At 41.0% G+C, this 105,398-nt stretch carries 111 protein-coding genes; 28 read left to right on the forward strand and 83 right to left on the reverse strand.

Annotated features, from left to right (window positions below; translation table 11 throughout):
• Positions 1-121: 121 nt before the first annotated feature.
• The 6 genes from secG to rlmE all read right to left on the reverse strand — a co-directional run bounded on the left by secG (position 122) and on the right by rlmE (position 6,244).
• The gene (secG, locus tag ENH88_RS02845) at positions 122-472 is read right to left on the reverse strand and encodes a preprotein translocase subunit SecG (protein ID WP_304179223.1); all 351 of its coding nucleotides are present in this window, start codon (positions 470-472) and stop codon (positions 122-124) included.
• 1 nt (position 473) lies between these two features.
• Complete coding sequence (tpiA, locus tag ENH88_RS02850) at positions 474-1,223, reverse strand: triose-phosphate isomerase (RefSeq protein WP_304179225.1); 750 nt, start codon at positions 1,221-1,223, stop codon at positions 474-476.
• Positions 1,224-1,295: 72 nt separating this feature from the next.
• Complete coding sequence (glmM, locus tag ENH88_RS02855) at positions 1,296-2,645, reverse strand: phosphoglucosamine mutase (protein WP_304179227.1); 1,350 nt, start codon at positions 2,643-2,645, stop codon at positions 1,296-1,298.
• 3 nt (positions 2,646-2,648) lie between these two features.
• Complete coding sequence (gene folP / locus ENH88_RS02860; RefSeq protein ID WP_304179228.1) at positions 2,649-3,503, reverse strand: dihydropteroate synthase; 855 nt, start codon at positions 3,501-3,503, stop codon at positions 2,649-2,651.
• Positions 3,504-3,604: 101 nt separating this feature from the next.
• Positions 3,605-5,557, reverse strand: a complete 1,953-nt coding sequence (gene ftsH, locus ENH88_RS02865; RefSeq protein WP_304179230.1) for an ATP-dependent zinc metalloprotease FtsH — start codon at positions 5,555-5,557, stop codon at positions 3,605-3,607.
• Between the two features lie 57 nt (positions 5,558-5,614).
• Complete coding sequence (rlmE, locus tag ENH88_RS02870) at positions 5,615-6,244, reverse strand: 23S rRNA (uridine(2552)-2'-O)-methyltransferase RlmE (protein ID WP_304179232.1); 630 nt, start codon at positions 6,242-6,244, stop codon at positions 5,615-5,617.
• An 88-nt stretch (positions 6,245-6,332) separates the two neighbouring features.
• Between rlmE and yhbY the strand changes: the two genes are divergently transcribed.
• On the forward strand, positions 6,333-6,629 hold the full coding sequence (yhbY, locus tag ENH88_RS02875) for a ribosome assembly RNA-binding protein YhbY (protein ID WP_016707974.1): 297 nt from the start codon (positions 6,333-6,335) through the stop codon (positions 6,627-6,629).
• 94 nt (positions 6,630-6,723) lie between these two features.
• Here yhbY and ENH88_RS02880 read toward each other — a convergent pair whose 3' ends face one another.
• The gene (locus ENH88_RS02880) at positions 6,724-7,200 is read right to left on the reverse strand and encodes a histidine phosphatase family protein (protein ID WP_304179236.1); all 477 of its coding nucleotides are present in this window, start codon (positions 7,198-7,200) and stop codon (positions 6,724-6,726) included.
• Entirely contained in the window at positions 7,197-8,375 is a 1,179-nt protein-coding gene (locus ENH88_RS02885) for a serine hydrolase domain-containing protein (RefSeq protein ID WP_304179238.1), read from the reverse strand. Before ENH88_RS02885 ends, ENH88_RS02880 begins: the two co-directional genes overlap by 4 nt.
• Before the next feature lie 117 nt (positions 8,376-8,492).
• On the opposite strand from ENH88_RS02885, the gene ENH88_RS02890 reads away from it, so the two are divergent.
• The 6 genes from ENH88_RS02890 to ENH88_RS02915 all read left to right on the forward strand — a co-directional run bounded on the left by ENH88_RS02890 (position 8,493) and on the right by ENH88_RS02915 (position 14,248).
• A complete protein-coding gene (locus tag ENH88_RS02890; protein ID WP_414704780.1) occupies positions 8,493-9,296 on the forward strand; it encodes a hypothetical protein in 804 nt (267 codons plus the stop codon).
• A 104-nt stretch (positions 9,297-9,400) separates the two neighbouring features.
• A complete protein-coding gene (locus tag ENH88_RS02895; RefSeq protein ID WP_304179239.1) occupies positions 9,401-10,258 on the forward strand; it encodes a MipA/OmpV family protein in 858 nt (285 codons plus the stop codon).
• Complete coding sequence (locus ENH88_RS02900) at positions 10,248-10,640, forward strand: DUF3019 domain-containing protein (protein ID WP_304179241.1); 393 nt, start codon at positions 10,248-10,250, stop codon at positions 10,638-10,640. Before ENH88_RS02895 ends, ENH88_RS02900 begins: the two co-directional genes overlap by 11 nt.
• Before the next feature lie 12 nt (positions 10,641-10,652).
• Complete coding sequence (locus ENH88_RS02905) at positions 10,653-11,357, forward strand: response regulator transcription factor (RefSeq protein WP_304179244.1); 705 nt, start codon at positions 10,653-10,655, stop codon at positions 11,355-11,357.
• Between the two features lie 31 nt (positions 11,358-11,388).
• Entirely contained in the window at positions 11,389-12,681 is a 1,293-nt protein-coding gene (locus tag ENH88_RS02910; RefSeq protein ID WP_304179246.1) for a sensor histidine kinase, read from the forward strand.
• A 214-nt stretch (positions 12,682-12,895) separates the two neighbouring features.
• Complete coding sequence (locus tag ENH88_RS02915; RefSeq protein ID WP_304179250.1) at positions 12,896-14,248, forward strand: sodium-dependent transporter; 1,353 nt, start codon at positions 12,896-12,898, stop codon at positions 14,246-14,248.
• A gap of 28 nt (positions 14,249-14,276) precedes the next feature.
• On the opposite strand, the gene ENH88_RS02920 is transcribed toward ENH88_RS02915, so the two are convergent.
• Positions 14,277-14,729 carry a GNAT family N-acetyltransferase gene (locus ENH88_RS02920; RefSeq protein WP_304179252.1) on the reverse strand — a complete coding sequence of 151 codons (453 nt, stop codon included), beginning with the start codon at positions 14,727-14,729 and terminating at the stop codon, positions 14,277-14,279.
• A gap of 75 nt (positions 14,730-14,804) precedes the next feature.
• Positions 14,805-15,548 carry a sporulation protein gene (locus ENH88_RS02925; RefSeq protein WP_304179254.1) on the reverse strand — a complete coding sequence of 248 codons (744 nt, stop codon included), beginning with the start codon at positions 15,546-15,548 and terminating at the stop codon, positions 14,805-14,807.
• A gap of 263 nt (positions 15,549-15,811) precedes the next feature.
• On the opposite strand from ENH88_RS02925, the gene ENH88_RS02930 reads away from it, so the two are divergent.
• The 3 genes from ENH88_RS02930 (at position 15,812) to ENH88_RS02940 (ending at position 18,292) form a co-directional block, all read left to right on the forward strand.
• On the forward strand, positions 15,812-17,383 hold the full coding sequence (locus ENH88_RS02930; RefSeq protein WP_304179430.1) for a cation:proton antiporter family protein: 1,572 nt from the start codon (positions 15,812-15,814) through the stop codon (positions 17,381-17,383).
• A gap of 286 nt (positions 17,384-17,669) precedes the next feature.
• Positions 17,670-17,951 carry a hypothetical protein gene (locus tag ENH88_RS02935; protein WP_304179256.1) on the forward strand — a complete coding sequence of 94 codons (282 nt, stop codon included), beginning with the start codon at positions 17,670-17,672 and terminating at the stop codon, positions 17,949-17,951.
• A gap of 116 nt (positions 17,952-18,067) precedes the next feature.
• Complete coding sequence (locus ENH88_RS02940; protein ID WP_304179257.1) at positions 18,068-18,292, forward strand: DUF3820 family protein; 225 nt, start codon at positions 18,068-18,070, stop codon at positions 18,290-18,292.
• Between the two features lie 135 nt (positions 18,293-18,427).
• On the opposite strand, the gene ENH88_RS02945 is transcribed toward ENH88_RS02940, so the two are convergent.
• The 5 genes from ENH88_RS02945 to ilvY form a co-directional block, all read right to left on the reverse strand.
• A complete protein-coding gene (locus tag ENH88_RS02945; protein ID WP_304179259.1) occupies positions 18,428-19,663 on the reverse strand; it encodes an ATP-binding protein in 1,236 nt (411 codons plus the stop codon).
• A gap of 6 nt (positions 19,664-19,669) precedes the next feature.
• Entirely contained in the window at positions 19,670-20,362 is a 693-nt protein-coding gene (locus ENH88_RS02950) for a response regulator (RefSeq protein WP_304179261.1), read from the reverse strand.
• A gap of 14 nt (positions 20,363-20,376) precedes the next feature.
• Positions 20,377-20,763 carry a DUF3019 domain-containing protein gene (locus ENH88_RS02955; protein WP_304179263.1) on the reverse strand — a complete coding sequence of 129 codons (387 nt, stop codon included), beginning with the start codon at positions 20,761-20,763 and terminating at the stop codon, positions 20,377-20,379.
• A 1-nt stretch (position 20,764) separates the two neighbouring features.
• A complete protein-coding gene (locus ENH88_RS02960) occupies positions 20,765-21,622 on the reverse strand; it encodes a MipA/OmpV family protein (RefSeq protein WP_304179265.1) in 858 nt (285 codons plus the stop codon).
• A gap of 152 nt (positions 21,623-21,774) precedes the next feature.
• Entirely contained in the window at positions 21,775-22,689 is a 915-nt protein-coding gene (ilvY, locus tag ENH88_RS02965) for an HTH-type transcriptional activator IlvY (RefSeq protein ID WP_304179267.1), read from the reverse strand.
• Positions 22,690-22,851: 162 nt separating this feature from the next.
• Here ilvY and ilvC point away from each other — a divergent pair, with 162 nt between their 5' ends.
• The 4 genes from ilvC to ENH88_RS02985 all read left to right on the forward strand — a co-directional run bounded on the left by ilvC (position 22,852) and on the right by ENH88_RS02985 (position 28,607).
• Entirely contained in the window at positions 22,852-24,324 is a 1,473-nt protein-coding gene (ilvC, locus tag ENH88_RS02970; protein WP_304179268.1) for a ketol-acid reductoisomerase, read from the forward strand.
• 194 nt (positions 24,325-24,518) lie between these two features.
• Positions 24,519-26,432: a methyl-accepting chemotaxis protein gene (locus ENH88_RS02975; protein ID WP_304179271.1), complete on the forward strand. Its 1,914-nt coding sequence runs from the start codon at positions 24,519-24,521 to the stop codon at positions 26,430-26,432.
• 80 nt (positions 26,433-26,512) lie between these two features.
• The gene (locus tag ENH88_RS02980; protein ID WP_304179273.1) at positions 26,513-27,712 is read left to right on the forward strand and encodes a tetratricopeptide repeat protein; all 1,200 of its coding nucleotides are present in this window, start codon (positions 26,513-26,515) and stop codon (positions 27,710-27,712) included.
• 166 nt (positions 27,713-27,878) lie between these two features.
• Positions 27,879-28,607, forward strand: a complete 729-nt coding sequence (locus ENH88_RS02985; protein ID WP_304179277.1) for a M28 family peptidase — start codon at positions 27,879-27,881, stop codon at positions 28,605-28,607.
• Here the strand turns inward: ENH88_RS02985 and ENH88_RS02990 are convergent.
• Positions 28,576-28,917 (reverse strand): GIY-YIG nuclease family protein, encoded by a 342-nt coding sequence (locus ENH88_RS02990; RefSeq protein WP_304179279.1) that lies wholly within the window; start codon positions 28,915-28,917, stop codon positions 28,576-28,578. The genes ENH88_RS02985 and ENH88_RS02990 overlap by 32 nt on opposite strands.
• Before the next feature lie 119 nt (positions 28,918-29,036).
• Between ENH88_RS02990 and ENH88_RS02995 the strand changes: the two genes are divergently transcribed.
• The gene (locus ENH88_RS02995; RefSeq protein ID WP_304179282.1) at positions 29,037-29,396 is read left to right on the forward strand and encodes an outer membrane protein assembly factor BamE; all 360 of its coding nucleotides are present in this window, start codon (positions 29,037-29,039) and stop codon (positions 29,394-29,396) included.
• A 64-nt stretch (positions 29,397-29,460) separates the two neighbouring features.
• On the opposite strand, the gene ENH88_RS03000 is transcribed toward ENH88_RS02995, so the two are convergent.
• Both ENH88_RS03000 and ENH88_RS03005 read right to left on the reverse strand, forming a co-directional pair.
• Entirely contained in the window at positions 29,461-29,790 is a 330-nt protein-coding gene (locus ENH88_RS03000) for an RnfH family protein (RefSeq protein ID WP_304179432.1), read from the reverse strand.
• Positions 29,790-30,227 (reverse strand): type II toxin-antitoxin system RatA family toxin, encoded by a 438-nt coding sequence (locus ENH88_RS03005; protein WP_304179284.1) that lies wholly within the window; start codon positions 30,225-30,227, stop codon positions 29,790-29,792. Before ENH88_RS03005 ends, ENH88_RS03000 begins: the two co-directional genes overlap by 1 nt.
• Before the next feature lie 146 nt (positions 30,228-30,373).
• Between ENH88_RS03005 and smpB the strand changes: the two genes are divergently transcribed.
• Together smpB and ENH88_RS03015 are read left to right on the forward strand one after the other, a co-directional pair.
• Positions 30,374-30,853, forward strand: coding sequence for an SsrA-binding protein SmpB (smpB, locus tag ENH88_RS03010; protein WP_064666579.1), 480 nt, complete (start codon positions 30,374-30,376; stop codon positions 30,851-30,853).
• Positions 30,854-31,041: 188 nt separating this feature from the next.
• The gene (locus ENH88_RS03015; protein ID WP_304179289.1) at positions 31,042-33,639 is read left to right on the forward strand and encodes a TonB-dependent receptor; all 2,598 of its coding nucleotides are present in this window, start codon (positions 31,042-31,044) and stop codon (positions 33,637-33,639) included.
• A 66-nt stretch (positions 33,640-33,705) separates the two neighbouring features.
• Here the strand turns inward: ENH88_RS03015 and ENH88_RS03020 are convergent, their stop codons facing one another.
• Complete coding sequence (locus ENH88_RS03020; RefSeq protein WP_145239274.1) at positions 33,706-34,311, reverse strand: peroxiredoxin C; 606 nt, start codon at positions 34,309-34,311, stop codon at positions 33,706-33,708.
• A 91-nt stretch (positions 34,312-34,402) separates the two neighbouring features.
• On the opposite strand from ENH88_RS03020, the gene ENH88_RS03025 reads away from it, so the two are divergent.
• The gene (locus ENH88_RS03025; protein ID WP_304179294.1) at positions 34,403-34,531 is read left to right on the forward strand and encodes a hypothetical protein; all 129 of its coding nucleotides are present in this window, start codon (positions 34,403-34,405) and stop codon (positions 34,529-34,531) included.
• A gap of 13 nt (positions 34,532-34,544) precedes the next feature.
• Here the strand turns inward: ENH88_RS03025 and fadR are convergent, their stop codons facing one another.
• Positions 34,545-35,258 (reverse strand): fatty acid metabolism transcriptional regulator FadR, encoded by a 714-nt coding sequence (fadR, locus tag ENH88_RS03030; RefSeq protein WP_064666576.1) that lies wholly within the window; start codon positions 35,256-35,258, stop codon positions 34,545-34,547.
• A 441-nt stretch (positions 35,259-35,699) separates the two neighbouring features.
• Between fadR and dsbB the strand changes: the two genes are divergently transcribed.
• On the forward strand, positions 35,700-36,212 hold the full coding sequence (dsbB, locus tag ENH88_RS03035; RefSeq protein ID WP_304179296.1) for a disulfide bond formation protein DsbB: 513 nt from the start codon (positions 35,700-35,702) through the stop codon (positions 36,210-36,212).
• On the forward strand, positions 36,212-36,514 hold the full coding sequence (locus tag ENH88_RS03040; protein WP_304179298.1) for a hypothetical protein: 303 nt from the start codon (positions 36,212-36,214) through the stop codon (positions 36,512-36,514). Before dsbB ends, ENH88_RS03040 begins: the two co-directional genes overlap by 1 nt.
• Before the next feature lie 46 nt (positions 36,515-36,560).
• On the opposite strand, the gene ENH88_RS03045 is transcribed toward ENH88_RS03040, so the two are convergent.
• On the reverse strand, positions 36,561-36,857 hold the full coding sequence (locus ENH88_RS03045) for a ComEA family DNA-binding protein (protein WP_304179300.1): 297 nt from the start codon (positions 36,855-36,857) through the stop codon (positions 36,561-36,563).
• A 261-nt stretch (positions 36,858-37,118) separates the two neighbouring features.
• Here ENH88_RS03045 and ENH88_RS03050 point away from each other — a divergent pair, with 261 nt between their 5' ends.
• Complete coding sequence (locus ENH88_RS03050; RefSeq protein ID WP_304179303.1) at positions 37,119-37,442, forward strand: YebG family protein; 324 nt, start codon at positions 37,119-37,121, stop codon at positions 37,440-37,442.
• 65 nt (positions 37,443-37,507) lie between these two features.
• Here ENH88_RS03050 and putP read toward each other — a convergent pair whose 3' ends face one another.
• Entirely contained in the window at positions 37,508-39,022 is a 1,515-nt protein-coding gene (gene putP / locus ENH88_RS03055; RefSeq protein WP_304179305.1) for a sodium/proline symporter PutP, read from the reverse strand.
• A gap of 389 nt (positions 39,023-39,411) precedes the next feature.
• Here putP and ENH88_RS03060 point away from each other — a divergent pair, with 389 nt between their 5' ends.
• Positions 39,412-40,635 carry an EAL and HDOD domain-containing protein gene (locus ENH88_RS03060; protein ID WP_304179307.1) on the forward strand — a complete coding sequence of 408 codons (1,224 nt, stop codon included), beginning with the start codon at positions 39,412-39,414 and terminating at the stop codon, positions 40,633-40,635.
• 70 nt (positions 40,636-40,705) lie between these two features.
• On the opposite strand, the gene ENH88_RS03065 is transcribed toward ENH88_RS03060, so the two are convergent.
• From ENH88_RS03065 to ccmA, 10 genes are read right to left on the reverse strand one after another with little or no spacing between them, the layout of a single operon-like run.
• Positions 40,706-41,437, reverse strand: a complete 732-nt coding sequence (locus ENH88_RS03065) for an MlaA family lipoprotein (RefSeq protein ID WP_304179309.1) — start codon at positions 41,435-41,437, stop codon at positions 40,706-40,708.
• Positions 41,438-41,448: 11 nt separating this feature from the next.
• Entirely contained in the window at positions 41,449-42,729 is a 1,281-nt protein-coding gene (gene ccmI / locus ENH88_RS03070; RefSeq protein WP_304179311.1) for a c-type cytochrome biogenesis protein CcmI, read from the reverse strand.
• Positions 42,730-43,191, reverse strand: a complete 462-nt coding sequence (locus tag ENH88_RS03075) for a cytochrome c-type biogenesis protein (protein ID WP_304179313.1) — start codon at positions 43,189-43,191, stop codon at positions 42,730-42,732.
• Positions 43,188-43,760, reverse strand: coding sequence for a redoxin family protein (locus ENH88_RS03080; protein ID WP_304179314.1), 573 nt, complete (start codon positions 43,758-43,760; stop codon positions 43,188-43,190). Before ENH88_RS03080 ends, ENH88_RS03075 begins: the two co-directional genes overlap by 4 nt.
• Positions 43,757-45,724 carry a heme lyase CcmF/NrfE family subunit gene (locus ENH88_RS03085; RefSeq protein WP_304179317.1) on the reverse strand — a complete coding sequence of 656 codons (1,968 nt, stop codon included), beginning with the start codon at positions 45,722-45,724 and terminating at the stop codon, positions 43,757-43,759. The genes ENH88_RS03080 and ENH88_RS03085 overlap by 4 nt, the downstream gene beginning before the upstream one ends.
• Before the next feature lies 1 nt (position 45,725).
• Positions 45,726-46,205 (reverse strand): cytochrome c maturation protein CcmE, encoded by a 480-nt coding sequence (gene ccmE, locus ENH88_RS03090; protein WP_304179319.1) that lies wholly within the window; start codon positions 46,203-46,205, stop codon positions 45,726-45,728.
• A complete protein-coding gene (gene ccmD / locus ENH88_RS03095) occupies positions 46,202-46,405 on the reverse strand; it encodes a heme exporter protein CcmD (RefSeq protein WP_304179321.1) in 204 nt (67 codons plus the stop codon). Before ccmD ends, ccmE begins: the two co-directional genes overlap by 4 nt.
• A gap of 2 nt (positions 46,406-46,407) precedes the next feature.
• A complete protein-coding gene (locus ENH88_RS03100; protein ID WP_304179323.1) occupies positions 46,408-47,145 on the reverse strand; it encodes a heme ABC transporter permease in 738 nt (245 codons plus the stop codon).
• Position 47,146: 1 nt separating this feature from the next.
• Entirely contained in the window at positions 47,147-47,833 is a 687-nt protein-coding gene (ccmB, locus tag ENH88_RS03105; protein ID WP_304179325.1) for a heme exporter protein CcmB, read from the reverse strand.
• On the reverse strand, positions 47,833-48,453 hold the full coding sequence (gene ccmA / locus ENH88_RS03110; RefSeq protein WP_304179327.1) for a cytochrome c biogenesis heme-transporting ATPase CcmA: 621 nt from the start codon (positions 48,451-48,453) through the stop codon (positions 47,833-47,835). Before ccmA ends, ccmB begins: the two co-directional genes overlap by 1 nt.
• Before the next feature lie 102 nt (positions 48,454-48,555).
• On the opposite strand from ccmA, the gene ENH88_RS03115 reads away from it, so the two are divergent.
• Positions 48,556-51,168 (forward strand): flagellar hook-length control protein FliK, encoded by a 2,613-nt coding sequence (locus ENH88_RS03115; RefSeq protein ID WP_304179329.1) that lies wholly within the window; start codon positions 48,556-48,558, stop codon positions 51,166-51,168.
• Between the two features lie 3 nt (positions 51,169-51,171).
• The gene (locus ENH88_RS03120; protein WP_304179330.1) at positions 51,172-51,480 is read left to right on the forward strand and encodes an EscU/YscU/HrcU family type III secretion system export apparatus switch protein; all 309 of its coding nucleotides are present in this window, start codon (positions 51,172-51,174) and stop codon (positions 51,478-51,480) included.
• A 14-nt stretch (positions 51,481-51,494) separates the two neighbouring features.
• On the opposite strand, the gene ENH88_RS03125 is transcribed toward ENH88_RS03120, so the two are convergent.
• The 31 genes from ENH88_RS03125 to ENH88_RS03275 form a co-directional block, all read right to left on the reverse strand.
• A complete protein-coding gene (locus ENH88_RS03125; RefSeq protein WP_304179332.1) occupies positions 51,495-51,899 on the reverse strand; it encodes a DUF2802 domain-containing protein in 405 nt (134 codons plus the stop codon).
• Positions 51,900-51,915: 16 nt separating this feature from the next.
• Positions 51,916-52,413, reverse strand: a complete 498-nt coding sequence (locus ENH88_RS03130) for a chemotaxis protein CheW (RefSeq protein WP_064666556.1) — start codon at positions 52,411-52,413, stop codon at positions 51,916-51,918.
• 19 nt (positions 52,414-52,432) lie between these two features.
• Positions 52,433-53,230, reverse strand: coding sequence for a chemotaxis protein CheW (locus ENH88_RS03135; RefSeq protein ID WP_304179334.1), 798 nt, complete (start codon positions 53,228-53,230; stop codon positions 52,433-52,435).
• A 3-nt stretch (positions 53,231-53,233) separates the two neighbouring features.
• Entirely contained in the window at positions 53,234-54,004 is a 771-nt protein-coding gene (locus tag ENH88_RS03140) for a ParA family protein (RefSeq protein ID WP_304179336.1), read from the reverse strand.
• Between the two features lie 8 nt (positions 54,005-54,012).
• Complete coding sequence (locus ENH88_RS03145) at positions 54,013-54,975, reverse strand: flagellar motor protein MotB (protein ID WP_304179339.1); 963 nt, start codon at positions 54,973-54,975, stop codon at positions 54,013-54,015.
• Positions 54,975-55,739 (reverse strand): flagellar motor protein, encoded by a 765-nt coding sequence (locus tag ENH88_RS03150; RefSeq protein WP_304179341.1) that lies wholly within the window; start codon positions 55,737-55,739, stop codon positions 54,975-54,977. The genes ENH88_RS03145 and ENH88_RS03150 overlap by 1 nt, the downstream gene beginning before the upstream one ends.
• Positions 55,732-56,859 (reverse strand): protein-glutamate methylesterase/protein-glutamine glutaminase, encoded by a 1,128-nt coding sequence (locus tag ENH88_RS03155; protein ID WP_304179343.1) that lies wholly within the window; start codon positions 56,857-56,859, stop codon positions 55,732-55,734. The genes ENH88_RS03150 and ENH88_RS03155 overlap by 8 nt, the downstream gene beginning before the upstream one ends.
• 68 nt (positions 56,860-56,927) lie before the next feature.
• Positions 56,928-59,120 (reverse strand): chemotaxis protein CheA, encoded by a 2,193-nt coding sequence (locus tag ENH88_RS03160; RefSeq protein ID WP_304179345.1) that lies wholly within the window; start codon positions 59,118-59,120, stop codon positions 56,928-56,930.
• A gap of 14 nt (positions 59,121-59,134) precedes the next feature.
• Entirely contained in the window at positions 59,135-59,899 is a 765-nt protein-coding gene (locus ENH88_RS03165; RefSeq protein ID WP_304179347.1) for a protein phosphatase CheZ, read from the reverse strand.
• 17 nt (positions 59,900-59,916) lie between these two features.
• Positions 59,917-60,300 (reverse strand): chemotaxis response regulator CheY, encoded by a 384-nt coding sequence (gene cheY, locus ENH88_RS03170; RefSeq protein WP_304179349.1) that lies wholly within the window; start codon positions 60,298-60,300, stop codon positions 59,917-59,919.
• A gap of 40 nt (positions 60,301-60,340) precedes the next feature.
• Entirely contained in the window at positions 60,341-61,051 is a 711-nt protein-coding gene (locus ENH88_RS03175; RefSeq protein WP_304179434.1) for an RNA polymerase sigma factor FliA, read from the reverse strand.
• A 26-nt stretch (positions 61,052-61,077) separates the two neighbouring features.
• On the reverse strand, positions 61,078-61,938 hold the full coding sequence (locus tag ENH88_RS03180) for a MinD/ParA family ATP-binding protein (protein WP_304179351.1): 861 nt from the start codon (positions 61,936-61,938) through the stop codon (positions 61,078-61,080).
• The gene (gene flhF / locus ENH88_RS03185; protein WP_304179352.1) at positions 61,931-63,412 is read right to left on the reverse strand and encodes a flagellar biosynthesis protein FlhF; all 1,482 of its coding nucleotides are present in this window, start codon (positions 63,410-63,412) and stop codon (positions 61,931-61,933) included. Before flhF ends, ENH88_RS03180 begins: the two co-directional genes overlap by 8 nt.
• Before the next feature lie 23 nt (positions 63,413-63,435).
• Complete coding sequence (gene flhA, locus ENH88_RS03190) at positions 63,436-65,544, reverse strand: flagellar biosynthesis protein FlhA (protein ID WP_304179353.1); 2,109 nt, start codon at positions 65,542-65,544, stop codon at positions 63,436-63,438.
• Between the two features lie 73 nt (positions 65,545-65,617).
• Complete coding sequence (gene flhB / locus ENH88_RS03195) at positions 65,618-66,748, reverse strand: flagellar biosynthesis protein FlhB (protein WP_304179355.1); 1,131 nt, start codon at positions 66,746-66,748, stop codon at positions 65,618-65,620.
• A 9-nt stretch (positions 66,749-66,757) separates the two neighbouring features.
• Positions 66,758-67,537: a flagellar biosynthetic protein FliR gene (gene fliR / locus ENH88_RS03200; protein WP_304179357.1), complete on the reverse strand. Its 780-nt coding sequence runs from the start codon at positions 67,535-67,537 to the stop codon at positions 66,758-66,760.
• A 1-nt stretch (position 67,538) separates the two neighbouring features.
• The gene (gene fliQ, locus ENH88_RS03205) at positions 67,539-67,808 is read right to left on the reverse strand and encodes a flagellar biosynthesis protein FliQ (RefSeq protein ID WP_304179359.1); all 270 of its coding nucleotides are present in this window, start codon (positions 67,806-67,808) and stop codon (positions 67,539-67,541) included.
• Between the two features lie 43 nt (positions 67,809-67,851).
• The gene (gene fliP / locus ENH88_RS03210) at positions 67,852-68,592 is read right to left on the reverse strand and encodes a flagellar type III secretion system pore protein FliP (RefSeq protein WP_304179362.1); all 741 of its coding nucleotides are present in this window, start codon (positions 68,590-68,592) and stop codon (positions 67,852-67,854) included.
• Positions 68,593-68,596: 4 nt separating this feature from the next.
• Complete coding sequence (fliO, locus tag ENH88_RS03215) at positions 68,597-68,980, reverse strand: flagellar biosynthetic protein FliO (RefSeq protein WP_304179364.1); 384 nt, start codon at positions 68,978-68,980, stop codon at positions 68,597-68,599.
• Positions 68,977-69,375: a flagellar motor switch protein FliN gene (gene fliN / locus ENH88_RS03220; protein WP_192540946.1), complete on the reverse strand. Its 399-nt coding sequence runs from the start codon at positions 69,373-69,375 to the stop codon at positions 68,977-68,979. Before fliN ends, fliO begins: the two co-directional genes overlap by 4 nt.
• Positions 69,376-69,397: 22 nt before the next feature.
• On the reverse strand, positions 69,398-70,486 hold the full coding sequence (gene fliM, locus ENH88_RS03225; protein WP_064666539.1) for a flagellar motor switch protein FliM: 1,089 nt from the start codon (positions 70,484-70,486) through the stop codon (positions 69,398-69,400).
• Positions 70,487-70,495: 9 nt separating this feature from the next.
• Complete coding sequence (fliL, locus tag ENH88_RS03230; protein ID WP_304179366.1) at positions 70,496-71,023, reverse strand: flagellar basal body-associated protein FliL; 528 nt, start codon at positions 71,021-71,023, stop codon at positions 70,496-70,498.
• Positions 71,024-71,116: 93 nt separating this feature from the next.
• Positions 71,117-73,357: a flagellar hook-length control protein FliK gene (locus ENH88_RS03235; RefSeq protein WP_304179368.1), complete on the reverse strand. Its 2,241-nt coding sequence runs from the start codon at positions 73,355-73,357 to the stop codon at positions 71,117-71,119.
• A 129-nt stretch (positions 73,358-73,486) separates the two neighbouring features.
• Positions 73,487-73,933, reverse strand: coding sequence for a flagellar export protein FliJ (fliJ, locus tag ENH88_RS03240; protein ID WP_304179370.1), 447 nt, complete (start codon positions 73,931-73,933; stop codon positions 73,487-73,489).
• Complete coding sequence (gene fliI, locus ENH88_RS03245; RefSeq protein WP_304179373.1) at positions 73,933-75,267, reverse strand: flagellar protein export ATPase FliI; 1,335 nt, start codon at positions 75,265-75,267, stop codon at positions 73,933-73,935. The genes fliJ and fliI overlap by 1 nt, the downstream gene beginning before the upstream one ends.
• Before the next feature lie 18 nt (positions 75,268-75,285).
• Positions 75,286-76,104, reverse strand: a complete 819-nt coding sequence (gene fliH, locus ENH88_RS03250; RefSeq protein WP_304179374.1) for a flagellar assembly protein FliH — start codon at positions 76,102-76,104, stop codon at positions 75,286-75,288.
• Between the two features lie 3 nt (positions 76,105-76,107).
• On the reverse strand, positions 76,108-77,148 hold the full coding sequence (gene fliG, locus ENH88_RS03255; RefSeq protein WP_304179376.1) for a flagellar motor switch protein FliG: 1,041 nt from the start codon (positions 77,146-77,148) through the stop codon (positions 76,108-76,110).
• Positions 77,141-78,856 (reverse strand): flagellar basal-body MS-ring/collar protein FliF, encoded by a 1,716-nt coding sequence (gene fliF, locus ENH88_RS03260; protein ID WP_304179378.1) that lies wholly within the window; start codon positions 78,854-78,856, stop codon positions 77,141-77,143. Before fliF ends, fliG begins: the two co-directional genes overlap by 8 nt.
• A 20-nt stretch (positions 78,857-78,876) precedes the next feature.
• Entirely contained in the window at positions 78,877-79,209 is a 333-nt protein-coding gene (fliE, locus tag ENH88_RS03265) for a flagellar hook-basal body complex protein FliE (protein ID WP_304179380.1), read from the reverse strand.
• 177 nt (positions 79,210-79,386) lie between these two features.
• On the reverse strand, positions 79,387-80,844 hold the full coding sequence (locus ENH88_RS03270; protein ID WP_304179381.1) for a sigma-54-dependent transcriptional regulator: 1,458 nt from the start codon (positions 80,842-80,844) through the stop codon (positions 79,387-79,389).
• A complete protein-coding gene (locus ENH88_RS03275; RefSeq protein ID WP_304179384.1) occupies positions 80,841-81,953 on the reverse strand; it encodes a sensor histidine kinase in 1,113 nt (370 codons plus the stop codon). Before ENH88_RS03275 ends, ENH88_RS03270 begins: the two co-directional genes overlap by 4 nt.
• Before the next feature lie 140 nt (positions 81,954-82,093).
• On the opposite strand from ENH88_RS03275, the gene ENH88_RS03280 reads away from it, so the two are divergent.
• Positions 82,094-82,681: a DNA-3-methyladenine glycosylase I gene (locus ENH88_RS03280; RefSeq protein ID WP_304179386.1), complete on the forward strand. Its 588-nt coding sequence runs from the start codon at positions 82,094-82,096 to the stop codon at positions 82,679-82,681.
• 423 nt (positions 82,682-83,104) lie between these two features.
• Here the strand turns inward: ENH88_RS03280 and ENH88_RS03285 are convergent, their stop codons facing one another.
• Together ENH88_RS03285 and ENH88_RS03290 are read right to left on the reverse strand one after the other, a co-directional pair.
• On the reverse strand, positions 83,105-84,541 hold the full coding sequence (locus ENH88_RS03285) for a sigma-54 dependent transcriptional regulator (protein ID WP_304179388.1): 1,437 nt from the start codon (positions 84,539-84,541) through the stop codon (positions 83,105-83,107).
• 163 nt (positions 84,542-84,704) lie between these two features.
• Positions 84,705-85,490: a flagellin gene (locus ENH88_RS03290; RefSeq protein ID WP_304179390.1), complete on the reverse strand. Its 786-nt coding sequence runs from the start codon at positions 85,488-85,490 to the stop codon at positions 84,705-84,707.
• A gap of 194 nt (positions 85,491-85,684) precedes the next feature.
• Here ENH88_RS03290 and pseB point away from each other — a divergent pair, with 194 nt between their 5' ends.
• The 3 genes from pseB to ENH88_RS03305 are packed head-to-tail and all read left to right on the forward strand — an operon-like array spanning position 85,685 to position 88,700.
• Positions 85,685-86,686, forward strand: a complete 1,002-nt coding sequence (pseB, locus tag ENH88_RS03295; RefSeq protein ID WP_304179392.1) for a UDP-N-acetylglucosamine 4,6-dehydratase (inverting) — start codon at positions 85,685-85,687, stop codon at positions 86,684-86,686.
• The gene (gene pseC, locus ENH88_RS03300) at positions 86,683-87,846 is read left to right on the forward strand and encodes a UDP-4-amino-4,6-dideoxy-N-acetyl-beta-L-altrosamine transaminase (protein WP_304179395.1); all 1,164 of its coding nucleotides are present in this window, start codon (positions 86,683-86,685) and stop codon (positions 87,844-87,846) included. The genes pseB and pseC overlap by 4 nt, the downstream gene beginning before the upstream one ends.
• Entirely contained in the window at positions 87,843-88,700 is an 858-nt protein-coding gene (locus ENH88_RS03305; protein ID WP_304179396.1) for an aldo/keto reductase, read from the forward strand. Before pseC ends, ENH88_RS03305 begins: the two co-directional genes overlap by 4 nt.
• Here the strand turns inward: ENH88_RS03305 and ENH88_RS03310 are convergent.
• The 18 genes from ENH88_RS03310 to ENH88_RS03395 form a co-directional block, all read right to left on the reverse strand.
• Positions 88,697-89,434, reverse strand: a complete 738-nt coding sequence (locus tag ENH88_RS03310) for a WbqC family protein (protein ID WP_304179397.1) — start codon at positions 89,432-89,434, stop codon at positions 88,697-88,699. The genes ENH88_RS03305 and ENH88_RS03310 overlap by 4 nt on opposite strands.
• Positions 89,431-90,069, reverse strand: a complete 639-nt coding sequence (locus tag ENH88_RS03315; RefSeq protein ID WP_304179399.1) for a class I SAM-dependent methyltransferase — start codon at positions 90,067-90,069, stop codon at positions 89,431-89,433. Before ENH88_RS03315 ends, ENH88_RS03310 begins: the two co-directional genes overlap by 4 nt.
• Positions 90,056-90,985 carry a DegT/DnrJ/EryC1/StrS family aminotransferase gene (locus ENH88_RS03320; RefSeq protein WP_304179400.1) on the reverse strand — a complete coding sequence of 310 codons (930 nt, stop codon included), beginning with the start codon at positions 90,983-90,985 and terminating at the stop codon, positions 90,056-90,058. The genes ENH88_RS03315 and ENH88_RS03320 overlap by 14 nt, the downstream gene beginning before the upstream one ends.
• A complete protein-coding gene (locus ENH88_RS03325) occupies positions 90,976-91,650 on the reverse strand; it encodes a class I SAM-dependent methyltransferase (protein ID WP_304179402.1) in 675 nt (224 codons plus the stop codon). The genes ENH88_RS03320 and ENH88_RS03325 overlap by 10 nt, the downstream gene beginning before the upstream one ends.
• A 1-nt stretch (position 91,651) precedes the next feature.
• Positions 91,652-92,620 (reverse strand): glycosyl transferase, encoded by a 969-nt coding sequence (locus tag ENH88_RS03330; protein WP_304179404.1) that lies wholly within the window; start codon positions 92,618-92,620, stop codon positions 91,652-91,654.
• Positions 92,598-93,965 (reverse strand): FAD-dependent oxidoreductase, encoded by a 1,368-nt coding sequence (locus ENH88_RS03335; RefSeq protein ID WP_304179407.1) that lies wholly within the window; start codon positions 93,963-93,965, stop codon positions 92,598-92,600. Before ENH88_RS03335 ends, ENH88_RS03330 begins: the two co-directional genes overlap by 23 nt.
• A gap of 9 nt (positions 93,966-93,974) precedes the next feature.
• On the reverse strand, positions 93,975-95,024 hold the full coding sequence (gene pseI / locus ENH88_RS03340) for a pseudaminic acid synthase (protein WP_304179408.1): 1,050 nt from the start codon (positions 95,022-95,024) through the stop codon (positions 93,975-93,977).
• A 1-nt stretch (position 95,025) separates the two neighbouring features.
• Complete coding sequence (locus ENH88_RS03345) at positions 95,026-95,790, reverse strand: glycosyltransferase family protein (protein ID WP_304179410.1); 765 nt, start codon at positions 95,788-95,790, stop codon at positions 95,026-95,028.
• A complete protein-coding gene (locus tag ENH88_RS03350; protein WP_304179412.1) occupies positions 95,790-97,115 on the reverse strand; it encodes an aminotransferase class III-fold pyridoxal phosphate-dependent enzyme in 1,326 nt (441 codons plus the stop codon). Before ENH88_RS03350 ends, ENH88_RS03345 begins: the two co-directional genes overlap by 1 nt.
• Positions 97,116-97,246: 131 nt before the next feature.
• Positions 97,247-97,729, reverse strand: coding sequence for a GNAT family N-acetyltransferase (locus ENH88_RS03355; RefSeq protein WP_304179414.1), 483 nt, complete (start codon positions 97,727-97,729; stop codon positions 97,247-97,249).
• Entirely contained in the window at positions 97,730-99,847 is a 2,118-nt protein-coding gene (locus ENH88_RS03360; protein ID WP_304179415.1) for a 6-hydroxymethylpterin diphosphokinase MptE-like protein, read from the reverse strand. It lies immediately after the preceding gene.
• Positions 99,834-100,121 carry a hypothetical protein gene (locus tag ENH88_RS03365; RefSeq protein WP_304179416.1) on the reverse strand — a complete coding sequence of 96 codons (288 nt, stop codon included), beginning with the start codon at positions 100,119-100,121 and terminating at the stop codon, positions 99,834-99,836. Before ENH88_RS03365 ends, ENH88_RS03360 begins: the two co-directional genes overlap by 14 nt.
• Positions 100,111-100,539, reverse strand: a complete 429-nt coding sequence (fliS, locus tag ENH88_RS03370) for a flagellar export chaperone FliS (RefSeq protein WP_304179418.1) — start codon at positions 100,537-100,539, stop codon at positions 100,111-100,113. The genes ENH88_RS03365 and fliS overlap by 11 nt, the downstream gene beginning before the upstream one ends.
• 28 nt (positions 100,540-100,567) lie before the next feature.
• Positions 100,568-101,974, reverse strand: coding sequence for a flagellar filament capping protein FliD (gene fliD, locus ENH88_RS03375; RefSeq protein ID WP_304179420.1), 1,407 nt, complete (start codon positions 101,972-101,974; stop codon positions 100,568-100,570).
• A gap of 31 nt (positions 101,975-102,005) precedes the next feature.
• Positions 102,006-102,440 (reverse strand): flagellar protein FlaG, encoded by a 435-nt coding sequence (locus ENH88_RS03380; RefSeq protein ID WP_304179422.1) that lies wholly within the window; start codon positions 102,438-102,440, stop codon positions 102,006-102,008.
• Between the two features lie 77 nt (positions 102,441-102,517).
• Positions 102,518-103,486, reverse strand: coding sequence for a flagellin (locus ENH88_RS03385; protein WP_304179423.1), 969 nt, complete (start codon positions 103,484-103,486; stop codon positions 102,518-102,520).
• A gap of 162 nt (positions 103,487-103,648) precedes the next feature.
• Entirely contained in the window at positions 103,649-104,617 is a 969-nt protein-coding gene (locus ENH88_RS03390; protein WP_304179425.1) for a flagellin, read from the reverse strand.
• A 436-nt stretch (positions 104,618-105,053) separates the two neighbouring features.
• A partial coding sequence (locus ENH88_RS03395) for a flagellin (protein WP_304179427.1) occupies positions 105,054-105,398 on the reverse strand: 345 nt, incomplete at its 5' end.

Below are 105,398 nucleotides of genomic sequence, written 5' to 3' on the forward strand. Positions count from 1 at the left end.
CCTCAAGGTAGCGTGTCTACCAATTCCACCACAACCGCATTGTTAAAGCTTTCGCTTTAGCTGTTAAACATAGTGATTTATTTGAGGAGAATAAATCGTTTAACGATACTTGTAACAAGTATTAATTTGGTACGTCAGATTTCTCTTTCGTTGATGTTACTGGAACATCGTCAGCTGCAGGAGCCGTTGTTTCAACTGCTGGTGCTGCTTCTAGGTTTTCCCACTCGTCAGTCTTTTTGATCTGACCTGCGGTTAAGTTACCTAGTACAATACTTAGCACAAAGAACACACTGGCTAAGATTGTGGTTGTTTTAGTCATAAAGTTACCTGCGCCTGATGAACCAAAAACAGTTCCAGAAGCGCCAGCACCAAATGATGAACCCATATCTGCGCCTTTGCCTTGTTGAATTAAAACCATACCAACAAGCGCTAAAGCGACAACTAAATAAACTACTAATAAAATTTCGTACATCTTATACGGTCCCTTTTGCACTTTCACAGATTGCAGTAAATAAATCTGCTTTTAGACTAGCGCCACCAATCAGGCCGCCGTCTATATCTGGTTGTGCAAATAATAATTCGCTATTTTTTTCATTTACGCTGCCACCATACAGAATGGTCAGCCCTTGTGCTAAATCACTACTAATAGCAGCAATTTTATCACGGATAAATTTGTGCACATGTTGTGCTTGTTCAGGCGATGCAGTCTTACCTGTGCCAATGGCCCAAACGGGCTCGTATGCTATCACAGAATCTTTCAGTGCTGCTAGACCTAATTTATCAATTACTGCATCAATTTGTGCAGCAACCACTAATTCAGTTTGACCTTGTTCGCGTTGTTGTTCACTTTCACCAACACATAAGATAGGTGTTAAACCCACTTGTTGGGCACGAGCAAACTTAGCTGCAACGGTGTCATTGCTTTCGCCATAAATACTACGTCGTTCAGAATGGCCAACTAAGGTATATTCGCCACCTAAATCTTTAATTAATTGCGCATCAACTTCACCAGTAAATGCACCAGCTTCGTGTTCAGAAACCGTTTGTGCCCCTGTTGTTACACCGGTTGCACTTAGCATAGATAACAATGGGTAAGGTGGAAACACCACAACGTCTATCTCTGTTGATTTTACGTTGTTGATTGCGTCAGATAATTGCTGAACTAACTGTTTTGAGCCGTTCATTTTCCAATTGCCTGCGACCATTGGCTTGCGTATTGCCATTTTTCCACTCCACATTAGAAAGCGGGCGAGATAGTAACTCGACTCGCCCAAAGTTACAAGAGGTTATTGTTCTTAATCAGTTTGTTTGCTCATAGATTCAACAACTGCGGCAATTTTTTGTGCACTATCAAGCACCACTTTCTCTTCTTCGGCTTCGACCATGACACGCACAACCGGTTCAGTACCCGATTTACGTAATAACACACGGCCTTTTCCTGCTAGTTGTTTTTCAACATCAGCAACTGCAGCAATAACTTCTGGCGCTTGCGTTGGATCAGTGCCCGCTTTGTAGCGCACATTAATCATCTTCATTGGGTATTTAACAAAGCCTGCACCTAAATCTTTGAGCGTGCGGTTTTGCGCCACCATAGCAGCCAGTACTTGCAGGCTTGAAATGATGCCATCACCGGTGCTGATCAAATCCAGATTCAAGACATGGCCTGAGCTTTCGCCGCCGATTTTCCAGCCTTTTTCTTGTAGTAATTCCATCACATAACGATCGCCCACTTTACTGCGAGCAAACTCGATACCTTTGGCTTTAAGCGCGTTTTCAAGACCCATATTAGACATCACAGTGCCCACAACCCCACCACCTAACATATCATCATTGGCAGCTTGGCAGGCAATAATGTAAACAATATCATCACCATCAAATACACGGCCATTGTGATCAACCATCATCACCCGGTCGCCATCACCATCATAGGCAATGCCGACATCAGCATTATGTTCTAATACTTTGCGTTTTAATGCATCAACATGGGTAGCACCACATTCTAGGTTGATATTTACACCATTTGGCTCGCAAGCATGGCAAATTATCTCAGCGCCAAGCTCACGCATTACTGATGGCGCAATATGATAGGTTGCGCCGTTGGCACAATCTAAAACAATTTTTAAGCCTTCTAACGACAAACCTTGTGGAAACTGGCTTTTACAAAACTCAATATAACGGCCATCCGCGCTTTCTAAACGGCGGGCTTTACCGAGCTTATCAGATGCTACACAGGTCATTGGTTCATCAAGCATCGCTTCAATTTGTAGCTCTACTTCATCAGCTAACTTTAAACCTCGGCCACAAAAAAACTTAATGCCATTGTCGTGATATGGGTTATGAGATGCACTGATCACAATCCCAGCTTCGGCACGAAACGTCTGCGTTAAATACGCAACGGCTGGTGTTGGCATCGGGCCAAGTAATACCACATCAATACCTGCGGCAATCAAACCCGCTTCAAGGGATGTCTCTAACATATAACCAGAAATGCGAGTATCTTTACCAATAATGACTTTCTTAGTGCCATTTTTTGATAGTACCTTGCCTGCAGCCCAACCTAATTTAAGTGCAAATTCAGGGGTAATTGGGTATTCACCCACCATGCCACGTACACCATCGGTGCCAAAATACTTTCTTTCTTTCATTTTTTAAATTCCTTGTTCGCAAGCTTGCCATACGCCAAGCACATCTGCGGTTTCTTTTACATCATGTACACGAATAATTTTTGCGCCATTTTGCGCTGCAATTAATGCCCCTGCTAAACTGCCAGCAAGGCGCTCGTTTGTTTGTCTGTTTAATAAGGTGCCAAGCATTGACTTGCGCGAGAGTCCTGCTAAAACAGGTAAACCAAAGTGGTTAAATTCATTAAACCGCGCCAGTAATTGGTAGTTGTGACTGAGTGTTTTACCAAAGCCAAATCCGGGGTCTAGAATAAGTCGCTGACGCTGAATCCCCGCTGTTTCACAGGCATTGATCCGCTGTGCAAAAAAATCATTTATATCACTGAATAAATCATCGTAATGAGGTGAGGTTTGCATACTACGGGGTTGACCCTGCATGTGCATTAGGCACACTGCGACGTCTGGAAACTGTGCAACTGTTGTCAGTGCGTTAGGCTCCTGTAAAGCTCGCACATCATTAACAATATCGACACCAGCTAAAATAGCTTGGCGCATCACTTCACTTTTACTGGTATCAATCGAAATGATGCAATCATTTACGGCACTATCGCTGTGGGCACGAATTGCCTCGATGGCGGGGATTACTCTGGCTAATTCATCTTCAAGGCTAACATCAGGTGCGCCTGGACGTGTCGATTCACCACCAATATCGAGTATGGTAGCGCCGTCTGCTAATAAGGCTTGGGCTTTTATGACAGCGTTGTCTGTTTGATAATAACGCCCACCATCTGAGAAAGAATCAGGCGTGACATTCAGGATCCCCATTATCACTGGGGTGTTGAGGTGTAAAATGCGACCTCTAGGTAAATCAACTGTGGTCATCTATCACCTTCAATACATCCGTTGCATTGATATTAATAGTTTAATTCAAAACTACAAAAAAGCCCCGACAATCGGGGCTTTTAGTATTGCTATTTTAACTGTTATTCAGCTTTGTCATCAAGATTTGTTTCATCTTTTTCAGCTGGTTTGTCGTCTTTTTCAACCATTGGCTCTGCTTTTGTCTCAGCAGCTGCTGGTTTTTTGTCTGTTTTATCATGACGGTCATGTGCATCACGCGGTTCACGTACTGGCTGACGCGCCATTAAGTCATCAATTTGCTTTGCATCAATCGTTTCATATTTCATTAATGCATCTTTCATTGCATGCAAAATATCAATATGATCTTTTAAGATTTGCTCAGCACGTTGGTAGTTACGATCTGATAACAAACGAACTTCCGCATCAATTACTTTAGCCGTTTCATCTGACATGCTCATAGCACGGCCACCGCCGCCACCCATGTACATCTCATTTTGGTCTTCAGTGTACATTAACGGCCCTAGTTTCTCACTTAGACCCCACTGAGTTACCATTTTACGGGCAATATCTGTTGCTCGCTCGATATCGTTACTGGCACCTGTAGTGACTTTATCTTCACCGTAAATAAGTGCTTCCGCGATACGACCACCGTATAAACTTGAAATCATTGATTCCAGTAGCTCTTTAGAGTGGCTAACACGGTCTTGTTCAGGTAAGTACATAGTTACACCAAGGGCACGACCGCGTGGAATAATTGATACTTTATAAACAGGATCATGCTCAGGTACGATGCGACCAACAATCGCGTGACCGGCTTCGTGATAAGCCGTCATTTCTTTTTCTTTCTCGCTCATCACCATGGTCTTGCGCTCTGCGCCCATCATGATTTTATCTTTAGCGGCATCAAATTCAGCCATGCTCACAACACGTTTATTACCACGAGCTGCGTATAGAGCGGCTTCATTTACTAAGTTTGCTAAATCAGCTCCAGAGAAACCAGGTGTACCACGCGCAATAACCGATGCTTCAACGTTGTCACCTAATGGTACTTTACGCATGTGCACTTTAAGGATTTGCTCACGACCACGAATATCGGGTAAACCAACCACAACTTGACGGTCAAAACGACCCGGACGAAGTAGCGCGGGGTCAAGTACGTCTGGACGGTTAGTCGCGGCAATTACGATAATCCCTTCGTTACCTTCAAAGCCATCCATCTCAACAAGCATTTGGTTAAGTGTTTGCTCACGTTCATCGTGCCCACCACCCATGCCTGCGCCACGTTTACGACCTACGGCATCAATTTCATCGATAAAGATAATACACGGCGCTGCTTTTTTCGCTTGTTCGAACATATCCCGAACACGCGATGCACCTACACCGACAAACATCTCAACAAAGTCTGAACCTGAAATCGTAAAGAACGGTACTTTCGCTTCACCTGCAACAGCTTTAGCCAGCAAAGTTTTACCAGTACCTGGAGGACCTACCATCAGTACGCCCTTAGGAATACTACCACCGAGTTTTTGGAACTTAGATGGGTCACGTAAGAAATCAACCAGCTCTGTAACATCTTCTTTGGCTTCATCACAACCGGCAACATCGGCAAACGTGGTTTTAATCTGATCTTCACCCATTAAGCGTGCTTTACTTTTACCAAACGACATAGCACCTTTGCCACCGCCGCCTTGCATTTGACGCATGAAGAAAATCCATACCCCAATCAGTAATAACATTGGGAACCATGAAATTAAGATACTCGCTAAGAACGATTGTTCTTCAGGCTTCACACCTTTTACATTCACATCACTTTTTAATAAGTCATTAAGAATGTCTTTATCATAAATAGGCATGATCGTTTGAAAACGTTCGCCATTGGTTTTAGTACCAGTAATTGTGCCACTGGTGCTTTCTATTGCCACTTCTTGTAAAGCGCCACTGCGGGCATCTTTAACAAACTGACTGTAACTTGTTTGACGGTCTGTTTGATCGCCACCATTAAAGCTCTGAAATACTGACATTAGCACAACTGCAATGACCAGCCAGAGTATTAGATTTTTCGCCATATCGCTCAAGGGGTTAACCTCTTGTATCCAATTAATTTAAATTCAACTAAACGCCTGACAACTGTACTACAGTTTGTAGCCTGTCGCTACTATATATACTTCACGCGATCGTGCACGCGAGGCGTTGGGTTTACGGATTTTTACAGTTTTAAAGCTATCACGCACTGTTTTTAAGAATTCATCAAAGCCTTCACCTTGGAATACTTTAACCACAAATGCACCATTTTTCTTTAAAACCTGGCTACACATATCTAATGCTAATTCCACTAAATACATACTGCCAGCTTGATCTACTGAGCTATTACCGCTCATATTGGGTGCCATATCTGAGAGCACCACATCAACATTTTTACCATTAATGCGATTTAATAACGCATCTAAAACAGCTTCTTCTCGGAAATCTCCTTGTAAAAAATCAACGCCGGCCAGTGAATCCATCGGTAATATATCACAAGCAATAACTTGTCCTTTATCGCCTACTTTTTCTGCTAAATACTGTGACCAGCTTCCCGGTGCAGCTCCCAAATCAACCACAGTCATGGCTGGGCGTAGTAATTTATCTTTATTTTGGATCTCGTCGAGTTTAAAAATCGCACGAGAACGCCAACCTTTCTTTTGTGCCTCGTGAACATAAGGATCATCAAAATGTTCCTTCAACCATCGCTGTGAACTGGCCGAAAGTTTTTTATTCGTCATAAATTAACACGCAACTAATTAGTAATATTCTCTAGATGGCGTTAGAATACCCTTAATTCAAGCCATATTCAGCAAAATTTGTAACAACATGAAATTATCGAACAAACAAAAGCAGTTTTTAAAAGGTCAGGCACACTCTCTAAAACCAGTAGTACTACTAGGTTCTAACGGTTTAACGGAAGGTGTATTAGTTGAAATTCAAAGCGCTTTAGAAATTCACGAACTTATCAAAGTAAAGGTACCTACTGATGATCGTGAAACTAAAGCTCTGATTTTTGAAGCGATTATTCGTGAAACCGGTGCTGAGAAATTACAGTCAATCGGCCACACGCTGGTGCTTTATCGTCAAAGTGAAGAAAAGAAAATTCAATTACCACGTAATTAATTATTTCTACTGTTTGCAAAAAAACCAGCTGTTGCTGGTTTTTTTATGCCTACTACTGGACGCCAATAAATTGTAAAGAAATATATCGTGGTGCTCAAAAATTCATCTTTAAACGACTCAATTGATAGCCTTGCCCTACTTTTTGTAAGATAAAATAACGGTCAAACTCAGTTTCTGGCATTTTTTCAACGATCACTTGCGCTATTAATTCAGCTAATTTTGCTGTGGTATTACTGTGACCCACGACAACAACGACGCCACTTTGTGCGAGCACTGTTTGTTTAAACTTGGCTAAATCACCCGGTTCATAAGTTTCAATGGGCATGTCAAAATACTCAGCCAAAGGCGTTGCAGTCTCTATAGTGCGATTATAGTCAGTACTAAAGATTGCATTTGGCTGGACTTTACTAAGCAAGCTCACTAACTGCTGCGCCCGTTGCTTACCAGCATCAGAAAGTTGGGGATCTTTCCCAGTTAGCTTTTCACTATGACGAAATAAAAAAACAGTGTCTGGTGCCGCGCTCAAATTAACAGCAAATAGCAATATTAAACTCGCTAAAACATATTTCATTTGTTTTCCCCGCTATGCGCTGCGACTTGCTGTGTACGTTTATACGCCAATGCACGGTCAATAAACTCTGTGGTTAATTCATTGATAAGACCCGTTTCGGCATTAAGGATCAGGCTAAAACCAATATTTAAATGCGGTATTACCACAAGGTCACTACGGTAACCCTGCACCCAACCGCTGTGATAATAGAGCGTTTCATTATCATAATCATAGACCCGCCAACCTAAACCATAATAGGCTTCTGTTAGGTGTTTTTTCCATACTCTACGACGTAGCTCTTTTTTAGTATCTGTATAAGGCCTGGTTTGGCTGGCTAACTGATCGCTTGATAAGACGGTTGGGTAATAACCTAACTGTGCTTTTAACCAAATAGCCATATCACTGGCACTGGCATTAACACCAGCGGCAGGCAGTACCTTATAATAATTTTTTTTCAATTTTGCCGTATGCCAACGTTTTCGCCCTCGTACATGGGGATAGGCATAATTATCATCAATTACCATGGCTGCATAGCCAAGACTGGCATCATTCATACCCAGTGGTGAGAATATAAATTCATTAAGCCACCGCGCGTAATCCATTTGCGTACTGGCTTTTATCACTTCATCAATCAAGCTAAACATCACATTTTGATAACCATAACATTGCCCAGGCTGACAGATAGGCTTAACACTGAGCAACTTTTCGACTATATCTGGGTAACTCATTCTTGATTCAACCAAGTTGTCATACGCATTAGGGACTAAACCACTGGAATGACTTAGTAAGTGGAAAACTTTTAAATGATTTTTATATCCAGTCTGTGCAAAAGCAGGTATAAATTTACTTACAGGGTCATCTAAAGAAAACTTACCTTCAACAGCTAATTTTGCACTAAGAGAACCTGCAAACGTTTTTGATACTGATGCTAAGCGAAATCGAGTATGGGCATTGACTGGTAACCCTTTATGCATTTTTGTGACCCCAAAGCCTTGCACATAGCTATCATCTGGGCCATTCACTATCGACAATGCAGCCCCTGGAATACCTTTGCTTTTTAATTTATGTTCAAGGTGTTGGTTATAATCACTGATAAGTTCTTGCCATTGCTGGTCACGAGCATAAACGTGCGTTTGAAATAACACTAAAGAGGTGAGTAAAAAAAAAGCATATATAAACGGTACTAGGGTCTTCATTATTTTATTATTTTAATCTAAATTAAGACGTTTGTGGCTTCATAATACCATGAAGTTTTACTAAGACTAACGTACAATATCGTGATTATTGAGTTTTTAAAGGATTTTACAGTGTTTATTCGTTATTTATCAGTTGTGCTTTTCAGTTTTATTACAACAGCCTGTGTCACTGCACCGCCACCTGCTGCGCCTTTAGAAATGCCACTTAAGCCACAATTAAGAAGTCAAAGCTATCAAGTTTCCTATGAAACTGAGCACGCGTCGCCTAAAGTAAAATCAGTGCAGTTACCAGCGCATAAAATTACTCGAAACCAAACGGTGCAAGTTGTTGCAGACAAAGCAAGTGTCACTGACACCTTGTTTAAACAAATTACCGATGCATTAACAACCATGAATTTACGTGTAATTGAGCAAGGCGACAGTGATTACACACTTGCTATTCATCAACTAGAACTTAACTTTATTGAAGATACTAAATATCAAATTCAGCCGCCGGTTAAACCGTATGCCTTATTCGATGATATTGCCCAGCTATATCCAATTCAACAGTGCGCGACAATTAATGCCCAAGTGAGCATGCGGCTGATCCATCGTGCATCAGGTGATGTGGTATGGTTTGGTAAATCATCAATTGATAGCGCAAGTTTCCATCGTGAGCCACTTACCTATAGCTTTAGTGAAGAACAAGTTATTAGTAATGAGTTAGAGGTAGCTACCTTTATCCATCAACAAAATACCGACCAAGCACGTCTTGCTAGGGCGACTCAAGAGGTCAGCATTCCTAGCTATAAAACCATTTCAAAAATGACCAGCTTAACAAAACTGCAAGGTCCCTGTAATCGTACTGAAGTAAGCGCCCTAACGCCGATGATGCACTATTATTTAAGCAGTATTTTGATCGATAAAATTAAAGTACATTGAGCCAATGTTCAGATAATGAAGACTGGCTACAATTTTTTACAGTTCAAGGGCACTCTTTGACAATATAATACATTTAATAACTGCTTAATTTATTTGGATCATGGATGCAACGTAACCAACACACCCTACAGAAACTACTGTTATTATTGATCTGTGTCGGTTTATGGAGCAACCCTAGCAATGCCAGTAATCGCTATTATGCCGATAATACCTTAGAGCCGACCGCTGGCTTTGCATGGGATTGGAGTGCTGGTGCGGGTTATTATATAGAAGATTCTTATTTAGTTGGCATGGACTCTTACAGTGACGGTCTAGAGCTTGATATTAACCTTGCTGTTTCGTACCAACGTTTTTATTTAGATATTGACCACAGCCAGCTTAGTGGTGGGGTTATTATCGGTTATAGCATCATCAATAAGTATGATTGGGATCTGGATATTCTTGGTACTAATATCCAAGCTGGATTTGATGAAACCGGACTCGACTTTTATAACAGTGGTACTGTTGCTGAACTCGAAGGAATACGTAGTCGCAAGTATGACTTTGATACCGGGCTGCGACTTACCCGCCGTTTTGAAAACTCACAAATTTCTTTCGAATATTTACATGATATTTCCAGTGCCCACAACGGTTGGGTCATCAATAGCTTTTTTAGTCATATCTTACCTTGGCAAAACTGGGAGTTTCGTACCGGTGTTGGTATCAGTGCGTACTCTGCTGACTTTACCAACTATTACTTTGGCATTACCGCAGATGAAGCAACAGCTCAACGGCCAGTTTATCAAGCAGATAGCGCAGTCAGTGTTATTTTTGAATTCCATGCCGAGTACCCATTAAATCAACATTGGGTCTTTCTTGGTGGCTTGCTGTCAACTTGGTTTTCAGATGAAATCACTAACAGCCCTATCGTATCACAAGGCTATCAGCACAAAGCCATGATAGGCGTGCGCTATGTATTTTAAAGCTTCAGCCATCGTCTGTTTGCTATTAAGCGCTAAGCCCTTATTAGCCAGTGACGAACGCTCCCAAGATTCTGCTTTAATTGCTTTGCCCGACACCTGTGTGGCACTGCGTGAAGGGCGTAACTGCTATGCTGATATAGAACTAAACTGGCAACAAGACAGCATAGGGAATTACTGCCTACGCGACGCCACCTCTAAACATATAATGCAATGTTGGCTCAGACAAAAAAGTGGCCAGCTCAATTATGCTTTCGATTCTGTTGAAAGTATTTCATTTGAATTGATTAACAGCGACACCGGTAAAACCATTGCTGCAACACAAGTACAGTTGCAATGGGTTTATCAAAACCGCCAAAAGAAACGCCGCTGGCGCCTTTTTTAAAACGAGAATAGTATGAATAATTACGGCACAATATTACTTGTTGAAGATGACGGCTCATTAGCCCAATGGGTGGCAGAGTATTTGACCGAGCAAGGCTACACTACACATATTTGTGAACGTGGTGATCAGGTCGTAAGTCATGTTAAAGAGCTTAAGCCGGACTTAATTTTACTCGATATTATGTTACCCGGCCAAGACGGTATTAGTGTTTGCCGTGAACTGCGCCAGTTTTACCAAAGCCCTATTATTATGCTGACCGCCAGAGACGAAGAAATGGATGAAGTCATAGGCCTTGAAGTCGGTGCCAGTGACTACATCATGAAACCCGTACGACCGCGTGCCTTGCTAGCTCGCATAAAAGCAGCGCTGCGCGCAACAAGCGACAACGCTGAGCCAAAAGCGGATGAGACGATTGTGCAAGTTGGCTGTTTAAAAATCGACACCCAATCTCGCAATGTCTTTATTAATGACATTGAGCAAGGTGTTTCTAGCGCCGAATATTTATTACTGCATTACTTGGCCTGTAATGCAGGTCAAGTGGTTTCCCGTGATGCCGTATTTAAAGCCACCAAAGGCCGAGAATACGATGGACTTGATCGTAGTGTGGATGTGCTTATTTCTGCACTGCGCAAAAAATTTAATGATGATCCGCAACACCCTGAAAAAATTAAAACAATTTGGGGACGAGGCTACTTACTGGTCGCAAGCGCATGGTAACAACCATTAACAAAGCTTGGTTCATCATACTATGAAAAAGTTTTATTTATCTTTATTAACCAGCGCCCTACTGTCGATCGTGGTTTTAGGCTGGTTAATTGATGCATTCAGCCAACAAACCCATACCAGCCAAGATGAATTTGCATTGCAAAGCAAGTTGTTAATGGGCTTTAGTCAACAAATTGCTGCGCAAGCCGTACAACAAAGAGCAGACTACACGGCCTTGCTGGCAGAGCAATTTTCATTAGGACTTAGTTATCGCGCTACACAATCGTTAGCACTACCGCCTTCGTTGCTGGAGCAGATCAACGCCAAAGGCGGATTGATTTTAGAAGATCAACAAGGGTTTTATCTCCTTTACAGTAATGATGCACTCGCCCCTTTCCACCTTAAACTACGCTTAGAGAAGCCCCATGAGCAAGACCAACAAAATGATATGCTGCTTACCTTATTATTTTATGCAGGCTTATGTGTGTTTATGGGGTTTATTATCGCGCCATTAGCGAAACGATTAGGTGTAGTCAACGAAGCCGCTAAAAAGTTTGCCAACGGCGATCTGCACGCCCGCATTCGGGTATCACATTTCACCTATATAAAAGATGTTGAACTGACGTTTAACCGCATGGCGAGTCAGATTGAAAAATTACTCGATGAAAATAAGCTGATGGCGACAAGTTTATCCCATGATATACGCACGCCTATTGCCTGCTTGCGGTTTGGCCTTGATGCTGCGCTGGACAGTGCAAACGAAGAAAAGCTAAAACATTACCTTAATCGCATGGAAGCTGACTTAGACCAAATGGAGTCAATGCTGAAAAGCTATTTAGCATTCGCCACTTTAGAACAAAAAGCCAACCAGCTGACCTATTCACATACCGAGTCCAATAGTTACTTAAGCACCATAGTACAGCAGCTTGAACCCAAACTGCTGCAGCAACAACTTGATTTGCAGGTTATCTGCGATAACAGCCGGATCCATGCAGATTTACATTGGCTCGCCCGCGCAATTACAAATTTATTGTCCAATGCCTGTGACTTCGCAAAACAAAAAATCATTTTAACTGCATACAGTACCGAGCAAACGCTCATTATAACCGTTGAAGATGATGGCCCTGGTATTGCAGAAAAAAATTGGCACAAAGTGTTTAGCCCGTTTTTTCAAGAGCAAACCCATCGTAATCGGGCTGATAAAAGTTATGGTTTGGGGCTGGCTATTGTTGCTAAGGTGGTAGATTGGCATCATGGCGAAGTAACGGTGGATCGCAGTAAAAAACTCGCAGGAGCATGTTTTACGCTGAAAATACATAACGCACAGCAATTGTAACTTTAATGTTACAGTTTACAGTGGCTAATTTTGAATATATAGCTATAAAACAAATGGATAGCATATTTTTATGAATACCACTGAATAGCTACCACTGTTTACATATCGTAATTGCTTGCTTTACCCTGAAAATCTACTCAATAAGAGCTTTTTATTTTTTAACAATTACAGTAGATTGTCAGCGCCGTCACAAAATAGAGAAGAATTAATAATTATGAGCGCAGTCAGAGGGGAGTTTAGCTCCCGTTTTGGATTCATTATGGCCGCAGCAGGTTCTGCTGTAGGACTTGGTAATATTTGGGGCTTCCCAACACAAACCGCTAGTAATGGGGGCGCCGCTTTTTTAATTGCGTACCTTGTTTTAGCATTTTGTTTAGCGTATCCGGCATTGATGGCAGAACTTACAATTGGTCGCCACGGTCAAGCGAATGCGGTTAGTTCATTACGCAAAATTTCGAATACTCCACTTCAAAAGCGCTTTGCATTTGTGGTCGGTTTTGGCGGCATTATTTGTGCGGGTCTTATTCTCAGTTTTTATGCCATAGTGGCCGGTTGGATGATCAGTGCTACCGTTGAGCCTATCGCCACTTTAGCTGGTAGCGATACGGCCTCAACATGGTTAAGTGAACAGTCACTATCAAGAAATATGATATTTACAGCGGGCTTCATTATTCTTACTGTAGCAATTATTAGTCGCGGCGTTGAACACGGCATCGAAAAATGGTCGAAACGTTTAATGCCGGCACTGCTGTCTATTTTATTTGCACTGATTGTCTATGTAATGATGCAAGAAGGTGCGATGACGGGCCTAAAAGCTTACCTAGTACCTGATTTCAAATCGATTTTAGATCCTGAATTACTGGTCAGTGCCCTTGGCCAAGCCTTTTTCTCATTATCGCTAGGCACCAGTGTAATGATTATCTACGGCTCCTATATTAGTAAAAAAGAAAACCTAGTGTCCCTTGGTGCCTATGTCACCCTTATTGATGTGTTTATCGCCTTTGTTGCAGGGTTACTTATTATCCCTGCAATGTATGTTGCGCAGGCGCAAGGGGTGGAAATATTCTCCGCCACGGGAGAATTACTTTCTGAAGACACCTTAGTGTTTCAAGTATTACCGGCGCTTTTTGATGGTATGGGCACCATAGGTTTATTTGTTGGCTTTGCCTTTTTTGCATTGATGAGTATCGCCGCATTGACATCGTCTATTTCAATGCTGGAAGCGCCAGTATCTTATGCGGTAGAGCGTTTTACTATGAGTCGTGTTGCAGCGACTTGGTTGATTGGTGTGGTCATTGCGTTAGTCAGCTTTACTATACTATTGAATTTTGGGAGCTTGTTTGGTTTGGTTATTGCGCTAACCACTAAATTTGGTCAGCCAATTCTGGGCTTAATGTGCTGCTTATTTGTTGGCTGGATCTGGTATCGCAATTCGCTACTTAACGAAATTAAGCAAGGCTGCCCAGAGGTTGCCACCAGCCTATTTTGGAAAATATGGCCATGGTACATTAAGTTTATTTGCCCAATAGCCATTGGTTTAGTGTTTGTAAGCTCGATAGTAGGCTAAGTTAGCTCACCCAATAAAAAACCGCTCTTTATACTGAGCGGTTTTTTAAAATCATATCTTGGTGTGCAATGCCATCCTCTAAATATGGCTCGCCGGTACATTGAAAGCCCAGTGACTGATAAAAGCCGAGTAAATAAGTTTGTGCCCCGATATATATATCCTTGTTCGGCCAGTGCGTAAAGCAACACTGGATCGCCTCTTTCACTAACTGCGCAGCTAACCCCTTACCTCTTTGTGATTGTTCAACCAGCACGCGGCCAATCGCACTGTACTGCTCATTTTTCTCATAACAACGTGCGTATGCAGCTAATTGTTCAGCCTCGAGCCAATAGAGATGCTGAGTTGTTGCACTGCAATCGATATCGTCTAATTCAGGGTATGGGCATTGCTGCTCAACCACAAACACATCTACCCGAGTGCGCATAATAGCAAACAGCTCACGTGTACTAAGCTCTGAAAATACCTTACTTACTAATTGCATAAAGACTCCTAACATAAAAAAGCCCAGTCGATGCTGGGCTATTTCTCACGCTTCGCTAACGAACCTTATTAATCGCTAGGCAAATAAACGTTCTAACTGATCACATAAATGCGATAAGTTTACGTGATCATGTTCAATGGTTAAATCGACATAACCATCGCCACGCAAACCACGGTCAAGCTCAATTAAAACATGGGTTTTATGAGCTTCTGGCACAAATGACAGTTCAATTTCTTGGATGCCAAATAAGCTACGACTAGTTGGCTTATATTCAAGCTCTTGATAACAACCAGAGAGCGAATTAAATGTACTGGCGCGTAAAAAGCCTTTTTCAACATCCGCTTTCACTAAACTAAAACCGAGTCTATCCATTGCTTGCATAAATGTAGTTACGGCATCATTTGGATAAATATGTAGTTGGTCTTTATCTTTAGGGTCGAGCGCCAAATCGATATCAAGCCCAGTTTCAAGCCAGACATGTGACTGGTTATAACCGGCATTGATTTCGGTGATCGGGGTTTCAGAATGTAAGCGTGCTTCAAATGGAATGTGCTTTTGCTGACCCGGCTCAATAGTGCCTATATCAGTTATGCGCCACTTATCGATAATATGATTAGTAAAATAAGCGCCGTTTTCACCTTCAACTTTCACTCGCGTCATTAATGCTAAATCAAGGCCTACAATTTCTTGGCTTACATCGCCTGCGGTGATCACAATTTGGGCATTAAATAGTTGCCCTGGTTGCAAGTGCTCAGTTTCAAGCACGGTATCCACTGTTGCTGCACCAATACCGACTGATGCAAGTATTTTTTTAAACATCTATTTCTCCTTAAGCCTAACTCACTTAAATCTGAATCACGCTTAAATTCCTTTGTTACTGCATCTTAACCATATTTAAAAGCTGCTGTCAGTGAAAAAATAGCTATTTATTGACTTTTTACAGTAATAACCCGTTAAACGGACGTTTTTCATACATACGCTTCTCTAGATGCACAATTTATAGCTACAATATGTACGAATGATTTTCAAAAATGCTGATATTTCGCTACACTGACTACCCAAATGAAGTGATATTAAGAATTATGGAACTATTATATTTTGCTGTCGCATTTGTGTGTGGCTTTGCCGTTTATCAACTTAAGCTTCCCCCACTTATCGGTTTTTTGATCGCAGGCTTTGTGCTCAATTTAGCTGGCTTTAAAACCACCGAATTACTTAATACGATAGCTAATTTAGGGATCACATTACTGCTCTTTAGTATTGGTTTAAAGCTAAAAGTAAGCCACCTAATTAAGCCACAGGTCTGGGCTCCAGCCTCTTTACATATTATTATCAGTAGCGCTATTTTTTGCAGTTTAATGCTGTTACTCGGTGCACTTGCGTTACCGCTATTTGCTGATCTTAGTTGGCAAAGTGCATTACTTGTTGGTTTTGCTTTTAGCTTTTCCAGTACTGTTTTTGCCGTTAAAGTACTTGAAGAGCGCGGAGAAATGGCCAGCCTTCACGGTAAAATTGCCATTGGTATTTTGGTTATGCAAGATATCTTCGCGGTCATTTTTCTCGCTATCAGCACAGGTAAAGCTCCCAATGGTTGGGCTTTTGCACTCCTCGTTGCCTTACCTTTATTACGACCTTTGATGTTTTGGGTGTTGAACCGCTCTAAACACGGTGAGTTACTGCCGCTGTTTGGCTTTTTCTTTGCGTTAGTAGTTGGTTACCACGCGTTTGAATTTGCCGGCTTAAAAGGCGATTTAGGCGCATTGATCATAGGGATGATTTTTGCACCTCACAAAAAAGCCAGTGAACTTGCCAAATCACTACTAAACCTAAAGGAGATCCTGTTAGTCGGGTTTTTCTTAACAATTGGTTTAGGCGCTGAGCTTACTGTTAATTCACTGATGATAGCGACCATTATTGTGTTGGTACTGCCTGTTAAAGTAGCCTTATATTATGTATTAACGAATGCCTTTAAATTACGCGCGCGTACATCTTTATTAGCTTCATTTACCCTTGCTAATTACAGTGAGTTTGGTCTGATCGTATGTATGGTAGCAGCCAGTAGCGGATTAATTACTGCTGAGTGGCTTGCAGTAATGGCGATTGCGGTTTCTATTACCTTTATTGTCGCTTCCCCACTGAATAAACGTTCAAACGAAATTTATGTAAAGATCGAAGCTTGGTTGCTACGCTTTGAAAGCCCAACCCGTTTAGCAGAAGAACTGCCCGTGAATTTAAATGATACCAAAATAGTTATTTTTGGTATGGGCCGCATTGGCACAGGTGCGTACGAAACAATCAATATTACTCACCCAGGCGTTGTTGCAGGTGTAGACATCAAACCCGAAGTCGTCGAAAAGCATGTTACTCGAGGCCGCAAGGCACTCTTAGCCGATGCTACCGATCCAGACTTTTGGCAACGGGTAAACCATTCTCATGTAGAAATGATCATGCTGGCAATGCCAAAACATATGCAAAACATTTTTGCTTTAGAGCAATTAAGAGCGTCGGGTTATCAGGGTCAAGTAACGGCGATTGCGAACTACCCGGATCAGCAAAAAGAATTAGAAGATATGGGCGTAGATTCTACCTATAACTTCTATTTAGAGGCCGGTAGTGGCTTTGCTGAACATGTAAAACAAAAATTATTTCCTTAATATAAATATCGTTCTCAGTACTGTGTAAGGTACTGAGAACTATTTTCATTTAATTTTCATAACCTTACATCTAGACGTCTAAAACACCCCTACAACAGTCCCGAAATAAGAGTCAAGCGCATTTACAAAGCTTTACATCCGAATTGGCATTTAGCCATGAAAAAAGAGTACACTGCGTTTGTTGGTTAATCCGTAAGTATCTCTTTTTAGCACAGAAATAGTTTTTCCTGCTTTTACATACGTATTCATCAGCATTTTACACTTTGCTATTAAATAAGGTTTTTAGATGAAAAATAAATTTGCTACACAGTTCCAAGCCGTGGCGGATGATTTAACCAACTCAAAACTGGTTGAACTGCAAAATCGCCTTGATGAAATACAAAGAAGTGGGATGACAGCGTTAACAATGCGCGCTGTATTATTTCAAAAAATGCTTGATGTATACCAAGTGCCAGAAGATCATTTTTTGCGTGATAGCGAGATCCCACAGCGCATTGATGATCCGTCAATTATAAACAGACTCGAACAACTCGGGTTTTCTAAAAAACAACAGTATCAGATCCACTAGTAAATAATGAGGGCCTACTCCCTCATTAAATAGGCTGTTTCATGCCCGTCACAGCCTATTTTCTTCCCCTCTTTTGTAATACACTGCTCATCTAATTCAGCGACTAAAGCCCTCTCATGGATCCAGAACTATTAAAAATAGCAATCAATACTAAAATGCCATTCGGGAAGTATGCAGGCCGCCCTTTATTGTTACTCCCTGAGCCTTATTTAGTCTGGTTTAAGCAACAAGGCTTTCCACAAGGCAGATTAGGTGCTCAATTAGCGATGATGTATGAAGTAAAACTCAATGGCTTAGAAGAAATGCTGATGCCGTTGTTACAAAACAATAAAAGAAATTAAAAATTATGGAACTTAGTCACATTTAGGCGGTCTATTAATTTGCTACTTGTTGATTTTGGTTTTAACCGTGAAAAAGCGCCTATATGGCGCTTTTTTTTTTGTAACCTATCGCAGTACAAGCAGAAGTAAAACTCTTTACTTCGGTAAGCTAATCGTAAATTTAGCACCGCCTAGTTGCGAATGCGACAACTCACAACGGCCTTGATGCCAAGACACTATTTTTGCCACAATAGCTAACCCGAGTCCAAACCCGCCGGTTTTTTTATCGCGGCTTTTATCAAGCCGTGCAAAGGGTTTAAATACCGTGTCCCACTGGGCTTGGTCAATGCCTGGTCCATCATCTTCTACACTTATAATCACTTGCTGCGCATTTTCGCTGAGGCTAATCCTTACTTCATGACGGGCATGCTTGAGTGCATTGCCTACTAAGTTTTGCACACTACGGGCAATAAAATGACTATCACAAATGTAAGTGCATTTTAGCGGTAATTGCGTATTCAGCTGGATCTGCGTTGCAAAATCAAGCTTAGTAATAACACTTTCTAACAATTGCACTAAATTACATGTTTGCACTGTAAGGTTCGGCTGTTGACTATCAAGGCGTGCGTAATCGAGCATTTCTTTTACTAACGATTCCAACTCAACAATATCCAATTGCATATTATCAATGTAATCAAATGCTTTTTCATCTGTCACTTTATCCTCTAACATAGCTAAGGCAAATTTTAACCGTGCCAGTGGGGTCCTGAACTCATGCGAGACCGATGAAGTAAGCTCTTGTTGCGCGGTTAATAAATGTTGTATGCGTTGCTGCATCGCGCTTAAAGTATCTGTGATTGGTAAGAAAAACGATTTAGAGGTCGCACTCAATTCAAAATCTTGTGAGCCATCGACGGCTTCACACGCCAAGCGTAATTTGGCAAAGTCACGCCATAGTAAAAAGCTCCATAAACCGACCGGAACTCCCACCACACATAACAGTAACAGATAGGGCCAAACCGATGGAAATACTGGTGATAACACAGTAATTGGACCCACTTGCAATAGTTTTTCAGCATCGAGCGAAATATACCAAATAGCACGTTGTTGCTGATCAAAGACATAAATATAGTGATGCTGGGTAAGCTCTTCACGTTGCTCTTTTGGCAGCATCAGATCTTGCTTTTGGATAACCTTACTTTGAAACCGCAAGGCAATATTGGCGATACCTTCTGGGCTTTGCGTTAATAACCAAAGAGATTGGCCAAATTCGTCATCGAGGGAAAGTTGTTGCTGAGTATCTTCGTAAGGCCAAAGTTGTTCAATCACGCCACTGACTAAAAACAGAGAAACTATCATATACAAATATAAACTTGCGAATAGTTTCCCCATTAACAGTTACATACCCCATGCGTCGGAGACAAATAGGTAACCTTGTCCCCAAACAGTTTTAATCCGGTAGGGTTTATCGCTGTTATCACCTAGCTTTTTACGAATGCGTGATACACGCACGTCAACCGTACGGTCTAAGCCATCATACTGACGACCTATCATGTGTTGGTGTACATGTTCGCGGCTCAGTACTTCTCCAGCGTTTGAAGCTAATAGCCAAAGTAATTCAAATTCATGCGAAGTCAGGGTAATTTCGTTATTTCTTAATCGCACAATACGGCTGGTTTTATCAATCGCTAAATCACCAAATTGTAATTCTTCTGGTACTTTTACTGATGCTTGCCCACGACGTAATAGCGCACTAATACGGGCAAGTAATACTCTTGGCTCTGCAGGTTTTATAACGTAATCATCGGCGCCTAACTCTAAACCTATTACTTGGTCAAAGTCTTCACCTTTAGCTGTTAACATTAAAATAGGTAAGCTGAATTTATCGCGCACTTGTCGACAAACGCTAAAGCCATCTTTCCCCGGCAACATGACGTCAAGGATCATTAAATCAACGGGATTGTTTTCAAGGTAAGTAAATACTTCATCGCCACGGTCTAATACCGCCACTTCAAGGCCATTATTTTCAAGATAGTCACGAGTTAATTGCTGTAACCCTAAATCATCTTCTACAAGTAAGATCTTTGCCATTTGCAGCTCCAAGATTAAAAAAAGCTCCACGGTGAACGTAATCGGCGCCGAGTGGTTTTAGCGCGAGTACTCTGTACTTCAATACGTGTTGTCGCCAGCAGTTCATCCGTGTGCGGATTGACTAAGGAGTATATGGTTTCAACCTGAACACGCGCTTTATGATTGAATCGCTCTGTGGTAACTTGTTGCCAACACTGCAGTTGTTGCTCCTCATGATACAAACATACATCCATTTTATAGGGCATATTTAAAGCAAATTCCAAATCAAGATCACAAAATTCTTGTTGTTCGGAAACCACACAGACTTTTGGGGATACTGTTAATATATCTTTTTTTGCAACTGCCAACTTTGGCCATACCAACAAAAAAACGACGCATACACCAAGTTGTAAATACTTCATATTAAAAAATATGATCGAATCCTATAAAGGCAGTCATTGAATACGTTTGCTCAAACAGCGGACTGTCATCTAAGGCCGAATAATCATAATAAGCCAAATGAAAACGCAAAGAATTGGCGTCATTTAAGGGCCAACGGGCATCTATTTTAGCATAAGGCTGCCAGCTACTACCAACCTCAATTGCACCATTTCGGGACTCTTTTGCCGATACGCCATAAAAATATGTATTCAGCGCTGCCGATTTGTACCAGATGCCTATCGTTGGTTTGATCTGTAACTCACCAATGTTATTGTGCATTTGCCACTGCAATGCACTTCGCCACCCTTTATACACGCCGGATACATCAGCTAATGCCTGCACAGAAAATACATGCTGCTGGTAGCTATAATGGTAACTTAAGCCGGCATCAAGTGCCCATTTACGTTTATCAAGCTCTGTGATATCTAGACTAGGTTGTTGGATTTGTAATTCATTTTCACTGCTCGTAAATGAACTCTCTGATCTTAACGCAAAAATGTTACTAGGATGCCAATCAACAAAAAAACGTGTTTCCGAATTAAACTCAGTGACTAGATTAAAGGTATGTGGGGAGTCTTGTATCAAGCTATAGCCTAAGCGACCATTGTCAAAAAAGAACTGTTCACCGTAATAAGCTATATCTGGGATCAACACTAATGGTAAATCACCTCCACCAGCTAATGGATTGGTTATGACTCCTAACCCCGTGTTAAGGCTCAAGTGCCACTGCCCTATTGTTATATCCTGCACAGGCTCAGCTTCTGATGGCTGTGCAAAACAAGGTACTGTAAGCCATACAGAGATGCAAAGCGCAGTAAGAATATTAACTATCGACTTCATTGTTGTTATTTATGCCAAAAGAGACAATCCAATATCGTCATCATAGCAAGGTATTAATAACTAATCCCTAGCTGATTACAATCATTCACACTTTTGATACATGTGGAACGATTCAAGGTAAATAAACTTTACATCTACGTATTTAAGCTCGGCTAAGGAGCTAAACTATTAACGTTTTTGAGTGATTGCGCAATTTCCCATAACGCTTTTAGTGCCGCATCAGGCAATGCTTTATGTAACACAACCAAGCCAATTTCAAAGCCTGGCGGCGCTTCTTTTTGATCACTTAACACCTGAACACGATCTTTTAACGGGCTATTGTCTAATACAATCTTTGGCACCATAGCAATGCCAAGCCCTAAGCTAACCATAGAAACCATGGCTTCATGCCCTGCCACTTGCGCGTATATTTTGGCATTAATACCATGCTTTCGCCACCACTGCTCTAACCTCTGACGGGTAAAACCTTGCTCCGGAACTATAAACTCAAGCTCAGACCAATCAATATTATCGCCAAACTGAGCTAGCTTTTCTGTGAGCAATGACGCATTACGTGGCGCAATAAACACCAATGACGAATAGCCAATACTGGCAAATGCAATTTGCGCGGGTAACTTGTCGGGTTTTGCTGCAATTGCCATCGCTTCATGGCCATCCAGTACACGGTTAATGGCGACAGCTGGATCGCCTGTATTAAGCTTTATTTCTATATGTTGATGTTGCAGTCGCAGTTGCTCTAACATTTGATGTAAAAAACTATAGGACGCCGTAACCGAGCAATAAATACTGACCTTGCCATAAATCGTCTGCTCAGGATCTTGTACATTTGCCCGAAAACGCTGCCAGTTGGTAAGCGTTGCATTAGCATAATCAATAAAGGACTCCCCTTCGCGGGTTAGTTTTACGCTGCGATTATCACGACTAAATAGTGTTACCCCCACTTCATCTTCTAGCTGTTTGATATTACGACTTAAGGTTGGCGCACTGATGTGGCAAAGCTCACTTGCGCGGGCAAAGTGTAAGGTTTTAGCTAATGCTAAAAAATAATGTAAGCGCTTATGATCCATCCGACCCTCTAATTATGATTTTAAAACCGCCACATTTCATTTTATGAAACACTTTAATGCAAATATATCATTTTACGCAAGGTTAAATTTTCCTTATGGTAGTTTTAAGCAAGGCAAAATGCCTTGCATCTAACAAACTATGAAATAGATAGGATACTAACAATGGCGAATTATTTTAATACTCTTCCTTTGCGTGAGCAGCTAGCACAATTAGCACAATGTGAATTTATGGATCCGGCTGAATTTGCCGATGGTGTTGATGCACTTAAAGGCAAAAAACTTGTTATTGTTGGGTGTGGTGCACAAGGTTTGAACCAAGGCCTTAACTTACGCGATTCAGGCTTAGATGTGTCTTACACATTACGTGATTCAGCAATCAGTGAACGTCGTCAATCATTTTTAAATGCATCAGAAAATGGTTTTACTGTAGGTACTTACGAAGAATTAATTCCAACAGCTGATGTCGTTTTAAACTTAACACCTGATAAGCAACACACCGCCGTGGTTAACGCAATCATGCCAATGATGAAACAAGGTTCAACGCTTGCTTACTCACATGGTTTCAACATTGTTGAAGAAGGTATGCAAGTACGTGACGATATTACCGTAATCATGGTGGCACCTAAGTGCCCAGGCTCTGAAGTACGTGAAGAATATAAGCGTGGTTTTGGTGTACCAACGCTAATTGCAGTGCACCCTGAAAACGACCCTCAAGGCCATGGTTTAGCGCAAGCAAAAGCCTATGCAGCAGGCACAGGTGGTCACCGTGCCGGTGTATTGAAGTCATCGTTTATCGCTGAAGTTAAGTCTGACTTAATGGGTGAACAAACCATCCTTTGCGGTATGTTACAAACGGGTTCAATCTTATGTTTTGATAAGATGATCGAAAAAGGCATAGACGCCGGTTACGCATCAAAGCTAATTCAATACGGTTGGGAAGTTGTTACTGAAGCACTTAAGTACGGCGGTGTGACAAACATGCTTGACCGTTTATCAAACCCTGCAAAAGTAAAAGCGTTTGAATTAAGTGAACAATTAAAAGTGATCATGCGCCCGCTTTACAATAAACACCAAGACGACATCATCGATGGTACTTTCTCTCGGGTAATGATGGAAGATTGGGCCAATGATGATGCAAACCTTTTAAAATGGCGTGCAGAAACCGCAGAAACTAATTTTGAAAAAACCCCTGCAGGTGATGTTGAAATCACCGAACAAGAGTTTTTTGATAACGGTATCTTGATGGTTGCAATGGTTAAAGCCGGTGTTGAACTTGCGTTCGAAACCATGACGGCAGCAGGTATTATTGCTGAGTCAGCATATTATGAGTCGCTGCATGAAACACCATTAATTGCCAACACCATTGCACGTAAAAAATTATTCGAAATGAACCGCACCATTTCTGATACAGCAGAGTATGGTTGTTACTTATACAATCACGCATGTTTGCCACTGTTACAAGACTTTATGCAAAACATCGATACTGATGTTATTGGTAGAGGCTTAGGCGAGCGCTGTAATCATGTTGATAACCAAACACTAATTGCAATCAACAAGTCGTTGCGTGAGCACCCTGTTGAAATCATTGGTACCAAATTGCGTGGCTACATGTCAGCAATGAAGAAAATTGTTTAACCCTGGAAAGTAACAATTTCGCTTGTTAGAAACCAAGCCCACCTGCTCAACGCTGTGGGCTTTTTCATTTTATTTACTGTGTCAAAATACGTCTTAGCGTAAATTACAAACTGAGTACTTACTCTATTAGATAATGAACTACATGAAAAAAACATGCTAAAATACCCTCATAATTTGTAAAGTCAGTACCCACAATGTCGTATAAAAGTCTTAGTATCACCCGTAAGATCACTATTTTAGGGATCGCTATTGCCTTGTCAGTCGCCAGCTTGATTGGCATTACGGCGCTGTTATCCGCCAAAAGCATTATCGAACAACGGATGATCCAATCTGAGTTGCCCAGTAAACTCCACGCCATTAATAACTATATCAGCTTAGAGATCAATGAATTACTCAGTGCGGCAGAGCAAGTATCAAGTAACCATTTTATCCTCGCGTGGGCAAATAGCCGTGATAACAATGATGAAGTTTTAATAAAAGAATTAAATCGTCTGGTAAAACAATACGGCCTAGCAACCGCATCATGGGCAAACCGTGATACCGCGCAGTACTGGAATCAAGACGGCTTTTTAAGAGTATTAGATCAACAACAAGATGGCTGGTTTTTTGATTTTAAAAATGCCAACCAAGCTTACTCGATTAGCTTATATCAAGAGCCTAATGGCGACACAAAAATGTTTGTTAATCATCAACAGCTCAATGGCATCGGCTTAACTGGGCTGGCAAAAAGTATTGATGATATGCAAGCACTACTGAATAAATTTACTATTGAGCAGACCGGTTTTGTATTTATTACTGATGATCAAGGCGTCATTAAACTCCATCAAGACGTCAACAAAGTAGAGAACACAAACCTGGATAGCTTGTATGGTCATCAAGTAAGTGGTCAATTATTAACAAGCAATGAATTTAACTTGCAAGAAGTCGAACTCAATGGCGACACTTTTTTTCTAGCGGCGAGTCCGATTAAAAACACCCAGCTTTATGTGGTTGCACAGGTACCAAAAGCGGAAGTGTTTGCAGGGATCACTACATTACAGTGGCAAATTTTAAGTTTTGCTCTTGTTATTGCATTGCTTGCATGTGTTATCAGCTTTTTATTAGCTCGTTCATTGTCATCACCGTTATCAAAAATGGCCGAGTTATTTACTCGCTTAGGTTCAGGGGATGCTAATTTGGCATATCGCCTGCCACACAGTGAGCAGCCTGAACTAGCAGCATTGAGTAATGGATTTAATCAATTCATTGATAAAATTGAAACCGCTATTGCACAAGTCTCACATGAAAGTTTAGAAATTCGTCAAAGCTCAGATCAGGTCTTTGCTCAAGCCAAACGCAACTCACAGGCAATGGATAATCAAAAAGAGCAAACAATTTCTGTTGCCGCAGCAATCAACGAAATGGGTGCAACAGTGCAAGAAATTGCCCACAGCGCCGCAACTGCCGCAAAACTTACCGAAGACAGTAAAGCCAATACATTACAAAGCCACCAGCAAGTAGTGCAAAGTCAACAAAGTATTACAGCATTAGCCGGTGATATTGACACAATTGCGGGACAAGTGACTGAGCTTGCCAATAAAACCCAAACAATCGCCAGTATTGTTGACTCTATTCGTGGCATCTCAGAGCAAACCAATTTATTAGCACTAAATGCCGCAATTGAGTCGGCACGTGCTGGTGAGCACGGTCGCGGCTTTGCAGTAGTCGCAGATGAAGTAAGGGCACTGGCCAATCGTACATCGCAATCAACAACTGAAATTCAGGCAATGATTGAAGAACTGGCAAACACAGCGACCAATGTGGTTGAGCAAATTGCGTTATCAAAAAGCAAAGCTCAGCACAGTGTAGCAACCATGCAAAGTTCTGTGCAGTTACTTGATGCTATTACCAATACCGCTAATGAAATAAATGATATGGCGACCTTGATTGCAACCGCTACTGAAGAGCAAAGTAGCGTGGTTGCTGATGTTGGCCGTAATATTGAACAAATTAGTGAGATCAGTGATATAGCGATGCGAGAGCAAATTGATACGGAGCAGGCAATCAAAGGACTTGCCAGCAGTGCACAAACATTAGCACGTTTAGTGGCCACCTTTGAAAAGCACTGACACAGTTTGTAACAGTTAATATCCACTTTAACTAAAAATAGACTAAACTTAACAAGTCAGTATTTAGTTGGAGTGTGATTATGGCAACATTAACGTGGCTTGCTAAATTAGTCGTTATTTTGTCGCTGTGCAGTTTATCGGCTTGCACTAATACACATAAAAAATCGGCGCTGATTGCGCCAATTGTTACAAATAACCCATCCTTCAGCGTTTATCCTGTGGAGCATAGTGATGAAATATTCGCCTTAAACGATAACATAACACAACAACTCGATGCCGCCTTCCCAAGCAATAAACGCAATTTAAATAACACCAAAAAATTATTAAACTTTTTATTAGAAAATGGCGATGCATCTTTATCATATCAAGCAGGAGCGACCCTCACTGCTAATCAAGCTTACACCGATTTAAATGCCAATTGTTTATCTTTGTCGATTTTAGCTTATAGCATGGCGGAATATTTAGGTCTGCAGGGGCAGTTTCAAACAGTACATATTCCTGAATATTGGGCGGTAAGTAACGGCTATAGTTTATTAACTGGACATATAAATTTAGTCGTTACACAGCAGCGTGATACCAGTGCCAGCAGCAGTGTGACTTACCTTTACAATACCGAAAACTCACTCGTCATTGATTTTGATCCTAATTCGCGTGGTGAAAAATTTAAAACGACGCCGATCAGCAAACAACGAATTACCGCGATGTTTTATAACAACAAAGGCGCAACAGCAATGCTGAATGGGCAGCACGACTTAGCCTACAGCTACTTTTTAGCTGCCACAAAAGCCGATGAAAATTATTCTGGGGCATGGGGTAACTTAGCGGTATTGCTGCGCCTACATTCACAATACGCAAACGCCGAGCTAGCCTATAACTACGCAATAGCACTAAACCCTGACAATAACACCGCACTGGGCAATTTAGCTCTGCTGTATCAACTCACTGAACGGGCTGAGTTAGCAGATGAAATATTAACTAAACTTGACTTAAAACGTCAAAGTAATCCATATTACCATGTTGCTTTAGGTAACGATGCTTACCTTATCAAAAACTATCAAGACGCTATTAAACACTTTAATAAAGCCAAGCTAATTGATAGACATATTCATGATAGCTACTTTGGCTTGGCTCGTACCTATTATCAATTAGGTGATTTTAAACAAGCATATACACAACTACGTTTTGCTAATAAGTACGCTGATTTTGCTCACGACAAACAACGTTATCAAAATAAATTACAGGCTCTGGGTGCGATGACTGCCAAGGTAGATAGCCATTAAGTTAATTATTCTAATCCTGAGTATCCTATTTTCTGGTACCGCTTATGCAAACAATGCAAACCAGCAACTAATTAGCGATTTAAATTACCTCAGCTCAGCGGCCTTAAATGGTCGTAAAACCAATACGGATGACGCCGTTGCAAGCGCTGAGTTTATTAACCAACGCTTGCAGCAGCTTGGCTATCAAAGTCAATTACAAACGTTTAATTATACGGCTGGTTTTTTTACTGAAATGTCAGGGCAAAATGTAGTGGCGACTTTAATGCCTGCACACCCCGTCAAGGCCCATGTGATACTCACAGCCCATTACGATCATTTAGGTAAGCAAGGCCATAACTTGTATGCTGGTGCCAATGACAACGCCAGTGGCGTCAGTGCACTACTATTTATAGCCGCACAATTTGCCGATACAACACTGTCCTTTCAACTGAGTTTTGTTGCGACCGATGCTGAAGAAAATGGCTTACATGGGGCAAAGTTTTTTGTTAGCCAATTACAGCGTGACGACTCCATAACCGTGCTCAATATTAATTTAGATATGTTAGCCGTTAGTCGCCCAAAAAAAACCTTATATGCATTTACATCGCATGCACAACGACAGGCTTTACAGCATCAACTCGCTGGAATATCCAGCGATACTATAAAAGTTAAAGTAACCAGCTCGTCTCATAGGATGAACCGACTAAGCAGAGGAGGAAAGATAGATTGGCGTCGCGCCAGTGACCATTACGCATTTGCTAAAGCGGGGTTTGCGTATATCTATTTTGGCATGGGGTATGATCCACATCACCACAAAAGTTCCGACCAACTGAGTAATATCGATCAGCAGTTATATATTGAAGCCGTCAATTATATTGCCCAATTTATTGATCAGCTGGATATGACAAAACTTTAGGCTGCTGTCCTGTAGCAACAAACACGCGCTTTTGCGCTTTACTTAACTGTTTAATTTTTATTTCAAGTTTTGTTGCCTCACTTCGTGAGCCCACTTCACATTGGTAAATAAGTATTAATGGCCCTTTACCCTTTAAGTTTTTAGCGCCTTTGCCCGCTTGATGAGCTGCAAAACGCTTCGCCACATCGGGGCTTATCCCTGTATACCAGTGACCTAAACGTGTTTGTACAATATAAAGCGACCAAATAGCGGGATTGATTAGTGTGCTATTTTCAGGGTTAGTTAAACTTTTAGCAGACTGCGAGGTCAAAATTACGCTCCAAACATCAATAGTTAAAATTAAGTCACAAACAATTACCTAAAAGGGTTTTACCTTAGGTGACTAATCGGTATCATGCAGTTTATAAAAAATAAGGATCCAAACAAACAATGCAGTCGTTAAAAACTTTTTCTCTTTGCTTGATCGTTGCTCTCACATTAAGTGCAACCGCAGGTTGTTCTAGTTGGGTTTATCGTATCAATATCCCACAAGGTAACTTTTTAGAACAAAGCGATGTTGATAAACTTCGTGTCAGCATGACCCGAGAGCAAGTGCTTTATGTATTAGGTAAACCGGTAGCCGAAGACGCTTTCGATAAAAATACTTGGCATTACTTATACTCTTTTAATCTTGGCCGTGATAACGAACAACGCAAATCACTCACCATTGTGTTTGAAAATGAAAAACTTCAGTCAATCAGCGGTGACTACGAACAACCCGCCGAGTTCAACACGCCGCTTGAACAGTAATCGCGAAAACAATTAAGATTATGACGAAAAGGTTAGCTACGGCTAACCTTTTTGTTTAGTTTAATTATTTCGCTTTATCCAATGGTCGCCCACCGGTAACTTTATTTGCACGGCCTTCGTCTTTGGCTTTTTCCGCACGTTTGCGTCTGGCATCTTTAGGGTCGGCAATTAAAGGCCGGTAAATTTCAATTCTATCGCCATCCTCAAGCACTTGTGTCAGCTTACAGGTACGATTCCAAACACCTAATGTGAGCGCTAAACCATCAATCTCAGGGCATTTTGCAAGAATACCAGATTGGATCACCGCCTCTTCAGCCGTTGTCCCTGTAGGCACCTCAACCAGTAAACAGGTTGCTGTTGTTGGTAACGCATACACTACTTCTACTTTTATCATCATCGCGGTCCGTATACTTGTTTCGCTCGCTGAGTAAATGCATTCACCATGTTTTTTGCAACATCATTAAATACCCTACCAAACGCCAGCTCAATGAGCTTACTAGCAAATTCAAACTCAAGCTGTAGTTGAACTTTACATGCATTGTCATCCAACACTTGAAAATGCCAACGCCCTTGCAACGCTTTAAATGGTCCATCCACTAAACGTAATGTCACAGTATTTCCGTCTGCAAGTGTGTTTTCAGTGGTAAACCATTTTTTTATACCCGCTTTAGAAATTTCTAAACTGGCGGTCATGGTATTATCTTGCTGAGCAATAATTTTCGCATCTGAGCAATGCGGTAAAAATTCAGGATAAGCATCCACATCATTGACTAAATCAAACATTTCTTTGCTGCTATACATTACTAGCGCACTTTTTTCTATTTGTGGCATACTCACTCCCAACTGTGTGGGCGAATTTTAGCAAGCTTTGCGTTTTTCCCCAAACTTTCCTGGCGCTTTATTTACTGACACTTTTTTATTGGCAAAAATAAAAAATCGATGTAAAAAGCAGAGCTTTACGTATAATATGGGCCACTATGGCTAAGAAAAATTCATCTAAATCGACAAGTAATACTATCGCGCTAAATAAAAAGGCGCGTCATGAGTATTTTTTACACGACAAGTTTGAGGCTGGTGTTGAACTACAAGGCTGGGAAGTAAAAAGTATCCGAGCTGGTAAAGTAAACATCTCTGAAACGTACATTCACCTTAAAAATGGCGAAGCGTTTTTGCTTGGCAGTCAAATACAGCCACTCAATAGCGCTTCAACCCATGTTATTTGCGATCCATTACGTTATCGCAAGTTATTATTAAGCAGACGCGAGCTAGACCGTTTAGTTGGTGCAACTGAGCGCGACGGCTATTCATTGATCGCCACTGCCATGTATTGGAAAAAATGCTGGGTGAAACTAGAGTTTCACTTAGGCAAAGGTAAGAAAATGCATGACAAACGTGAAGATGGCAAAAACAAAGACTGGTCTCGCGAAAAAGAACGGTTAATGAAACATAAAGTTTAATCTATCCAAACAACCTCAAAAGCGCCTAACTCAGTTAGGCGTTTTTATTTTCCTCCCTAAATTCTCGTAACTGTATCGATTTTAGTACACAACCTCACCAAACAATTTGATAACAATCCTCTTACATGATATTGATATTACTGGTTGATTTAACCAGATAAAATTAACATGACAACAAGGATTTAAGGATGAAGAACAGAACACTCCCATTTAAACCTAAGCTAATTGCTTGTGTAACACTCGCACTTGCAACGACAGGTTATACTTCTCAATCATTAGCTGCTGACGAAGCAAAAAAAGTTGAACGCATTGAAGTGACGGGCTCTCGGATAAAACGTACTGATATTGAAGGTCCTTCCCCAGTGCAATCAATTAGTCGTGCCGATATCGATAATATGGGCTATGACAACCTACAACAATTACTGGAAAGAATGCCTGTTGCTGGTAATGGTACTTTTTCTACTCGCGGTAATAATCAGGATTCGACCGCTAACGGCTCTGCAGCGGTATCGCTACGCGGTTTAGGCGCTGATGCAACACTGGTGTTAATTAATGGCCGTCGTGTTGCGATCAGCGCATTTGCAGAAAGCATCACCAATTCATTTGTTGATATTAACAGCATCCCCGTTTCTGCTATTGAACGTATTGATATCCTTAAAGATGGTGCATCGGCAATTTATGGCTCAGATGCCGTTGCAGGTGTGGTAAATATTATCTTAAAAAAGGACATCGATGGTTTAGAGGTTAATTTAGGTTACGGTGGTACTGACGGCCCTAACTACGAAGAAACCTCTGCAAGCATTGTATGGGGAACATCAAGTGAAAAAAGTAGCGCCTCTGTCATCATCGATTACTTTAAAAACACCTCTTTATCATCAGATGAAATGGGCCGTTTAGGTACTGCTAATCAAGCGCCCTATGGCGGAGAAGATTTTCGTTCATCTCGTGGCTTTCCTGGTACATTTGGCGTAAATGGCGTCCAAACTCCAGATCCAAGTTGCCCTGCAGATCAAATTAGTGGTAGCGATAGTTGTGTGTTTGATTATGGGCCCTATGGCTATATTGCCCCAGCTTCTGAACGTGTTGGCGCAATTTCTCAGTTTGAATATAACTTTGATAATGGTATTACTGCCTTTATGGAAATGGCCGTTCAACACAACAATTCAATTGCCGCAGGTGCTCCAACACCATTAGATAAAGATGCAGGTTTAACAGTCCCGGGGAATCATCCAAATAATCCTTTCAATCAAGAAGTAATTATCAACTACTATAGAACTGTTGATGCAGGTGCCCGTCAATGGGATATTGAGTCAGACACTTTGCGCTTTGTCGCTGGTCTACGTGGTGAGCTCAGTGATTGGAGCTGGGAAGCAGCGGTACAAAAAGGTCGCAGCAAATCAATGCAAACTGGCGATAGAACTCAAGGCTGGGTAAGAACTGATTTTTTACAGCAAGAAATAGATGCCGGCAACTACAACCCATTTGGCGGCACTTATAACGATCCGGCCGTAATAGATCGTATTACCACCAGCTTAGTACGCAGTGGTGAATCACATATGACCTCATTTGATGCCAATATTACCGGTGAAGCATTTAGTTTTGGCGACAGTGTTGTGATGATGGCTGCGGGTATTGAGTATCGTGAAGAAGATGTTAGTGACATCCCTGATGATCAATTTCAGCGCGGTCTAATTTTTGGTACTGAGTCTGTTTCTGCTGCCGCTGAGCGCGACCAATATGCAGCCTATGTTGAATTCTCGATTCCCCTTGCAGATAGCTTAGAACTACAACTTGCAGGTCGTTATGATGATTACAGTGACTTTGGCACCACAACCAATCCTAAAGTAGCGCTACGCTGGGCACCTACCGATGAAATTACCGTTCGCGGCTCATGGGCACAAGGTTTTAGAGCCCCCTCACTAGCACAAATAGGCCTAGGTCCATCAGAGAAAAGTCAATTCTTTATTGATAATTACCGCTGTAGTGCTACAGGTCTTGATTGTAATGCTCTTGATTACAACATTCGATTTGCTGGTAACCCTGATTTACAAGCTGAAGAATCGGAATCATGGAACGTTGGTTTTATTTGGGCTCCGATGGCCGATCTTGGTTTCAGTATTGATGTGTGGAGCATCACTCAAGACAACAAGATTGATGAACAAGCCTTTGGTCCTATCTATGATGCTGAATGTAATAATCAAAATAGCACTGTGTGTGTTCGGCTAGCGCCCCAAGGTGGGCAAAGCTTAGGGGTGATCCAAAAAATTCACAGTACTTTTGAAAATGTCTCTTCGCAAGAAGTATCAGGTATTGATTTTTCAGCAAATTATAATCACTCGCTGGATGATTTAGGACTATTAAAATTCAATTTAGAATGGGCCTATCAAGACAAGTTTGAAAAAGATGGCCGCGATTATACCGGTGAATATGGCTACCCTGAGCACCGCTGGATGTTTTCAACCAATTGGGAGCTTGGCGAATTCAACACTAATGTGAATATTAGTTATGTGGGTGAATTTGAAGATACGCCTGATATTGATTTTGACGGTACGCTTGATTTTGATAGCAATACATCAAGAATGGTTGACTCGCAAATCTTAGTCGATTTGCAAACCGCTTATCGTATTACCGAATCGACCAAAATCTCGCTTGGCGTAAATAACCTATTTGATGAAGAGCCACCATTTGCAATTGGTGATGGTGATAGCGACTTGTACGGTTATGCATCCGCGGTTCACAACCCTCGTGGACGTTATATTTATACTAAAGTGTCATTCGCTTTCTAACGATTACTCTAAACAAAAACACCCGCCAATTGGCGGGTGTTTTATATTCTAACGCAAAGGCCTAAATTATAGGTCGCTTTCGTTTTCAGAAAGGAATTTAGCAACGCCTGCTGGGCTTGCGTCCATACCTTTTTTACCTTCAGTCCAACCAGCTGGACACACTTCACCGTGCTCAGTATGGAACGCTAGAGCGTCAACCATACGCAGCATTTCATCGATGTTACGACCCAGTGGTAAATCATTTACTACTTGGTGACGTACATTACCTTCTTCATCAATTAAGAATGAACCACGAAATGCAACGCCCGCTTCTGGATGCTCAACATCGTATGCTTTACAGATTTCGTGTTTAACGTCTGCAACTAGTGCATATTTAACTGCGCCAATACCACCGTCAGCAACAGCAGTGTTACGCCATGCGTTGTGCGAGAATTGTGAATCGATTGAAACACCAATTACTTCAACGCCACGTTTTTGGAATTCTTCATAACGCTTGTCAAAAGCAATTAGTTCAGAAGGACATACGAAAGTGAAATCTAGTGGGTAAAAGAAGATGACTGCTTTTTTACCTTTGATTGTTTCGTGAAGATTGTAGCTATCTACGATCTCGCCGTTACCTAATACTGCTGCAGCGGTAAAGTCTGGTGCCTGGCGGCCTACTAATACACCCATTTTATTCTCCAAATATTTGAGTTTGCTTTTAATTGCTTACGCAATGCTTGCCTTTAATATGGCATCTAAAAACTAAATACCAAGGGCTGGCATGCATAATTATCAAAATATTTTAGAGACTAAAGACTTAAAAGAACAATCGTATTTTCCGATGCCCATCATCGAAAATATCGAACGTCGAGTGAAAGGATTAAAAAAGCCTGCAGAAGCAGGCTTTTAAATCGTGGAAATTATTAATCCATAATATTTTCAGGCATATCACCGCGGATTTTTTGCCAAATTTCACCGGTTTGATGACCATATTTACGCATCATTGAAATAGCGCCGTCATGCTCGCGTTTCTCAGCAAGTATGGTTAAATCTTTATAGAATTGACGCGCTAATTGACGAGTACCCGGATCGGAGAAGTAGTGGCAACCAATTTTCGAATAAAAGCCTTTAAAACCATTGAGGATAAGTACATAAATACGGTTATTACCTGCAACGGCTAACTCATGGTGTACTTTGTAATCGTAATCAGCAAAAGCCTGCGCACTATCTTCAAGTTCATCGCTTTGTGAAAGAATTTCTATAACACGATCAGGTGCTAGTTTAATCGCAGCACGAGTATAGATAGCGCTAATATTAGTACGCGCAGAAAGTAACTGGTCGGTTAACTCGGGCATTTTATCTTCATCAAGACGCGCTAAGGTCTCTAAAATGTTAAGCCCTGAAGTTTCCCAAAAGTTATTAACTCGCGTTGGTTTTCCATGTTGGATGGTTAACCATCCATCACGCGCTAAACGTTGTAATACTTCACGTAATGTTGTGCGTGTAACACCTATTAATTCTGATAACTCGCGCTCAGCAGGAAGTATAGAGCCCGGCGGAAAATCACCATTCCAAATTGATTCAACAATATACTCTTCCGCAAATCCGGCTGGACTTTTCGCTTTAAAAATTCTCATTCAATTCCCACTCGAGTTATCAATATTACTTCACTTAAAAACGATTAACCGACTGATTGTACCAGACGAAGCAAAACTAACAAGTAAAGTCACTTCATTAAATCATTTACAGCGGCTGTCGAATATCTGCCCGTCGGTATTTTTCAATGAATATTACCATACTGGTTACTTGTAAAAATAATCACCGAGTCTAGCTTGAAAAAAAACCATGCAATGCAACTGAACCTTATATTACATAACCTGAAATTAACTTAACTTAACGAATGAATATAATCCACATAGCTTGAACAATCATAGTCTTAATGTACGGAATAACGGCAGCAGCAAACATAAAGTGCGTGCTGGGACGACAGCTTTTCTTGCCACAAAGCATATTTACCCTTGCGCCTAGTTTAATGACTAAGTCATAATCTCATTGAGATATTAATATTTGGAAATACTATGAATTGGTTAGCAAATTTAGCACAGCAACGCACTCCTTGGGTTTTATTAGCATTAACTGCATTTACATTTGAAGTGGTTGCTTTATTTTTCCAATATCAAATGGGGTTAGAGCCATGCATTATGTGTATCTATCAGCGAACTGCGATGTTAGGGCTACTGATTGCAAGCATTATTGGGGCAATAAATCCAACTAACATGTTAATGCGTGTTAGCGCTTTATCTAGCTGGGCCGTTGCCAGTATTTGGGGCTATCTGCTTGCTCGTCAACATCTCGAGATGCAAACCACGACTGACCCTTTTGCATTTAGCTGCGAGTTTGAGCCGAACTTCCCCGTCCCGTTACATCAGTGGATACCACAATTCTTCGCCGCTACTGGTGACTGTGGCAATATTGATTGGCAGTTTGCTGGATTGAGTATGCCCGCTTGGATGGAAGTTATTTTTGGCGCATTTACTCTGATCCTGATAAGTGTTGTTGCAAGTCGTTTAATAATTAAAAAGTCGCTGTGATGATGACATTTTTTTCAAGCCAAGTAACGCTATTAAAACCATTTAAAATACGCCAACGTCAGCAAATTATTGCCTTAGCTTTAAGTATGTTAACGCCAATGCAAAAAATCGCTTTACGTATTTTAAAATTGCTTTTATTAACCCCTGTATTTTTATCATTAGCGTATATTGAAGGTTGGTTTTTGCTGCCTGTATTACTGATCACCGGTATGGCTTACCCCTTGCTTACGACTCCAGTGGAGATCAAGTTTGCTAAAGGGCATTTACAACAAGCGATTGCAGAGTTTACACAGGGCGAATAATTCGCCCTGTTATTTATTAAGATTTAACTTATTAATATTTAACTTATTAAAATTTGACTTTCCCTTCTAGTTTAGCGATGAGTTTGTCGCCAATTCCTTTCACCTGAGCCAAATCAGCAATAGACTTAAATTTACCTTGCTTGGTACGATAATCAACGATCGCCTGCGCTTTTGATTTACCAATACCTGGCAGTTGGATAAGTTGTTCGACTGTTGCTTGATTAACATTGACTAACTGGCTTTTTTCCGCACTTTCAGTTGCTTCGGTTTTAGTTACAGCTGCATTACTAGGCAATGAAATAGCGAGGCCAAGCACTACCACTATTAAAGTTAAAAACTTCATGTTTCTTCTCCATGATCCATACGTGGACTCAGTTAATAGTTGATTTTAATGCCCTCACTTTTGGACTACATCCAAATAAAGTCATACTGAAAAAGTGCGACCATTTAAATAAAGTAAAGTTGTACCTCTTTGTCAATATACCGATAGTAAAAAAATAAAAATGTTCACTTGCAAAAAGGCCAACAAACTATTACTGTACATAAAAACAGTAATCAATCAAGGTGAACATGTTATTCACCAAGCAAATTGGCAGGAGAAATCATGGCTGTTGTTGTTAAATATGTTGTAGAAAGAAACGGAGTCGAGCGTATGACGTTTACTACTAAAAAAGAAGCGGATGCGTATGATAAAATGCTTGATATAGCAGAGTCGCTTGAGATGATGCTAGAAAAAGTGGATGTCCCTTTAAGTGAACAACAAATTGAATCGCTTGCACTTGAGATTGCAAAAAGTAAAGACGACTTTATCAATGTACTCAAAGGCGCTAAAGATGTTGCCCCTGCTAAAGCAGCACCGGCTAAAACGAAGAAAACAGCAGAAAACGTGGCTGACTTAAAAGCCAGCACTGACAAAGCCGCGAGCTAATACCAACAAGTTAACAAATAAAAAGGAGCTTATAAAAAGCTCCTTTTTTGTTGGTCTGGTTATTATTAGGCCAGCGAGCCCTCTACTTCATCAAATAACTGCGTGATCTCTTTACTTGGAGGCGGTGTTGATAAGCTCACCACTACAATCGCAATACTTGATAAAATAAAGCCCGGTATAATTTCATAGATGATACTGCTAAGGCTCTCACCATTAATGGTTATTGGCGCATAGATCCACACCAACACTGTGCCAGCACCGACAACCATGCCGCTTATCGCACCTTGTAGGTTCATTCGCTTCCAATATAAGCTTAGCAATACTAATGGGCCGAATGCAGCACCAAAACCAGCCCAAGCATTACTGACTAAATCTAAAATCGAACTATCGCGATCATAAGCCAAGTAAATAGCAAATAATGCCACTAGTAACACACTAATTCGACCCACTAAAACCAATTCAGTTTGTGAAGCACTGCGGTTTAGATAAATCTTATAAAAATCTTCAGTTAGTGAGCTTGAGCATACTAATAGCTGCGACGAAATAGTACTCATGATCGCCGCTAAAATTGCAGCAAGTAAAAAACCAGCAATTAACGGGTGGAATATCAGTTCAGATAACACTAAAAAGATTGTTTCTTTATCGTCAATTAGCATTTGGTTTTCAATCATATAAGCAGCACCAAATAATCCAGTTAACACGGCACCAATTGCCGAAAGCGTCATCCACGACATACCAATACGACGCATGGTAGGCATATCTTTAACGGATCGAACTGACATAAAACGAACGATGATATGCGGTTGACCGAAATAACCTAAGCCCCATGCCATTGCAGAAATAATCGCGATGGTAGAACCACCAGCAAACCAATCGAGCATATTAAGTGCGTGGATCTCAGTCTCTTTGGGTGAACTCAATAATAAATCATAACGTGCGTTGGCTAATGTATCCATCACCGGCTGCTCTAACATCATGTAAGTTGCTACAGGAACCGCTAGCAAGGAAATAAACATAATGCAACCTTGCACAAAGTCAGTCAAACTAACGGCTAAAAAGCCACCAAACAAGGTATAAAGTACCACCACCCCCGTGGTAACGTATAACCCTGTTTCATAACTCATTTGAAATGAATTTTCGAATAATTTACCACCGGCAACAACCCCCGATGAGGTATAAAGTGTAAAGAAAACAATAATTACAATTGCCGAGATAACACGTAATATATTTTTATTATCAGCAAAACGGTTAGCAAAGTAATCAGGGATAGTAATCGAATCATTTGCTTTTTCAGTATACACACGCAAGCGTGGTGCGACTAAAAAGTAGTTTGCCCAAGCCCCCAGTACCAAACCAATTGCAATCCATACTTTACTTAAACCAAATAGATACATTGCACCGGGTAAACCCATCAGTAGCCAACCACTCATGTCCGATGCGCCGGCAGATAAAGCCGCTACTGCTGGAGATAAACTTCTTCCACCCAACATATAACCAGATACGTCGGCGGTAGACTGCTTATATGCATATAAGCCAATACCTAGCATTACGATAAAATACGCAGCTAAAGAAATAATCATTCCAGTTTCCAAATTCGCCTCCAACTCTGAAGTTAAAACCTGGCTTTTAATCCTAATAATGACTCACAAATCAGTATTAAATCAATATGATACAAAGTCATTATTGGTGTAAAAACCATCCTAGAAGTTGACTATAGCATGCTAAGGGTGAATAACTCCAATTACTGCGATAACCATGCAACCGTATGAGGTAAAGTTGTTTTTACGAGTTAAATAACAATTTACCAATAGAATATGGTAATTAATGCTTAATTACCCTAGGATTAGATCAATGATTTCTTAAATAATCAATACTTTAGTATTTATATTGTAAATATAATTAATGCTATTTATGCTGTTTTACCTTATATTGCCCAAGTATTCGTTTAACTGATGTGGATCCATTTTTTATGTATTTTTATGCTGCACGCCAACCAATTTTAGATCGAAACAAAGAACTTGTAGGTTATGAGTTACTCTTTCGTGACGGCGTTGATAATGTGTTCCCAGATATTGATGGCGATGAGGCAACAACTCGGTTGATTGAAGGCAGCCAATTTAATTTTGGTTTAGAAGATCTCACTGATAATAAACCAGCGTATATCAACTTTACGCTGGAAACGTTACAAAAAGGCTACCCAACACTACTGGGTAAAGATCAGATTGTTGTAGAAATACTCGAAACAATTCAACCGGGGAAACGCTTACTAGCAATAGTCAAAGAGTTAAAAGAAAAAGGCTACACATTGGCGTTGGATGATTACATCCATCAACCTGTGTGGCGTCATTTTTATCCCTTTATTGATATTATAAAAATAGATTTTCTCAGTTGCGAACTGGACACTATCCATACCATAATCGAAGAAGTTAAGCCTTATCCGCATATAAAGTTATTAGCTGAAAAAGTAGAAACCTATGAAAAGTACCAATTAGCATTAGAGCTTGGCTTTGCTTACTTTCAAGGGTTTTTCTTTTCCAAACCAGAAATGGTGCAAAGTAAAACTTTGCCGCCATCGGAAATCGCATTGGCTGAACTGCTTTATGAGACCTCTGTTGTCGAGGTTAATTTAAAGAAAATTACCGACGTATTTGAGCGAGATGTAAATCTTTCCTATAAATTATTGCGTTATAGTAATTCAGCGGCATTTAAGCGCAGAGCAGAGATCAGCACCATCAAACAAGCACTCATTGTGTTAGGTGCGCAAGAGATCAAAAAGTTTTTGTCGTTATTGTTTGCTGCTCAAGTAGCTGGTGATAAACCTGCAGAATTAATACGGCTTTCGTTAACCAGAGCGCGCTTTACTGAGCTACTGGCTATAAACCACAGTAAACTCAAAGATACTGGGATGGCTTTTTTAACCGGTATGATGTCATTAATGGATGCCATATTGGATGAAGATATGGCCAGTGTAATGAAAAAACTGCCATTATCGAATGACATCAAATTAGCTTTATTAAATGATGAGGGTTTGCTGGCACAGTATCTGCGATTGGTAAAACAGTATGAGCAAGCTAACTGGCAAGGCGCGAATGCGATTCAAGGTGAGTTAGGCTTAGCGGCTGAAAAAGTGCCAGATGCCTACCATGACGCTGTACATTGGGCGAATGAGCAAATGAAAGTACTCGGTGGATAATCTCGCTTTGCTTTGAAAATAAAAATGCCAGCTTAGATGCTGGCATTTTTATTTATTTTTAAACTGCACACTAAAGGCTTTCTAAAAAGTCTTCATCGAAGTCTTCAGGCTCTTCTTCGATCGGTGGATTACCGTCATGTAGTTCATAGAGTTGACGTTGAAAGTAAATATCTTTCATAAAAATATACGGATCAAGCGATTCATTTAATAAGCTTTCTTGTGGAATTAATGAAGCACGTGCCTCAACGGCTTTCAGCACAAACACCAGCACAGTTTGTGGCGTTGTTAAGGCTATCTCCGGTAACACAAAATTATCAACCACATCACCGGTTAAATTACGTGCTGTTGAAGGGCCCATGCCGGGTAGCATTAAATAAGCACCATCGCCAATTCCCCACACACCGAGAGTTTGCCCAAAGTCTTCATCGACAATATTTAAACCAAGTGATGTAGCCACATCAAACAAGCCAAAAATACCGACCGTTGAATTAACTAAAAACCGCGCAACACTAATTCCTGCATTACCAGCCTTACCTTGTAAGCTGGCATTGATGACATCGGTTGGCGCACTAATGTTATCGGTAAAGTTAACAACACTGCGACGCACCGGAGTTGGCGTGACGGCTACATAACCAACGGCAACAGGACGCAGCACATAAGCATCCAGCACATCCATATTAAAATCGTACATTGGCCGGTTAAATGATTGTAGTGGGTCCCGCTCATCTACTTTTTCATCAGGAACTTGCGCGCATCCTGCAAGTACAAGTAATGCCAATAAAACTAAACTCTGTCTTAACATCTTTGATCCTTTTAAGGTATTAATTCATTGATAAGTAAATCATAAGCCTGAGTTTGGCTGCGCTCTAAGACTTCAGAACGCCCTTCTAACTCACCCGTTGCAGGCATTACCGAGGCATCTTTTGAAATACGCGCGGTTAAAATTATTTGCTCAACACTTGAAAGCGTTAATCCGGCAACCATGGCATTACTATCACTTAACTGCACTTCAATTGGAAAACGATAATCTGTCAACTTAACCACAGCTAATGGCATTGGCGGGCCATTGGCAGCCTTAGCAAATACAAATAAGGTGCCTTGCGTTGGCAGCTTGTCTACAAGCTGTTGCGCAAGATCAACTGTGACTTTAATAGTACTCGTTTGGGCTACGTTATTATCTTCGTCACTGCCCTGCTGAACTTGTTGCTGTGTATTTCCAGCAGTAATATTTTCTTCAATTTCAGTAATCCGCTGAGCAATCATGCTATAACGTGAGTCTTGCTTATCCATACTATTTAACAGTACTTCAAAAGCGGCTTTTGCTTGTAACCAATCATGACGTTCATAAGCAATTAACGCCAACAATGAAATAGCATCAAGGTTAGTTGGATCGTCTTTAAGCACTTTAGAGAGCATACCAGCAGCGCGGGTCATATTAGCATCGCTGCCCTCAAGTAATAACACTTGGCTATAACTGATCAGCACAGGCATATTGTCAGGATCCAGACGCAGCACTTTATCAAATGACTGTTGCGCCATATCGTATTCGTTCAGTGACATAGCAACCCGGCCAAGTAACATCCAGGCCACTTGATCATCACCACTTTGGGCAAGTTTAGTACGTAACCCTAACGCAAATGCTTGCAATTCATTTTGGCTTAGAGGCTCACCTTGTTGCATTACAGCTCGCTCACCGTAGGCAGGTAAATTATCCATCGCACTGTGCCAATTCTGCAATTGTTGCTGGGAGCCCGTCGCAGTATAAAATATAACTGTAAACGCCACCAAAAAGGCACTGCCTGTTAATGCAAAGATACGGTTGTTACCTTTACTCATTAGCGACTTTTCAGGTGATAACTCATTCAGTAAACGGCGTTTAAGTTCAACCACCGATTCATCATGGTTAACTTGATCGATACGTTGCTCTGACAAATCGTTCGCCAACTCACCAAGACGCTGATGAAAAATAGCAATAAGCTCTGAGTTAGCATTGTAAGTAAGGCTTTGTACGCGCTCTTTACTCAAAAAAGGCAGAGCAACAAACGCCACAGCTAATAAGGTTAATAATACAAAAGCAACCCACATTAGTATCATTTAAATCTGCTCCTGACGTTCGTTTTGCGCAATGAGCTTGGCTAATTGCGCTTCATCTTGCTCACTCCATGTTTGTTTAACCGCGGCCTTTCGTTGCCGAAAAATAATAAACCCAAAACCAAATACCACAATCAATATCGGTAAGACCCACAACACCAATGTTGCTGGTGTAACAGGAGGGTCGTAATGAACAAAATAACCATAACGGTCAATCATATATGCAATCACATCGTCTTTCGATTTGCCCTCTTTCACTAAAGCTAATACTTTTTCGCGAAGATCTTTAGCAACCACGGCATCTGAATCGGCAATATTTTGATTCTGACATTTAGGGCAACGTAATTCTTTGGTCAACTCTGAAAAGCGTTGTGCTTGTTCATTGTTATCAAACTGATAACGGTCTTGTTCAGCCATAGCGATGCCACTGATAAGCATGATCAATACAACTAAAAAATATTTCATGGCTGTAACTCCTGCATTAAGGGCGCAAATTTAGCACGCCAGACTCGCGGGTTTATATCGCCGGTGTGATGCAATAAAATAGTGCCTTTACTGTCCACTAAAAAAGTCTCCGGCGCACCCGACACACCTAGATCAAGGGATAAAGTGCGGTGTAAATCAAGAATATTAAACTGATACGGATCACCGGCCCGACTTAGCATTGACTTAACTTCTTCACGCAGCGCTGGCAAATCAAATTCACCATCAAAATCGGCATCATAACTTTGCACATAGTAAAGCCCGATAATTTTAACGCCTTGCTCACGCAATTGGCTTAAATAATCTAATTCAGCTAAACAAGTAGGACACCAAGTGCCCCAGACATTAAGTAAATAGACATCGCCTTTTAATTGGCTATCCTGCCAACGCTTTGAGTCCTGCATTAAATCAGGTAAATCAAAAGCTGGCATTGGCTGACCTAAACGGCCAGTTTGCAGTTCTCGAGGATTAGAAAACAAACCTTGGAATAAAAACACACATACTAAAGCAAATGCTAGCAGCGGTATCAGCGCTAATAATTTGCGATTCATACTAACTGCTCCTCTGATTTATCAGACTTCTTTTTGCTCGTGCGATAGCGTCGATCACCCAAAATCATAAAGCCAGCGAGTGAAATCAACACACCACCAATCCACATCCAACGTACATAGGGTTTATGATAAATTCGCAGTGACCAACCACCGTTACTTAACTGCTCACCCAACGCCAAATATAAATCGCGGGTAAAACCAGCATCAATTGCCGCTTCAGTCATAAATTGCATACCAATATCATAGCGGCGCTTTTCAGCATGCAATACGGTAACTAGCTTATCATTTTTCAGGACACTCACTTCTCCCGCATGGCCACTGTAGTTTGCCCCACGAATAGTATTCACCCCTTCAAAACGATACTGGTATTGATTTAACTCTACGATCTCGCCCGGTTTCATTGAGACATCACGCTCAACAGAATACGCCGAGGTTAACGTAACGCCCGCAATAACAAAAGCGATACCAATATGACCTAACACCATTGCCCAATAACTAAGCGCTAGCCTTTTAAGGCCTTGGCTAAAATTAGTTTGTACGGTTGCTTTAACATACAAGTCAACACCGGTAGTCACCACAATCCATACCGCAAGTGTGGTTGCCAATAACGTTAAAGGTGCAACAACGGCATAGCTTGAATACAACCAAGTGGCTGTTATAACAATGCTTATTAGCGCAGCAGTAAGTAATTTATTTTGCAAAAAAGACCACTTATTTTGCTTCCAACGTAGCAAAGGCCCTATGCCCATTAGAATGGCAAACGGTACCAAAAGAATGGCAAACATTTTATTAAAAAACGGTTCGCCAATTGAAATGCTGCCTAAGCCCATTTCTTTATGCACCATAGGTAATAAAGTACCCAGTAACACAATAAAAGTAGCCACCACTAAAAATATATTATTGAGCCATAATGCCACTTCACGTGATACCAGCTTATAACGTCCTTCACTGCGCACTTGCGATACTCTAAAGGCGTATAACGTTAATGCGCCACCGACGACGATCGCTAAAAACGCTAAGATAAATAACCCGCGATCAGGGTCGGTTGCAAAGGCATGTACAGACACGATAATGCCAGAGCGAACAATAAATGTGCCCAGTAAACTCAATGAAAATGCCGCTATAGCAAGTAGTACTGTCCATGATTTGAACACACCGCGTTTTTCAGTTACCGACAATGAGTGCAATAATGCCGTTGCCACAAGCCATGGCATGAGTGATGCGTTTTCAACGGGATCCCAGAACCACCAACCGCCCCAGCCAAGCTCAGAATAAGCCCACCAGCTACCAATTGTGATGCCTAAGGTTAAAAAGCCCCACGCAGTCATAGTCCACGGACGTGACCATTTAGCCCAGGTATTATCTAGCTTACCGGTTAATAACGCTGCAATAGCAAATGAAAATGACACAGATAGTCCCACATAGCCCATATACAGCAAAGGCGGATGGATGATCATGCCAGGGTCTTGCAATAACGGGTTGAGGTCGCGACCTTCAACAGGAAAATACGGCAGTAATAATTCAAACGGGTTCGACATCCACAGGGTATAAAGCATAAAGCCAACCCCTAAAAAGCCTAACACGCCCAGTACACGTGCTCGCAATATCCAAGGTAGTGAGTTAGAACGCACCGCAACGACTGCAGTCCAACCTGCTTGCATCACTAACCATAACAAAATAGCGCCTTCATGGCCGCCCCAAGTCGAAGTGATTTTATAATACCAAGGTAAAGTACTGCTGGAATGATACGCTACGTATGCAACAGTAAAGTCATCAGTTAAACTTGCGTAAATAAGGGCTGCGAATGCCAACAGCACAAATACAAATTGGCCAACGGCTAATGAAGGCGCTGCACGCATTAGTCGTAAATTACCAGTATATGCGCCCCATAAAGGAAAAATACACAATAAAACACTCAGCACCATGGCCAGTGTTAGGGAAAAATAACCGATTTCTGGGATCATCTTAATTGCCACTTTCTAAGTTATATTTAGGTTTCTCATGTTTGATTCCCTTTACCGCTTCAGCAACTTCAGCTGGCATGTATTCTTCATCATGCTTTGCCAATACTTCAAACGCTTCAATTACATTCGGTTCAACCAACACCCCTTGCGCCACAATCCCTTGTCCCTCACGAAATAAATCCGGCAAAATACCTTGGTATTTAATCGTGACTAAAGGGCCAGTATCAATTAATTTAAAGCTGACTTGTAAGCTGGTTTCATCTCTGATCACAGAGCCTGGAACCACCATGCCACCAATACGTAATTTTTGACCAATATGTGGTTTTTCTTTAGCTGGGCCTTTACCTTCGACTAATTCACTCGGGGTATAAAATAAATTAATGTTCTCTTGCAGCGCATACAGCACTAAACCAATTGCAGCCCCAACACCAAATACAATGGCTGCTACAGCTAACAGACGTTTTTTGCGTCTTGGATTCATAGTTGTTGCTCCTGTTTAGCCTGCTGAATACGCGCTTCTCGTTCAGCTTGTTGCTGCACAGAAGCCATAATGCGCTTGGTATCATTTAAAGAACTAACTAAAATACCTAACAAAATCAATGCACATGTACCAAAAGAGAGCCATACATAAAAACCATAGCCGCCCATGGCAATAAAATCAGAAAAAGAATCAAACTGCATAACTAGCCCCTATTTAACAACTGACGCACCCAAGGGCGGTGCTTCTCACGTTGTAAAATTTCATTTTTAAGACGCATCAACGTCACCGTACCAACAAAACCAGCGAAGGCGACTATATTTACCATTAATGGCCAAAACATACTTGAATCAATAGCTTTCGTGTCAAACTTAGTAATAGTGGCACCTTGATGCAGGGTGTTCCACCACTCAACCGAAAAATGGATAATTGGCAGATTAATAACCCCGACAATCGCCAAAATAGCTGCAGCACGACCCGCTGCTTTTTTATCTTCAAAGGCATGGTATAAAGACAACACACCTAAATATAAAAATAATAGAATGAGCTCAGAGGTAAGCCGTGCATCCCACACCCACCATGCCCCCCACATAGGTTTGCCCCATGCAGCGCCGGTGATTAATGCGATGGCTGTCACACAAGCACCAACAGGTGCAATAGCAATCACTGCCAATTCAGCATTACGAAGTTGCCATACTAAAGCGATCACTGCCGCAATCGCCATCGATGAATAAGCCCCCATCGATAGGATCGCTGAAGGGACATGAATAAAAATGATACGATAACTGTCTTTTTGCTGATAGTCGGCAGGCGCATAGGCTAACCCCCAGACCCAACCAACGAGCATACAGACAACCGTTATCACGGCAAAATAGGGCAGTAACGTATTACATAATTGATATGCACGATCTGCTTTAGCGTAGGGATGTAACCACTTCCACATATTAACTTACACTCACTTTCAATGCTGACGATATGGCGATTGGTGCGCTGATAATAGCAATGACGAGCATCGCACCAAGAATAGCAAGCTGACCACTATAATCCAGCGACATAGTGCTGGTATCAATAGCGGACGTTGCAAAAATTAACACTGGGATATACAAAGGTAATACGAGCAAACTCATCAAAATGCCCCCTTTTTGTAACCCCACGGTAAGCCCAGCACCAATGGCGCCGATAAAACTAAGTAATGGTGTACCTAACAATAAAGTAAGCACAGTCGCTATTAACGCTTGATTGTCTAGGTTTAGCAACAGTGCAAACAGCGGTGTCATTAACACCAGTGGTAAGCCAGTAATCAACCAATGGGCGACGACTTTGCCAAGTACTGTTAGCGGTAACGGATATGATGAAGCAATTAATTGCTCTAAACTACCATCATTAAAATCATCACGAAATAACTTATCTAACCCTAACATGGTTGATAGTAATGCAGCGACCCAAATAATGCCCGGCGCCATACGCGCAAGAAGACCCGGTTCAGGGCCAATCGCTAGCGGGAATAAAGTAATAACAATCAAAAAGAACAAAATGGGATTAACAATTTCAGCACGCTGGCGAAAGGCCAACTGTAAGTCTTTTTTACAAACGGCACTAAACAGCTGCCAATATGAATGTTGGCGTAACATCAGTGTCGGTACTCCAGCGTCACGGTTTGTAACTGTGCAAAGTGGGTAGTTAAGTCTTGATGGGTGGTTAATAAAATCGCCCCACCTTGCTCAAGGTGAGTTAAAAATCGTTGTTGTAAAAACGCAACACCGGCTTTATCTAGCGCTGTAAAAGGTTCATCAAGTACCCATAACTTCGCATCATTAAGCCACAGTCGAATCAATGCAACACGGCGCTGTTGCCCTGCTGATAAAGTACGCACTGGCACATCTTCAAGGCCGACTAAACCAATTTTAGCCAGTAACGGATACAGGTCTTGAGCGGTGTTATAACCTTGTATTTGCAACCAAAAGCGTAGATTTTCAATCGCACTCAGTTGGTTATTTACGCCGGTTTTATGACCGATAAACAATAACTCACGGGCAAACTCATCATAATTTTTTACAATCGATTCACCCTGCCACATCACTTGCCCTTCATCAGGCGCAGAAAAACCCGCAATTATACGCAATAATGATGTTTTACCAGCCCCGTTTGGGCCTGCTAATTGCATGATTTGACCTGATTTCAAGCGGAAATTAAGATCCGCAAACAAACAACGGTCTTGCTTGATGCAGGTGACGGACTTAATGTGTAACAAGATGATGATTCTCTATACCCAAAATTAGGCGTTAGTCTAGCATAATGATAGGGTAATACGAATAATGCTTTACACCGATTAATGAAAACTTGATGTAAAATAATGAATAAACCTACACAGATAACATTAGCCAATTCGCTTTCTGTCAGTCATTCGTCGCACAATGGCGCAGGACAGCAAATACCAGTTCTGGGCGAACAAACGCTCAGTGCCAAAAATATTGTATTTGCTAAAGGCTCAGTGCAGCTGGAAGTGTACGTTGACAAACATTGGCAAACATTACGCTTAGCTACCACTGAGTCGCAAAGTACCCCAGCAAGAATTGCCAGTGCCGATATTCAACTTAGTCATGATGGTAAGCAACTGACTATTTTGCCAACACAAACAGCAATAAGTCTGCATCAAACAAAGCAATTACAAAGCATTTTAAATTTTATCAACAGCGGTGATCAACTCAACAATAAGCCATTGTCATTACAAATTATTTTACAGCCTGCTGCAAAATTACTATTAAACCAATTAGATGCCAGTATTCCTGTTAATAAAGAACTCGCACAACTATTACATAATGAAACAGGGCTGAAAGCCATTATCACCCCAAACAGTCGCAATTTTACCTTGAGTATAGTTAACCGTTTTGCTGATACTTTGCACCAACAACCAATCAGCCAAGCAAAACTTGCGGTTTGGTTAACTAAGCTGGTACCGCAAGGGCAACTTCAGTTAGATAAAAACACGATAACCCTGAGTTTTAATAATTATAACGGTAATCTCAAACTGACTGTGCCGCCCAGCAATAACCAACTTCACAGCCAACACCAAGCCAATACAGTGGCGCAAAAAGTACAACTCATCGCTGTTAATGAACAACTTATAATCAAAACACAACAACCTAAAATAGCTTTGTTGCTAAAAAATTCATTAACCCACACTTTTCAGGCACTGGTACAGAAAAGCCAACTATCAACACCGACAAATTTTCCTACAACGCCAGTCAGCCCATCACTAGTCAGTAGCAGTCCGATCAGCTCGTGGCTACAGCACAGTTTTGCCGATTTAAAAACCCGTATCAACGATGCAGTACGCTATTTTGAAAGTAAACCATTTAGTCAGCTTAGCCCAAGCAGCGCTAAACCTAGTATGGCGACCTCAACCCAGCGGCTAATACAGGCGCCACAAACAGAGCAAACCTTGTTGCCAAAATCGTTAACGCGAATAAACCTTGCGGCACTGGCAGTTAACCATCCCCAGCCATTGCAAGCAGATATAAGTCAAGCGACATCATTACCTAAAAACTTTCATCAAGCCCCCCCATTGGTGCAGATATTCCAGCAATTAAAAGCGGGCTTAGCCAGCATTACACAAGCAATACAATTACCCATGGCAGTAGCCGCCCCACTGCAGCCAAATAAAACGGCACTGACTGAACCAGTACATAAAAATACACCAGCAACGACTGAGCAAACTAAGGCTACATCGGCAGTTAATTCACAAAATATTGCTGTTACATCACCACAAAAACAGCAACAAGCTGGCCCTTTACTATCCAGCTCAAACCCAAGCAGTGACAGTAAACCTATTGGCACGGCAACTAACCACGGCGAAGCTCTCGCAAAAACAGTAAAAAACGCTGTTGCAGATCAAAGCATCCAAAAAAATGACGTGCAACCACCACTGCTTGCAACCACAGCTAAAGTGAGTACTAACAAAACAGAGCAACTCGCAGCACTTTCATTACCCACGCAGTTAAAAGGGCCGCTTACAACAGGTTTACCAATCAGTCAGTTAAGCTTGCCACTAGAAGCCAAATTGCTGGCGTCGCTACTAAAAACTCCTCTCGAAAAACCATTACCTAATTTTAACATCTCCGCAGCCCGTGATAAGCAGCAAGTCGCGGCGCAAATCGATAAATTTATCAATACTAAAGTCAGTGATAATGTTGATTTGAATCGATTAGTTAATCAGGCTTTTAGCCGGATGATTGATAGTCAATCGCTGCAACCGTTAACCATTCAACGAGAAATACTCAGCGTTTTGCGCCCTGAAAGCTTAACCCCAAGTGCGCTGCAAAATAGTTTTAGCCAATCCCTTGAACACTTAGCGGTGGGTATTTTAGCCACCCCAAGCTTGGCGAATATCAGTGCCTTAAATTTTAACAGTCAAAGTTCATTAGATGCCCTACTACAAGTATTAGTACCAAACTTTAAAGCGACTAATCCGCAAAAACTCCAAGAGCAATTACTGCAACCGCAATCACAAGCATTGGCCGCGGAGCTGAGCCAAATAAAAACGGCAATCAGCCAAGTTAATAGTACTCCTATTAATCAGCAGTCGGATACAAATCCGTTGGTACAGTTTTTATTACCGATGCGACTGCCACCGGACACTGCACAAACCGAAATATCATTAGGACAATATAAAAAACCCAGTAAAGATCAACTCGAAGGAAAAAATGTTTGGTTTGTCCGGCTTAATTTTGATTATGCCGAGCTGGGTCAGTTGCAGATCACCGCAGAGTTGATGGATAAGGCACTCGATTGCCAATTGCTGGCATCAAGCCAAGAGGTTACAGCAATGGCGCATCCTCACCTTGAAAGTCTGCGCCATAAACTCACTGCTCATGGCTTACAGGTAGGCGAACTGGCACTTAGTCAAGGCGCGCCACAACACCAAGCATTTTACCAATCCCATGCCATTATTAATATAAAGGTTTAGACTATGAGTGAAAGTTCTCAACATAAATCTGCAATTGGCTTACTTTACGAAGCAGGCCGCGCACCAACAGTAGCCAGTAAAGGATTTGGCAAGCTGGCAGAAGAAATTATTAAAGTCGCGGAAGAAAAAGGCATTTTGATCCACAAAGATGAAGCCTTGGCAAAAACATTATCGCATTTAGAGCTAGGTGAGGAGATCCCCAAAGAGTTGTATTATGTGATTGCCGAGTTGATTGCTTTTTCGTATGTACTACGGGGAAAGTTTCCACCAGGCTGGCAAGACTTTCAAGGTAAGTTAAATATTAAGGCTTAAGCAGCAAAAAAGCGCTAATTAGCGCCCTTTTGCTGATGTAACGACATTAATAATTCAGCTTCGGCGCGAGGCAGCTCGCATTCACGAATGATCTCTTCGAGATCCGCGCCTAACTCAACCATTTTGACTGCACGAGAGTAAATTTTCGCATCAGGATCATCATACTTTTGCGCATCTTGTAATTGCGCTAATTCCTGATTACGCTGCTCCACAGCAACTAACCGCTTGCCAATACTTAGCATACCGGTACGCATTTCAGCCACTTCACTGCGTAAAATACTCAGCTGTTGTTGTGCTTCTTGCAGTTGCAGCGTTCGACTTTTTAACGCTGCAACGTGTTTATTATTATTGATAAAAATTAGCCCCAAACATACTATAACAAGTAACAATGAGACGCCAAGCAACGAGTATACCAACATAGTTCTTCCGTAAGCGTTATAAACCGCTCAGCTCGTCCCACTCTTCATCATTTAGCAATTTGTTTAAATCAACTAAAATCAATAATTCGCCATCGCGATTACTTACACCTTGGATAAACTTAGCACTTTCTTCTGTGCCAATGTTTGGTGCGCTGTCGATTTCTGAGCTGCGTAAATAAACCACTTCAGCGACACTGTCAGCGAGAATACCAATAACTTGCTCTTCTGCTTCGATGATCAAAACCCGTGAATTATCCGTTGCCTCAGCCGACATTAAACCAAATCGTGCGCGGGTATCAATAACGGTTACAACGTTACCACGTAGGTTAATGATCCCTAATACATAGCTTGGCGCGCCAGGTACTGGCGCAATTTCTGTGTAACGCAAAATCTCTTGGACTTGCATTACATTTACGCCATAGGTTTCTGATTCCAGCTTAAAAGTGACCCATTGCAATACTTCATCATTGCCGTCGGTATTTTTACTGGTTGATAATAATCTTTGTTCACTCATGTTAGTACTCCGAATATCGTTACTGCTCGCGGCTATCTAAGCCCTGCTCTAATAATTGATTTAAGCTTTGCACATCAATTAAGGCACACATTTTTTCTTTAATTACACCTGCAAGCCAAGGCCGTTTACCACTTTTAGCTCGCCATTTCACATCCTCACTACGAAGTGTGATGTTATTTACTAGCTTTTCTGCCAACAATCCCCATTGGCTATCACCTAAGGTGATCAAGTATTGGTAGTTTAATTTGTCTTCTAACTCTTGGGTATACTTTTCTGGCATCACCCAACGAGCGGTATCAACCACATTCAGGTTTTCTTCACGATTGAGCATAACCCCTTTAAACCATTTAGGTTTACCAAACAGTTGGTTTACTTCACCTAATTGATGAATGCCCCCAAGCGCCTTGAGGGGTACTGCAAGGGTCAGCCCCGCTACTTCAAAAAATAATGCTTGAAATTCGCCATCAAAGTAATCCTCTTGACGTTGTACTGGCGTTTTCGCTTCAACGACATCAAGTTGTCTATTAACTTTAGCTATATCATTGATATTAGCTTGGATCTGCGGTTTCTCAAGGGATGGTGTAATTTGTGGCGGTATTTCTTCTTCAGCACTTGGTTTTGGCTCATCCAGTGCACCTGGTTGCACAATCGTTTGCTGCGACGCTTTCGCTGGCATTTTATTGCTAGTGTCTGTCGATGAAACTTGTTCGAGTAATTTTGCAACCGGTTCTAAGTCCGTCGACTTTTCTTCTTCGCACAGTAAAGCCCCCAAGTACTGGGTCATTACTTTTTCATTAGCAAATAATTGCTTACTCATTCATTAACCTTGTTCAATTAAATAATCGAGTAATGCACGATAAGCATAAACACCTCTTGAGCGTGGACAATACTGAACCGGTACTTGCTGGGCTAAACTTGCATCACGAAACTTCGTATCTACAGGTATTACCCCTGGCCAAACCTTTTCTTGGTAGCTCTGCTGTAATGTTTTATATGCCTCGAGGGATGCATTGGTGCGCTTATCATACATTGTCGGAATAATGGTATATTGATACTGCTTTGATTGCGAGCTTTGCATTAATTCCATGGTTCGCATCATGCGGTCCAGCCCTTTTAGCGCTAAAAACTCCGTTTGCACCGGCACTAAAATCCGTTCACTGGCAGCCAACGCATTCACCATTAAAACACCCAGCACTGGCGGACAATCTAATATAGCATAATCATAATGTTCACTGATTTTTGTTAGCGCTTTTTTTAAAATCAACCCCATCCCCGTTTTATTACCCATACTGCGATCTAAGGTGGCTATCGCCATGGTAGCAGGCAAAATGTCTAAATTATCAATATTTGATGGGCAAAGCGCTTGTAAAATCTCTTCACTGACCATCGCGCTACCACGGGCAAATACATCATATACACTGACTTCTAAATCTTCAGAGTCAATGCCAAAGTAATAGGTTAAAGATGCATGGGGATCAGTATCAATCAGTAATACTCGCTTTCCTTGCAGCGCTAATATGCCAGCTAAACTCACAGCCGTGGTGGTTTTCCCTACTCCGCCTTTTTGATTCGCTACCGTCCAGATTTTCACATCACACCTTATTTTTTTTCATTGCGCGTTGTAATTCGTATGCCACCATGTGGGAGTTGGATCACTTTAATGCTGTTATCATCACTTGGCAACTCAATTGCTTGCGGCTCTGCTGCTAGTTGCTGCGTTTCTAGCTCCTCAGCGACTGCTGGTTTCGCTGGTAAACCATATTTAGATAATGCCACCACTACTTTACGATTTTCTGCACGACCTTGCTCGGTGTCATTCTCGGCGAAGGGTGAATACTGACCATAGCCTTCTATAGCCATTCTCGCAGGATTAATGCCCAGCGTATCTAGTTCGACTAAAATAGAAGTGGCCCGTGCCACAGACAGCTCCCAGTTTGAACGAAACATTTCATTATGAATAGTTTCATTATCGGTATAACCACGAACACGAATGTAATTATCAACGGGCGCAATTATATCTTTTACTAATTTGATCACTTGTTTTGCACGTAAGTGTGCCACGGCACTACCACTTGAAAACAACATCCCAGAGCTTAATTCAATAATCAACCAATCTTGGTGTAGCTCTAAACTGGCTTCGCCGTCGCGTATTTCATCAATTAAAGCTGATTGCAGTTTAGTCAGTAAACTATCCAGAGGTTTACCTAAATGCTTTTGTTTTATATTACTCGTATCACTTTGACCATCAAGCAGTTCAGGGCCAACTTCTTGCTTTTGAATACTTTCACCAAACAGTAGTTCTTTCTCAGGGCTGACTCTATCGGTTAATAAACCAGTGCCAGTTACGCCCTGGCCTGCTTGGGAATGCTGACGAGCTGATTTATCAAAAACTTGCTCCAGCGAATCAGATAAAATTTGAAAGCTTTCTTCTTTATTGATAGCAATGGCATACATCACCACAAAAAAAGCAAACATAATAGTCATGTAATCGGCATACGAAACCAGCCAACGCTCAGTATGTTGATTTTTATTCGATGAATGGCGAAGACGGCGGCGTATCATTATTGTTGTAACTGAGTTGGTCGCTCAACGCGATACGCTTCAAGTTTAAGCTCAATATTGACCGGACTATCGCCTTGGCTCATCGCAATAATTCCTTCAGCGAGTAGCTCATGGTAAAGCATTTTTTGTTCAACTTGCTGCTGCAGTTTGTTAGCCATTGGCAAAAACAATAAATTGGCTAAGCCAACACCGTAAATAGTCGCGATAAATGCCGTTGCGACACCGGCTCCTAATTTTTCGGGATCAGTGATAAACGACATCGCCTGAATAAGCCCAAGCACCGCACCTAAAATACCAATGGTAGGGCTGTAACCGCCCAACGCTTCATAGACACGACTGGCCTCAAGTAAACGCTCACGCTCCAGTAATAAATCAATTTCGAGTGTGTCTCTGAGCTTTTGCTCACTATTACCATCAATGAGTAAACTCAACCCTTTGGCAACGTAAGGGTCTGAGTGCGTCAACGCAATCTCTTCTAGTGCCAAATACCCTTCTTGACGCGCTTTCTGTGACCAACTTTTAACTTGCTCAATTGCCCCATCAATATCATGACTCGGCGGAAAAAACACCCAATGACTAATCTTTAATACTTTGCTAAAAGTACTGGCGGGTGTTTGCAGCATCACCGCTCCGAGTGTGCCACCGAGTACAATTATCAATGCTGGGCCATTAAATAATGCGCTAACGACCCCACCTTCCAATGAATAACCAAAGCCAATTGCAAAAAGTGCAACTAACAGGCCTAAAAATGACAGTTTATCCACAACCAATCTCACGAACTAACCGAGTAGCAACGTCGCTAAGCGCAATACTTGCCGATGATAATCCTGCACTTGTAACCGCTTGCGGCATGCCATATACCACACTAGTTTTTTCATCTTGTGCCCAAATAGTGGCGCCAGCTTGTTTCAACATTCTTGCACCATCGCGTCCATCGGCCCCCATGCCAGTAAGCACAACAGCGAGTACATCCCCCTGAAAGGCTTTCGCAGTACTGGCAAAAGTGACATCGACACTCGGTTTATAAGTGATCCGCACACTATCGTCTTCAAAAACCCGCAGTGTACGATTAGCACCGCGCCCTTCAATCAACATTTGTTGACCACCGGGTGCCAAATAAGCCACGCCAGGCATTAATTTATCCCCCTGTTGAGCTTCTTTTACTTGTATTTTACACAAACCATTTAAGCGGGCAGCAAACGCAGGTGTAAACGCTGCAGGCATATGCTGTATTAACAAAATTGGGTGTGGGAAATTAGCCGGTAACTGAGTCAAAATCGTTTGTAGTGCAACTGGCCCACCCGTAGAGGTACCAATGGCGACAATTTGATATTTTTTTCCTGATGCACGAATATTCGCGGTTGGGCTAGGCGCAGTACTGCGGTTAAAACTTCGATCAGGCTGAGTAATTGCAGGTCGTGTTGTAGTCGCTGTAGACGTGGGCGTCACTGGCGTTGTTGCTGTAGGCCGACTAAAACGTGATAATCGTCTGCGGCCAATTTCTTTTACTTTATTTTGTAGTAGTTTAATCGCGTCTTCATTATTACGGGCAATATCTTCAAACTTTTTCGGTAAAAAATCCAAAGCACCTGCATCAAGCGCATCTAAGGTAGCTGTTGCGCCATCACGAGTCAGTGAAGAAAACATCAGGATTGGCGTTGGGTTGGCTGCCATGATCTCTTTGACAGCACTAATCCCATCAAGCACCGGCATTTCAACATCCATAGTGATTACGTCTGGTCGTAATTGATTTGCTTTGTCTACGGCTTCTCGGCCGTTTACTGCAAAACCAATGACTTCAATATCCTTATCTTGCTCGAGTATTTCGCTCACTCTACGGCGAAAGAAACTTGAATCATCAACAACTAAAACTTTAACTGCCATTGGCATACTCTTGTTAAATTTTATCTGTGAGAGCCATGTTTAGCTCTCACAATAAGATAAGAATTGGACTAACCTGCGTAGTGTTTTAACAGGTTTGGCACATCTAAGATCAGCGCTATTCCGCCGTCAGAGGTGATCGTTGCACCTGCCATACCCGGTGTTCCTTGTAGTAAAGCATCAAGCGGTTTAATAACCACTTCTTCTTGACCAATCAATGAATCCACTACAAAACCAACTTGTTGCGTACCTATTTGTACAATTACAACATGGCCTTGCGCTTTGCGTAATGATCTGTCTGCACCTTTAACTAACCAATGTTCTAAATAAAACAACGGTCGTGCTTTCTTACGCACAATAATAGTTAATTGACCATCAACAACATTCGTTTTAGTTAGATCTAGGTGGAATATTTCATTAACACCAGCCAGTGGTAATGCAAATGTTTGCTCACCGACAACCACCATCAATGTCGGCAAAATAGCCAACGTTAACGGAACTTTAATTTCTAGGATTGTGCCAACACCTAGCTCAGATTGAATACTCACAGAGCCATTAAGCTGGGTAATTTTGGTTTTCACCACATCCATACCTACGCCACGGCCTGAAATATCCGAGATCTGCTCTTTGGTTGAAAAGCCAGGTGCAAAAATGAGGTTATACGCTTCCGTATCAGACAAGCGCGCTGCTTGTTCGTGGTCAAGTACCCCTTTATTAATGGCAATTTTTTTCAGCTTTTCAGGATCCATACCCGCCCCATCATCACGAATGGTAAGCAAAATATGGTCACCCTCTTGAGATGCTGACAATGTCACGGTACCTGTGCGCGATTTACCTGCAGCTTCACGCACATCTGGCATTTCAATACCATGGTCAACTGAATTACGTACTAAGTGGACAAGTGGATCAGCCAGTGCTTCAACTAAGTTTTTATCTAGATCGGTTTCTTCACCAACCAATAACAGGTTAATGTCTTTTTTCAAGCTACGCGCTAAATCTCGTACCACACGAGGGAAACGACCAAACACTTTCTTGATTGGTTGCATCCGCGTTTTCATCACCGCACCTTGTAAATCTGCTGTCACTACATCAAGGTTAGAGATGGCTTTACCCATCGCTTCGCTTTCAGTATTGGTGGCAAGGCTCACTAAACGATTACGAACTAATACTAACTCACCGACCATATTCATTATTTGATCGAGGCGCTTAGTATCAACGCGCACTGTGGTATCGGCTTGTGGTGGTGGCGCTTTTTTAGCCGCAGCAGGGGCTGGCGCAGGCGTTGCTGTAGGGGTTGGCTTTTCAACCGCCTTACTTGCTTCACTTGGAGCTGGTTTTTTAATTTCAGGCTTAGCGGCAACAGCAGCGGATGGCGTTGGCGCAGGTGCTGATTCTGTCGCTTGGGGAGCACTTCCTTTACCATGCAGTTCATCAAGTAAAGCTTCAAATTCATCATCACTGATTTCATCTGGGTTGGTGCTTTTCGGCGCTTCAATCGGCGCGGGGTTAGGAGCAGCAGCTTGGCTACTTGCAGTATTGTTGCTCACCATACCAAAGCTGCCAACACCATGTAATTCATCTAATAAGTTGTCAAATTCGTCATCAGTAATATCACTGCTCGATGAATCATTATGCACTGAACCGGTTGTGGTTATTGGGCTTTGGCCTTTACCATGCAGCTCATCGAGTAAACTTTCAAATTCATCTTCAGTAATTTCATCAATTTGAGTATCATTTTGGTCACTATCTACCTGACCATCAAATAATAAGTCAAATGCAAATGGATCGTCATCATCTAAAATAGCATCAGCATCTACGACTGGTGTAGGTGTCTCATCCACTGATGCTGCTGCACCACTGATTTCATCAGCAGTTGGCGGCAAACCTAACTTATGTAAAACGGCGAGTAGTTCAGGATTGGCAGGCTCTGGCTTTTCTCTGCTTTGGATAGTCGCGAACATTTCGTTAATTGTGTCGAGCGCTTGCAGGATAACATCCATCAGCTCAGAATTAACTTTTCGCACGCCTTGGCGTAATAAATCAAACACGTTCTCAGCGCCGTGACAAGCATCGACTAACTCAGTCATACTTAAAAAGCCAGCGCCACCTTTGACCGTATGAAAACCACGAAAAATTGCATTGAGTAATTCGGTATCATCTGGGTTATTTTCAAGCTCCACCAGCTGTTCTGACAAAAGCTCAAGAATTTCTCCAGCCTCTACTAGAAAATCTTGTAAAATATCTTCATCGACTTCAAAGCTCATGCAGTTTTCTCCTCTTAGAAGCCCAAGCTTGATAATAAATCATCTACATCATCTTGCCCTGAGACAACATCATCACGAGATTCTTTATCAATAATTGGCCCTTCAGGGCCTGCAAGTGTATTTTCAGCAGGCGGTTTTTCAATGGCTGGTGCTATTGTTTTTGTTTCGCTATCATCTTGGCTGCCAAATGCGGTTAACAAGTGGATCAAGCTGTCTTCTACTTCTCTAACTAATTCGATCACCCGACGGATAACTTGACCAGTCAAATCTTGGAAATCTTGCGCCATTAACACATTGGTCATCAGCCCTTGCAATTCATCCGTTTTAGCTTGTGAGTTATTCATGAAGTTATCTAAGCTATGACAGAGTGTTTTAAACTCTCCCAGCTCAATTTCACGATTCATGAGACGGTCCCACGTAGGTTTGATATGTGAAATTTCATCTGCAAGTTGTTGAGCAATTGGTAAGCTTGCTTCTACCGCATCCATGGTCTTGTTGGCAGCGTTTTCTGTCATTTCCATAACATAATTAAGGCGCTGCTTAGCATCAGGGATAGCTTCAGTCGTCAAGTCAGCTAAACGTGTATCAAGCTCAAAATTTTTCAACGCGTCATGAAGCTGACGCGTCAGTTTGCCTACTTCGGCGAATAATTCTGATTGCTCTTTTGACGCCGCATCAATAATTAATTGATCAGCTTTTTCTTGTTCACCGTTTTCAAGGTAAACCACAAGCTGACGGGCTTGTTCTAAACTGATCTGAGGCGCAGCTGGTGCTGACATAAGCCTCTCCTATTTATTTAACCTAAACGCTCAAACACTTTTTCCAATTTGGTCTTAAGTGTTGCAGCTGTAAATGGTTTAACGATATAGCCGTTAACACCAGCTTGGGCAGCAGCAACTATTTGTTCTTTTTTAGCTTCTGCTGTTACCATCAAAACTGGAAGATGTTTCAGGCTGTCATCGGCCCTAATAGCGCGCAACAAATCAATCCCTTGCATGCCCGGCATGTTCCAATCTGTTACCACAAAATCAAATTCTTGATTCTGTAACATCGGTAAAGCTGTTGAGCCATCATCAGCTTCTTGTACATTTGTAAAACCCAAATCTCTTAACAGATTTTTGATAATACGTCTCATCGTCGAAAAATCATCAACAACAAGAATTTTCATGTTTTTATCCAAAACATCCTCCGGTGAGGTCTGAACCTATATTTACTTACTACTAATTTATCCAGTCATTGATTTTTGCTTTGAGCTTAATCATCGCCTGACCATGTATCTGACTCACACGCGATTCGCTTACATCGAGTATATGTCCAATCTCTTTTAAATTCATTTCATCGTTATAATACAGCGACAATACTAACCCATCTCGTTCAGGTAAAGATTGTATAGCCGTTAACAATGATTGATTAAAACGTTCATTTTTAACGTTATTAAAGGGCTTGTCTAGCGCTAAATCATGTCCCACAGGGGTAATTACATCTTCATCAACCCCTAAGTCCTCTATTCCTAGCACTTTACTTGAATTGACATCATTAAGAATATGATGGTACTCATCCAGTGTAATATCAAGTTTTTCAGCAACTTCAATGTCTTTCGGCGCGCGATTAAGTTCGCTTTCTAGTTCGCTGATAGCCTCTGCTACTTTGCGGCTATTACGATGTACAGAGCGAGGAGCCCAATCGCCACGACGCATTTCATCAAGCATCGCACCGCGAATACGAATACCTGCAAAGGTTTCAAAGCTTGCGCCTTTACTTGCATCAAAGTTTTTTGATGCTTCAATTAACCCTATCATCCCCGATTGAATTAAATCATCGAGTTGCACACTCGCAGGTAAACGAGCGATTAAATGACACGCTACTTTTTTGACCAGAGAAGCATGTCGTTCAACAATCACATTTAAATTTTGTGTAGATTGATATCCCATCGCTTTATTCACCGATGCCGTCATAATTAGCCGTTTACTAGTTTTTCTATGAAAAATTCTAAATGGCCAGAAGGTTGATTAGGTATAGGCCATTTAACTGCTTTTGTCGCTAATGTTTTAAATGCTATTGCCGCAGGAGAACTTGGAAATAAATCAACAATCACTTTTTGCCGGCGCGTTGCTTTACGCATATTTTCATCATAAGGGACGGTTGCCACCAACTCCATCGATACATCCAAAAAGCGATCTGTTACTTTTGAGAGTTTAGCAAATAGTTCATGGCCTTCACGCATACTGCGCACCATATTAGCCACGATTTTAAATTTATATACGCCATGCTCACGGCTTAATACCTTGATTAATGCATAAGCATCGGTGATTGAGGTTGGTTCATCACATACTACCACCATGACATCTTGCGCTGCGCGCGAAAAACTTAATACCATGTCAGAAATACCAGCAGCAGTATCAACGATTAATATATCAAATTCGGTATTTAATTCGCTAAAAGCACGGATCAAACCGGCATGCTCAGAGGGAGAAAGTTCGACCATGCTTTGTGAGCCAGAAGTTGCAGGCACTATTTTTATTCCTGCAGGACCTTCGACTAAAATTTCATCAAGTTCACATTCACCTGATAATACATGAGATAGGTTGCGCTCTACTCGCAGTCCTAACATCACATCACAATTTGCCAAACCTAAATCGGCATCCAGTACTAATACTCGGTTTCCGAGTTGACCTAACGCAATCGCAGTGTTTAGTGAGACGTTAGTTTTACCAACCCCTCCTTTACCACCTGTGACAGCGATAACTTTAACGCCGTTATTATTGTTTTGACTCATTTTACGCAGGCCACTTGCTTGATCTAATACTGTGTTAATCATACATCCCTACTGTGCTTGACGCTACTGCTTGACGTCTTGAATGTTGTGCTTTTGTTCTTTTTAAATACAATTGTTCAGCTTTTTTTACTAATTTCTCTGCATTAGCGACCCGAATGTCCTCAGGAACGCGCTGACCGTTAGTAAGATACCCTATTGGGAGGCGATTTTGAATCGCTATACTGATAATCTCACCTAAACTTAGCGATTCGTCTAATTTAGTGAAAATACAGCCACTTAATTGTACTTTTTTAAAGTGCCTTACGGTTTCTTGTAACACGTTAATTTGTGCTGTGGCGCTAAGTACCAAATAGTTACGAATATCGACACGTTGATTACGCATTAGCGTATTTAATTGCTCGGTTAAGCGTAAATCACGTTGGCTCATGCCAGCGGTATCTATTAATACTAGACGCTTATTGCGTAAATGATATAAAACTTCTGCTAATTCATTGGCATCTTTTACTTGTTTTACACCACAGCCGATAATACGGCCATAAGTAGCTAATTGCTCATAAGCACCAATACGGTAAGTATCAGTAGTAATAAGTGCGACTTTATCAGCGCCGTACTTCTGTGCACCGAGGGCGGCAAGTTTAGCCACCGTGGTTGTTTTACCGACCCCCGTTGGGCCAACAAGTGCATAAACTCCGCCTTGGCGTAAAATTTCATTGTTCGTAGTATGCATTTGGTTTTCAACCATTTGCAACAGTGCTTGCCATGCTTGCTGACGTGATACATCATCAGGAATGAAACAGGCCATTTGCTCTGCGACTTCACTGTCGATGCCCATACCCACTAAGCGGTCAATCATGCAAGCACGAGTTGGATCGCGACGAGCCATATCTTGTTGCATTAAACCCGATACTTGATATTCAAGTAATTGACGCATCGCGGCCATTTCATCACGCATTGCGCTGATCTCATCAGTTTTTGCTGCGCTTTTGGTTGCCACTGGCGTATCTAAATCATCAAAACCACTTTCAAGCTCATCATCAAAACCTAAGCTGTGTGCTTGTGTTTGTGGACGAGGCGCGCTATCGCGACGAGCAAAATCATTATGTGCTTGAGGTTCATGGCGAGTTTGCGGTGCTTGATGTTGTTGCTGTGGCTGATACTGAGTTGCAGTATCAATCCCTGACTGGCTGAACATTGAGGCAAGCTCAGGTGAGCGCGGACGTGGTGATTGACGCTCTAATAATGCTTGTAGGCTGTCAGCTACCGCGGCTTGCGGTTCAGGCTGTGTACGTTGCGGCGCAGGTTTCACAAAGTTAGCATTGGTTTGTGCTTGTGCCATTGTAACTTGTGGCTGTGCTGGTGCTTTAGGGGCAGCTTTTTCATAATCAACGGCGGCGACAATCTCGACTCCATTGGCTAACTTTTTATTTGACATGATAACAGCATCTACACCGAGTTCATCTTTCACTTCTTTCAGTGCGGTACGCATATCTTTAGCAAAAAAACGTTTTATTTTCATGGTTCAACCCCTTTAAAATCCGATTATTGGCCTACTGAGCTGACAATCTTGATCTGTCTTTCGTCTGGTACCTCTTGGTAAGACATCACTCGCAATCCTGGAATGGTGTACTTAACAAAACGAGATAACACAGTGCGTAACATTCCTGACGTTAGCAATATCGAAGGTTCACCGGCCATTTCTTGGTTTTGATGCGCTTCATTTAATGATTGTTGAAGTCGCTCTGCAAGTCCTGGTTCTATTCCGGCCCCTTCGTCGCCTGCATTTTGCAGTGACTGATGCAACATCTGTTCCAACTCAGGCGCCAAGGTTATGACAGGGATTTCTGCTGACATACCAACCGCGTCTTGAACAATTAATCTGCGCAGGGAAATACGCACTGCGGCCGTTAGTACATCAGGATCTTGACTACGTGGGCCGTACTCAACTAAGGTTTGCACAATTGAGCGCATATCACGAATAGCAACGCCTTCATTCAATAAATTTTGTAATACTTTAACAATGACCGTCAGTGGCAAGGTATCTGGTACTAGCCCTTCAACTAACCGAGGGTGGCTCTTGGCAAGCATATCAAGGAGGTTTTGTACTTCTTCATGGCCAAGTAATAGCGCGGCACTGTTAGTCAATAATTGACTTATATGCGTTGCTACCACAGTCGCTGCATCAACCACCGTATAACCAAGCGATTGCGCTTCATCTTTTTGATCAGGTTTGATCCAAATGGCATCTAAACCAAAAGCAGGATCTTTTGTTTCAATCCCTTTGATTGGGCCAAATACTTGCCCAGGGTTTATCGCCAGCTCATCGCCATGCTTAAGCTCACCTTCACCCGTTGATACACCCATCATGGTGATTCTGTATGCATTAGGGTCAAGTTCTAAGTTATCGCGAATATGCACTGGTGGTACTAAAAACCCTAATTCTTGAGATAATTTTTTACGTACCCCTTTGATCCGATTTAACAGCTCGCCACCTTGTGATTGATCAACCAATGGAATTAAACGATAGCCAACTTCAAGACCAATTACATCCACTTGCTGAACATCATCCCAACCAAGTTCTTTTTGCTCTTGTTTATTTGCAACACCGGTGCCAGCAGGCCCACCATTTGCAGCTTCAGCTTCTTTCGCTGCCGCTTCTTTAAGTTTATTTTGCTGTACATAATAAGCGAGGTAACCCAGTAACGCCCCTAAGCTTAAAAATGCAAAATGTGGCATACCCGGCACTAAACCCATCACGATTAAAATACCTGAAGCGATAAATAATGATTTTTCATTACCGAGCTGTTTCTTGAATTGGTCGCCCATATTGAGCGATTCATTTTGACGGGTTACAACGATTGCAGTGCCAATTGATAATAGTAATGATGGTAATTGCGCAACTAAGCCATCACCAATGGTAAGCAAGGTATACACTTCCATAGCGTTGCCAAAGCTTAAATCATGCTGGATCATGCCAACAAATAAACCACCGACAATATTGATGATCAAAATGACGATACCGGCAATCGCATCGCCTTTTACAAACTTACTTGCCCCATCCATTGAGCCGTAGAAGTCGGCTTCGCGAGTGACTTCTTCACGACGGTCTCGCGCTTGCTCGGCACTGATAAAACCCGCATTTAAATCAGCATCAATGGCCATTTGTTTACCTGGCATCGCATCTAAGGTAAAGCGTGCTGATACTTCAGAGATCCGCCCTGCGCCTTTCGTGATTACCACAAAGTTAATGATGATCAAGATTAAAAATACAACAAGACCAACAGCATAATTACCTCCGATCACCACCGAGCCGAAAGCTTCAATTACTTTACCGGCGGAATCCCCGCCGTTGTGCCCTTCTAGCAATACTACCCGAGTACTGGCCACGTTAAGGGCTAAACGCATAATGGTGGCAATCAATAGCACGGCGGGGAACATCCCAAAGTCTACCGGTTTCATGGTGTATACGGTTACCAACAAAACCACTAGCGCTAAAGCTATATTAAACGAAAAAAGAATGTCGAGTAAAAATGGCGGTAACGGTAATATCACCATGCCCAGCGCAGCAAGCACCAGCAAAGGCGTACCAACGCCTTTCAAATACTCTTTTTTATCTTTGTTAAGTTGTTGTAATACAGCTTTAAATTCCATAATTCTACAATTTCAAAAAATTGACACTACACGGAATTTGCAATAACTATTCCAAGTTATTAATTAAGCTGATTTAGTATTTATAAGCATCTGGGATAGGTAACGTTTTATTTAATTTTGTTGGCCGTTTGCCGCGACCTTTTTGAAAACGTTTTAGCTGAAATACATAAGCTAAAACTTGTGCGACCGCGGTAAATAGTTGGTCAGGAATTTGCTCACCCACTTCGGCGGTATGATACAGTGCCCGTGTCAACATAGGGGATTCCACAATTGCGACCTCGTTACCAATGGCTATTTTTCTAATTTGCATCGCCATTTCGTCTACGCCTTTGGCAACCACAATCGGTGCGCCGGCACGCTCAGTATCGTACTTTAATGCCACAGAGTAATGAGTAGGGTTAGTAACAACGACATCGGCATCAGGCACATCCTGCATCATGCGGCGCTGCGACATTTGTCTTTGCGTTTGCCTGATACGGGCTTTTATTTGTGGGTCACCTTCAGAATTTTTATATTCATCTTTGACTTCTTGCAAAGTCATTTTTAATTCTTTGTGATGTTTATGGCTTTGGTATGGCGCATCAATGGCAGCAATAATGGTTAAGGTGCAGGTTAATCCTAAAAACATCCAAGCCAGTATTTCTAAAGCATGAATAATATTGCCTGGCGCACTTTCAACACTCAAATGGAGAATTTCATCAAAAAAAGTATTAATCAAAAATATGGCAAAGCCTGCAACTACGACAAATTTTAAAATCGATTTAACCAGCTCAACCCCCGCTTGAGGGCCTAGCATCCGTTTAATGCCTTTGGCTGGCGACATTTTGCTGGCTTTTGGTGCTGCTGCTTGCCAACTAAAGTTAAAGCCGCCGAGCAAAGTGTTGCCAATAAAAGCCGCCAGTACAATAATAAACACAAACATCGCCATCGGAAATAGCAACGCATCGGCAACAGTTCCCCATACCGAAAACATCTTGGTGGTATCGTACGTTTCATTGCGATTTAAGCTCAACATACGGCCCATAATATTATACAAACCCTTGCCAATTTCAGGTCCGTACATCAGCAAAGAGATAGCAGAAAAAATAAGTACAAACATGGTGCCTAGCTCTTTAGAGCGAGCTATTTGACCTTTCTTTTTCGACTCTTCAATTTTTTTTCCAGTGGGTTCTTCGGTTTTTTCTTGACCTGAATCTTCAGCCATCACTCTCTCCTAAGGGGAACAACCAACTAAAGTACACATTAACTCAACCATTTTTAGCCATTGAAATTCAAATTGAGTCACAAAGTTACCTAAGGTTGCCCATATAATCACCAGCCCTGCCACTAGAGTAAACGGAAAACCAATAGAAAAAATATTTAACTGCGGCGCTGCGCGGGTCATCACGCCAAACGACATATTAATCACCAGCATTGCAGTTAAAGGCGCCAAAGATAACACCAGTGCCGTAGTAAACATCCAGCCGCCCCATGTCACTATGTCCCAATAGTGATCCACCGCCCACCAATTACCATCTATCGGCAAAACGTCAAAACTGTGCACCACCATTTGGATCATCATTAAATGGCCATTAAATACAAAAAATAATAGCGTGGCTAGAATCAAATAAAACTGCCCCACAGCAGGCACACTCATACCATTGGAAGGATCAACAATGGAGGCAAAACCTAAACCAGTTTGCATCGCCAAAATTTGTCCAGCCAATACAAAAGTATTTAACATTAACAATGAAGCAAAACCAATAGCGACACCAATAAGCAGTTGTTGAATGACCACTAAAATCATTTCAAAGGAGAATAAGTTATTAAACGTGACAGGTGGTAACACGGGCACCACTAAAAAAGTAGTGACCACGGCAAGCCCCATTTTTATCCGCGTGGGCACAGTTTTAGCACCAATGCCTGCCATTACCATAATCATCGAGCTGATACGCACTAACGGCAGTAAAAAGTCACTCAGCCACTGGATGATGAGCGAAAAAGGGAACTCCATACTAGCCTGCAATCTCTGGGATAAGTATGATTAACCGTGTAAAAAAGTCCATCAACTCTTGGGTTAACCAATGGCCACCGACAATCAGCGCGCTGATGGTAATTAATAAGCGTGGTAAAAAACTGAGGGTTTGTTCATTAATTGAGGTTGCGGCCTGAAACACCGCCACCACTAAACCGACCAACAGGCCTGGTACTACAATCGCGGAGACTAACTTAATAACTAAGAATAAGGCATCGCTGAGTATATCAACAAAAATTTCCGGTTCCATGTTGCGCTCCTAGCCGTGCTTTACACAGTGTTGTATTGCCATATTAGGTACCCAAACCAAAGCTTTTCGCTAAAGTGCCCATGACTAAGCTCCAACCATCAACCAGTACAAACAACATAATTTTAAATGGTAACGACACTATCATCGGCGATAACATCATCATACCCATTGCCATTAATACCGACGCAACCACTAAGTCAACGATCAAAAATGGAATAAAAAACATAAAGCCGATAATAAACGCGGTTTGCAGTTCACTGGTTACAAAAGCAGGAATAAGCACGATTAATGGTGTCGCTTCAGGTGAGTCTAACTGATCATAACCTGCAATTTTAGCGAACGTTTCTAAGTCTTTAATACGCACTTGTGAAAGCATAAATGCCTTCATTGGCTCTTTGGCAAGCTCTAAGGCTTGAATCGATGTGACCTGCTCATTCAAGTACGGTTCAATCGCCTGCTCATTCACTTTTTGGTACACCGGCGCCATAATAAAAATACTTAAAAATAATGACATACCTAATAGTATTTGATTGGAAGGCGTTTGTTGCAAACCAATGGCTTGGCGTAAAATTGCCAACACCACGATGATCCGTGTAAATGAAGTCATCATGATCACCGCTGCGGGAATAAAACTGAGCGCAGTCATAATGGCGAGCACTTGCAGCGTTACCGAGTAATCTTGTGAACCATCAGGGTTGGTAGTAATACTCAACGCTTCGATACCTTCGGCGTTAACTGAAGGTATGAAAATCAGTGCAAAAAATAGCAGCAGCCACTTAATCATATTATTAGTTCTTTTTAGTGTGGTTAGTTTGTGGGTTTAAAAGCTTACCAAAGCGCTCTGCAAGAGCCGGCAACTCTTTTTCGCTCAACGGAGTTTCTAATTTATGCAGGTAGTTAATACTGTGTGGTGTAACACCAAGTAAGTGCTGACAATTATCAATTTCGATAACCATCAATCGCTCTCGTGTACTTAACGGTAAACTTCGTACCACTTTAAATTCATCTGTATTCGATAAATTAGGATTTAGTTTTTTAACCAAAAATGCCAGTACTACAATCAGTACTAGCACCATGATTAAAGACATCGCCATTGACAGTAAATCGCCCATCGGTGTCGCTGTGGGCAGCGCTGTGCTGGCTGCGGTAGATAAAAATAGCCAACTGTTCATCGCAATTTTTTGATCCGTTCAACTTGGCTGATCACGTCAGTCAGGCGGATACCAAATTTATCATTCACTACGACCACTTCACCGTGCGCTATCAATGTACCATTAACTAATACATCCAATGGTTCTCCTGCTACGCGATCAAGTTCAACCACCGATCCTTGGTTAAGCTGAAGTAAGTTACGAATATTGATTTTTGAACGTCCGACTTCCATGGAAATCGTAACGGGGATATCTAAAATTGTATCGAGTTTGCGTTTTTCTTCGCCACTCATTTCATGTCTAGTGTCACTTAACTCGTCAAGCTCAGTTACTTTGGCACCATCAGCACTATCTGTTCCTTCGGCTTCTGCCAATGCTGCGGCCCATTCGTCCATTGTATCTTGGTCATCACTCATACTATTAAACCTTTTTATTCTCTTACCAGTCTAAATCTACGCCTTCCGAAAGGTGTAGATCATCTTCTAGTTCTGCTAATTCCGCATCTGAATCAAGTTTTTTGCCGCCTTTAGTAAAGACATGCAGTTCCGATTTAACCGATTCAGGACGTTTAATTTTTTCACTAATTTGTAGCGCAACATTATCGCGAGAGCGACCCATTTTGGCTCTAAATGTTGGTAATTCTTCAACGAATACCGTGATATGCTCTGGCATTTCAACAGGGATAATATCCCCTGCTTTTAATTCCATTATTTGCGCTAAGCTTAAATCAACTTCGAGTAATTGTGTTGATATTTCAACTTCCACATCCATAATTTCATCACGGAGCGCTTTACTCCAACGTAAATCGGTGTCTTCTGTATCCGATTGCACACCCGCATCGAGCAATTCACGAATAGGTTCAAGCATTGAATATGGCAAGGCAATATGAAAATCACCACCGCCGCCGTCAAGTTCAATGTGGAATGAACTGATCACGACCACTTCGGTTGGACTAACAATATTTGCCATCGCAGGGTTTACTTCTGAATCAAGGTATTCAAAAGACACGTCCATAACTGGCGCCCATGCTTCTTTGTAATCTTCAAAGATTATTTTTAGCAGCATTTGCACGATACGTCGTTCGGTTGGCGTAAATTCGCGCCCTTCTATTTTCGCATGATAGCGACCATCACCACCGAAAAAGTTATCAACCAAAATAAACACTAACCGTGCTTCCATGGTGATTAAGCCGGTGCCTTTAAGCGGACGAAAACGCACCATATTAAGGCTGGTAGGAACAAATAAAGTGTGGATATACTCACCAAACTTTATCATTTGTACGCCATTGATAGAGACTTCAGCAGTACGGCGCATCATATTGAACAAGCTGATGCGCATGTGCCTTGCAAAGCGTTCGTTAACAATTTCCAAAGTCGGCATACGGCCACGAACAATACGATCTTGTGAAGAAAAATCGTATTGCAGCGTACTACCGCCATCATCACCGTCTTGTAAATCCTCCTCTTCGACTTCATCAACACCATGTAAGAGGGCATCGATTTCATCTTGGGATAATAAATCGCTCACGCTGACCCCTTATTGCATTACAAAGCCGGTAAACAACACCCGCTCGATTACTTTACTACCTTCTACGTCAGTTAACGCAGCTTGTACTTTATCAAGCGCTGCCACTCGTAGTGTTTCTTTTCCTTCACTGGTGCCGAGTTCATCGGCTGTCGTGGTTGAAAATACGCCAAGTAAGGTGCCTTCAATCAGTGGAATATGCTTTTTGGCAATTTCTTCATTGACATCACCACGTACCAACAATTGCACTTTAATTTGCACGATACGATCACGACTGGCGCCAGGGACATTAAAAATAAATGGTCGCGGCATAGCGACATACAAAGCACTGCCGACTTTTGCACCATCACCACTGGCAGTAGCGGGCTCTGATGCCGTAACTGATTCATCGGCAAGTGTTTCTGGTGCAGCATCAGAGCCTGACATCAAGAAAAACCAGGCTGCACCACCTATTACTAAAACGGCCGCTGCAATAATGATGATCCACTTCTTTTTATTTTTGCTACCGTCTTCAATTTCTAAATTTGCTTCTTCAGCCATGCCAATTTCCTTTATTCCTTGATAATAGCGATATTACGAGTGTCACTACACACCATCAAGTTATTTATTTTTATAGTCTTATAATAGCAGGTGTTAGGCATAGTAATCTATTGATGATGAAGATTGTTGCCCAGTTGCTCCTGATGGTTGCTGAGTTACGCTATCCTGCTGTTCATTTTGTTGCTGACTTGCCGATTGACCTTGGCCATTTTGCTGTCCATCGGCACCGTGTTCAGCTTGGCTATTTCCTTGCTGAATACTACTTTCGCCTAATTCAATACCTTGTTGTGCTAGTAATTCACGTAATCGGGGTAATGATTGCTCAAGCGCTTCTTTGGCTTGTTGATTTTGCACAACAAAATTAATGTGTGCTTGCTCGGCATCACTACGAATACGAATTTGCATGCTGCCCATTTCTGGTGGGTCTAGACGTATTTCAGCTTCTTTATTGTTGATACTTAATAAAGCGCTCACTCGTTCTTGTAATAACTTAGCCGCGTCACTTTTCACAATATTCAACGCTTGCAATACCGTAGGGTCAAGGTTTACTTGTTTGGTTGCTGATGTAGGACTCGCTTGTTGAGCGTGCATTACTTGCATATCAGCCAGTGCTTGTTGATAACTTTGCTCACTACCTTCAGAAACCACCGTTGCTGTAAGTGCCGTTGTCAGCCCTGTAATTTGTCCAAACAACTGATTAACACGAGTCAAAGAGTTATCTCGAACTTGGCTTTGCTCTGTTTTAATACTTTCAGCAAATTGATCGCTTTTTAAAACATTATCTTGCACTGCCAGTTTCACTTCTTGCTCTTTGCTCGCGACCTTTATAAATGTATCTTGTGCCACAGATACTTTATTATTTGTATCTGAAGTAGTGTTACGACTCGAGGTAGTCGCAGTGCTTGCTAAATTATCTGTCATTGACTGAACGGTCAATTGAGCTTTTGATTCAATCAGTTTTTCAGTACTCTCTGGCTGGGCTAATTCAGCAATAGCTGTATTGATCTGAGTTAATAAAGCCCCTTTGGGCTGCTCAGTGCTGACAAAATTTTGTAATTGCTGGCTTAATGCCTGTTTTTGCACAGGACTTAACAGCGAAATGTCTTTACTTAGTTGAGTTAGCTCTGCCGTGTTCATAGTCGCAACGGCCGTGCTAGGTTTTGCAACTTCTTTACTATTAAGCTCTACAAATTCAGCCAGCATTTGTTTTAAATCAGTTACGTTAGCCCTTGTGGCACCTTGCTCACGGATAGCATTTACTTGTGTTTGCAACTGTTGCCGTTGCTCTGGTGTTAAGTTAACTAATAATGGATCTGCATTTTTTTGTCCTGCCGGTTGTTCACTCAGCAATAACTTGGTGCTCTGATCTAACGCTGCATCATTAGGTTTTGTAGTATTTTCAATGTGTTGTGCAGCAGCGTGTGCTGATGGCGCAGTATTAACCGGTTTTGTATTGCCTGCCTCACCCGCCATTAAAGCGGTTTTTATAGCCGCAGCAGCCTCTGTTAGCGATGCGCTTGCATCCCCCTTAATCAAACTGCTCTGCTCTGCTGCTTGTGATGCATAAGCACTTGGCTTTATTTTTTCACCACTGCTGTCTGCAACAACCTCTTTAACTAATGCAGAGCCTGATAATACAGGAGATTGCTGAGCCAGTACTTTATTCAGCGGCATATCTTTTGTCAATTGTTCGTCTTTAGCTGGCTGTTTGTCTTTGACTGATTGCACGTCATCGATGATAGGTGTGACAGCGTCTCCACCAGCAGTATTCCCCTTGAGTTGCAACTGTTTATCAATGGCTTCTGCAACAACGGTTTTTTCTGTTAGCAGCGTCGCTTTTAGTTGCTTATCAACAGGCTCATCAGCCTCTAGTGGGGTGTCAATAATAGGGGTTACTTTGTCAATAGGACGCGGTGTTTTGAGCTCAATAAGTGTATCTGGGTCGATTGCTTCTTCTTGATAGCTACCAAATCGTGTTGTGAGTGCAGAATTTGTAGCTGACGTACTATTTACGCTGGTATCCATATTATTGGCTGCGGTGATCTGTGCGAGCATGGCATCACCGGAAATAGTCGCATCGCTTTCAGTGTCGGTTACTGTTTTTTCAGTTTTGCCCGCGACTACAACTACCTCGCTAGATGCGGCTGCAATGCTGCTATTAGGCTCTTTCACAGGGGATTCAACAGTATTACGCGCAGTTTGTAATTGACTAAAAAAATCAACACCTTGAGTGCTTTCATTATCTGTTGCTGCACTGCCTTTGGCACTGTCTTTTTTGTTTAACTGAACATCCTTATCAGTTGAGATAAACACTGAAAGATCACTAATAGCCATAATTCACCTAGATTAAAAGTGGCAATTTGCCGCCGCAAATTGCCAGAATAAATACTTCATGTATTAAATAAGCAAGTAATATGCCTAGGCTGATTAGAATAAATAAATAATCCAACTTAGCGCAATGAATTATAAACTGCGGTGTCTTTGGTAAAATTGATTTGCTGAAAATTCATCTAACATTTTCTGTTCATTCTTTTGTGCGATCACATTCGCTTTAAGCTGTTGTTTCTCTATTAATTTAGCAACCGCTTTGGCTTTTATTTGCTGTTTCAGCCATAAGCTTTGCCGTTGTGAAACAACCTGTTTAGCAGTACTCACGGTATTAGCTTGTTGACGAATGGCTTCTTCTATTTTGGCAATAAAAGCATGGTATTGACTAAACCCAGCACTACTTAAACCAGATTGTCCCTTCAAGTGTAATTGCTGAGTATACTCCAGCCTAAAGTTATTCAATCCCTGCAGCTTTTGTTGATTAACTTGCAAGTTTTGCTGCGCTTGCAAAAAATTCATCCGTAACGACTCTTCTTTATCGTTTTCTATTTTTAGCAATAAATCGAGCTTATTATTCGCCATTATGCTTGCCCTAATAATTGCGCGAGCCCTTGTAGGCCATCATCATAACTGATCACCTCTTTCATACCTTGTTGTAAAAAGGCATTCACTCTTGGCATCATATTGATTGCTTGATCAAGCATTTGGTCGGTGCCTTTTTGATAAGCCCCTAGCGTGATCATATCTTTATTTTGTTGGAACATTGAATACACTTGTTTTAGCACGCGGGCTTGCTGCATATGAGGCTCTGAAACAACTTGTGGCATCACCCGCGAAATCGATTTCTCTATGTCAATAGCAGGATAATGACCACTGTCTGCAAGCTCTCGTGATAACACGATATGACCGTCTAAAATGGCCCGCGCCGCATCGGCAATCGGATCTTGCATATCATCCCCTTCGCTAAGAACCGTAAAAAATGCCGTGATAGAGCCTTGTCCTTCGCCGCCATTACCAGCACGTTCCACCAGCGCAGGTAGTTTGGCAAATACTGAAGGCGGGTAGCCTTTGGTTGCTGGCGGCTCACCCACTGCTAGGGCTATTTCACGTTGTGCCATGGCATAACGCGTCACCGAATCAAGCAACAATAGAACATTTAAACCTTGATCGCGAAAATATTCTGCAATAGTCACGGCACTTTCACAGCCTTTTAAACGCATCAAAGGGGAAGCATCGGCAGGTGCAGCAACAACCACTGAACGTTTACGTCCTTCCACCCCTAATATTTCTTCGATAAATTCTTTTACTTCACGACCACGTTCACCTACAAGGCCAACCACGATAACATCTGCTTCGGAGCCGCGGGTCATCATGCCCAATAATACTGATTTACCCACACCAGATCCTGCAAATAAACCCATGCGCTGGCCTTGACCAACAGTGATCACTGAATTAATCGCGCGCACACCAACATCCATCGGTTGAGTGATTGGTCGTCGTGATAACGGGTTAATGGTGTTTTGCGCAAATTTTAAATAATGCTCAGCCTTGATTGCCCCAAGACCATCAAGTGGACGACCTAGCCCATCAACTACGCGGCCAAGTAAACACATGCCTACAGGCAATCCCGTGTCGTTCACTTGTGGGATCACCCGTGCGCCAGGCAGTACACCTGAAATATGATCGTTGGGCATTAAATACAATGTTTGATCGTTAAAGCCAACAATTTCGGCATCAACAAAACCATGCATAGTCTCAATTTTACATTGACTACCCACCGGCGCGCGTAATCCTTTCGCCTCTAAGGTTAACCCCACAACGCGGGTTAAAATTCCTGCCACTGCGGGTGTCGGCCGATGAATATGCTGTTGATACTGTTGTAAGCGTTCACTTAATGGACGAGGTTGAGAGCTCATTGCAAACCAAAAATAACGTTAGATACCACTACTATGCAAAAAGCTATCCAATGTTTCTTTGACGCGGGTTTTGATGGTCATATCAATGGATGATTGTGGGGTTTTCACTTGGCAGCCACCACGCTCTAACGTAGGCTCTGGTACCAATTGCCAGTGATTATCTGTCAACGCAGCGTCACCATAACTGTTTTTTACCAGCTCGATATCTTCAGGGTGTAAATGAATACGCACACTTTGCTGCTCGCTAGCTAATACATCAATACATTGCTTTAAGCTTTGCAAAACAATCTCTGGTGAGGTTTTGATTTCTTGGTAAACAAGCGCTTCAGTCAGCATAACGGTTAACTGAACTAGCTGCTTTTCAGCGTCATCATCCACTTTTGCAAGCGGTGCTGACAAGCTATCTAACAATGCTTTTAGACTAGTTAGCTGTTCTTCAATCAGTGGTTTTACATCTTCTTGGCCTTGTGTTTTGCCAAGCTCAATACCTTCTTTATAGCCGGCTTCTTTGCCTTCCCCGACGCCTTTTTCAAAGCCATCAATATAACCTTGTTCGTGGCCTTGTTTTAAGCCTTCTTCATAAGCATCTTGGCGAATGCGTTCCAGCTCTGCCATCGTTAACGAAGGCAGCTCTGGCTCTTCAGGCTCCAAATCTTCTGCGCTTTGTTCAAGCTCTTTACGATATAAATCCGCCAGTGGTGTGCCAAACGCCGTTGAGCGACCAGCAAATTTTCGGGTGTCTTGTGTGACATCTGGAATTGGCCAGTTTTCTAATAATTCATCAACCGCTTCACTAGCACGTAAAGGACGGCCTTGATATTTGATAGGTTTGGTCATGGTTTACAAGAACTCCTCACCACCACCACCACCAAGCATAATTTCACCTGAATCAGCGAGACGGCGTGCCGTAGATAAGATTTCTTTTTGCGCCGCTTCTACTTCACTAATACGCACCGGTGCCATCGCTTCAAGATCGTCAGCCAGTAATTCGGCGGCACGTTTTGACATATTGCTGAGAATTTTTTCTTTCAATGCATCATCAGTGCCTTTGATTGCTTTCATCAACACATCTTGCTGGACTTCGCGCAAGATAGCTTGAATACCACGATCGTCTACATCCATTAAGTTTTCAAATACAAACATCAGATCTTGAATCTGTTGCGACATTTCTTCGTCATGCTCACGGATTGAATCCATTAACTGACCTTCAATATTGGTATCAAGGTAGTTCATAATATCTGCCGCTGCTTTTAAGCCGCCCATTTTTGCAGCTTGCGCGCCAGCTTGTCCGGCAAATTGTTTTTCCATGATCTCGTTCAACTCTTGCAAGGCTGCTGGTTGCACTTCTTCAAGGTTGGCAATTCGCATGGTTAAATCTAAGCGTACTTTTTCAGGAAATTGCGCCAAAATTTCGGCCGATTGCTCAGGCTCTAGGTACGATAAAACAATGGTTTGAATTTGTGGATGCTCGTTGCGAATAATATTAGCAACTTGTTTTGAATCCATCCATTTTAGTGAATCAAGGCCTTTTGCCCCAGACCCCATCACAATTTGGTCAATTAAGCTTGCCGCTTTGTCTTCACCAAGTGCTGCGGTTAAGGCTTTTTTGATAAAGTCTTCCGATTGGAAACCAATCGTACTAAAGCTTTGTATTTGTTCTATAAACAAGTTATGAACAGCGCTTATTTTGGCTTGCGATAGATCATCTATCGCCGCCATTGCCATACCCACTTTTTGCACCTGTTTAGGTTCAAGGTGCTTGAGTATTTGCGCTGCATCTTCTTCTGATAAGCTAAGCAGTAAGATTGCGGCTTTATCTACACCGTCTAATTTATCAACATCAAACGCTACTGGCAGTTGTTTTTGTTCTTGATCAGTCATCTTCAGTTAACCACGCTTTCACAACTTGTGAGGAGAGTTCCGGTTCATTCGCGACCAAGGCGCGAACGGCTTTCAATAAGTCTTCATCGCCATGTAAGTCTGGTAACTGTAGTGTACCATCACTTGAGAAGCCAACCGAAGCAGAATCAAAATCTTTATTTAGCATATCTAGGGTGTTATCACCAATATCAACACCAGAGCTCAGGGCATCATCATCATATTCTTCAAGGGTGTCATCTGGGTAAATTAGGCGTTTCAGCATAGGTTTAACCACCGCCATAATCAGCACTATGATAACCAGCGCACCAAGTACTAAACGCACTACTTTCATAAACCAGTTTTGTTCCCATAACGGCACTTCAATTGCTAAGTCCATGGGTTCACGTACAAATGGCACTGTTACAACTTCTAAGGCATCACCACGTTGTAAGTCAAAGCCCACACCGCCTTGTAGTAAACGCCGAATATTTGACAAGGCTTCCACAGAACGCGGTGCCATGGTGGTTTCACCATTTTCACCTACTGTTGCCAGATAATCTACCGCCACCGACACACTAATACGGCGGATCACACCACTTTGCTGACGCTTATGGGAAATAGTGGTATCAAGTTCATAATTTCGCGTTGCTTCTTTGTGGCTGCGACTTGGTGATGACGCTGTGCCTGCACCACCTTGCCCTGCCACTTCAGGAATATTTGAGTCAAGAGGTGGTTGGTTAGTTAACGCACCAGGAATACCGATGGCTAAACCACCGATGTTGTTTTCTTCAAAGGTGGTCTCGCTGCGTACCGCGGGTAAATCAGGGTTGTAGCGTTTTTGGGTTTCTTCAATTGCACTAAAGTCCATACTTAAATCAACTTGTGCCGTGTAATTACCTAAGCCCAGTACAGGAATGAGGATGCTGTCTATTTTTTCTAAATATTCTTGTTCACGTTTACGTTCAACTTCGTATTCTTTACGTGAGCGTGAGGCTAATAGACTTTGTGAACCTGAGTTTAGTAGACGGCCGTTTTGATCTGTTACAGTCACTCGTGACGGCTCTAAGCCTTGCACTGCTGAGCCTATGATATCAACAATAGCGTCGACTTCTTCACTGCCGAGCATACGGCCATTTCTTAAGGTTAATACCACGGTGGCTGATGGTTTTTTCTCACGACGAGCAAATACATTTTCTTTTGGAATAGCTAACAAGACTTTGGCACGCGTGACATTTTGTAATTCTTCGATGGTACGAGCAAGTTGTTGCTCACGACCATGTTTTAGCCGCTCACGCTCTAAGCGTTGGCTAACACCAAAACCCATATCTTGCATAATAATATCAGTGCCAGAGCTGGGTGCTTGCTCAATACCCTCACGAGTCATCAGCAATTTAATATTTTGATATTCGCCCTCTGCAACAGATACCACATTACCATCAAGTTGATAATCTATCTTTTGTGCATCTAAAAAGTCGAGCGTTTGAATAAGCTCTTCCGTCGGCATTTTTCCAAGTGGCCGCATATCAGGCTGACGAGCCCAAATAATCACGAAGATTGCAATCGCTAAACAAATAGCTAACGCAATGACCAAAGTGACTTGACGCAATACATCAACGCCGTTTAATGCACTTAAATAGCCTGACTTTTGTTCTTGTTGATCGTCGTTATCAGTTTGGTCGATACCGCCGCCGGCCAAAGCAAGATCGGTTGATTGATTAGATTGCGCCACAATAATTCTCCACTACCCAGTTAAACAGGCATGTTCATGATTTCTTTATAGGCTTCTACAAGTTTGTTACGAACTTGCACAGTTGCTTCAAAGGCCACAGACGATTTTTGTGATGCGATCATCGCATCCGCTAATGACACATTGCGGTCGCCCATTTCTACCGCTGTTACTTTTTGTTTCGCATCAGCTTGAAGGCCATTAACGGTATTGAGTGCATCACTTAACAAATCACCAAATTGGGCGCTTGAAGTTGGCTGAGCCTGCGTTGGTAAGTTATTGGCTTGATTACTACGGCCAGCTTCGAGAGCCATAGATTGCATTTCTTGAAATAATGCGCTGTTTTGAATTTTCATAATTGTCTCTGACGATGCAGTTTACTAATAACTTAATAAAGCACAAACCGTGCCAACTAACAAATCACTAAATATCAATAAGTTGAATTGAATTTTGGTTGTCAGAGTTTTGACAAGTTTACGCCCAGCAAGGCTGAGCGTAAATTAAATAACAAAAGGAAAACAGAGTATTGAGGTTTAAGCAGGTAACGCAATTCCCAAATCGCGCATTTGTGCCAACTTATAGCGTAAAGTGCGCGGACTAATGCCAAGCGTCTCGGCAACATCCTTACGCTTACCTTGGCAGCGGTTAAGGGTTTCTAAAATAATACGGTGCTCTTTGTCTTTGAGCTCATCTTTATAGGTGCCAGAGTCTAAACTTGGCAGTTCGCCCAGTAACGGGTTGTGCTCTGTGGTCGCTTTAATCGCTGGCGCTTGCACGTCATAGTAAGCATCGTTAGTCGGCGAACTGCTTGTAGTTGAATTCATCGCGGCTAAATTTTCTGCTAAAGCGGTGGTTAATGGCGCCTGAGTTAAATTTTCAATAAAAATGGCGTGCTCATCAATCACATCACCATGGCGCAATATTAAGGCACGTTGGATCACATTATCAAGTTCACGTACATTGCCAGGCCAAGCATGCGCTAACAGCTTTTGCTCGGCTGCAGTACTCAATTGAGCGATTGGCTCTTTACTTTTATTTAGATGACGTTCAATTAAATGTTTTGCCAGTACAACAATATCACCAGGGCGCTGGCAAAGAGGTCGCCACATCAATGGAAATACATTTAAACGATAGTACAGGTCTTCTCTAAATTGATGATTAGCAACCGCGTCTTTTAAGTCACGGTTACTGGTTGCTAAAATTCGCACATCGAGTTTAATGGTTTTACGCCCGCCTAAGCGCTCAACTTCGCGCTCTTGTAACACTCGCAATAGTTTAGCTTGCAGCCCTAACTCCATCTCAGTGATTTCATCAAGTAAAATTGTGCCACCTTGCGCTTGCTCAAATTTACCCGGGCAAGCTTGAATAGCACCGGTAAACGCGCCTTTTTCGTAGCCAAATAAGGTGGCTTCAAGCATATTTTCAGGAATAGCCGCACAATTAATAGCGACAAATGGCTGCTCAGCTCGCTCCGATTTATCATGAATAAAGCGAGCGAGTACTTCCTTACCAGAACCGCTGGGGCCAAGCACCATCACACTGGCGTCGGATTTAGCAACACGGCTGGCAAGTTCCAGTAGTTGAATACTGCTTGGATCGGCGACAATCGGGCCATCGGTTTCTTTTTCAGGCTCTGGTAGATAGCGGCTGACCATATTAAGTAACACTTCGGGCGCAAACGGTTTCGCCATATAGTCAATTGCGCCTAACCGCATAGCCTCCACCGCATCATCAATAGTCGCATACGCTGTCATCATTAAAACGGGCAGATCAGGGTAGTTAAGATTAATGCTGCGTAGTAAATCAAGGCCACTCATCGCGCCCATTTGGACATCACTGACGACCAATGAAAATGACTCTTTTTTTAACAGCACCATTGCTTGCTCAGCGCTATCTGCTGCAACACAATCAATACCTGACATTTCTAACGTATCAATAAGGGCTTCACGAAGCCCTGCATCATCTTCGACAACTAAAATCGTGTTGTTCATAGTGCCTCCACTGATTTAGACTCTGCACAAATAGGCAACAATAAACTGAAACTTGCTCCCCCTTGGGCATTGTTCGTGACTTCAACACGTCCTTGATGCGCATTAGCCACAGAGCTGACCACAGCTAACCCCAAACCTGTGCCTTGGCTTCGTGTAGTAAAAAACGGTTCGAATAATTTGTCTGCTTGGCTTAAGTCAACACCAGGGCCATTATCGCTGACAGTAATACAAACTAGATCAGCGTCACTCACATTCCGCTGCGCACTTAATTGCACGAATGCATTACTGCCAATAACTTGAATACTATTATGAATAAGATTTTGAATGGCACTGGCAAGGGCCGTTTTATTGCCCATGATCTCGATGTCTGGTTCCGGTAAACTCACCTCAAGTTCACTATTATTAAGTGCCACCATGGCATCCGCACCGGCTTTCACTTCAGTTAATAACTGCTGCATTGATACACGCTCAACAACTTGTTGATCGCCGCTTTTAGCAAACAACAGCATATCGTTTACTTGAGTTTCGAGATCTCTTAATCGCGACATCAGTTTGGTATGAAAATTTCCTCGTGAACTCTCGGGCAAACGTTTCGATCCCAAATTTGCGGCGTATAGCATAGCGGCTGACAGCGGGGTACGTACTTGATGCGCAAGTGACGCCACCATTTTCCCAAGCGCGCTTAAACGCTGCATATGCGCAACTCGCGTTTGCAAACGGCGGGTTTCTGTCAAGTCTGTCATTAAGATTAATTGCCCAGGCTCAGGAGTTAATGCATTTATTTCTAACTTAATTAAGCGGCCATCTTTAAGTGATACTTCATGGCCATCATCTTGTTGGGGGCGAAACGAGCGTTGGATCACACTAAACCACTTCTCACCTTCAAGTGGTTCACCCAACATATCAATAGCGATTTGATTAGCTTTTGCGATCATCCCTCGACCATCAAGCACAACAACACCTGCTGGCATGGTATCCACTAAATGACTTAACCAACTCGCTTGTTGGCGTAATTCACTTAACTCACCAATGTACTCCTCTTGCAGCAGACATGGGTTATACTGAGTAGCTGTGATAAATTGTGGTTTTAAGACATGTGCTAAGGCCATAATGCATTCTCGTTTACGGGATCTAACTAGCTAAATGCACAAATTGTACCAATAATTTTTATCAACATTTTCAATTATTTAGCACATAAATAACGCGACAAAAAAATGACAAACTAAAATAAGCAAAGCAAGGAGACACTATGAGTTCAACAAATTTATGTCGCTGCCCTTGGCTCGATACCAGCAAAGATGACTACGTTGCCTATCATGACGATGAGTGGGGAATACCGGTTTATGATGATCAAACACTTTTTGAGTTTATTACCCTTGAATCAGCGCAAGCGGGGTTAAGTTGGTACACCATTTTAAAGAAACGTGATGGCTATCGTCGTGCATTTTTGAATTTTGATGTAGTAAAAGTCGCACAAATGAACGAGCACGATGTTGAACGCTTAATGCTGGATGAAGGGATCATTCGCAACCGCTTAAAAATAGCTGCCACCATTAATAACGCAAAGCGTTTTATTGAGATCCAACAAGAGTTTGGCAGCTTTAGTAACTATCAATGGCAATTTGTTGGCAATAAGCCATTAGTGAATAATTTAGAGCAACTCAGCGATTACCCCGCAATTACTGAAGCATCCACAGCTTTTGCCAAAGACTTGAAAAAACGTGGCTTTAAATTTTTAGGCCCAACCACAGTGTACGCCCATATGCAGGCCTGTGGTATGGTCAATGATCACAGCAATGACTGTTTTAGAAAAGCAGAAATTATTGAGAAATACTAGGTGTTAGAATCTAAAAGCTAGAGAATTCATGGCTAAAGGGGTTTATATTTTATCTGCTCATTTGCTCTCATTCACTTCTCTTTGTGCAAATTGGTTTTAAGAAATTATTCACAAAGAGGTCAAGAGACGCTGCGCTTTAGAGGTAAGAGCGCTAGGTGCTAGGATGCGCCCGTCCCTCGAAGCGCGATACTCGCAGCCCGTTGCCCTCGGTCTTTTGTCTTCTCATTCACTGCTCTTTGTGCAAAAAGTTTTTAGTGATTTATTCACTACAGCACACCCCGAATTAAAGATGGTGAGCGCGTCAGCAAGCTTAACGCCTATGGGTAATGAGGAGGCCCATTCTAAAGGTGTAATTTTACCATCGTGCTTGGTTAATTTCTGCCTAAAACCTACTACCTGACACCTAAAACCTGCTCTTAGCTGTTAATCTCGTGATAAGTTATATTTTTTCATTTTTTCAACTAAAGTGGTGCGGCGTACACCTAAAATTTCCGCGGCACGCGCGACTACGTAATCATAACGCTCAAGCGCTTGGGTGATCAGACTGATCTCAAGTTCAGCCAAATAATCTTTTAGCTCGATACCTTCGTCGGGTAAAAGATCTGCCGATGGCTGAATTGCTTCAACTTCTGGCTCATCGTCATAATCACTAAAGCCGGTACTGAAAATATCGTTAAACGCATCACGTTCCAGCAGCTCTTCTGGGTATTCGGGTTCGTAAGCATCGACTTCAATATAACGGTATTTAGCAGGCAGATCGGGAATATCAACCACTTTATCTGGCAGCATGATCACCATACGCTCAACTAAGTTAGCTAACTCGCGAATATTACCCGGCCACGTATGCTCTTTAAGACTATCAATTGCGCGCTCGGTAAATTTAGCGGTAGTACCACTTTGCTCACTAATACGGCGCATTAACTCTTTTAATAATAGTGGAATATCATCGGCGCGCTCTGCAAGCGATGGGTTTTCAATCGGGAAAACGTTGAGTCGATAATATAAATCTTCGCGGAAACTGCCCTGCTCTATCATCTGTTCAAGATCACGGTGCGTGGCTGCAATTACCCTAACATCAGCTTGAATAGCCTTAGTACCGCCCACTCGCTCATAGCTGCGCTCTTGTAACACGCGTAATAACTTTACTTGCATTTGTAGCGGCATATCGCCAATTTCATCTAAAAACAGCGTGCCTCCTTGCGCAAGTTCAAAGCGGCCTTTGCGCGCTGAAATAGCACCGGTAAACGCGCCTTTTTCATGGCCAAACAACTCACTTTCTAATAGCTCCGCAGGGATTGCCCCACAGTTAACGGGCACAAATGGCCCAGTATTACGTTTTGAAAGTAAATGGACATTACGGGCCACCACCTCCTTACCAGTACCTGATTCGCCTAAAATTAATACATTGGCGTCCGTTTTAGCAACTTGTTCAATTAAAAAACGTACATCTTTAACCGCTTCAGTTTCACCCACTAAGCCATCAAAGGTTTTATGCGGTTTATGATGTTTATGATCACTTGGTAGCATACGTTGATACTGTTGGCAATCATGCAGTAATTGAGTCGTTACATCATGGTTAAAAGGTTCACAGATAAGGCCAACTACATTGGCAATGCTCAACAGTGGTTTAAGGGTTTCACCAATTAATAGAAATGGTATTGTTGGATGGCGCTTGATCACGCTTTCATGATCTAAACTTTGCAATGCACCGAGGATCACCATACATGACTGCTTTTGGTATTTTTCACATTCTTGTTCAAGGCTTGCATCATCAAGCAGTTGCGCGGCCTCACCAATAAAGGTAAGCGCAGCATGTAAACCAATCGCACGATTATTATTATTGTCTAAGATCAAGATCATTATTTAGCGAACCACAGTTACTACAAGCTATTAATAATTTAAATTGTAAGCGAGTTTGGGAGGGATGCAAGCACTAAGCGGCAGTTTTTTGACAACCATGCCAAAAAATAGACGCTTAGCTAATTGCAAGTAATACTTAAGAATTACTGCTGTATCATTAATGTTAAAGCAAGCCTAAAATAGATTCAGCCGATTGGTTGGCTTGTCCACGCAGTGCAATTGACGCTTGTGCTAAAATGTCATTTGATACCTGCTGTGAAACCGCCTGCGCATAGTCTGTATCTTGAATACGACTTTGACTCGCTGCGATATTTACTTGCTGAGTCCCCAAGCCTTTAATGGTACTTGCCAAAGTATTTTGAAAAGCCCCTAATTCAGCTCGTTGTACATTAATTTCCTCGCTAGCCTGGCTACTAATATCAATTGCTGTTTGAGCACCTGCTTGAGTAGAAATATCAATTGTTGATATTACTGATGCAAAACTACCGTCCGAAGGAGTAATCGTTTGATTTGTATTCGCATCAGGGCCAACTTGAAACGACACCGACTGACCATCAAACAAAGGTTTTCCTGCAAAATTGGCATTTTCGAACGTCTCGGTTATTTGGCCTTGTAACTGCACCACTTCTTCTTGCAAAGCAGCACGGTCAGTATCATTTAATGCCCCATTCCCGGCTTGGATGGACAATTCACGAATACGCGAAACAGCATCATTCACACCCGATAAGTTTGATTCGGTCGCTTGCGAGTAAGAAATACCATCATAGGCATTATTCACCGCTTGACTATAACCGTTTTGCTGCGAAGTTAATCTATCGATTATTTGTAATGCAGCGGCATCATCCGCTGCAGAGTTTACTTTTTTACCCGTAGCAAGTTGCTCTGCAAGCTTGTTACTGGTTTGCTGTGTTTGGTTCAAAAAATTAGTTGCTGGTGATTGAATTTTCATAACAGGCTCCGACACGCTGATTGGTTAAATTGTAGCTTAATTTGCCAAATTTTGCACTTTGTACCATGGTTAAACTAAATTAACTTGGCACCGAGCTTGCTAGTCACCTTGTTAATAGTTAAATTACTGAGAAATGTGTCAAAATTCTCACAATGCGTATTTAAGCGCCAATGATAAACAACTTGGGTAACACTATGTTCGATAATAAAACGATTCTAATTACCGGTGGTACCGGATCATTCGGTAAGAAATACGTAAAAACCTTGCTTGAACGATACAAGCCTAAAAAGATTATTATTTTTTCACGTGATGAGCTAAAACAGTTTGAGATGCAGCAAGAGTTTGATCAACCCTGTATGCGTTACTTCATCGGTGATGTACGCGATAAAGACAGATTACGCAGAGCAATGCGTGGAGTAAATTACGTTATTCATGCAGCAGCTCTTAAGCAAGTTCCCGCAGCTGAATACAATCCTATGGAATGCATTAAAACCAATATAAACGGTGCGGAGAACGTGATTGATGCTGCCCTTGATAATAATGTTGAGAAAATTATCGCACTCTCAACTGACAAAGCGGCTAATCCAATAAACTTATATGGCGCTACTAAATTGGCATCGGATAAGCTTTTTGTCGCGGCTAACAATATTGCGGGAGGCCATAAAACCACTTTTTCCGTTGTACGTTATGGCAATGTAGTGTGTTCTCGTGGTTCAGTTGTTCCTATTTTTCAAAGGTTCATTGAGCAAGGTCGCGACCATATTCCGATTACCCATGACGAAATGACCCGCTTTTGGATAAGCCTGCAGCAAGGTGTAGATTTTGTATTAACCAACTTTGAAAGAATGCTGGGTGGTGAAATTTTCGTGCCAAAAATACCCTCAATCCGTATTACGGATTTAGCCAAAGCTATGGCGCCCGATTTACCTACTAAAATAATCGGTATTCGTCCAGGTGAAAAGCTTCATGAAGTAATGTGCCCTGCAGATCTATGTTTTGAAACCTATGAATATAAGGATCATTTTGTTATTGCTCCTGGAATCAAGTTTAGCAGCCGCAGCAATGACTTTACCGTGAATGCAATTGGCGAAAAAGGTAAAAAAGTAAAACAAGGCTTTGAATATAACTCTTTAAGCAACCCACACTATATGACTCTTGAAGAAATAAAAAACTTTAATGTGCAAGCACTACTATGACAAATAAAGTAATTCCTTACGGCAAACAAAGTATTTCACAAGACGATATAGATGCCGTTGTTAATGTATTAAAGTCTGACTGGCTTACACAAGGCCCTAAAGTACCCGCTTTTGAGCAAGCGATTGCTGATTACTGTGGTGTAAATTTTGCTTGTGCGACTAATAGCGCCACATCTGCTCTACATATCGCTTGCTTAGCATTAGGCGTTGGGGAAAGTGATATTGTTTGGACTTCTCCGATCTCTTTTGTAGCCTCGGCAAACTGCGCATTATATTGTGGTGCCAAAGTCGACTTTGTTGATATAGATCTAGATACAGGGAATATGTCACCTAGCGCATTAGAACAAAAATTAATCAGTGCAAAAAAAACAGACTCTCTCCCTAAAGTAGTTATCCCAGTTCATTTGGCAGGCCAATCATGCGATATGCAAGCCATTTATCAGCTCGCTACTAAATATGATTTTAAAATTATCGAAGATGCTTCCCACGCTATTGGTGCTAAATATTTTGATAAACCCGTTGGAAATTGTGAATTTTCTGATATTTGCGTATTCAGCTTTCATCCCGTAAAAATCATCACTTCAGCTGAAGGCGGCATGGCGGTTACAAATAATGAAGAACTAGCAAAACTTTTAAAGCGTTTACGCAGTCATGGCATTACCAGTGATCCTGATGAAATGACAGAGCTCAGTCATGGACCTTGGTATTACCAACAAATTGACCTTGGCTTTAATTATAGAATGACTGAACTACAAGCTGCACTAGGGCTAAGTCAGCTTAAAGAGCTTGATCAATTTGTCGCTGAGCGAAATAAACTAGCTAATATTTATACTAACGAATTTAAAAACTTACCAATTTCACACTTACATCAATCTTCACAAAGCTATTCAAGTTACCATTTGTATATTATTCGATTAACTGGGGATGCCGTTAAAAAGCATAAAGAGCTCATTTGTTCTTTAAGAGAACACAATATTACAAGCCATTTGCACTACATACCTATCCATATACAACCTTACTATCAAGCACTTGGTTTCAAAAAATCTGACTTTCCAAATGCGATTGAATATTATCATTCTGCGCTTACCATTCCACTGCATCCAAAACTAACAAATTTGGAGCAGGATTACATAATAAAAACAATCATAGAGTTTTTATGAAAATTGCTTTAGGAACTGTCCAATTTGGCATAAATTACGGTGTGAGTAATACCTCAGGCCAGACCTCTCAGAATCAAATTCAACAGATAATTGAACTTGCAAAAACGGCATCAATCACAACAATTGATACCGCTTCTGCATATGGAGATGCGGAGGCTAGATTAGGCCAATGTGGTCTTTCGTCTTTTAAAGTTGTGAGTAAAATAAAGCCGATAACATCGCAAAGTAATGTAAATGATTGCGTCACAAACGACTTAGATAAAACGCTTAAAGATCTCCAGCTGCCCGCTATCTATGGTTTGCTGTTACATAACGCACAAGACTTTAATCATTACCCGGAATTAACTGCTATTTTAAAAAACAAAAAAGCGCAGGGGTTGGTAGAAAAAATAGGTTTATCTTTATACTCGCCAACACAAATATCGGATGAAATGCTTTGTTTTGCAGATTTGGTGCAAATACCTGTAAACATATTTGATCAGCGGTTTATCAAAACTGGGGCTTTAGATAGACTAAAGAGCAAAAACATTGAAGTCCATACCCGATCCGCTTTTTTGCAAGGACTACTTCTGATGAGTGAGGGAGACTGGCCTGCATATTTTAACCCGATAAAGCCTCAACTAGAACGATTCCACCAATTAGCAAAAAAACTAAACACCTCCCCTCTCTCGTTAGCACTAAATTACGTAATGAATATTACTCAAATCGATAAAGTCGTTGTCGGTATAAATAATTTGGCCCAGCTCGAAGGCATCTTAATAAATATAGATAACCCAAATTACGATATCGACTTTGAAGAAATCAGCTTACAGGATGAGCACTTTATTAACCCTGCAAACTGGCAAATAAGTTAGAGATCCATATAATTGATAGGCGCTTTTGTCGATTCTCTGACCAACACTAACGTATTATCTGGACCTATATTAAATAAGCAATCTAAAGCACTCAGGTGAGAAATAAATTCACCTTTTTGCTGAATGTAATTTGGATGTTCAAAGTTTTGGTAAAACACATCAATCCCATTACTTACCAGCTCACCACCCGGTGTGTTTGCTTCAATATAATCTTTAGCACCTAGCGGAGATAGATAGGTATCACAATGCATAACCTCACACAAAGACACTAAACGCTCATCTTTAATGCCTGAGACAGTGGGTAACTGTGACGAACTGCAAGTAGGTGTTGTTATATCCATATATTTCATAAGCATTTTAATCAATGCAATATTAAATTTTGCGACAGTATTTAAGTTATCTTTTTCAAATACCTCTGAAAGGCGGGAAAATAGATCAGCGAAATACGCTGTTTTATTGTAGTTTTCGTAAATACTCTTTAAGTGCTTCTTCTTCCAGGAACCTGCATTTATATATGGCGTATTTTCAATAGTCGCACCCATACGCCCATCTGGCATTGTAACGTGGCAACTTAACATGAGTGCCTGGTTTTTTGTTTTAATTCTGTTACGAATATGCCAGTCACTTTTTTCAAGTTTTACATTATCTAAAAAAATAAACTTATCAGCGCTATCTATTAAAGAAAAATAACCAAGCCAAGGTAAATAAGTCGGCTGCATAACACTCAATATCATAAATTAGCCTCTTTACTCAGCTTCATTGTAAACTCATAAGGAAAGCCACCTTTTTTTATTACATAATCATGTTTCAAGTCTATAAAAGGGGTTAAATTTTGCTTACATTCATCAAATAAATTAATCGGGTTAATATAAAATAAAGTTGGATCTTCGTATTCTACATAGCTTGAAAGTGCATTAAAGATCACAGATTTCTTGCAACTTAAAAAACTTTTATCCAAAGTTTGCATTATAAATGTTAGATTATCATCTAGTTTATTATTAAAAACGCCGCTAATGAGTATATAATCGTACTGTTCTGACATTGAGTTTTTAAAAATATCAAAAACCTCAAACTGAGCCTTAGCATCATCTACAAATTTATTTTTAGCTGAATTAATGAACTCAGGGACAAAATCATAACCAAGATAGCCACCAGTGAAACCATGTAATCTAAAATAGGCAAGCATATCACCAAGCCCACAACCTAAATCAATAACATTGCTATCAAGCGGTATTTGTTCTAAAAATATCTTAAATCGCACATTTTGTGCCGCCTTAGAAACATGCTGTACAGCATGATGACAATCACCATGTTGCTGATAAAGTTTTTGATAGTATGCTTTTAAAGCTTGATGGCTATCTGTAGTCATTAATAAACTCAACCATGTCAGTTAATTGCTCTTGCTTAGTAAAAGGCTGAACAAATAAATTAATTATTTGATTACTTATTTTTGTTGCATTCACAAAGTGTCCTTGTGTTTGCAACTCACCTAATGACTTGTAGTGAGTAGTAAAAACAATATTATTCTCTTTTGCTTTGTGCAAAAACATGCCCCGTTGCTCAACAAATAAAGGATAACGCCAATAATTGATATCATCACTATAGGGAAGTTTTTTAAAAGCAAGGTTTGTTACGTTTTGTTCAATAAAAGCAATGTTTTTCTGCCTAGCTTTAGTCAATATATCAAGCTGAGTCATACTGGATGAAATACTTTTAAGCTTTTCTATTGCTGCAAATTGAGCCAATTGGTTATTACTTAAAAATGCCTGCGACTTGGCACTAAACTGTTCATTATTTGTCATCAGCGCGCCGCCATAGTTCGCAGCTATTGGCTTATCATAGCCAAAGCTAACAACTGAAAAGTCGCCAAAACTGCCTATTGGCTTTCCCTGATATTGTCCACCGTAAGCAAGGCAGGCATCTTCTATTAAAAGTAATGCATGGCATTTTGCATAATTCGCTATTTTGTCTATCTCGCAATAATGTCCATAACCATGCACAGCAACTATAGCCTTAACATCTTGGTTCATAACAGCATCAATATGTTCTACTTCCATTGAAAGTGATAGAAGCGAGACGTCTGCAAGCACAACATTAAAACCAGCCATTTGAACTGCAAATAATACTATTGGACAACAACTGGCTGGTATAATAACGTCACTACCAAGCTCAATTCCTGCACTATGCAAAGCGGTTACAATAGCAAAACTACCAGAGCGAGTGAGTGTGACATAATCACGCTCAAAATACGCACTGAGCTGCTGCTCTAATAGGTTTATACCCACAACCTAATGTCCTTTCTATAATCCGATAACGGGAAGACTTCAGGCTGGCTCAATACCTCTATTCTATCAACATGAGGAGCTAAGTCTGCCAGTAATTTTTCAAAATTAAAAAAGCGCCACTGGGAGTAACGGTGAATTAATGGAATTGTTTTTTCATACTCTAAATCACTGTTGCTTTTAATTGCCTTTTCGTAGTGGTCGTCTAGTAGGTCACCAAGTAAAATAACTCCTCCTCGTTTAGTTACTCTTATCATTTCTAAGATAGTTTCAATTGCATACTCATAACTAGGGAAGTAATGAAAGATACTATAACTAAGTACTCTATCGAAACCTGCATCCTTAAAGTTGAGCTGCTTTGCTTGAGATTGATAAAACAAAGCAGATGGAAGTAATTCATTCGCTTTTTCAATCATTGTTTTCGAATAATCAACGCCTGTTAATTGCTCAAAATGTGACGATAATTTAGATAATAACAGGCCGTTTCCACAGCCAACATCGAGTATTGATAGTCCGTTTTCATCATTAACAACAAGTTTATCTAATACATCACAACTTAAAGCCTGCCATGCATTATCGTCAAATGGCCTACCAACCTGTGCCTTAAAGTCAGCACTTGCACTTGCAGTCAGATCCCATTCGGCCTGTTTTGATTCAAATTCATTCATATTATGCCTTTATTATCTCAAGTGCTAAATTGCGTGTTGAGTTAGTATTATAAACTTTTGCGAATGAACTTAGCTGCTCTGGTATTATTTTTAAAAATTTCTGCAGTTCACTAGCTAAGTGCTCTACATTGGCCTGTTCGGCCAACCCTAAATCATACGTTAAATTGTGTTTAGATAACTCTAATGTATCTAAGTGTTGCTCACTTGTTTGTGATATTGCACAGTTTGGTATTAAGCAAAAACCGGCCTCATACTTAGTAAGCCCACCTCCGTTCACTATTATGTCTACACTGCGAAATAGCTGAGCTATATTTTCTGTAAAACCAATCACCTGTAAATCATTATTTTTTACATTAATACGAGGTTCTGTTTTATCTAGTAGAATAAATGTTTTGTCCGTAAAAATAAGGTCAAGAGCAGCAATAACTTTCACGCCCACATTAAATGTATCGCTTCCACCAATGAAAACCAGAATCGTGTTAATAACCTTTTTCGGATCCTGTATAGGTGTTTTTTCTTCTCTAATGGCTTTTAGGTCAGGCGAAAACGAGAAAAAATTAATACCTAAACAATGTTGACGTTGTGTTTGATAAAATAATTCAGCGTTAAAACGGAAGTTAATTATCAGATCAACAAAATCAAAGTCATACTGCTGAAAATCGTCAATAATACATAATTTATGACCTTGCAGATGTAGCTCGAGCAAGTCATTTTTTAAAAAGGAATAGTCATCACAAATGATCGTTGAACATTTAGCTTCTGGCCCCGCAATAGGTAAAAAATCAAATGCGTAGTACTTTATTTTTGAATATGCAAAAGCATCATAGTTACCAAAAAAACGAATGGATTGATAGCCCGATATTAAGGCGATTTCTCTTGCTAGGTTTAAACACCTAGATAAATGTCCTAGGCCAGTTTCTTTGGTAGCATTACAATAAAAAATATAACTACTCACAACGACAGTACGCACTAATATCTTGATATGCTAACTTTAAAACATCATGCAATAACCAACAACGGCCGCTAAATCGACCAGAAACTAAAATATTGCAATACGCACCGGTGAGTGTTTTATAATTCATATGAGTAGCATCATTAAATTCAAAGGTAGGAACAGGGAAAGTATTATTAATTTGTTGCACAAACCCACTGACTAGTTTTGCATCGCTGGCAACTAACTGCATACGCTTTAAATCTTCAACACCTTGCGAGAGTGTATACGCTTGCTCTTTCTTATCACGAAGAACTTCAGCCGACACGCTATGGCTCAAGCCCTTACGTAAATTATCATATAACGTTATTCTAAAAATATCTGAGCTAGGGTCCCAGTTCCATAAATAATGAGAGCGCGAATTTAGTAAAGTTTGGTCAAATGTAGCATGCAGAATATAAGCCGTTCTAAAAGTTGGTTTATAGCTAGCAACTTGCAAACCACCCGCTTTTAAAGCAAATACAGGGGGGGCGCTCCAAAATACCAAATCACACTCGATTCGGCTTCCATCATGGAGCTCTACTGCTTTAATTGTGTGCTCATGTGCAGTTATTTTAGTTATTTGTGTCTTATAAATTATCTCGACACCGACATTTATTGCTTTCGTTGTTAAAGCATCAATCCAATTTTGAGCTCCACCGACTTTCGGATAATAATAGGTGGGCGTCTCAACACCAGCCGCCTCTAACTGCTGCTCGTATTCCGCACTCGTATGAAAACCCAATTTTTTATCAATCTCTAGATGTTGTTTTAAAACACGAGTTAAGCTTTCATCAAACGCCTTTATTCTATTCGCACCAAAGTAGTTGATACTCGTATCTCTTGAGAGTCTGTCTTTATCTATATCTTTACCGTATAATTTTTCAAGTACAGGCTTTGCTAGGTGCTTATAAAAGGTAGGTCCTAAGGTTTGTTTAAGGTAATCCTCTATATTCATTTCTGAACAATCATTTGATAAAGATAAAAACTCGCCGATCCCTTTGTGATATTGAGCTTCTTCGAGTTTGCGTGCATCAATAGTTTGTGTTTCTAGGTCCCAAGAGTCTACAAAAAAATTTCCAGTTTCAAGTTTTTTAAAACGATGCCAATTATCATTAATATCAGGTATATCAAAGAGTATATTATCAACTTCAGCAATACCTGTAGTGACAGGTATATGAGTTCCTTGATCATAATAATTGCCCTGCTCGTCACAAACAGACCCTAATAAACCACCTACAGATTCACTTTGCTCGACCAAAACAACACGATCAAAATGCTCGCTCAACAAAATACTCGCTGTTAAGCCGCACACCCCACCTCCTACAATAATGCATGTCTTCATAGTTTTGTCTCAGTGATTATCGAATACGTCAAAGCTGACACGATCACCAAGTTCAACATCAATATTTAGTGTTTCGCCTAAAACCTGATCGTAGTGCTTTGTGTGAAGGCCAAAGCCTGGTCTTACTGATTTTATGTCATCTGTTGTTAGAATGTGGCCTTTACTTAGCGTGCGAGTAAAATATAAAGAGCGCCTTGCTAAAATATTTTTTTGAGCAGACTGCGTTATAGCATAGTTAACTGAACCAATAGCTTTTTCAGCATCTCTAATCGAGCAAACAAGTTGACTAAACTGCAGCTTATCTAAAGAGAAGAACGCATCAACAGAGTCATCTTTTTTGTCGAGGATAAAATGCTTTTCAATGATCTTTGCACCTAAAGAAACACTTACAACTGGGGCAACAATTCCTTGGGTATGATCTGACAGGCCTGCTAAGCAGTTAAATCGTTTAGCGATATCCGCTATCGTTGCTAAATTACATTCCTCAAATGGAGTCGGGTACGCTGTTGTACATTTCAAAATAGCTAGTTCATTACACCCGTTATCTCTAAGAGTAGAAACGGCCAACTCAATATCATCTAAATCAGCAATGCCAGTTGATAAAATGATTGGCTTTCCCGTTTTTGCAACGTACTTTAAAAGAGGAATATCAGTAATTTCCGGTGAAGCTATTTTGTAAAGAGGTACCTCTAATGACTCTAGTAAGTCGACAGCACTAGCATCAAAAGGTGATGAAAATATATCAATTTCACACTTTTTTGCTTCTTCAAATAATTCTTTATGCCACTCCCATGGCGTATAAGCCTTTTGATACAGTGAATGCAAAGAAACATGCGCTTGCCATGGGTTATCACAGGGCAGACAAAAATCAGGTTTATCGCTTGCTAAGGTAATTGTATCTGCCGTGTATGTTTGCAACTTAACCGCATCTGCGCCCGCAATTTTGGCCTCTCGGATTATTTGCTTAGCTTTTTCTAAACAACCACCATGGTTGGCAGACATCTCTGCAATAATGTAACAAGGGCTTTGTTGATCAATTTGCTTACCATTTATATTCATTTTATTCGCTTACGATTTGTTGCTCATTATGAAGTGAAATTGCAAGCCCTTCATTTCTTATAATTCGGCTATTAATTTTTTTTACTTCAGGGTGTGAATCTAAAAACAACTTAATTTCAGCATAAGTTAGCCTAGTAGAATCTTTTTCAGCTAATGAAATAGCTTTTACAACTTGCCAATCTTCTGGTGTATCAAGTGTAAACCTATAGTGGCTGTCATCTGAGTTGCTTTGCATTTCAACTACATTGTATTTCCCGTGATTATTTTCGTAAAAATGCAAAGTAACATGCTCTAACTCAGACGGTCTCAGTGAAAGGCTATCTAATGGAGTTAATATGGCCGTTTTAAATACTTCGCAATCAACACCTTCTGCGTAATGTTCGCTCAAATAAGCATAATCAGCATTTTTTGATAGTAGCTCTAGATAAAGCTGCTCGCAAATACTTGGCTCTACGAATGGGCTATCTCCAGTTAAACGCATTATATAATCACAAGGGAATAACTCAGCTGCGAGCTGAAAACGCTTTAGTACATTTTCCTCTGGTCCTCTATAAACCAATATACCTTCGCGTTGGGCGATTGCACATAGCTCATCATTTTCACTGTTTGTAGAGGTAAGTAAAACAATTTTATGAAAACACTTAGCCTGCCTGAGTCGTTGCACCAAATGAGTAATTACTGGCTTTCCGTTAAGATTCTTTAGTACTTTTCCTGGCAGCCTAGAGGATCCCATTCGAGCTTGAATAAATGCATTGACCCGCTTCATCAATTTAGCCTTTGAAAGCCACTATGACAAACAGGCCCATCAATTAGCATAGCAATTTTTTTATTTGCATTAAGTGCTTCTTGAAGTAATTTAAATACATCAGATAAAGCACTAATGTATTTATCACAAAGTTCAGGAGTGTGAGCTATTGAAAGGTAGATAACATTACTTGCTAAAAAGCCTCGTTTTAACATTTCTTGTGTAAATAATGTTTTAAGTGCCAGAGCCTGATCTGTTGGGAAAATAAAAATAGGAACACTGTCGATGCCAATTATCTTTAAATCAAACCCTGTAGAACTAGCAACCGCTTTAATTTGTTCCTTAAGTTGCTTGCCTATTATATTTAACCTCGAAGGCACATTATCTCGTTGAAAAATTTCTAGCGTTTTCAGCGCAGCTACAAACCCAACTCTTTCAGTCCAATATGAGCTACTAATAAAAGACTGTTGCGCTGCATCCATTACTTCCTTGCGGCCGATGATAGCACCAATAGGATGGCCATTACCTAACGCTTTACCAAGCACACATATATCAGGTTCAACTTCAATTAGCAGATGGGATGCCCCTGCATTAAGACGGAAACCTGACGATATTTCGTCGAAAATAACAACAATGTCATTTGCCTTGGCTATTGCCTTTACTTCTTTTAAAAACGCGACATCAGGTAAACTATGACGAAAAACTTCCATCATTACTACACCAAGCCTATCGCCATATTTTTCTACAATTTGTTTAAAACCATCGATGTCACCTTCTTTAAAAGGTATCGCTGTATTATGAAGCTGCTTAGGAACACCAGCTGGTTTTAATCCAGGTAATAGTTGTTCATCTAAATTTTCACTATCACTGAGGTTAGTCGCCAAATACCAATCATGCCAGCCATGATATCCACAAAATGCGACAATTTCTTTTTTACTAAATGCACGCGCTATTCGAATAGCAAGAGCGCAAGACTCGCCACCAGTGCGAGTGAAACGCACAGCATCTGACCAAGGGTGAATAGCTATTAATTGTTGTGCAAGCTCAACTTCTTCATAACAGTTTAGACTACTCATCGAACCATTTTGAATAGCTGAAATTACTGCTTCATTCACTTCATCATTAGCATAACCCAGAGAGCTAGTACCTATTCCCATTATTGAAAAATCATAATAATGGTTATCGTCTAAGTCCCAGACCTCACAACCTTTTGACTTTTTATAGTAAGCAGGCCATTGCTCCGGTAGAAACATTTCAGCTCTTTTTGAAAGTAATTGATTTCCACCTGGGATTATTTCTTTTGCTTGTTGCCAAAGCTTGGCACCTGAATTATTTTTTAAGGCCATGAGCTACCCTCTAGCAGATTGCGATTAAAATTAGTACGTTACAGAGGAATATTATAGAGTGAATTGATTCCTATATATAGGTTATCGGCAAGAATTAAGAAAGTTAAAGTACTACTTAGTACCTTAATTATTTAGATTAGTGACCAATGCATAAATATTCCCTGACCTTTTGCTTTAAACGTTTTAAAGCCAAGCTTTTCATAACTTTTAATTGCCGAGTGATTACGCGTATCAACACCTAAAATGATGACTTTAGTTGAGTGATTGTTTTTTAAATAGCTTGCTGAGGCGGTTATAACTTCCGAGGCGACTCCTTTGCCACGCCATTGTGGTTCACCTATCAATATCCCCATAGTCGCTTCGCCAGTTACATATGATATAGGTTCATACTTTATATTCCCGATATGTTCATTTCCATGAAAAATACCTAGCAACAAACATGCTGTAGAAGCGTTTTTACTTTCAATATAATTAGCAAGCTCATCAATTGAGGTAGATGAGTAAGCAATATATTGTTTACTCATCTTGTCATTAAACCAACTGAGGTAACGTATTGTAGCATCAGCTTTTGTCAGTGTCCGCAAATTGAAGCGTGCTGTTTTTAGCAGTGTCATTTAGTTTACTGACGGCTTTGAGTAGTCAAAACTATAATCACTTAATACATTCCAACGAGTTCGATATTGCTCAGGTGCTTCGAGAATAAACTCTTTCCACATGTCTTTTGCCTGCATATAAAAAGGGATTATTTCGGTTTCATCTCCAAAACTATAAAGTAATGAAATCAAAACAGAGGTCACATATAACGCTTCCCCTTCAAGTAACAAATACAAATGGGTATACCTAGGGTGGCTCTTGAAAGAAAATAAGTAACGTAAACTTTTAAGTAGTTGCTCAAGTGCGTCAGAGCGGTTTGTAATATTAGTATTGAGGATTTCTGCAATCGTATTACAAATTTGGCTAAACTCATCAAAATCTAAATAGTCTTCTAGCTTTGTATTTTTACCCAGCTCTTCAAATGACTCGTTTTTGATATAGTTAATAACATCACTTTTTGAAAGGCTATGTTCGCCCAATAAAATATCCTCAGAGTGAAGTGGCAAACTACCTCTAACCGCAGTGCCATCACTGCAGTTAAAGCACATTAAGCCAGTATCTGCTTTCGACTCTAAGAAACGCTCCATCTGTACTTTACCTGTGTGCATAAAGTGATCGGTAATAACCTGTCCTCCAAAATTTCCCTGCACGATCAACTCGCCACCCATTTTTAAAGGAGCATGGATTGTTTTCCCCTCCCCTGAGTAGTAATAACTTCCTTTTGAGTGATGGTGATTAGGGTCTTTATAGCCATTATCAGCACCAAATAAATATATGTTTTTAAATTCCATACTGCCAAAAAAGCTAAGGGCTGTATTACCAACTAAAGGGTTACTATAACCAATTGTAGATGTAATCTTCCACTTTTTCAAAAACTCAGTAATGTGGAATAAAGATGTTCCAGCTTCATTTCCTTTTAAAGCAACTCCACACCAACCAAATAAATCCAGCACCCCTGGATACATAACATTTAATACGAGTAGATTAATATTCTTTCGAATATCGGCTGGAACAAAAGCTGTCAAAAAGTCTTCTGTTGCTTTAGTTCTTTCAAGGGCGACATGAAAATCAGGAATAATATTATGCTTTAATAATGCTGTTGTTGCAGAGTTACATCCGACAATGATAGCTTTGTTTTGTAAGCTTTTAATCACTTCAATGTCTTTATCTAACGACGGTCCGTTTGCGACGATAAAAATAGGAAAGTCACTTACGGATTTATCTGGATCATTGTTAGGGTTAAGTATATTAAAGTTTTTATGAGTATTTTCAACTGTATGTGCGATACTCAGTAAAGCGTCATCAAAAAAGCCCCACCCCATAAAGAACTGATGAAAGTTACCTTTAAACTCAGATATTAACTTGTTTACAGCCTGAGATGGGTAGTGCTGGAAAAACAAAGCTGAGGCAACACTAAATGCGCCAATGTCATTGGCTCGATTATAAAGTGCTTCATACATTTCAGACTCAGGAACGCCAATAGAAAAATATAAAAAACTTCCAGCTTCATCTATTTTTTTAAAGAATTTACCCCAGTCAAATGTAAAAAGGCTTGCAAAAAAGTAATCTTCATTAGGCTCAAAAATACTTATATAAGAAGCGTTAAACGTATCAAAAAAATTTTCTAAATAATAACCAAGGCCGACACCAAAAATAATAGCGCTAGGAATAGACTTATCTACTTTAGTATTACTTTCTAGCGCTCTAGCTGCGTCATTATACACACCACCAATACTTTTCATTAAATCTATATGGACAAAGTTTGTCTCGTTTGAAATAAGCTCGAGCTTGCTATGATCAACCCGACCTATAATTGGGTTATTAAGCATCTTTTCAAGTTGTCTTCTAGATTGCTGGACTGGATCATTACTATATATTGGCACTCCTGTGTCATAATCTACAAGATTTGCAGTGCCATTTTCATTAAGAAATAAGTTAAAATTTGAACTGGGTCGATGATTTGAAAACTTATTTGCAATTTCAGGAAAAAAATTACTAAATGCTACAATGTTGCTTTCAAATAAAGTATTGGCTTGCTCAGCAAAACTAATTTCTTGTAGTTCTTTCTCAGAAATTGATTGAAGCTTTTTTCCTATTTCATCCAAAGAACTTTCATTGTCAGTATTATTTAGAGGCATTTTGATACTTCTTCAAATTAATTTTATTTTTATTAAACTTTGCTATTTCTTTCTGCAAAGTGAGTCTACTCGTTTCAACATTACTAATTAGAGTTTGATGTTTGTGCAGCAACTCACTAAATCTGCTAACCTCACTCGAAGCGTAATTATCACTAAGCTCTTGGGCAAATTTCAACTTAAACTCACTATCAATAGATAGTGCTGACTCGAAGTCTTCATCATTAATGGCTTTCTTTAATGAGACCAAAAGAGCTTCAAAACTATCATCCAACACGAGCATCTGTGCCATTTTCATTTAACGTTTTTTCTCTTACGTCATGTGGAATTGTATCCCACGCTGATTTTATTTCTTTTAATAAGTTTGATACTTCGTCAACAATTGCAGGATCATTTTTTATTGTTGCATCAACTAAGCGATCTATCATATAAGAATAAAGTGCATATAAATTATCAGTCACTTCACCACCAACTTTAAAATCTAAACAGCTTCTTAAGGCTTCAATAATAGCAGTCGCTTTAGATAAATGTTCAGCCTTCGCTTCCATGTGTTTTCTCTCAATAGCAACTTTAGACATCACCATTTTTTCAATCGCACCCGCCATTAACATTTGAATTATTTCATAGCGATCAGCACCGGCAACACGGGTCTTGAGTGCTTCTTTCTGATAATTTTTTACTTTGGCGTTATACATATTAAAACCCTTTTAAATCAAAATTCATTTATGATTTGTTTCTTGTAAATCCAGGTAAGCTCGCAAGCTGCGCTCCTAAGTACTGTTGTGTTGATTGCATTTGCGCCAGTAACACATCTAAACCCGCATATTGCTTTCTAAGCCTACTTTCTAATTCGGTCATTCTAAATTCATGCTTTAGCACATCATCTTCTAAATCAGTGACCTGTGTATTTAAATTATCTTCTCTTTGCTTTAAAATGCCTTTTGAACTTACGTAATTATCTAAAAAAGATTCGAACTGTTTAGCAACACCATTTTCACCAGCAAAAGCCTTGCCGATATCATCAAAATTTTCATCCATTGCTGTATTTAAACTGCGGACTAAAGTTGATTTTTCTAGATAACCTTTCTTATCAACACCCAAGCCAATATCGAAAATACTTGTGAAAGGCCCTGCATCCGTTAAATTTGTAGAAAGCATATTGACCATTTGCGAGCTCAAAGTACGAATGGTTGCATCGCTATTTAAAGGTTTACCGACTCTCGATTGCAGACCTAACTGCCCTATAGCATTGTTATAATTAGCAATAAATTCATCAATTAATGTTGTAACGCTCTCACGGTCATAGCTAACAGCCAACTTTGCCGTCTCTCCATCAACGCTTTGTCGTTTAGCGGTGATCGTCATATCTTGTACAGCATCTTTAAACGTATTGGTGTCATTGGTAATCTCAATACCATCAACTTTAATTACTGCGCTTTTTGCTTTGTTATCATCAGATATACCAATACCACCGCTATCAGGAGGTCCACCATTAGCATCAGTAGATACATTATCAAGCTCAGCATTATCATTGGTGATTACCAAGTCATTACCAGAGCCACTCACGCTCGAAGTAAGAACCAACTTTGACTCTGTACCAGTATTTATTATATTTGCTGTTACACCAAAATTATCATCCGAGTCATTAATTGCGTTACGTAAATCAGCTAATGTCGCACCTGCATCGAGAGTTAGATCAAAGCTTTTGTCTCCAGCAGCAAATGACAAGGTGCCTCCAGAAGCAGTAACCACATCATCCGTTGACGTAAAACCCGTCTTTGATGTCGCGCGACTGCCTTGAGCAACTTCTAATACTTCGATTTTAAAGTTGCCAGGAGTGATATCTTTTGTTGGGGTAACTGAGACGAGATCACCGTCATCACTTGTTGGTTGAGTGATATTAGCAATACGTTTATTAAAATTATCAGGATCTGCTAGCTTTTTTATTGTGTCTTGTAGCTTTGATAACGCAGACTTGATCTCTCCGATTGAAGATATTTCAACCTCTAGTGACTTGTCTTTTTTTGCAAAAGCATTCATTTTTGGAACATTTTCGGCATCAACAGTTGCTTGAATAATACTTTCAAGGTCCAACCCAGATCCAATACCTGCGGATGTTATAAGTGGCATACCTCTCTCCTACTATCTGTTCCAAAAAATACTATACTGTTTGATTAAATAACAAACCTTTATTGGTAAGTTTATCGGCAAATTCATCCAAAGCTTTAGCAACTTCTCTAAACTCTTCTGTTGGAATTTCACGAATAACTTCTTCGCTTGTTTTATCAAACACTTTGATAATTGGCGGATCCCCTTGCTCATCAAATTCAAATTTTAAATTTGTAGCCGTCACAGGAATATATTTATTTAATTTCTCTAAATTTTCTTTCACTTCATCAATCAGTGCTTTTCTTTCACTTTCAGAATCAAGTTGCTGACTATTATCAACAAGTGCGGGCTCTCTGCCAGCAATTTTTGTACCAGCATTTTCAACAGTTGCTTTTTTACTTGCTTCGTTTAACTCATTTTTATTTGTAAAAGATGAATTAGCGGTGAAGTTTTCACTCGATTTAATTATTCCACCTAAGTCAGCCATAATAGCTCTCCTTCAAAATACAAACAAAGTATAAGTCATTATCGAGACAATATCTCAATAATGACCTAATTAACCGTCTAGCCTAGTAACGATAATGCTACTTGTGGACGCTGGTTTGCTTGACTTAAGATAGATTGACTTGCCTGCTGCAAGATTTGCATTTTAGTTAAATTAGCTGTCTCAGATGCAAAGTCAGTATCTTGAATACGTGAACGAGCTGCTGACAGGTTTTCAGAAATATTTGATTGGTTACGAATTGTTGACTGAAAACGGTTTTGCACTGCACCTAGCTCTGCTCGTTTTTTATCTACTACTGCAATAAGTGAATCCATACCTGCTAATACATATTGAGCATTAGTTTGAGTTGATACACTAATTGAGGTAGCTCTAAACTTGGTATCAAAATCTGAAGTTGCGCCAATTGCTGAACCCGCTATATCAGAAACACCAGCTGCAAGGGTTGTAAGACCTTTACCTGTCACATTACTTGCTATTCCTGCAATTCCTGACAGTGTAAAACCAGCATTAGCTGACATAGAACCTGTTGCTGAACCACCCACATTCTGCATACTAAAACCAATAGTCTGTACTGCATCCGCCCCTACTTGGAATTTAGCATCATAGCTACCATCTAATAAGTTTTGGCCACCAAAGGTAGTATCTTCTGCTACGCGATTAACTTCTGACATTAATGAACGAATTTCTTCTTGAACAGCAAGGCGGTCCTCATCAGTATTTGAACCATTAGAAGCTTGTTGAGCCAATGTTCTTACACGCTGGAACATTGATGTTACTTCGTCCAGAGCGCCCTCAGCCGTTTGAGCAAGTGAAATGCCATCATTAGCATTACGATTACCTTGATTCAAACCATTAACTTGACCAGTTAAGCGATTCGAAATCTGCATACCAGCACTGTCATCTTTTGCACTATTAATGCGTAAGCCTGACGATAGACGTTGAAAGGATGTATCAAGCTGATTACCAGATTTCATTAACTGGCGCTGTGCGTTCAGTGAACTCACATTAGTATTTACATAGATAGCCATATTAGCCTCCGCTTTATCATTTTATAACTCAATAACGAGATACCCCTACCCAGTTATTAAGTCGACATAGAGTCCTAGATCTGTAGTTCTCTAAATCAGTTATCGTCTGATAAAGCGAAAGCTTTAGCTTTATTTGTAAAATAATTTAACTTTTATTTAATTTTAACCTTGTAATAAGCTTAAAGCAGCTTGAGGTCTTTGATTTGCTTGACCTAAAATAGTTTGACTAGCTTGTTGTAAAATTTGGTTTTTAGTTAAGTTTGCAGTTTCCATTGCAAAGTCAGCATCTTTGATTCGTGATTTAGCAGCTGAAAGATTTTCCGAAATATTCGCTTGATTTCGAATCGTTGATTGAAAACGATTTTGCACTGCACCGAGCTCAGCACGCTTTTTATCTACAACAGCAATCATTGCATCCATACCGGCAAATATTTGCTGTGCATTTGCTTGAGTAGATACACTAATTTCACCAGCTGCCATACTAGTAAAACTTGCACTAGCAGCTGTTACACTAGCACTACCGATATTACTAATACCAGCAGCAAGCGTTGACATACTTTTACCAGCCACAGCGGAAGCAATACTCGCAATACCAGACATTGTAAATCCACCATCCGCAGACAGTGAATTAACGGTGCCACCTACATCTTGCATGCTAAATCCTATAGTCTGCACAGCATCTGCACCAATTTGAAAACTTGCAGAGTACGTACCATCTAGTAAATTTTGCCCACCAAATGTTGTATCAGCAGCAATACGATTAACCTCGTCAGCTAGCTGACGAATTTCTTCTTGGATAGCCAAGCGGTCTTCATCAGTATTTGAACCATTTGCAGCTTGTTGTGCAAGTGTACGAATACGTTGGAATGTTGAAGTAATTTCATCCATTGCGCCTTCAGCCGTTTGTGCCAGCGAGATACCATCATTGGCGTTACGATTACCTTGGTTTAAACCTAAGATTTGTGACTGTAAGCGATCAGAAATTTGCAACCCAGCAGCATCATCTGCAGCGCTGTTAATACGTAAACCTGAAGATAGACGTTTGAATGAAGTATCAAGGTCGCCCCCAGTTCTTTCAAGTTGTCTTTGTGCATTTAATGCACTCACATTTGTATTTACATATAAAGCCATAATAAACTCTCTTCTTATCTGTCAAAGTTTAATCACCTTTTAATAAGGTGATATTTGACAAAGTGACTCATTACAACGGCAAACTTTAATTGCCTGGGGCAAAAAACTGCCACTTTGCAGGTTATTTAAAAAACTTAATAAGATTAGAGCAAACTTTAGGCCAACTTTTTTATAGTTGCACAAAGAATAGTATATTGAGGATACACAATGAAAAAGGCTCCTAAAGAAGCCTTTGAAAGATAAGTTTGAGAGCGGGTTAATAAAACACAAACTATGGCATAATTTATGCTTTATAATTTATGTTCTACAAATGTTAGAACATGACAGATGGATTTTTAAGCCTCCGCTTTGCAATCCTTCTATAGCGCCTTTGTTAATACCCCATTAGACAAAGGCGCTTTTCTTTACAGTCAATTTTTTGACTCAATTCTTAATATTATCCAAGTAGACTTAATGCAGCCTGTGGACGTTGATTTGCTTGACTAAGAATTGTTTGGCTAGCCTGTTGTAGAATCTGCATTTTTGTTAAGTTTGCAGTTTCTTGTGCAAAGTCAGTATCTTTGATACGTGATTTTGCAGCACTTAGGTTTTCTGAAATATTTGACTGGTTACGAATCGTTGATTGAAAACGATTTTGTACTGCACCCAGCTCCGCACGTTTTTTATCTACAACAGCAATTAATGAATCCATTCCAGCAAGAACATATTGCGCATTACCTTGTGAAGAAACACTAATAGTTGTAGCTCTGAATTGAGTGCTAAAGTCAAAATTACCATCAAC

The sequence above is a fragment of the Pseudoalteromonas prydzensis genome, from assembly GCF_011050055.1.
Lineage (GTDB): Bacteria > Pseudomonadota > Gammaproteobacteria > Enterobacterales > Alteromonadaceae > Pseudoalteromonas > Pseudoalteromonas prydzensis_A.

Excerpts from the sequence above, each read along its gene's own strand:
- secG (WP_304179223.1), bottom strand. The coding sequence starts at position 472 with ATGTACGAAATTTTATTAGTAGTTTATTTAGTTGTCGCTTTAGCGCTT.
- tpiA (WP_304179225.1), bottom strand. The coding sequence starts at position 1,223 with ATGGCAATACGCAAGCCAATGGTCGCAGGCAATTGGAAAATGAACGGC.
- glmM (WP_304179227.1), bottom strand. The coding sequence starts at position 2,645 with ATGAAAGAAAGAAAGTATTTTGGCACCGATGGTGTACGTGGCATGGTG.
- folP (WP_304179228.1), bottom strand. The coding sequence starts at position 3,503 with ATGACCACAGTTGATTTACCTAGAGGTCGCATTTTACACCTCAACACC.
- rlmE (WP_304179232.1), bottom strand. The coding sequence starts at position 6,244 with ATGACGAATAAAAAACTTTCGGCCAGTTCACAGCGATGGTTGAAGGAA.
- yhbY (WP_016707974.1), top strand. The coding sequence starts at position 6,333 with ATGAAATTATCGAACAAACAAAAGCAGTTTTTAAAAGGTCAGGCACAC.
- ENH88_RS02880 (WP_304179236.1), bottom strand. The coding sequence starts at position 7,200 with ATGAAATATGTTTTAGCGAGTTTAATATTGCTATTTGCTGTTAATTTG.
- ENH88_RS02885 (WP_304179238.1), bottom strand. The coding sequence starts at position 8,375 with ATGAAGACCCTAGTACCGTTTATATATGCTTTTTTTTTACTCACCTCT.
- ENH88_RS02895 (WP_304179239.1), top strand. The coding sequence starts at position 9,401 with ATGCAACGTAACCAACACACCCTACAGAAACTACTGTTATTATTGATC.
- ENH88_RS02900 (WP_304179241.1), top strand. The coding sequence starts at position 10,248 with ATGTATTTTAAAGCTTCAGCCATCGTCTGTTTGCTATTAAGCGCTAAG.
- ENH88_RS02905 (WP_304179244.1), top strand. The coding sequence starts at position 10,653 with ATGAATAATTACGGCACAATATTACTTGTTGAAGATGACGGCTCATTA.
- ENH88_RS02910 (WP_304179246.1), top strand. The coding sequence starts at position 11,389 with ATGAAAAAGTTTTATTTATCTTTATTAACCAGCGCCCTACTGTCGATC.
- ENH88_RS02915 (WP_304179250.1), top strand. The coding sequence starts at position 12,896 with ATGAGCGCAGTCAGAGGGGAGTTTAGCTCCCGTTTTGGATTCATTATG.
- ENH88_RS02920 (WP_304179252.1), bottom strand. The coding sequence starts at position 14,729 with ATGCAATTAGTAAGTAAGGTATTTTCAGAGCTTAGTACACGTGAGCTG.
- ENH88_RS02925 (WP_304179254.1), bottom strand. The coding sequence starts at position 15,548 with ATGTTTAAAAAAATACTTGCATCAGTCGGTATTGGTGCAGCAACAGTG.
- ENH88_RS02930 (WP_304179430.1), top strand. The coding sequence starts at position 15,812 with ATGGAACTATTATATTTTGCTGTCGCATTTGTGTGTGGCTTTGCCGTT.
- ENH88_RS02935 (WP_304179256.1), top strand. The coding sequence starts at position 17,670 with ATGAAAAATAAATTTGCTACACAGTTCCAAGCCGTGGCGGATGATTTA.
- ENH88_RS02940 (WP_304179257.1), top strand. The coding sequence starts at position 18,068 with ATGGATCCAGAACTATTAAAAATAGCAATCAATACTAAAATGCCATTC.
- ENH88_RS02945 (WP_304179259.1), bottom strand. The coding sequence starts at position 19,663 with ATGGGGAAACTATTCGCAAGTTTATATTTGTATATGATAGTTTCTCTG.
- ENH88_RS02950 (WP_304179261.1), bottom strand. The coding sequence starts at position 20,362 with ATGGCAAAGATCTTACTTGTAGAAGATGATTTAGGGTTACAGCAATTA.
- ENH88_RS02955 (WP_304179263.1), bottom strand. The coding sequence starts at position 20,763 with ATGAAGTATTTACAACTTGGTGTATGCGTCGTTTTTTTGTTGGTATGG.
- ENH88_RS02960 (WP_304179265.1), bottom strand. The coding sequence starts at position 21,622 with ATGAAGTCGATAGTTAATATTCTTACTGCGCTTTGCATCTCTGTATGG.
- ilvY (WP_304179267.1), bottom strand. The coding sequence starts at position 22,689 with ATGGATCATAAGCGCTTACATTATTTTTTAGCATTAGCTAAAACCTTA.
- ilvC (WP_304179268.1), top strand. The coding sequence starts at position 22,852 with ATGGCGAATTATTTTAATACTCTTCCTTTGCGTGAGCAGCTAGCACAA.
- ENH88_RS02975 (WP_304179271.1), top strand. The coding sequence starts at position 24,519 with ATGTCGTATAAAAGTCTTAGTATCACCCGTAAGATCACTATTTTAGGG.
- ENH88_RS02980 (WP_304179273.1), top strand. The coding sequence starts at position 26,513 with ATGGCAACATTAACGTGGCTTGCTAAATTAGTCGTTATTTTGTCGCTG.
- ENH88_RS02995 (WP_304179282.1), top strand. The coding sequence starts at position 29,037 with ATGCAGTCGTTAAAAACTTTTTCTCTTTGCTTGATCGTTGCTCTCACA.
- ENH88_RS03000 (WP_304179432.1), bottom strand. The coding sequence starts at position 29,790 with ATGATAAAAGTAGAAGTAGTGTATGCGTTACCAACAACAGCAACCTGT.
- ENH88_RS03005 (WP_304179284.1), bottom strand. The coding sequence starts at position 30,227 with ATGCCACAAATAGAAAAAAGTGCGCTAGTAATGTATAGCAGCAAAGAA.
- smpB (WP_064666579.1), top strand. The coding sequence starts at position 30,374 with ATGGCTAAGAAAAATTCATCTAAATCGACAAGTAATACTATCGCGCTA.
- ENH88_RS03015 (WP_304179289.1), top strand. The coding sequence starts at position 31,042 with ATGAAGAACAGAACACTCCCATTTAAACCTAAGCTAATTGCTTGTGTA.
- ENH88_RS03020 (WP_145239274.1), bottom strand. The coding sequence starts at position 34,311 with ATGGGTGTATTAGTAGGCCGCCAGGCACCAGACTTTACCGCTGCAGCA.
- ENH88_RS03025 (WP_304179294.1), top strand. The coding sequence starts at position 34,403 with ATGCATAATTATCAAAATATTTTAGAGACTAAAGACTTAAAAGAACAA.
- fadR (WP_064666576.1), bottom strand. The coding sequence starts at position 35,258 with ATGAGAATTTTTAAAGCGAAAAGTCCAGCCGGATTTGCGGAAGAGTAT.
- dsbB (WP_304179296.1), top strand. The coding sequence starts at position 35,700 with ATGAATTGGTTAGCAAATTTAGCACAGCAACGCACTCCTTGGGTTTTA.
- ENH88_RS03040 (WP_304179298.1), top strand. The coding sequence starts at position 36,212 with ATGATGACATTTTTTTCAAGCCAAGTAACGCTATTAAAACCATTTAAA.
- ENH88_RS03045 (WP_304179300.1), bottom strand. The coding sequence starts at position 36,857 with ATGAAGTTTTTAACTTTAATAGTGGTAGTGCTTGGCCTCGCTATTTCA.
- ENH88_RS03050 (WP_304179303.1), top strand. The coding sequence starts at position 37,119 with ATGGCTGTTGTTGTTAAATATGTTGTAGAAAGAAACGGAGTCGAGCGT.
- putP (WP_304179305.1), bottom strand. The coding sequence starts at position 39,022 with ATGATTATTTCTTTAGCTGCGTATTTTATCGTAATGCTAGGTATTGGC.
- ENH88_RS03060 (WP_304179307.1), top strand. The coding sequence starts at position 39,412 with ATGTATTTTTATGCTGCACGCCAACCAATTTTAGATCGAAACAAAGAA.
- ENH88_RS03065 (WP_304179309.1), bottom strand. The coding sequence starts at position 41,437 with ATGTTAAGACAGAGTTTAGTTTTATTGGCATTACTTGTACTTGCAGGA.
- ccmI (WP_304179311.1), bottom strand. The coding sequence starts at position 42,729 with ATGATACTAATGTGGGTTGCTTTTGTATTATTAACCTTATTAGCTGTG.
- ENH88_RS03075 (WP_304179313.1), bottom strand. The coding sequence starts at position 43,191 with ATGAAATATTTTTTAGTTGTATTGATCATGCTTATCAGTGGCATCGCT.
- ENH88_RS03080 (WP_304179314.1), bottom strand. The coding sequence starts at position 43,760 with ATGAATCGCAAATTATTAGCGCTGATACCGCTGCTAGCATTTGCTTTA.
- ENH88_RS03085 (WP_304179317.1), bottom strand. The coding sequence starts at position 45,724 with ATGATCCCAGAAATCGGTTATTTTTCCCTAACACTGGCCATGGTGCTG.
- ccmE (WP_304179319.1), bottom strand. The coding sequence starts at position 46,205 with ATGAATCCAAGACGCAAAAAACGTCTGTTAGCTGTAGCAGCCATTGTA.
- ccmD (WP_304179321.1), bottom strand. The coding sequence starts at position 46,405 with ATGCAGTTTGATTCTTTTTCTGATTTTATTGCCATGGGCGGCTATGGT.
- ENH88_RS03100 (WP_304179323.1), bottom strand. The coding sequence starts at position 47,145 with ATGTGGAAGTGGTTACATCCCTACGCTAAAGCAGATCGTGCATATCAA.
- ccmB (WP_304179325.1), bottom strand. The coding sequence starts at position 47,833 with ATGTTACGCCAACATTCATATTGGCAGCTGTTTAGTGCCGTTTGTAAA.
- ENH88_RS03115 (WP_304179329.1), top strand. The coding sequence starts at position 48,556 with ATGAATAAACCTACACAGATAACATTAGCCAATTCGCTTTCTGTCAGT.
- ENH88_RS03120 (WP_304179330.1), top strand. The coding sequence starts at position 51,172 with ATGAGTGAAAGTTCTCAACATAAATCTGCAATTGGCTTACTTTACGAA.
- ENH88_RS03125 (WP_304179332.1), bottom strand. The coding sequence starts at position 51,899 with ATGTTGGTATACTCGTTGCTTGGCGTCTCATTGTTACTTGTTATAGTA.
- ENH88_RS03130 (WP_064666556.1), bottom strand. The coding sequence starts at position 52,413 with ATGAGTGAACAAAGATTATTATCAACCAGTAAAAATACCGACGGCAAT.
- ENH88_RS03135 (WP_304179334.1), bottom strand. The coding sequence starts at position 53,230 with ATGAGTAAGCAATTATTTGCTAATGAAAAAGTAATGACCCAGTACTTG.
- ENH88_RS03145 (WP_304179339.1), bottom strand. The coding sequence starts at position 54,975 with ATGATACGCCGCCGTCTTCGCCATTCATCGAATAAAAATCAACATACT.
- ENH88_RS03155 (WP_304179343.1), bottom strand. The coding sequence starts at position 56,859 with ATGGCAGTTAAAGTTTTAGTTGTTGATGATTCAAGTTTCTTTCGCCGT.
- ENH88_RS03160 (WP_304179345.1), bottom strand. The coding sequence starts at position 59,120 with ATGAGCTTTGAAGTCGATGAAGATATTTTACAAGATTTTCTAGTAGAG.
- ENH88_RS03165 (WP_304179347.1), bottom strand. The coding sequence starts at position 59,899 with ATGTCAGCACCAGCTGCGCCTCAGATCAGTTTAGAACAAGCCCGTCAG.
- ENH88_RS03175 (WP_304179434.1), bottom strand. The coding sequence starts at position 61,051 with ATGGGATATCAATCTACACAAAATTTAAATGTGATTGTTGAACGACAT.
- ENH88_RS03180 (WP_304179351.1), bottom strand. The coding sequence starts at position 61,938 with ATGATTAACACAGTATTAGATCAAGCAAGTGGCCTGCGTAAAATGAGT.
- flhF (WP_304179352.1), bottom strand. The coding sequence starts at position 63,412 with ATGAAAATAAAACGTTTTTTTGCTAAAGATATGCGTACCGCACTGAAA.
- flhA (WP_304179353.1), bottom strand. The coding sequence starts at position 65,544 with ATGGAATTTAAAGCTGTATTACAACAACTTAACAAAGATAAAAAAGAG.
- flhB (WP_304179355.1), bottom strand. The coding sequence starts at position 66,748 with ATGGCTGAAGATTCAGGTCAAGAAAAAACCGAAGAACCCACTGGAAAA.
- fliR (WP_304179357.1), bottom strand. The coding sequence starts at position 67,537 with ATGGAGTTCCCTTTTTCGCTCATCATCCAGTGGCTGAGTGACTTTTTA.
- fliQ (WP_304179359.1), bottom strand. The coding sequence starts at position 67,808 with ATGGAACCGGAAATTTTTGTTGATATACTCAGCGATGCCTTATTCTTA.
- fliP (WP_304179362.1), bottom strand. The coding sequence starts at position 68,592 with ATGATTAAGTGGCTGCTGCTATTTTTTGCACTGATTTTCATACCTTCA.
- fliO (WP_304179364.1), bottom strand. The coding sequence starts at position 68,980 with ATGAACAGTTGGCTATTTTTATCTACCGCAGCCAGCACAGCGCTGCCC.
- fliN (WP_192540946.1), bottom strand. The coding sequence starts at position 69,375 with ATGAGTGATGACCAAGATACAATGGACGAATGGGCCGCAGCATTGGCA.
- fliL (WP_304179366.1), bottom strand. The coding sequence starts at position 71,023 with ATGGCTGAAGAAGCAAATTTAGAAATTGAAGACGGTAGCAAAAATAAA.
- ENH88_RS03235 (WP_304179368.1), bottom strand. The coding sequence starts at position 73,357 with ATGGCTATTAGTGATCTTTCAGTGTTTATCTCAACTGATAAGGATGTT.
- fliJ (WP_304179370.1), bottom strand. The coding sequence starts at position 73,933 with ATGGCGAATAATAAGCTCGATTTATTGCTAAAAATAGAAAACGATAAA.
- fliI (WP_304179373.1), bottom strand. The coding sequence starts at position 75,267 with ATGAGCTCTCAACCTCGTCCATTAAGTGAACGCTTACAACAGTATCAA.
- fliH (WP_304179374.1), bottom strand. The coding sequence starts at position 76,104 with ATGACCAAACCTATCAAATATCAAGGCCGTCCTTTACGTGCTAGTGAA.
- fliG (WP_304179376.1), bottom strand. The coding sequence starts at position 77,148 with ATGACTGATCAAGAACAAAAACAACTGCCAGTAGCGTTTGATGTTGAT.
- fliE (WP_304179380.1), bottom strand. The coding sequence starts at position 79,209 with ATGAAAATTCAAAACAGCGCATTATTTCAAGAAATGCAATCTATGGCT.
- ENH88_RS03270 (WP_304179381.1), bottom strand. The coding sequence starts at position 80,844 with ATGAACAACACGATTTTAGTTGTCGAAGATGATGCAGGGCTTCGTGAA.
- ENH88_RS03275 (WP_304179384.1), bottom strand. The coding sequence starts at position 81,953 with ATGGCCTTAGCACATGTCTTAAAACCACAATTTATCACAGCTACTCAG.
- ENH88_RS03280 (WP_304179386.1), top strand. The coding sequence starts at position 82,094 with ATGAGTTCAACAAATTTATGTCGCTGCCCTTGGCTCGATACCAGCAAA.
- ENH88_RS03285 (WP_304179388.1), bottom strand. The coding sequence starts at position 84,541 with ATGATCTTGATCTTAGACAATAATAATAATCGTGCGATTGGTTTACAT.
- ENH88_RS03290 (WP_304179390.1), bottom strand. The coding sequence starts at position 85,490 with ATGAAAATTCAATCACCAGCAACTAATTTTTTGAACCAAACACAGCAA.
- pseB (WP_304179392.1), top strand. The coding sequence starts at position 85,685 with ATGTTCGATAATAAAACGATTCTAATTACCGGTGGTACCGGATCATTC.
- pseC (WP_304179395.1), top strand. The coding sequence starts at position 86,683 with ATGACAAATAAAGTAATTCCTTACGGCAAACAAAGTATTTCACAAGAC.
- ENH88_RS03305 (WP_304179396.1), top strand. The coding sequence starts at position 87,843 with ATGAAAATTGCTTTAGGAACTGTCCAATTTGGCATAAATTACGGTGTG.
- ENH88_RS03310 (WP_304179397.1), bottom strand. The coding sequence starts at position 89,434 with ATGATATTGAGTGTTATGCAGCCGACTTATTTACCTTGGCTTGGTTAT.
- ENH88_RS03315 (WP_304179399.1), bottom strand. The coding sequence starts at position 90,069 with ATGACTACAGATAGCCATCAAGCTTTAAAAGCATACTATCAAAAACTT.
- ENH88_RS03325 (WP_304179402.1), bottom strand. The coding sequence starts at position 91,650 with ATGAATGAATTTGAATCAAAACAGGCCGAATGGGATCTGACTGCAAGT.
- ENH88_RS03335 (WP_304179407.1), bottom strand. The coding sequence starts at position 93,965 with ATGAAGACATGCATTATTGTAGGAGGTGGGGTGTGCGGCTTAACAGCG.
- pseI (WP_304179408.1), bottom strand. The coding sequence starts at position 95,024 with ATGAATATAAATGGTAAGCAAATTGATCAACAAAGCCCTTGTTACATT.
- ENH88_RS03345 (WP_304179410.1), bottom strand. The coding sequence starts at position 95,790 with ATGAAGCGGGTCAATGCATTTATTCAAGCTCGAATGGGATCCTCTAGG.
- ENH88_RS03350 (WP_304179412.1), bottom strand. The coding sequence starts at position 97,115 with ATGGCCTTAAAAAATAATTCAGGTGCCAAGCTTTGGCAACAAGCAAAA.
- ENH88_RS03355 (WP_304179414.1), bottom strand. The coding sequence starts at position 97,729 with ATGACACTGCTAAAAACAGCACGCTTCAATTTGCGGACACTGACAAAA.
- ENH88_RS03360 (WP_304179415.1), bottom strand. The coding sequence starts at position 99,847 with ATGCCTCTAAATAATACTGACAATGAAAGTTCTTTGGATGAAATAGGA.
- fliS (WP_304179418.1), bottom strand. The coding sequence starts at position 100,539 with ATGTATAACGCCAAAGTAAAAAATTATCAGAAAGAAGCACTCAAGACC.
- fliD (WP_304179420.1), bottom strand. The coding sequence starts at position 101,974 with ATGCCACTTATAACATCCGCAGGTATTGGATCTGGGTTGGACCTTGAA.
- ENH88_RS03380 (WP_304179422.1), bottom strand. The coding sequence starts at position 102,440 with ATGGCTGACTTAGGTGGAATAATTAAATCGAGTGAAAACTTCACCGCT.
- ENH88_RS03385 (WP_304179423.1), bottom strand. The coding sequence starts at position 103,486 with ATGGCTATCTATGTAAATACTAATGTGAGTTCACTGAACGCACAGCGC.
- ENH88_RS03390 (WP_304179425.1), bottom strand. The coding sequence starts at position 104,617 with ATGGCTTTATATGTAAATACAAATGTGAGTGCATTAAATGCACAAAGA.